Raw genomic sequence first — 112,794 nt, forward strand, 5'->3', positions numbered from 1 at the left:
GACTGCATGAAATCGGCGTGATGGTGGCGCACAGCCAATATCAAAAACATGGTGCTTATTTGCTGCGTAACGCTGATTTGGCTGGATTTTCACGGCAGGAACAGATGGTGCTGGCGGCGCTGGTGCTCGGACATCGCCGCAAATTTCCGATGCAGGAATTTCTGAATTTGCCAAAAGCGGAACAAAACAGCGCCCGTCATCTGTGCGTGATTTTGCGTTTGGCCGTGCTGTTGCATCGCGGGCGCTCGGCAGTGAATAAACACTTTCTCAACGTCACCGCTGACAGTGAACGGCTGGCGCTGTGTTTTCCCAATGAATGGCTGGCGCGTCATCCTTTAACGCAATTGGAACTGGAACAGGAAGCCGAGCGACTGGCGACAGCAAAAATAATTCTCACTTTTTGCTAAAATTTGTCTTGTATTCAGCCGTTAACCCTGTATGCAGCACAACATCGTGATTAAGTGACATGCTGCGATTAAACCGGTTAAAGTCTGTCGTGAACGTTGATCTCGAAAGCACTAAATCCATTGTTTTGACAACAGAATTCAGCGGCAATGTCACCAACAGTTCAATTCTCCATGAGGGAATTTTTGCGGATAAACAATGAAAAATGATACGGATCGACCCCTGTTTGAAGACATCAGTGTGACTGGTTGGGTATTAATCGACAAGGTTAAAGCACTGATTGCGAGAGGGAATGTGCGGCGTTTAATCGTGCGCCAACCGAATGGCAAGGTGCTCATTGATGTGCCATTAACGGCAGGTGTTAGTGTGGCAGCGGTCTTAACGTTGCTCATGCCAATGCTGACGGCAATTGCGGCAATGGGTGCATTGTTTACGCAATTTCGGATTGAAATCGAACGTGATCCGACGTTGTTTGATGATGATCGTTCGCGTGATCGTTAATTGAGCGCGAACATTTTTAACCACAGCAATAACGAGTATTGATGATGCAAAAAGTGAAGAAGACCGCCGAATACACCCTGTTTCAAAAGAAATCTGGGCGCTATGCGGTAAAAGGTAAGAATAAGAAGTGGATCAATGGCGACGCAAAACAGGCGATTCTGGCGAACGAGCAGTTGATTAAAGTGATGACGCCAAAGGCAGTGCCTGAAGTGAGTGAGGAAGCTGCGGCTTAATTGCGCATGGTCTGATTGATGCGCATCACAATGGCAATTTTCATGTGATGCGCATTCGCAGGTTTTTTTGAATTGATTTGAGTTCTAAATGGCTATTACTGAAAAACAAAAACGCTGGCTAAAACAACAGGTGCATCATCTCAATCCTGTGGTATTGGTTGGACAGCATGGCATTACTGATGCGGTGCTCGCCGAAGTGGAAGTAGCATTGAATCATCACGAGTTAATCAAAATTCGTGTCAATGCTGGCGACCGCGATGAACGTGATGCAGCAATTGCAGATATTCAAGCGCACACACAAGCGATGTTGATTGCGCGTATTGGTAACGTTGCTGCATTTTATCGGGCAAATATCAAAAAACGTGATCCGCTGGTGTTACCAAAACTGTAGTTTTTAGCGGTTATATTGAGTGTTAATGAACGTTGTTGTAACGCAAGCGAAGACGGTAAAATTACGCATTTTAAGCTAGACTTAAAGTGCGTGTTTTAGGTGGTGGGATGTGCAATGCGAACCGCCAAAATTATCACACATTAGTAAAATACTAGGACGCAAACATGGCAATTTCATTTGATAGCGGTAATAACAAAGAAAGCGGCACCGCTGCTGCTGAAACCCTCAGTGGGTTGGGCGGCAATGACACGATTACCGGTTTAGCTGGCGACGATACGTTGATCGGTGGAACTGGTGATGACTCTTTGAACGGTGGCACCGAAAAGGACACTCTGCGTGGTGACGCAGGCAAAGACACGCTGATTGGCGGTTCGGGTGACGATATTTTGAGTGGTGGCGCGGATGACGACACACTGCAAGGCGATAACGGCAATGACAAGCTAGACGGCGGTGCAGGCGTTGACAAAATGACCGGCGGCGAAGGTAATGATTCCTATGTCGTTGATAATATCGGCGATAAAGTGATTGAGGTCATGACTGGCACCAGGGGCGGTACCGATTTAGTCACTAGTTCGATCGATTACATTCTTGGTGCCAAAGTTGAGAACTTGACACTGACTGGCTTGAAAGGTCTTACTGGCACCGGTAATGATGAGAAGAATGTTATTAATGGCAACGCTGGTGATAACACATTAACAGGCGGTAAAGGAAACGATACGATCAACGGCAATGCTGGTGATGACACCATTGATGGTGGAATCGGAGTTGACAGCTTGGTTGGTGGCGATGGTTCTGACGTTTATGTGGTCAGCAATGAAGAAGACATCATTGTAGAAACCGCTGTGAATGGCGATGACGATGAAGTGCAGAGTTCGGCACTGCAATATGAATTGAATGACAACGTGGAACGCTTGACGCTGCTTGCTAAGGCTGAAAACGGAATTGGCAACGAACTCGATAATACCCTTGATGGCAATGCGCTTGATAATGAGTTGAGCGGCGATGCTGGCAATGACACCATCAATGGCAATGACGGCGACGATATTCTCAATGGCGCTGAAGGCGATGATGAGATTAACGGTGGCGAGGGACAAGACGTTGCGATCTATCAGGGAAGTGTTGACGACTACAAATGGTATTCTGATGAGGAAGGTTGGATTGTTGAAGATCGCAGTGAGGATGGCGTTGATGAAGGAACTGATACGCTGACTGGTATTGAAATACTGCGCTTCACCGATGGAGATGTTGTGATTGGTGAAGTCGAGCCGCCAGTCATACCAGAATTACCACTCGTTCAAGTCGCTGTTGCAGAATTGATGCTCAATGAAGCGGATAGAACTGCGCGCATTACTGTCAATCTGTCACAAGCCTCAGATCAGACTGTCACGGTGCAATACGCGACAATTGCGGGCACGGCGACTGCTGGCGTGGATTTCAGAATCTTTGGCACGGGTACGCTGAAGTTTTTGCCGGGCAAAACCAGTCAAACGATTACGCTTTTAGTTGTGAACGATACGCTTGATGAGGCAAATGAAACCTTCAGTGTGCAATTGAAAAACCCTGTCAATGCAACGCTGGGCACGAGTACAACTACTGTCACCATCATGGATAATGATGATCCACAACCCATTCCGCCGCCAGTTCTTCCAACTGTGCAGTTGGATACTTCTGCCATTTCAATCGTTGAAGGCGACACGGGACAACTTGCAGTCAGTCTGTCGGTCGCAGCGACGCAAGCGGTGACGGTGGAGTACGCCGCTGTTAATGGCACTGCGGATGCTGGTGATTACGCCGTGACTAACGGCAGCGTGACGTTTGCGCCCGGCGAGATGACTAAAAACATCGCGGTGGCGACGCTGGATGACGCGCTGGTCGAAACCACTGAAGCCTTTAGTGTGCAACTGAGCAATCCGGTCAATGCCACTTTGGTGCCAGCAGTTGCGCTGGTGACTATCGTTGATAACGATGTTCCACCGCCAGTTCTTCCAACTATTCAGTTGGATGCCTCTGCCATCTCAATCGTTGAAGGCGACACGGGACAACTTGCAGTCAGTCTGTCGGCCGCAGCGACGCAAGCGGTGACGGTAGATTACGCCACGGTGAATGGCACTGCGGATGCCGCTGATTACACAACAACTAGCGGCAGCGTGACGTTTGCGCCCGGCGAAATCACGAAAAACATCGCCGTAGCAACGTTAGATGACACGGCAGTTGATCCCGGTGAAACCTTCAGTGTGCAACTGAGCAATCCGGTCAATGCCACCTTGACGCCAGCAGCAGCTGCGCTGGTGACGATTGTTGACGACACACCGCAGTGCGTGGGCACCGAGGCGGACGACAATTTGACGTGCTCGGATGAGAACAACGACATCGATGCGCTTGGTGGCAATGATGTTGTCAACGGCATGGGCGGTAATGACACCCTCACCGGCAACATGGGGAATGACACGCTGTCTGGCGGCAACGGTAATGACCAATTGCTTGGCGGCGAAGGCGACGATGTTCTGAAAGATTCCAATGGCGATGACAACATGAGCGGTGGTCTTGGTAATGACCGTTTCGTGGTGGACGGCAAGGGCACAGGACAGGTGTTGATTGAAGATACCGGCGGCGACGATACGCTGGACACTTCGGGCGCAGCAGCTGGTGTGACGCTCAAATTGACTCCCGGTCAAAACAGCACCGTCGGCGGTCAACAAATCACTCTCAGCGCGGGTGGCACGGTTAGCGATCCGCTAGATATGTATTTCTTGGAGGATTTGACTGGCTCATTTAGTGATGACGTTAAAACGGTGAAGACGCTGGTGCCGAATGTCGTCACGGCAATTCATGATTTCCAACCGGACAGCATGTTTGGTTTGGGTTCATTTATGGATAAACCGATTGAACCCTTTGGTCAGAACTATGGCGACTACAGTTATTATCCTGTTTACCAGTCTGATTATGTGTATGCCAATAATCTGAACCTGACGACTGATCAAGCTGCGTTCAGTACTGCATTAAATACGTTGGTACTGGGCAGCGGTAATGATTGGCAAGAGTCGCAGTTGGAAGCCTTGATGCAAGTGGCACTGCATGGCGATGACATTGGCTTCCGTAGCGGCGCAGTGAAAACTGTCGTGTTAATGACTGATGCGGATTATCACCGCGCTGGTGATGGAGCTTACGCAGGGATCACCACTGCAAATAATGGCGATGGTGTATTAAATGGAGCGCCTGCTGGCACTGGTGAAGATTATCCCACCGTACCAATGGTTGCGGAGGCATTACAAACTGCGGGTATTCTGCCCATTTTTGCAGTGACCGGGGATGCTAAATCATACTATGTTGATTTAGTCAGTGAGTTAGGCTTTGGTTCGGTGGTTGATTTAACCAGTAACAGTTCTAACTTGGTTTCGGTGATTACATCGGGTATTAAAAACTTGACCATCGCTACCGTAGAGAATGCGATTGGTTCTGCGTTTAATGACGTGATCATTGGTGATGCCAACGCGAATGTGTTGACTGGTGGCGCTGGAGTTGACCAATTAACTGGTGGCGCAGGAAGCGATACCTTTGCGTTCCATCTGGGTGATTCAGCAGTCGGTGTTGGCGAACGCGACATCATTAAAGATTTCAGCGTGGCGACGGCGAATGAAGTGATTGATTTGAGTGACCTCTCAACTGGCGCATTGAGTTTCATCGGCACTGCTGCGTTTAGTGCTGATGGTCAGGTGCGTTATGTGCAGGATGGCGCAATGACGGTAGTGCAAATCAATTTGGAAGATGTGGTGAGTGTGCCGGAAATGGAAATTCAGTTGACGGGCAAGCTGACGTTGACTGCTGGTGATTTCATGTTGTAGCGTTAGATGAAGCGTTGGGTTGCTGAAATTTAATGGCAATCCAATGCTTTAATGAAAGTAACGAAGTGAGTGGTGATAAGTTGTTTTTCATCTTTGCGGCGTAGTTCACGTTTTTCTCAAAGTGGAGCTACCACAATCATCACGTCACTAGAGTAGCAGAGCTACTTTGGCTTTTTTATTCATTTTTCGATAACTTTATAGAGGTTTAACAATGGCTACTAAACTCACATCTGGCCATGATAAGAAAACTGGCACAGCAGGTGTTGACAACTTTGATGGTTCGGGTGGCAACGACACGATCACTGGTTTAGCTGGCAACGATACGTTAATCGGTGGAACTGGTAATGACTCTTTGGATGGCGGCACTGACAATGACAACCTGAGAGGTGACGCGGGTAAAGATAAACTCGTTGGTGGCAGTGGCAACGATGTATTAGATGGTGGCGCGGATGATGATGTATTAGATGGTGGTAATGGCATCGACAAGTTGAATGGCGGCGCTGGCGCGGATGACATGAAAGGTGGTGAAGGTAACGACACCTACACCGTTGATAATATTGGTGATAAAGTCACTGAAGTGATCGCAGGCACCAGAGGTGGTGTTGATTTAGTCAACAGTTCGATCAATTACATTCTTGGCGCTAATATTGAAAACTTGACGCTGACTGGATTGAAAGGTCTTACCGGCACTGGCAACAACGAGAAGAATGTTATCAATGGCAATGCTGGTGATAACGTATTAAAAGGTCTTAAAAGAAACGACACGATCAACGGCAACAACGGCGATGACACCATTGATGGTGGAAGCGGAGTTGACAGCTTAGTTGGTGGCGATGGTTCTGACGTTTATGTGGTTAGCAATGACGAAGACATCATTGTAGAAACCGCGGTGAATGGCGATGACGATGAAGTGCAGAGTTCGGCGCTTCAATATGAATTGAATGACAACGTGGAACGCTTGACGCTGCTTGATGGAGCTGAAAACGGAATTGGCAACGAACTTGATAATACGCTTGACGGCAATGCGCTTGATAACGAATTGAGTGGCGGTGCTGGCAATGACACCATCAATGGTAATGAGGGCAATGACACTCTCAATGGCGCTGAAGGCGATGATGAGATCAACGGTGGTGCGGGTGATGACGTTGTCATTTATCAGGGATCGATTGAAGACTACAAAATCACCAATGATGATGGCGATTGGGTCGTAACGGATACGACTGGTGTTGATGGTGATGATACTGTTGATGAAGGAATTGATACCATTACTGGCGTAGAACAACTGCGATTCACGGATGGCGTTTATCCGGAACCCGAACCGGTACCCGAGAATCTCACTGTGCAGATTGAGCCATTATTAGAAGGCAATGAAGGTGACGCCATCAGATTAATGGTGACGCTATCTGCTCCTTCAGATGAAGAAGTGATGGTGACTTATACCACCCAGGATTTGACAGCGAATGTTGACGTTGATTATTGGGTTGGTACCGGTGACAGCTTCTGGTATGACGATGCGGGTAATGAATGGATTGAGGAGACGATTACTTTTGCCGCGGGTGAAACTGAGCAATTCATTCTAGTTGATCTTTACTTAGATGAAGAATTTGAGGATTACGAAGAGTTCAGCGTGACACTCACTGACGCTGTGAATGCAACACTGAGCGAGAATAATGTTGCAACTGTCGGTATTATGGATGATACCTATTATTATTAAGCCGATCGTTTGAATAAACCGCTCCCGAATCAATAATCGGGAGCGGTTTTTTAATGCCTCAAACTTGATAAAACGCCCGATACCATTCAACGAATCGTGCGACACCTTCGGCAACTGGTGTGCTGGGAAAATAACCCGTATCACGCACTAAATCAGACACGTCTGCAAAAGTATCTGGCACATCACCGGGTTGTAATGGCAGCAATTCCATATCCGCCTGTTTTTCTAAACACTGTTCCAAATAGCCAATATATTCCATTAACTCAACCGGTTGATTGTTGCCAATGTTATACAACCGATAAGGTGCTTGACTGGTTGCAGCATCTGGCGCAGCCCCAGACCAATCGGGATTTCCCATTGGCATTCGATCCAAGACGCGAATCACACCTTCTACAATGTCATCAATAAAAGTGAAATCGCGTCGGTGTTTTCCATAATTGAAGACTTGAATTGGTTCACCAGCAAGAATAGCGCGAGTGAATTTGAATAACGCCATATCTGGGCGTCCCCAAGGACCGTATACCGTGAAAAAGCGCAATCCAGTTGTCGGAATAAGATACAAATGGCTATACGTGTGCGCCATTAATTCATTGGCTTTTTTACTTGCTGCATACAGACTTAATGGGTGATCGACGTTGTGATGCACTGAAAAGGGCATTTCAGTATTTGCGCCGTATACTGAACTGCTCGACGCATATACCAAATGCTCCACGCCATGATGGCGGCAGGCTTCTAATACATTGGCAAAACCCAATAGATTGGTGCGTACATACGCCAGCGGATTTTCAATTGAATAGCGTACACCAGCTTGTGCTGCCAGATTCACCACGCGTTCTGGACGAAAACTCGCAAAAACCTCATTAAGTCGTTCTCCGTCTTCAATATCAAAGCGCAAATCTCGATAGCCAGCATAATTCAATGTGCGCTTCAGTCGTGCTTCTTTCAGATTGACATCGTAATAATCATTGAGATTATCAATCCCAATCACTTCATCGCCGCGTTCTAATAGACGCAGTGATAATGCCGAGCCAATAAATCCGGCGCTGCCGGTGACGAGAATTCTCATAATCTCAATTGACCTGCGTAAAGGTTATGAATGAAAAAAGCAGTGGTTGTTTATTCAAAGCCAGCGGGAGCTGCTTGATGCCAATGGGTGACATGTTGAAAACGATGTGCCACATTTAATAACCGCGCTTCATCAAAATAATTGCCGATGATTTGTAAACCTACTGGCAAACTATCCACTGGTGCGACGGGAATTGACATGCCGGGCAATCCGGCAAGATTGGTGGCAATGGTATAGATGTCATTGAGATACATTGCGACGGGATCATCGTAGTTCACGCCGAGCGGAAATGCGGTCGTTGGACTGGTCGGCCCCATAATGACATCAACTTGTTCAAAGGCGCGATTGAAATCATCAGCAATTAAATGACGAATGCGCTGCGCTTTCAAATAATAGGCATCGTAATAGCCAGCAGATAAAACATAAGTGCCAATTAAAATGCGGCGTTGTACTTCTGCGCCAAAGCCTTCAGCGCGACTGCGGCAATACAAATCTTTTAAGTCTTGTGGATTATCGCAGCGATGACCGTAACGCACTCCATCAAACCGAGCGAGATTGGATGAACATTCTGCTGGTGCAACGACGTAATACACTGGAACAGATAATGGACTATTCGGTAAACTAATCTCATGCAGTGTTGCGCCGAGCCGTTGAAATTCTTTTAATGCTTCATCAATTGATGCGGCAATACGCGCATCTAATCCTGCGCCAAAATACTCTTTTGGAAGACCAATACGCAGTCCATGAAGATCATTATCTAACGCATCGACATAATCAGGTACAAGTTCATTGACGCTGGTGGAATCGCGTTCATCAAAACCGGCCATTTCATCGAGAATAAATGCTGCATCGGCGGCCGAACGCGCCATAACGCCAGCCTGATCGAGTGACGATGCAAAGGCGATCATGCCCCAGCGCGAACAACGCCCATAAGTGGGTTTGATGCCAGTGATTCCGCACAGCGCGGCGGGTTGCCGAATGGAGCCGCCGGTGTCGGTTCCGGTGGCGACTGGGCACAGCCGCGCTGCAACTGCCGCTGCCGATCCGCCCGATGAGCCGCCGGGAACGCGCTGCGTATCCCAAGGATTGTGAACTGCGCCATAAAAACTGGTTTCGTTACTTGATCCCATTGCAAATTCGTCCATGTTGGTTTTTCCCAACATGACCGCGCCAGCCGCAGCTAATTTCTCGACAACAGTGGCATCATAAGGCGCAATGAAATTGTCCAACATCTTTGATCCGCAAGTGGTTTTTACTCCCGCAGTGCAGAAAATGTCTTTATGTGCGATGGGAATTCCGGTGAGCGGACCGGCGTCACCAGCTTTCAAGGCGTGATCGGCACGCGCCGCTGCTGCCAGCGCCGACTCTGCGGCGACAGTGATAAAACTATTCAGTTGCGGATCAAGGCGTTGAATGCGATCTAAATAATGTTGCGTTAATTCAACGCTGGAATACTTGCGCAACCGCAGCTCGGCGGCAAGTTGGGCTATCGTCTTGTTTTGCATCAGTCAATCACCTTGGGAACCAAATACAGACCGCTGTCGGTGAGCGGCGCAAGTTCTTGAAATCGTTCGCGTTGATCCGATTCTGTGGGTTGATCGGGGCGCAGGCGCTGGGTCATGTGCAGCGGGTGCGCCATTGGCAACACGCCGCTGGTGTCCACAGCGTCCATTTGTGCGACCAACGCGAGAATGTTAGATAAATCAACAGCAAGGCGGTCAGTGTTTTCGGGAGCAAGCGCCAGCCGTGCGAGCTGGGCGATTTTGTCGATGTCGGAGCGATCCAATGACATGGCGATCCTGTTGGTGGTTGAAAACGTTGCAAAATAGCACAGGGGCGGTTGCGAGAAAATGCGGAAGCAAAGCACTGCGCCATGCTTAAACTGCGGCTTAATCTTGCCAACGTATTCAAAAAATAGCGATTTAATTGCTGGCATAACAAAATAGAACAGGCAGCGCCAGCGGTATTAAATGCTCGCGCCATATTGCCAAATATGTCACTTGCTGCGCTTTATGATCCATTAACAATTCCAAATGAATTAGTTAAAGCGCATCATCAATTGGACGCTACCTATTCTAACCAAAATTTCACTGGTGATGCAGATCGCGTGACACAAATAAAATCATTGTGGTTAAATAAGCGCTTTAATTGACTGTATAGAGATTCACCATGCCATTATCTTGGAATGAAATCAAAGATCGCGCTTTCCAATTTTCGCGGGAATGGGCGGATGAATGCTCAGAAGATGCAGAAGCCAAATCCTTTTGGGATGGGTTTTTTAATATCTTTGGTATCACTCGTCGCCGCATGGCAAGTTTTGAAGTGTATGTTAAACAGATTGACGGTCGGTCTGGTTATATTGATTTGCTGTGGAAAGGCAAGTTATTGGTTGAACACAAATCACGCGGCAAAAGTTTAGACCGTGCTCACGCACAAGCGACCGATTATTTTCATGGTTTGAAAGAACGCGAATTGCCGCGTTATGTATTGGTGTGCGATTTTGCACGGTTTCGATTATATGATTTAGATGCCAATGCGCAATACGAGTTCCAATTATCCGAATTGGTGAATCACGTTCATTTATTTGGCTTTATGGCCGGTTATCAAACGGTTGCCATTAAGGAACAAGACCCAATCAATCTGAAAGCTGCCGAGCGCATGGGTTTACTACATGACAAACTAAAAAGCAGCGGTTATGACGGTCATGCGTTGGAAGTGTATTTAGTGCGGCTGGTGTTTTGTTTATTTGCCGAACATACCGGCATTTTTGAAGTCAATCAATTTCAAGATTTAATTGAACAACGCACCGCAGAAGATGGACAAGATTTGGCGCAATGGCTGGCGAATTGCTTTGAGGTATTGAGTACGCCACATGAAAAACGTTTAACGCATCTTGATTCGCAGCTTGCCGCATTTCGTTATATTAACGGTCAACTATTTGCCGAACAGTTACCGACTGCGGCTTTTGATCGAAAAATGCGCGATCTATTATTAGAAAGTTGTGCGTTGGATTGGGGGCGAATTTCACCTGCGATCTTTGGCGCTTTATTTCAATCGGTGATGGACGCTAAAAATCGCCGTCATCTGGGCGCACATTACACGTCAGAAACGAATATCTTAAAACTGATTAAACCGTTATTTTTAGATGAACTGCGGGCTGAATTTGAGCGCGTGAAACGGCAGAGCAAAAGCAATTTATTTGCGTTTCAAGAAAAGCTCGCCAGCTTAAAATTCCTTGATCCAGCTTGCGGTTGCGGCAATTTTCTGGTCATCGTCTATCGGGAATTGCGCTTGCTTGAATTGGAAGTGTTGCGGGTGCTGTTTGGCGCATCTAAAGATTTATCCATTGGCGTTGAGCTTAACATTCGCTGCAATGTCAATCAGTTTTATGGGATTGAAATTGAGGAATTTCCAGCGCAAATTGCCCAAACTGCACTGTGGTTGACCGATCATCAAATGAATCAACTGGCATCTCAAGAATTCGGCATAAATTATTTACGAATTCCGCTCACCCATTCCGCGACAATTCGTCATGGCAATGCGCTACAAGTTGATTGGTGTGATGTAGTGACACCAGCAGAATTGAATTATATTTTAGGGAATCCGCCGTTTGTTGGAAAAAAAGAGCAGAGCGACTCTCAAAAAACTGATATGGCGCAAGTATTTCAGAATGTTCAAGGCATGGGCAATTTAGATTTTGTCGCTGCTTGGTATCGCAAAGCAGTTGATTATATGGTAGCGCATCTGGCAATTAAAACAGCTTTTGTCTCAACTAATTCAATTACACAAGGCGAACAAGTTGGCGTGTTATGGTCAGATTTATTAAAACGCGGCGTTAAAATTCATTTTGCGCATCGCACGTTTCAATGGTCGAGTGAGGCAAAAGGCAAGGCTGCGGTGCATTGCGTGATCGTCGGATTTGCATTGCACGATGCAGTAAAAAAACAGCTTTTTGTTTATGAAACACCACAGTCTGAACCCAGCGAAATTAAACCTAACAACATCAATCCTTATTTGGTTGATGCGAACACTGTTTTTATTGAACGCCGCTCACAACCATTATCAAAAAATGCGCCAGAAATAGCATACGGCAGTATGCCGATAGACAAGGGTCATTTGATATTGAATGAAGAAGAAAAAGAGGAAATGATTGCCGCTGATTCCACAACAGAGCGATTTATTCGTCGATATTCTGGGGGCGATGAGTTTATTAACAATATCTCAAGATATTGCCTGTGGTTAGTTGACTGCGATCTTGTTGAAGCCTGCCGCTCTAAATTGATTAAAAAACGGATTGAGCTTAACAAGCAATATCGACTTTCCAGTAATCGGGAACAAACAAAATTGCTTGCAAAAACACCCGCTCTATTCGGCGAAATAAGACAACCTGCAACGCAGTATCTTTTAGTGCCAAAGGTATCTTCAGAAAACAGAGATTATATTCCCATTGGATTTTGTCATTCAAACATCATTGCCAGCGGTTCTGCTTTAATCATTCCAGACGCATCAATTTATCACTTTGGCGTTTTAACTTCAGCAATGCACATGGCTTGGGTGCGCACGGTTTGCGGACGACTTGAAAGCCGTTATCAATACTCAAATACCATCGTTTACAATAACTTTCCTTGGCCGGAATTAATCACTGATAAACAGCGCAATAAAATAGAACAGGCAGCGCAGGCGGTATTAGATGCTAGAGATCAATCGCCAAATGCGTCACTTGCCACGCTTTATGATCCATTAACGATGCCTGCCGAATTGGTTAAAGCGCATCGTCAATTAGATCGTGCGGTTGATGCAGCGTATTCCAAACAGAAGTTCAGTGGTGATACGGATCGCGTGGCTTTTCTATTCGAGCGGTATCAACAACTCACTGCGCCGCTTGATCCGCAACAACCGAAACGCAGAAAACGGGGTTAATCAGATTTTTATTGATTGTGGTTGACATCTTTTGATAAGCGTGTTTTTCTATAGCGCAGGTGCTTCAAAAACCTCAAACAGCGATGCCACACTCGAAAGTTAGTGGTTTATTATTTCCCCAGTTTCATTTTTTTCGCTGGGGGGTGCGGAGAAATAAGGAGAGTTATCTCACGAATAATCCCGCCGTCTGTTTGCGGTTTGAAGCCCCACAACGACCCTATTAGGGTCTTCCTTCAAAGAAGCAAACGGGTAATTGTTATGTTTAATTCAATTTCCAACGCCGTAAATCCCTCCGTTTTTACGTTCTCACCTTCTGAAAACGCCAGCTTTGACATCCGCATGATTCTGATTGACAGCGATCCTTGGTTTATTGCTACAGATGTCTGTTCGGCGCTTAACGTTGACCCGACAGCGATTCGTAAACTCGATGATGACGAAAAGGGTCTGTACTCAATGCAGACCCTAGGCGGAATGCAAGAAGTCAGTATTATCAACGAGTCGGGTCTGTACACGATGATTCTGCGCTGCCGCGATGCGACCAAGTCCGGCACTGTTCCACACAAGTTCCGCAAGTGGGTCACTGCCGAAGTTTTGCCTTCTATTCGCAAGACCGGCGGATATCATATTGAACAGGATATTCAGAGCAATTCACCGCAAGTTTCCCGTGAACTTGCTGCCAAGATATTTATTGCAGAAGCAGCAGCACGAATGTTGCGCATGTCAGATACCAGTAAGATTCGGATGCTGACGAAGATCGCTGAGAGTGAAAACATTTCACCTGATTTTCTACCGGATTATGTCGATGAACCACTGGTCAGAGCAATTACTCCGCTATTGAAAGAGATCGGACATCCGCTCGGCAGTCAAGTTGCCAAGAAGGTCAATCCCGCATTAGAAGCAATGGGTATTCTTCAACACCTGTCGCGCAAGGGTCGCAATAATGAGATTAAGTGGTTCTGGAATCTCACTGACGAGGGTTTGCAATACGGGCGCAATGAAACCAGCCCGAACAATCCCCGCGAGACCCAGCCGCTGTTTTTCGTGGAGCGTTTTCCTGAGTTATTAAAACGTTTGGAGGCATATATTGACTCCAACGCATTGCCGGGAACCAACTCTCAATAATCGCCAACGCTACATAAAACCCGCTCGCTATTTATGTAGTGAGCGGGTTTTTTGTTATAATCATCGCATCAATATTATGCTGAATTCGAGTTGAAGATCAGTTAAACTCTGTATTCAATCTTCTGCGTGTTAAGAGTTCTCTATGCCATTATCTTGGAATGAAATCAAAGATCGCGCTCTCCAATTTTCGCGGGAATGGGCGGATGAATGCGCAGAAGATGCAGAAGCCAAATCGTTTTGGGATGGTTTTTTTAATATCTTTGGCGTGAGTCGGCGGCGGCTAGCGAATTTTGAACGGCGCGTAAAAACAGTGGATGGACGCACTGGTTATATTGATTTGCTGTGGAAAGGCAAGTTGTTGGTTGAACATAAATCACGCGGCAAAAGTTTAGACCGTGCGCATACGCAAGCGACGGATTATTTTCACGGCTTGAAAGAACGTGAATTGCCGCATTATGTATTGGTGTGCGATTTTGCGCGGTTTCGGTTGTATGATTTAGAAGAAAATGAACAGCATGATTTTTTATTGTCAGAATTGGTCAATCACGTTCATTTATTCGGTTTTATGGCAGGTTATCAAACGGTTGCCTATAAAGAACAAGACCCGATCAATATCAAAGCTGCCGAGCGCATGGGTTTACTGCATGACCAATTAAAAGCCAGCGGTTATGACGGTCATGCGTTGAAAGTGTATTTAGTGCGGCTGGTGTTTTGTTTATTTGCCGAACATACCGGCATTTTTGAAGTTAATCAATTTCAAGATTTGATTGAACAACGCACCGCTGAAGATGGACAAGATTTAGCGCAATGGCTGGCAAATTGTTTTGAAGTATTGAATACGCTAAAAAATAAGCGCCTCACTCGCTTGGATGAACAGCTTGCTGCATTTCCTTATATCAATGGTCATCTATTCACTGAACGCTTGCCAATAGCAGCTTTTGATCGAGAAATGCGTGATTTATTATTAGAAAGCTGCGCACTGGATTGGGGAAAAATTTCTCCAGCCATTTTTGGTGCATTATTTCAATCGGTGATGAATGCAACTGAACGCCGTCAACTCGGCGCACATTACACGTCAGAAACTAATATCCTGAAATTAATTCAACCACTATTTTTAGATGATCTGCGGGCAGAATTTGAAAGGGTAAAATATAATAAGAAAAAACTATTTGCCTTTCAAGAAAAGCTCGCCAAACTTAAATTTCTTGACCCTGCTTGCGGCTGTGGTAATTTTTTAGTGATTGCTTATCGAGAATTGCGTTTATTGGAATTAGATGTACTACGAGAATTATTTAATGATTCCCGCGATCTTTCTATTGGTGTGGGCGAATTTAATATCCTGTGCAATGTTAACCAATTTTACGGAATTGAAATTGAGGAATTCCCCGCGCAAATTGCTCAAACTGCGATGTGGTTAATCGATCATCAGATGAATCTGTTAATTTCTCAACAGTTTGGACAGTACTATCTACGTATTCCACTGACACATTCAGCGATTATTTGTCATGGCAACGCTTTACAAATTGATTGGCGTGATGTCATTAAACCTACAGAACTAAATTTTATTCTAGGCAATCCGCCATTTATTGGAAAATCCTATCAATCAACTGCGCAAAAAAAAGATTTAGCACGTATCTTTCATGACGTGAAAGGTGCTGGAAATTTGGATTTTGTTGCAGCATGGTTCCGTAAAGCAACAGATTACATGACAGATCATCCGGCAATTAAAACTGCATTTGTTTCAACCAGTTCAATCATACAAGGCGAGCAAATTGGCTTATTGTGGTCAGATTTATTAAAACGCGGAATTAAAGTTCATTTTGCCCATCGCACTTTTCAATGGTCAAATGAAGCAAAAGGAAATGCTACTGTGCATTGCGTGATTGTAGGTTTTGCATTACATGACACGACTGAAAAGCGATTATTTTATTATAAATCAGTTCACTCTGAGCCACATGAAACTATTGTAGGTCGCATCAATCCTTATTTAGTTGATGCGCCTGATGTGATTGTTGTGCGGCGTAGCTCCCCAATTTGCTCTGCTCCGAATTTAGTTTATGGGAGTAAACCTGTTGATGGTGGTAATTTCTTGTTTTCTAAAACCGAACGGGATAGTTTTTTAAGTAAAGAGCCAGCGGCAGCAAATTTTATAAAACAATTTATTGGTAGCGAAGAATTTATTTATAACATTGAGCGTTATTGCCTCTGGTTGATTGATTGTCCTCCTGAGCAGCTTAAAAAAATGCCGCTCGCGCTGAAACGCATTAATAAAGTTAGACTAATGCGTTTGGATAGCCAAAAAGAATCAACTCGTGAATCTGCTGATAATCCAGCAATTTTTACGGAATTAAGGCAACCATCATCGGATTATCTCGTTATTCCTGAAGTGTCAGGAGATCGACGTAAATATATTCCTATGGGAATAGTATCATCCAATGTTATTGCCAGTAATCTTTTGTATGTGATTCCAAATTCAAATGCTTATCACTTTGGCATTTTGTCTTCAGCAATGCACATGGCTTGGATGCGTACTGTGTGCGGACGTCTTGGAAGTAGTTACCGTTATTCAGCAGGTATTGTTTATAACAATTTCCCGTGGCCGGAATCAATCACTGATAAACAGCGCAATAAAATAGAATTGATGGCGCAGGCGATATTAGATGCACGGGCGCAATCGCCAAATTCATCACTTGCTGCGCTTTATGATCCATTAACGATGCCTGCCGAATTGGTTAAAGCACATCGCCAATTGGATGCAGCAGTGGATACAGCGTATTCCAAACAGAAATTCATTGGTGATACGGATCGCGTGGCTTTTCTATTCGAGCGGTATCAACAACTCACTGCGCCGCTTGATCCGCAACAACCGAAACGCAGAAAACGGGGTTAATCGGATTTTTGTTGATTGTGGTTGACATCTTTTGATAAGCGTGTTTTTCTATGTCGCAAGAGGAGTCTAAACCTCGTACAGGCGGAAACGCCCCCGACAGTCAGGCGGTATTTTTTTGCCTGCACAGTTTATAATAGTGACTTGTCGGGAGTGGTGGTGAATAACTGAGTAATCAGGAATAGCTGCGCGGTGCCTGTAGCCGTTTAGATCCTCCCGACTGCTTCAAATCTAATTTGAGGCTTTGCATCTAAGCAAATACAGAGGTCTCCGTAATGGAAACTTACAATAGCACTTCCGTATTAACCATCACCATGACTTCCCGCGAGATCGCTGATCTTGTTGAGAAGCGCCACTCAGACGTTAAACGCACCATTGATATGCTTGTTGCACGCGGCACAATCCTAAAACCGCAAATTGCGTTTTTAGAGGAAATCAGCAACTTAGGTCTTCCTATTAAGCGCGAGATATACGTCTTCGATCACGCCCATAAGCGCGACTCTTTTATTGTGGTTGCGCAGCTTTCACCTGAGTTTACCGCTAAATTAGTAGATCGCTGGCAGGAACTCGAAGCCGCCGCTGCATCAACTCTGCAACAACCATCTATTCAATCTGATGCTTATACGTTGCCCTATCAGCCAGCAATTGAGATTCAGATTGCTGAATTGGCGATGCGGACATTAAAAATGTCAGATACCAGCAAGATTCGGATGCTCGCGTTACTATGTGAAACGAAGGGTTCTAAATCGAATTTTCTACCGGATTATGTCGATGAATCACTGGTCAGAGCGATTACTCCGCTATTGAAAGAGATCGGACATCCACTCGGTAGTCAAGTCGCCAAGAAGGTCAATCCCGCATTGGAAGCAATGGGTATTCTTCAACACCTATCGCGCAAGGGTCGCAATAATGAGATTAAGTGGTTCTGGAATCTCACTGACGAGGGTTTACAATACGGGCGCAATGAAACCAGCCCGAATAATCCCCGCGAGACCCAGCCGCTCTTTTTCGTGGAGCGTTTCCCTGAGTTATTAAAACGATTGGAGGCATATATTGACTCCAACGCATTGCCAGGAACCAACTCTCAATAATCGCCAACGCTGCATAAAACCCGCTCGCTATTGATGTAGTGAGCGGGTTTTTAATTTCAGCGGCATCAGTAAATCATTGCGCTGATCATTATTCAGTGTAAAGTATTGAGTTCGATCATCCATTTATCAACCGATAACGGAGTCAATCATGCCTATTAAACAAGTGATGACTGAATGCGAAAAGCCCGTCAAAGTTTGGACTGATGATCTTGATTCGACCGCCCGTCAGCAATTGCTGAATATCTCCAAATTGCCATTTATTCATCATCACGTTGCGGCAATGCCCGATGTTCATGCTGGAATTGGCGCGACGATTGGCAGTGTCATTGCGACGCATCAAGCGATTATTCCCGCTGCGGTTGGCGTTGATATTGGTTGTGGCATGGCAGCAGTGCGCACGTCATTAACTGCCGAACACATTGATGAGCGCGTCTTAAAAAAGGTCTTCGATCAAATTAGCCGCGATGTTCCCGTTGGTCGTGGACAACATCGTGATGAACGCGCTTTGAATGAAGCGGCAATGCCATTTGCTGCGCCGTTACAAACCATGACCGAAAAACATCCGCAATTGCTCAAAGCATTCGGGCGCTTTTCCAATTGGATAAATCAAATGGGTACGCTGGGCGGCGGCAATCATTTTATTGAAATTTGTTTAGATGAAGCCGGTCAAGTGTGGATCATGCTGCATTCTGGAAGTCGTGGCATTGGCAATGCGATTGGGAACTATTTTATTGAATTGGCGCGGCGCGATATGGAACGTTGGTTTATTCAACTTCCCGACCGCGATTTAGCGTATTTTCCAGAAGGCAGTGAACATTTTGATGATTACGTTGCGGCAGTATCTTGGGCGCAATCCTATGCGCGTGAAAACCGCGATCAAATGATGACTTTAGTATTAGCGGCACTGGCGCGTCATTTGCCAGTATTTAATGTGACGACCGAGGTTGTGAATTGCCATCACAATTACGTTGCGCGTGAACATCATTATCAAGCCGATGTTTGGGTGACGCGCAAAGGCGCAATTCGAGCGCGAGCAGGCGATTTGGGCATCATTCCCGGCAGCATGGGGGCACGCAGTTACATTGTGCGCGGATTGGGAAATCCTGAGAGTTTTCAATCCTGTGCGCATGGAGCGGGACGGCGCATGAGTCGCACTGCCGCCGAGCGCCAATTCACGACGGCGGATTTAGCCACGCAAACGGAAGGCGTGATTTGCCGCAAAGACAAGGGCGTTCTCGATGAAATTCCCAGTGCTTACAAGGACATCGATCAAGTGATGGCGAATCAGTCCGATTTGGTCGAAATCGTGCACCGGCTCAAACAGTTGTCTGCGTAAAAGGATGAAAGATCAATCACTTATCGCCGATTTACGCGCCCAACTTGCTGCGCAGAAAACGGCGCATTTGTATCGCCGTCGCCGCATTCAAGACGCGCCAGCGCAGCCGCATGGCAGCAGCGATGGGCGGTCGTGCTGAGTTTTTGCAGCAATGATTATCTCGGTTTGGCCAATCATCCCGACGTGATTGCGGCGTTGCAGCACGGCGCAGCGCGTTGGGGCGTGGGCAGCGGCGCGGCGCATTTGGTCAACGGTCACACGGCAGCGCATCACGCGCTGGAAGAAGCGTTGGCAGAATTTACTGGCAACCGCGAGTGCTTTTATTTTCAACGGGTTACATGGCAAATCTCGGCGTGATTACAGCACTGACCGGACGCGGCGACACGCTGTTTCAAGACGGCTCAATCACGCTTCGCTGCTCGATGGAGCGCAACTAGCTCGCGCCACGCTGCGCCGTTATCCGCACTGCAACATCAATGAACTCAATCAGTTAATTGCAAAAGACCCGCCGCGTTAATTGCCACTGACGGCGTATTCAGCATGGACGGCGATCTCGCGCCGCTGCCTGCGCTGATGCAGATTGCCGTGACGCTGGCGCGTGGTTGCTGATTGATGATGCGCACGGATTTGGTGTGCTGGGGCGCGGCGGCGCGGCTCGCTGCATCATTTTGGGTTGAACGCGACGAAACGACGGTCGTGATGGGAACGTGGGCAAAGCATTTGGCACGTTCGGCGCATTTGTCGCTGGCGCGGAGGAAGTGATTGAAACGCTGATTCAACGCGCCCGCAGTTACATTTTCACCACTGCCATGCCGCCCGCGCTCGCCGAAGCGACTCGCGTGAGTTTGCGGCTGGCCGAGCGTGAAGATTGGCGACGCGAACAGTTGCAGACATTGATTGCGCGATTTCGGCACGGCGCAGCGCAATTGGATTTGCCGCTGGCGAATTCATTCACGCCGATTCAACCGTTGCTGGTCGGGACTGCCGAGCTGGCGCTGGCGTGGAGTCAACAACTTGAAACAGTGGGGATTTTGGTCAGTGCGATTCGTCCGCCGACGGTTCCGGCAGGCACTGCGCGGCTGCGCATCACGCTCTCTGCGGCACATTCGGAAACTGATGTCGATCGGCTGTTGACTGCGTTGGCAGCGATTCAACTGCCGCCGGATTGACGAATCAATAAACGCGACACACACAAAAACAGCGATCAAATGATCGCTGTTTTTGTTGGATATTTGGAGCGGGAAACGAGGCTCGAACTCGCGACCCCAACCTTGGCAAGGTTGTGCTCTACCACTGAGCTATTCCCGCGTTAAGAGCCCGCAATTCTAGTGGCTTTTCAGAATCTGTCAACTGTTGAAAAACAATTTTTACAGCGCCAGCAAATTGTCATTGCGGTATTTTGACACGGTTGCAACTGCGCCTGATAATTTTTTAGCCTGAAAATTGTTAGCATTACGTTGTTTTGCGTCACGGGCCAATCGCCGGGAAAGACCGGCTCTCATTCAAAACTGCCGCCCTGCACGGCAGAGTTTCAACCGGAGAAATGTTAATGAAGCTGCTTGTTCTCGGACTCAACCATAAGACTGCCCCGATTGACATCCGCGAGCGGGTGGCTTTTGGCCCAGACATCATCGCGGGTGCACTGCGCGATTTGACCAAATGCGCCGGTGTGCGTGAGGGCGTCATTCTTTCCACCTGCAACCGTACTGAGCTGTATTGCGCGACGCAGGACGGCGCAGAAGACACCATTCGCCACTGGTTGAGCGGATTTCACGGTGTGGAACACGAGCGGATGAATCCGTTTCTCTACGCCCACGCCGAACGCGATGCCGTGATTCATCTGCTGCGCGTGTCGAGCGGCTTGGATTCGCTGGTGCTCGGCGAGCCGCAAATTCTCGGTCAAGTCAAAGCCGCATATCAAACCGCGACCGATTGCGCTGCGACCGGCAAACTGCTGGGGCGCTTGTTTCAGCACACTTTCTCTGTGGCAAAAACGGTGCGAACCGAAACCGCCATCGGCAGCAGTCCGGTGTCGGTCGCGTTCGCTGCGGTCAATTTAGCGCGACAGATTTTCAGCGATCTGTCGCAGCAAACCGCGCTGCTGATTGGCGCCGGTGAAACGATTGAACTGGCAGCACGGCATCTGCATCACAACGGCGTCGGGCGCATCATCGTTGCCAATCGCACCGTCGAACGTGCTCACGATCTCGCTGCCCAGTTCGACGGTTTTGCCATTTCGCTGTCGGAAATTGCCAACCATCTGCCGGAAGCCGACATCGTGATTGCGTCCACCGCCAGCCCGCTGCCGGTGCTCGGCAAGGGCACGGTGGAGCGGGCGCTGAAGAAGCGCAAACATCGCCCGATTTTCATGGTGGACATCGCGGTTCCGCGTGACATCGAGCCGGAAGTCGGTGAATTGGATGACGTTTATCTGTACACCATCGACGATTTGCAGGGCGTGATTGACGAAGGTCTGCGCTCGCGGCAGGCGGCAGCGGAACAGGCGGAAGAAATCATCGCGTTTCATTCCGGCGAATTTATGGCGTGGCTGCGTTCGCTCGATGCCGCTGGGCTGATTCAGGATTACCGGCAACGCGCCGAGGAATTGCGCGATGAAGTGCTCAACCGCGCCCAGCGCCAGCTCGACGCCGGTAAATCGCCGAGCGAAGTGTTGAGTTTTCTCGCGCACACGCTCACCAACAAATTGCTCCATGCGCCCAGCTCACGCTTGCGGCAAGCGGCACGGGATGGTGACGCAGAAATCCTCGACGCAGCCAACGAGCTGTTTCAACTCGATCAAACTCGCGCTTCAGCGACGGCATCATGAATCCATCCATTCGCAGCAAGCTGGAGCGGATTGCCGAGCGTTTCAGTGAGGTGATGGCGCTGTTGTCGGAGGCGGACACGCAAACCGATCAAAATCGGTTTCGGGATTTGGGGCGGGAATACGCGCAGCTCGAACCGCTGATGACCTGTTATCGCCGCTATTTAGATGCCGAGCGTGATCTAGCGGCTGCCGAGGAGATGTTGGCGGATGCAGAATTGGCGGCGCTGGCGCGGGATGAAATCGCGGAAATAGACACGCAGCGAGCGACGTTAGAAGCAGAATTGCAGCAGTTATTGATTCCGCCCGATCCGAACGACCAGTGCAACAGCTTTCTGGAAATTCGCGCTGGCACGGGCGGCGCAGAGGCAGCGTTATTTGCGGCGGATTTGTTGCGAATGTATTTGCGTTATGCCGAAACGCTCGGCTGGCGCACCGAACAGGTTTCAGAAAGTGCCGGAGAATTAGGCGGTTATAAAGAAGTGGTGATTCGCATCAGCGGCAACGGCGTCTTTTCGCGGTTGAAATTCGAGCCGGGCGCACATCGCGTCCAGCGTGTGCCAGAAACCGAATCGCAGGGGCGCGTCCACACTTCCGCGTGCACGGTCGCAGTGCTGCCCGAAGCAGAAGCGATTGATGCGATTGATATAAATCCGAACGATTTGCGCACCGATACTTATCGCGCTTCTGGCGCTGGCGGTCAGCACATCAATAAAACCGACTCCGCAATCCGCATCACGCACATTCCCAGCGGGATCGTGGTCGAATGTCAGGAAGAGCGTTCGCAGCACAAAAACCGCGCTCGTGCGATGTCGCTGCTACATGCCAAATTGCTGGCGGGAGCGCGAGAAACACAGGCATCGGAACAGTCGGAATCGCGCAAATTACAAGTCGGCAGCGGCGACCGTTCTGAACGTATTCGTACCTATAATTTTCCGCAAAATCGCCTGACCGATCATCGCATTAACCTGACGTTGTATAAGCTCGATGAAATTATGGCGGGGCAATTGGATCAAGTGATTGATCCGTTATTGACGGAATATCGCACTGAGCAACTGGCAGCAATGATGGGCAATTAAAATAATCCATTCGCTGCACAATAAAAAACCCCGACTGATGCAGTCGGGGTTTTTGTTATTCAGCGTGGTAACGCTGGGACGAAGTTTAATCGTCGCTCATAATGCCAAGAATCTGCAACAAACTGATAAAGATGTTGAAGATGCTCAGATAAATGCCATAGGTTGCCATGATGTAGTTGGTTTCTTCACCGCGAGCGATGCGTCCAGTGTCAATCAAAATAAAGCCGCTCATCAGCAAAATAATCGCCGATGAAATGGCTAATGACAGCGCAGGCATGTGCAGGAAGATATTAGCAATCGCCGCAATCATTACCACCATCATTCCGGCGAATACGAAACCCGCCATAAAACTGAAATCACGTTTGGTCGTGAGCGCGTAACCGGACAAGCCGAGGAAAATCGCTGCCGTGCCGCTAAACGCCAATCCGACGATTTGGCCGCCATTCGGCAGCGCCAGATATTGCGTCAGGATTGCGCCGAGTCCAAAGCCCAACAAACCAGTAATCGCAAAAATCACGCCGACACCAGACGCTGAATTGGCGGCTTTGGGCAGCACGAAAATTCCTAGCAGCATCGACACGATCACTGCGGCGAGATACGTCCAAGCTGGCATGGCCAACATGATGGATAGAAATGCGGTGAACGCACTGAAACCCAGCGTTGCTGCCAGCAACATGTAGGTGTTTTTCAGTACGCGGTTGGCGCTGGTGGCGAGCACCTGCGGGTTACGCACCGCAAAATTGTCTTGATTTATCATACAAATAGCTCCTGAGTTTTAGATTAAACAGTGAATGAAAAAGTTCTTGACGGCGAGGATTTATGGGCAATTTGCCGCAAAACCAAGAGGCTGGCTGGCGCGTTCAAACCGTCAAAACGTAATGAGCGCCGCAATACGGACATACTGCTTCACCGTTGGGCGCGTCCTCAATCGGCAAAAACACGCGAGGATGTTGGTTCCATACTGGCGCATCTGGTGGCGGACAAGACAACGGCAAATCGCGGTGACTGACCGAAATCGCGCCAGCCGGTGCGGAGATTGTGGAATGAACTTGCGATTGCGGTTGAGACATTGGGCGAGTGCTCCTAAGCGTGAGAATGCGGTCGCAAAAATTACGCCGCAACCAGCGTCAGCCATTCGGGACGAACATCGCGGCGACCGTGTACCTGATCGAAATACAGCGTTTGCAACCGCTCGGTGATTGGGCCGCGAGTGCCGCTGCCGATAGCGCGACCGTCTACTTCACGAATTGGCGTGACCTCGGCAGCAGTGCCAGTGAAAAATGCTTCATCGGCAATGTAAACCTCATCACGGGTGATGCGCTTTTCCACCACCGGCAAACCCAATTCAGCGCATAAATTGATGACAGTGCGGCGCGTGATGCCGTCGAGTGCTGAGGTCAGATCGGGCGTGTACAAAATGCCGTCGCGGACGATAAACACATTCTCGCCGCTGCCTTCCATGACATAACCGGACGCATCCAGCAGCAGTGCTTCGTCATAGCCATCGCGCAGCGCCTCTTGCAGCGCCAGCATGGAATTCATGTAGTTGCCGTTGGCTTTGGCACGGCACATGGTGATATTGACGTGATGCCGGGTGAACGATGACACGCGAATGCGAATGCCGTTGCGCATGTTGTCTTCGCCGAGATACGCGCCCCACGACCACGCGGCAACCATGCAGTGCACTTGCAAATTATCCGCCCGCAGTCCCATGCCTTCTGAGCCGTAAAAACACATCGGGCGAATGTACGCAGAATCCAAACCGTTCTCGCGCACCACGTCACGATGCGCCTGATTGATGGTGGCGCGATCCCACGGCATGTTCATGTTGAGAATGTGCGCGGAATTGAAGAGGCGATTGGTGTGCTCTTCCAAGCGGAAAATTGCTGCGCCCTGTGCGGTTTGATACGCCCGCACGCCCTCAAACACGCCCATTCCGTAATGCAGCGTATGGGTTAACACATGGGTTTTTGCTTCACGCCACGGCACCATTGCGCCATCTAACCAAATCAGACCGTCGCGGTCTTCCATCGTCGCCATCGTTCAACTCCGCAAGAAAATCAATAATCTAATGATTGCTATCCAGCAACACTTGCCACAGCATCCGCACTTGCTCGCGTTCAACCAGCAATTGATCGGCAGCAATCGTTTGCGGCTGTTGCGTTAGCGCGTTGCGATGGTAAATCGCCCGCAAGGTTTTATACGCATCGGTGAGCATTTGCGCCGTGTGCCCCGGCAGCAGTCCCAGCCGCGCCAAGGTGTCTAACAATCGAATGTTATCCGTCCACTCCACCAGCGCCGAATGTTCTGCCGCCCAGCGCAACACCGCGTATTGAACCATGAACTCAATGTCGGCAATACCGCCCACGCCCTGCTTGAGATCAAAGCGGTGCGCGGTGGTTTTATCGAGATTGACGCGCATCTTTTCGCGCATCTCGCGCACTTCGCGCTGCAACTGCGCCGGATCGCGCTGGCGACACAACACCGCTCGCCGCACTGCCTCAAACTGTTGCGCCAGCACCGGATCGCCCGCCACTGGACGTGCTCGCACCAGCGCCTGATGTTCCCATGTCCACGCATCGGTTTCCTGATACGCGGCAAATGCAGTCAGCGAGCGCACCAACATTCCTTTATTGCCGTCCGGGCGCAGCCGCATATCCACGTCATACAACGCGCCAGACAAGGTGCGCGTGGTCAGCATGTGAATCATGCGCTGGCCGAGGCGAGCATAAAACTGCACATTACTGACGGGTTTGGCGCTGTCGGTCATCGCCATTACGTCATCGCTGCCGTGCACAAACACCAAATCCAAATCCGAGCCGTAACCCAGCTCAATCCCGCCGAGCTTGCCGTAACCGAGCACCAGAAAACCGCTGTTCGCGCCATTGATCGCAGTCGGTCGCCCGTGCTGGCGCACCAAATGCTCGAAGGTCAATTGCAGCACTCGCGCCAGCGCCACTTCCGCAATTTCCGTGAGATAGTCACTGACGATCATCAGCGGAATCACCTCGGTCACATCCGCCGCCGCCACGCGCAACACGTTGCCCTGCACGAACTGATGCAGCCGCTCCATCTGCTGCTCCAAATCCGCTGCATCCACCGGCAGCAACAGTGCATCCAACTCGGTTTCCAAATCCTCGCGGCGCAGCGGCGCATACAACCGACGCGGATCAATCAATTCGTCCAGCAACAGCGGCTGCCGCCCAATCTGCTCGGTGAACCACGGACTCATTCCGGCCAAGCGGCACAGTTGCGCCAAAATCCCCGGCGATTCAATCAGCATTGCCAAATACGCGGTGCGCTGCACGATGGTTTCCAACAGCCGCAACACTCGCGTCAACGCCAGCGTCGGTTGTTCACAGGCGGCGCTATGCGCAGCACGGTCGGCATCACCTGCGCCAGCCGCTCGCGCCCTTTACTGCTCAAACCTTTGCGATCGGTCGCGTCGCGGAATTGCGCAATGCAGGTTTGCACCGCCGCCGGATCAGCAAAACCTGCCTGCGCCAGCGCCGTCACATCCGAAGCCGTTTCCTGCGTTCCAGACCACAGCAGTTGCAAATTCGCTTCACCGTCAATCGCTTCTGCTGCATCGGGCGCAGCGAACACTTCATCAAACTGCTGTTGCACCACGCGGCGATGCGCATCCAGCACCGGCGCAAATGTCGCCCAATCCGCAAATCCCATCGAACGCGCCAGCCGCTCGCGCCCGATTTCATCGTCGGGAAGAATGTGCGTTTGTTTGTCGCGGTGGGCTTGCAGCCGGTTTTCCACCAGTCGCAAAAATTCATACGCCGCGTCGAGTTGCGCCACTGCTTCCGCTGGCATCAATTGTTTCGCCGCCAGCAGCGCGAGCACCTGCCGAATCGGGCGTACCTGCAACTCAGGATCGCGTCCGCCGCGCACCAGTTGAAAGGCTTGCCCGATGAATTCAATTTCGCGGATGCCACCGGGGCCGAGTTTGATATTGGCATCCATGCCACGCCGATAGAGTTCTTTAGCAATCATGCGTTTGAGATCGCGTAACGATTCAAATGCGCCAAAATCCAAATAACGCCGATAGACAAAAGGCCGCAGCAGCGCCATCAACTGCGCACTGTCCGCCGGATCGCCAGCGACCGGACGCGCTTTAATCATGGCGTAGCGTTCCCACTCCCGCGCTTGCGATTGGTAATAATCTTCAAGTGCTTGAAAATTCATCGCCAACGGCCCGACTTCGCCAAACGGACGCAGCCGCGTATCGACGCGAAACACAAAACCATCCGCCGTTTGATTGGCCAGCGTTTGCACCAGTCGCCGCGCCAGCCGCACAAAAAACTGCTCGTGCGTCAACGGACGCGGTACGTCACGAATTTCGCCGCTCTGCGCAAACGCGAAAATCAAATCAATGTCCGAGCTGAGATTGAGTTCTCGCGCTCCTAATTTGCCCATCGCCAGCACAATCAAATGCAATTCGCGCCCATCTGCTGCTCGCGGAGTGCCGAGTTCGGCGCATGTCCAAATATGCAGCAAATCAAGCGTTTGCTGAATGCAGACATCCGCCAGCTCTGATAAATCCTCCAGCGTTTCTGGCAACTCCGCCCAGCCCGCAAGATCGCGCCAAATAATCCGCACCATTTCGCGCCGACGAAATTGGCGCAGCGCCCGCTGTAGCGCGGTGTCATCGGTGATTCCAGTGAGGGCGACGGCGAGGCGTTGTGCTAAATCCCCCCCTGCCCCCCTTTTTCTAAGGGGGGAGGAAGAAAAGCCCCCCTTTGGAAAAGGGGGGTTGGGGGGATTTGTCAAATAATTGGGATTTAACAACTCCGCAAATTCAGCAGGATGCCGCGCAGCACTGATGGCGACGAATTCGCTGGCGTCCCAGACGCGCTCCGCGCTGCGACAAACGCAGCATCATTCGGCACTGCCACGCCGTGCGCCGCTGCCCACGTCAGCCAATCTTGCCAATGTGCGGCGGTGACGGCGTTGCAATCGCTCATGCGCCGAGCGCCTCGATGCGATATTCCGCGCCGATTCGCGCCTCGCCCTGCGCTGGAATATCAATCACTTCCGAGGCGGTGTTGACTGTTTCCACACAAATAAACCGCAAATAATCAAGATCATCCAGATCATCCAGATCATCCATTGCCTCCGCAGTTTCCACCCAAGGATTCCAGACCACGCAGGTTTGGCTGTGCACTGCGTCAATCACAATGCGGCGATGGAGCACTGGGTCTTCAATCTGCAACCGCGACGGTACGCGCTCATAAATCCGATTAACTTCGCTGCCGACGGTGACTGCGCCACTTTGCTTGATCAGCGCATCGCCTGCGCCAGCCGCTTTGTCAAGGTATTGAATGCCGTCTAAACCGAGCACTTGCGTTTGGGTCGCATCGCCGACCTTGAAATAAGTGTGCAAGCCTTGGGTGATTTGCATTGGCGTGTCACTGGTGTTGCGCGTGATCAGCGTCACCGAAAGCGTTGCGCCGATCACGACTTCTAGCAGGAGATTGAACGAGTGCGGCCAAATAGCACGAGTTGCAGCGTCATCAGCCAAACCGAGGTTGACCACCGTTGCTCCATCCGCTCGCTGCTCGCAAGCCAGCACTGTCCACGACCAAGCGCGGACAAAACCGTGACCGCTGCGTCCTTTGTTTTCGGGATCAGCGCCAAACCACGGCCAGCAAATCGGAATGCCGCCTTTGATCGCCTTGCCGGGCGCGTAATACGCCCGTTCGCTAATAAACAGCAGTTCGTCTGGTGCAATGCGCGGTCGATACGCCAGCACTTGCCCGGCATAAGGCGAATCGTCGCGGTGGCGTGATGATTTTCGATTTCAATCATCATCAAACCGCCGTCCTTCGCTGAAATGCAGGATTCCGGGAATACCAAAGCGGGTGTTCAATCGCGCAACTTCCATCCTAAGCTCCTAATTTTATAGTTAATTACGCTCCTTTTCGGTTGATGAAAAGGAGCGTAAAAGATGTTAACGCAGTGGCACTACTTCAACGCCATACGCGCCAGCCGGAATATACAACGCCTCGCCGGGGACAATGGCAGTGCGTTCCAATTGCAGCCACAAATTGGTGGGAATCGCGTAAGTACCGGTCGCTGCGATTGTTCCAGCAGCATCGACGCTGGCGACATCGAGGCGTCCCGTGTTACCCGCCAGCAACATTCCATTCACACTGGCGAGACTGTTGGGCATGGCATCCAGTGTCCAAGTTCCGGTTTGCACCAGTCGCCCAGTGCTGGCGTTGTAACCGAGCGCGATCACGCTGGGTTCAGATGAGGCAGTCGCCAAAAAGATGCGCGTTCCGTCGCTGGCGCTGGGCGCACCTGCTGAATTGCTGATGGTTCGATTATCCAGTTGATAAGCCAGAACGCCATCGTAGGCGACTGCTTGCACACTGCGTTTTGTCTCCTCATTTGCGGCATCCCAGCTTTCGCTGTCGGTGATGAGAATTGCGCCCTGCTCGTCCACTTGATCCACACTCAACAACGCGCCCGGAATTGAAACGGGACTGCGGACGATCGGCGTACTCGTCCGCAAATCAATGACTTGTAACCAAGACTGCACGATTTCAGTCGGCATGATCCACGGAATAGTGCCATCGTCGTTAATGATGGGCTGCGGTTGATCGGGATCGGCGCTGGCGGTATCAAAACTGAGGAATAACAACCCGTTTTGCGCCCGCGCTGGCGCAGCACTGCGGAATGATTCGGTTGTGGTAATGCGAATCGCTGGAGTAACAATCACCGAAGTGCCATTGAGATTGCGCAGCGGACATACCAGCGCCGCTAAATTGGCACTGGCGACATCGCGTTTGGCGCTGGCGTCATAGGCAATTCCCCACCAGCCCCAGTGCTGCCATGCAGGCACATACCACGCCAACACGCTGCTGTTAACCCACAGTAGTTGCGCGGCAGCAAAGTTCAAATCCCATTCCGAAACGTCCGTCAACTTGTGCTCAAAGGTGTTAAGCGTCGGCAATTGCGGTGGTGTTGCCATGTCCAAAATGGAAGTGCGCAGTTTCGCTGGCTGCGTGTCGTCGGCGCTCACCCATTGCGCTAAATACAGACGGTTGTTGCGGACGGCGCTGCCGACGATGCGACCTGCGCCAAGATCAATGGTTGAGATCAGTTGATCGGGATCGGCCGCGAGCGTGATTCGCGCCTTCGCTGCGTGTTGTCGCATGTCCACATCATGCGGAAATACAGACCGCCGGAATTGCACGCGCCGTCTTCAATCTGCACCAGATAATCACCCAGCGGAATCACGCGATCCGTCGTCCATGCCAGCGTTAATTGCACCGCTGGCACTCCGGTCGTGTCTTTGGTGCGATCCAACACCAGCAATTCTTGGCCGGAAATGGACACGAAATAATCACCGAGCACTGCGCCCCGGCGCGGATCAAAATCGTGCACGATCAAGGCATCAGCCGTCAGCTTGTCTCTGCCAACGGCGATGGCTTGAATCGCTTTGACGTAGCCGTCTTCAGTGTAATTCTGGAACGGAACCAACATGATTCCAGCGTCGGGAAAATAGCCAACCGCTTTTTCATCATAATTAGCCTCGCTCCAACTCCAACTGCCTTCCTCGCCCAGCGGCAGCCGTGATAATAGCGTTGGCGCAGTCGGATCGGCGACGTTGAACAGCGACACCGCCACGCGCCCACTTTCCACGCCAACGGTTAACAAGCGGTCGCCGAGCGGTTCGATGTAGGTTGACCAACCGGGAATTTCCAATGCGCCAGAAATGCTCGGCGCAGCGGGATCGCTGAGATCGACGACAAACAGCGGATCAGTATTTAAAAAAGTCACGACATACAAGCGGTTGCCGTCATAGCGCGTGCGTGGAGCTGCTCGCCGCGTGCTGCCGTTAATTCGAGCTGGGCGAGCGGCGCGGTGTTCGTGCCTGCCAGCGGGAACGTTTCAATCCACGTTTCCTGTTGCGCGTGATTCCAATACAAACTGGTGGCGACGGCTGCCGTGCCGACCACGCTCAGTTTAAATTTATCCTGAACTTGTCCTTTTAGATCAAAGGATTTGCGCTCAATCGGCGTTCCGTCAGTCGCAGAAAGATCAACAGATGCAGGCGCGAAGTGCTGTACCAACTCACGCCGTCGTAATGATCGGTCGTCAGTAATAAATAACCGCCCGCTGCTTGCAGTGCGGTTGCCGATCCAGTCAGGCGCACGACGGGGCGATTCACGGCGCGTTGGGATTGGTGAGATCAATCGTTTGCAACTGGGTTTCTGGCTGCCAAGTGCCATCAGTTTCGCTGTAAGTGGTGGACATGACGTACAGCAGATTGCCGATCAAACGGCTGTCACTGACTGCGCCGAGCAGTGGGATTTCGGCAAGCTGGCGCGGCACTCCAGCGTTGATTTCAAGCACAAATAACGTGGCTTCGCCGGGGCGTTCGGCAGAATTGGATTGTCCCAGCAACGCCAAATGCTGCCCAGCGGCATCGAGGACATAAAACTGTCGCCGCTGGCTGCCATGCGCAGCGTGCCGGTGCGCTGGGGCGTGGTGGGATTGGTCAGATCAAACACCTGCAACCCACGATATTGATTGAAGAAAAACAGTTGATTGCCGGAGATTTTCCAGATGTCGGATTCGACAACTGGAGTCTCAACGCCAACGCCAGTGTGTCATCCGGCGCTGGCGCGACTGGCGCGTTGATGTCAAGAATCCTGGTGTCATCCTGACCCGGTCCCGGACGTTGAAACGTGTGGCTGGCAGTGGTTAAACGAGCGGGGAATTTGCTGGTGCGATAACCGTTGGCGCGGAGTTGGCTGGCTGTCGTCACCGTCGCCGGTAACGCAAATTTCAGGCTGCGCACCGTGGCACTGGCGGCCAGATGACGCACCGCCAGCGGTTTCCAACTGCTTCCCTGATGTTGTTCCAAAGTGACTTGAAGGATGCCGACGGGAACCTGCACTGAGGCAATGTTGCCGCGCACGTCAAGCGTGAGGCGCTGCGGAGTGGTCGCGCCAGCGGGCAAGGCTAATAGCAGTAAAAACGTGAGTAGGATCAAGCGCAGTTGCGAAATCATTGGAAACGCCTCTGGTAACAATAAAGAAAGATGCTTCGGTCTTCCTATTTTAGACGTAACGCCGCAGAAATTTTTGCTTATTCCGATGGCGATGGATGTTAAGGAATATCTAATAATTTATGCGTTTGAATACTTAAACGCCACTGCGGATGAGATTTGCAATAATCAATCGCTTGTGCAGTGTGCGCAGCGCAATTGGCATCCGCAAGCGGTTGTAAAAAAAAATACCGAAATGCCAGCCCAGTAAATTGTTCCGGCAGTGCGGCATATTGCGGATAAACTAATTTGAGTTCATCACCGCTAGTTTGTCGCAATGGAGCACCAGCTTTGGGACTGACACAAATCCAATTTAAACCCGCTGGCGCAGGTAAAGTGCCATTGGTTTCTACTGCAATTTCACATTCACGCTGGCGCAATGCGGCAATTAATGCTGCGTCTAATTGCAATAAAGGTTCGCCGCCAGTACAAATGATATAAGGTCGCACTGCTGTATTCGGCCATAATGCACAAATCTTTTGAACTAATGCGTCAACATCGGCATAACGTCCGCCGTTAATGCCATTGGTTCCGCGAAAATCAGTATCACAAAAACGGCATTTTGCCTGCGCTCGATCTACCTCGCGCCCAGACCAGAGATTGCAGCCAGTAAAGCGACAAAAAATTGCTGGTCGCCCAACCTGTGCGCCTTCGCCTTGCAAGCTATAAAACATTTCTTTGAGGTGATAGGTCATGTAGTTTCAATCTGTAGGACTGATGCAATCATCGTAGGTTGGGTTGCCGCTGTTAGCAACCCAACAACTTACGCCAACATCATTGTGATTAAATTGCACTGTCATCGCACCAGCGAGGTCATTTTTTCATACTTTGCAATTGGGTTAACTGCGTCAAACCAATCTACGATTGCTGCCGTGACGAATTGCGAGGATTGGAGAGAAAAATGGCTCGTGCACCATTGATTTAGATTTGCTGTTATTTAGCGATGCAGTACTGAATACGGCGACGCTGCAAATTCCGCATTCGGGATTGACGCAGCGGGATTTCATGTTGCTGCCAGATTATTCGGCGCTACAACGCCGATCAATAATTGCTTGACGTGACTGTTTTATTCGTGTTTTTCTATGTCGCAAGAGGCGTAGCAGCTTCGTTCTAAGCAGATTTCACACTCGTCAGTCAAGTGGTTTTTTATACCCGCACGGTTTTAGGCGAAAGCTGTCGGGAGTTTGCAGCTATAAAACAAAGGGCAACCTGAAAAGCTGCAAGCGGTGACTTAGAGCCGCTGCTACCCTCCCGACTGCCGTAGTCATTACGGTTTGTGTAGCGCAAATCTAAGAGGTTTTCTGTAATGGAAATTTGCAACATCACTCCCGCCGTCTGCATCAACTCCATCGAAGTCACTCCTATTATCGTGCGCGGTCAGCGCGTCTTGACACTCGCACAGATCGATAAAATTCACGAGCGTCCCGCTGGAACAGCTCGCAAGCGATTCAACGACAACAAAAACCGCATGACCGAAGGCGAAGATTATTTTGTGCTGGAGCAAGCGTCCGAAATTCGGACGCATGGCTTAGGACGCAGCGATGGGAGCACTCCAGAAAAAATAACGGTCGTCACCGAATCCGGCTACCTGCTCTTGGTTAAGTCGTTCACTGATGATCTGGCTTGGCAGATTCAGCGGACTTTGGTTAAGGCGTATTTCCGCGTTGAGGCTGCCGCTGCCAAGCCCACCATCACCGATCCAATACTCGCCGCGCTGGTGCACGGTCTGATTGAGATTGACGGAATCAAACAGCAGCAGGTGTTGATTACCCGCAAAACGGAGCAGCTTGAATCCCGCGTCGAACACGTTGAATTGCAACATCGTAACGGCGTTCCGCAAGGTTATTTATCGCGTTCTCAGGCGCATGTTTTATACGGCATGGGATTATCGGCAGAAGTTTTTCATCTCGCGTTACATCGGCTTGAAGTGCCAACCACGCCTTACATTCATCATGGCGAAGACGGCAATGATGTTGCGACTTTCGGTTATATCGAGAGTGACATTGCCGATGCAGTGCAGATATTTATTAAAGATGCAGTTCAGGTCACGCGCTGCATGTGTGAATCACCATTATTGAATAGCAAACGCTTTCGCTATTCTAAATAGCACGTAATGCCACAATAGCATTAACAGGAATAGTTTGTTTCGTGCAGCAGCGCCATTTTTGTTTTGGCGCTGCAATCTTAAAAAATTAACCATGCTTGTTGATCGGTATGACGACGCATCTTTCTGTACCCACGTTATTCGCAGAGATGCAACGGATTGAATATATTCGTATAGATTCTGCACAATTACAGTTTTCTATAAAAATCTATCGTTTTCAACTCCGTAACTCCTAACAACTATAAATAAGTGTGTTTTAGCCTTCCATGTCTGGTAAGCCCTTGGGTTTTTTGTATGACCAAGATTTAGTATCAAAGGGTAAGACCCATGTTTTCGGTGCAAATTTTTTACCCTTAATTTTGCCTTCAAGTGTCAGATGTAGTGGAAAGACTGCTTCATCAATTTGAGTGCTGTCGATTTCAAGTTTACCTTCAATTATTGTTGAAGGACATTTATCTTCTTCACTACAATTGCCAGAATCATCAAAATTTAATGGCGCTGTCAATTCACGAATACTTTTACCATAGGGGGCTAAAAACGAATACCAAGACCAAGATGTTCCTTGCCCGGTATAACCTCCTTCGCTTTTCCATCCCCAATAATCATTAGGACCGAGTTTAACTAACGACCAATCTTCTGGTGGTGTGCCCCATGATCCCATTGGCATTCGCGGATGACCTGCAATGATGCTGACATTATTTTTTTCCAAACCAAGCACAAAAGCGCCAACCATGCCGCTACTGGCATGGCTATTATCAAGTTCACCATTATTGTTATAACATTGTCCTGTTAATAAAAGATAAAGACGCGTACTTTTAGCGGTATTCAAGCGATCCTGACGTTTGACTTTCAAACAACAGAATCCATCCTCAGAATCAGAATGTGCACGCCAACAAGCACCCTGTTGATCGTAACCATCATAAACACGAGATAGCACTGAATCCACGACAGGATCAGCACTAACGATATTGAAGACCAAAGATGCACTAAACGAGAAAACCACAATTGTTAATTGTAACAATCTATGATGACTAGCCATCTAAAACCTCTGTTTTTTAAGTGATTTTTAAGTCTCTTAGTTCCTTGTAACTAAAGGATAAGAATCTATGTAACCCTATTGATGATGTCACTACCCCGGGATTTTATGTTGCTGCCATTATTGGAAATTGCGCCAGAAGTGCGGTAATCCAGTATTGCAAATTCTGCTCGCAACGCTGGCGCAAGGGATTATTTATTACCAGATTATTCATAACGGTACATAATAAATCCAAACATCCTGATCGACAGTCAGATCAATAAGACTCCCATTTCGAACATCTAAATGCACGTAGACCGGAACATTCGCATTAATAACAATTCCATATCCAGATGGAAAAGTGATGTTCGTGTTCGTGATATTCGATCCGAGATAGGTGCTTCCCGAATCAGCACCATAAGTATAGAGACCAGGCCCAACGTATTTCATGCGAAAGATGCAGCCGATTCCGTCTTTTTCATTACACATGTACATTTCTGGTTTCGAGCTAATCTCTAGGTCTACATAAAGATTAACATCTGCTTGCTCCGCAGCAGAAACGCTCATAATGGCCACTTTCGTCTTGGGAATCCATACCCCAGCCTGATCCACATGACATGTTTTTCCCTTGTAGCAGATACCAGTAGTAGACTTAATTACAGCAGTTTTTAACGGTGTTATTAGTGGTGCTGTATAGCCTGGTATTGGTAATAATAACGTAAGCATAAAAACGAAAAGATTTGTTTTTTTCATAACAACCTCTTTTGTAGTGTTTCACTGCGCCCTTGTCTTCTTTCGCGCTCCAGCCTAGCCCCGAATAAAAAGTAGAAAAAAGGTGTTGAAAATTAAACAAAAATAGCAGTGTCATTGCAATAGCAAAAACGGATTTTTAGCACTTTTTTCTATGAAAATATTTTATAGCAAATAACTGATTTTTTATTCGTAAATTATGGTAAATTTATTGGTTTATTTTGATTCTCAAAAAGTAACGTGATTAAAACCACTGCTATGTTGAGGAATAGCCTTGATTTTGGTAGTTTGTTTGCGCTTTAGACCCTTCCCGAAGCTCTCACTTATGACCAAGTTTATTTTCATCACCGGCGGCGTCGTTTCCTCGCTCGGTAAAGGCATCGCCTCCGCCTCACTCGCTGCCCTGCTCGAAGCGCGTGGTTTGCGCGTCACCATGATCAAGCTCGATCCCTACATCAACGTCGATCCGGGCACCATGAGTCCGTTCCAACACGGCGAGGTGTACGTCACGGATGACGGCGCGGAAACCGATCTTGATCTCGGTCATTACGAGCGGTTTCTGCGCACCCGCATGGGACGCAATAACAATTTCACCACCGGGCAGATTTACGAGAGCGTCATTCGCAAAGAACGGCGCGGCGATTATCTCGGTCGCACCGTCCAAGTGATTCCGCATATCACCGACGAAATCAAACAAAGCATTCGGCTCGGCGCAGATGGCGCAGATGTCGCGATGGTCGAAATCGGCGGCACGGTCGGCGACATCGAATCGCTGCCGTTTCTGGAAGCGATTCGCCAAATGCGCGTGGAAGAAGGACGCGAAAACGCGCTGTTTATGCACCTCACGTTGGTTCCCTACATTCACACCGCCGGCGAAATCAAAACCAAACCCACCCAGCACTCGGTCAAGGAACTGCGCTCCATCGGCATTCAGCCTGACATTTTGCTGTGTCGCTCCGAACGCGCTTTGCCGGATGAAGAGCGGCGCAAAATCGCGCTGTTTACCAACGTGCCGGAAAACGCGGTGATTTCCGCCATTGACGCCGACAATATCTATCGGATTCCGCGCCTGTTACACGCCCAAAAGCTCGACGAGCTGGCGGTGCAACAATTCCGGCTTGATGTCCCAGCGGCGGATTTGAGCGAATGGGATCGCGTACTCGACGGCTTCGACCATCCGCGTCATCAGGTGCGGATTGGCATGGTCGGGAAATATATGAACCTCACCGAAGCCTACAAATCGCTGTCAGAAGCACTGGCTCACGCTGGCGTTCACACCGGAACCAAAGTTGAAATTTGCTATATCGACGCCGAAAACATTGAGCAACAAGGCACGGCAGCATTGATCGGATTGGATGCAATTCTCGTCCCCGGTGGTTTTGGTGAACGCGGGATTGAAGGCAAAATCGCTGCCGCGCAATTCGCCCGCGAGCAGCGCATTCCTTATCTTGGCATTTGTCTGGGAATGCAAATTGCGGTGATTGAATATGCACGTCATCTTGCTGGATTAAACGGCGCACATAGCACCGAATTTAATCGTGATACGCCGCATCCCGTCATTGCGTTGATTACCGAATGGCGCGATGAACAGGGCAAATTGGAAACCCGCAGCGCCAATGATGATCTCGGCGGTTCAATGCGCCTCGGCGGACAAAATAGTCGTTTAGAACCGGGCAGTCTCGCTCGCAAGGTTTATGGCACGGCGCAAATCCGCGAGCGTCATCGTCATCGTTACGAATTCAATAACGGTTATCTCAATGCGATGAAAGATGCAGGAATGCGTTTTTCCGGCTGGTCACTGGATAATAAACTGGTAGAAATCATTGAAATACCCGATCACCCTTGGTTTATTGCCTGTCAATTCCACCCGGAATTCAATTCAACACCGCGTGACGGTCATCCGCTATTTCGTGGTTTTGTGCGAGCGGCGCTGGCGCAACGCGAATTAACTGGAAAAGCAAGCAAATGATGCAGCTATTGAATTTTGAAATCGGCATTGATCGCCCGCTATTTCTGATTGCTGGACCGTGCGTGATTGAAAGCGCAGCGCTGGCGCAGGACACAGCGGGCGCATTGAAAGAAATAACCGCTGCGCTCGGCATTCCGTTTATTTACAAATCCTCGTTTGATAAAGCCAATCGTTCCTCTGGCGCGAGTTTTCGCGGGTTCGGCATGGATGCCGGATTGCAGATTTTGGAAGCAGTGCGCCAACAATTCGGCGTTCCAGTGTTGACCGATGTGCACGAGGACACGCCGCTGGCCGAGGTCGCAGCAGTGGTCGATGTGTTGCAAACGCCTGCGTTTTTGTGTCGCCAGACCAATTTCATTCGCGCCGTTGCCCGTCAAGGCAAGCCGGTCAACATCAAAAAAGGGCAATTTCTCGCGCCCGGGGACATGCGCCATGTGGTGAATAAAGCGCAATCGACCGGCAACACCCAAATCATGGTGTGCGAGCGCGGCGTTTCTTTTGGTTACAACAACTTGGTTTCGGATATGCGGGCGCTGGCGATCATGCGCGACACCGGCTGCCCAGTCGTGTTTGATGCGACGCATTCGGTGCAATTGCCGGGCGGCGCGGGCGATCATTCTGGCGGACAGCGCGAGTTTGTACCGGTGCTGGCGCGGGCTGCAGTGGCAGCGGGCATTGCCGGAATTTTCATGGAAACGCACCCGAATCCCGCAGTGGCGCTGAGTGATGGCGCGAATGCGTGGCCGCTGGCGCAGATGCGTGAATTATTGGAAACGCTGATGGAATTGGATCGCGTGGTGAAAACGGCGGGGCGTTTGGAGTAAGTTGGGTTGACGCAGTCAACCCAACACAGAGCGACAATGATGCAGATGTTTATTCTGTTTGTGCACGTTAATCGTTATAGAGGAAACCGTATGAATCGCCCGCAAATCAATACCGGTTTTACACTCATTGAATTGATGATCGTGGTTGCAATCGTTGGCATTTTGGCCGCAATTGCGTATCCGTCTTATCAAAACTCAACGCAGAAATCGTGGCGAGCTAATGCTGCTTCTTGTTTGGTTGAACTTGCGCAAAGTATGGAGCGCCGCTATACCGCCAATTCGAGTTATGTCGGAACCACATTGCCAACTTCCGGCTGTAATACCGCACAAATGGCGACGCGCTACGTCATTAGTTTTGCTGCCACTGCAACTGCCACCACGTTTAGCCTGCAAGCGGTTCCGACAACTATTCAAGCGGGCGACACCTGCGGCACTTTAACTATCAATCAAATGGGACAAAAAGCTGCTTCTGGCGGCACAGCCAGCGCGTGCTGGAGTCGTTAACCCGTTGTTTAACCGGCACATCGCATTTGGCGGTGTGACCATGCAGCAGCAACTGATTTGAGATTAAACACGCGGTTAAAGATTAACAACTATTCACAATTGGAGATGCAACGATGAATACAATAGTCTTGGATACGTTGGATTATGCCACGAAGTTAAAAGCTGGTGGTTTCACTGAACAGCAAGCGGAAACCTCGGCGCGGCTATTAGCCGAGGTTTTAGAACAGCAGGTCGTTACCAAAGCGCAAGCGACTGAACATGACAATAACTTGCGCCGTGATATTGAAGTATTGCGGGTTGAGTTAAAGCACGATATTGAAAATGTGCGCATTGAACTAAAACGCGATGTCAGGGAAGCAGAGTTGAAGCTGGAAGCACGGATTTCTGAAAGCAAAGCCGAATTAACGCGCTGGGTGATTGGCGCTGGTTTGCTGCAAACCACTGTCATCATTGGCGTGTTAATGAAAGTCGCCAAACTCATTTGAAATGAGCGCAATTCAAGCGCCATTTAATTCCGTCATTTCCAGCGTTAACACTGCGCCATTTTCTCCCAGCCGCACCGGCTCGCCGCTCTCCACGGCGCTGATTTCCACCACCGCCAGCACTGCATAACGTCCTGTTTCAATTGGCGCAGCGTCAACCACGCGCCCGCTCGCCTGTTGCGAGGTACTCGCCGCACAAAACACTTCATCGGCCGGCTGCGGCGGCGTATCCGTCACCACTTCGGCGCGATACATCTGCCGTTTCAACGTGCCGATATGTTGCATCCTCGCCACAACCTCCTGCCCAGTGTAACAACCTTTACGAAAGCTAATCCCATCAAGCAGTTGCAGATTGATCATTTGCGGCACAAATGCCTCGGCGGTCTGGTCGTAAATGTGCGGAATGCCCGCTTGAATGTCGAGCAAACGCCATTCGTCGGCAGTTACGAAACGCACTTGCGCGGCGTCCAGTCGTTCCCACAACGCGCTAATTGCTGGAAAATCACCGAGAATTTCCACTCGCGGCAGCGCACCCGCCAAGCGAATGACGTGCACCTCGCCGTTGCTGGTCAACGCATTGACTGCGTCCGGCAACTGCAACCCGCAGTCTGCCAATAAAGTCGCAGTGTCTGCACCAGCGAGTCCAATTCGCAACAGCTCGGCGCTGGCATCTTCCAGCGTCACTTTGCTGCGTAAAACGTAATTTTTCAAATGCTTGCACAGCGCCAGCAACCGTTCAGCAGGCAGTTGCAGATAAAACGTGTCGCTAATTTGCAACACGCGCACTCGCGCCAGCAACCGCCCTTTTTGAGTGCAGCAGCCGCTGAGTTGCGACTGCGTCGCTGTGACGGCGCGAATATCGTTGGTCAATTGCCCCTGTAAAAACGTTGCCGCATCTGCGCCACGCACTGCGAGCAATCCAAAATGGGTCAAATCAAACAAGCGGTTAGCTGCGGAATCGCTGCTGCTGGGCGCTGCCTGAGTCGTTAAAAAATCTTGCCATTGCGTGATCATGTCGAAAATCCTAACTGATTTATTTGGTTACGGTTTTAACGCTCCAACCGCCGTTGGGCAACTTTTCCGGCGTCACCGCCAGTGCCGCAGCCAAACGCGGTAACAGCAGCTGTAATTGCGCCGCAAATTGCCACGGCGGATTAATGAACGCGAGACCAGAACCGTGCATTCCGAATTCATCCGCTGGTAAGCGCGTCCACAATTCGGCAATTAAAAACTCAGGAAAATAACGCGCCAATTCTTTTAATAATTGCGCTGATTGATCGCGTTGCACCGCGAGACGCGGATACCAAATCACATAGCAACCGCCAGCCCAGCGTTGGTGCGCCGCAATTACGGCTGTAACCACTTGACGCACATCGTTTTTCACCTCGTATGGCGGATCAATCAACACCAATCCACGCGGCGGCGTTGGCGGCAATAATGCGGGCAAACCCTCAAAACCGTCGCGCTGGTGAATGTGAATTCGCGCATCGCCACCGAGCGTGTGCCGCAGCTTTTGCGCTTCCGTCGGATGTAATTCCATTAAAATCAAGTGGTCAGCGTCGCGCAAACCGTATCGCGCCAATTGGGGCGAACCGGGATAACGCGCAAATCCGCCTGCCGGATTAAGCGCAGCAATGGCGCTGAAATACGCAGAAAGCTCAGGAAATTCTGCACGTTGCGCCCACAGCCGCCCAATGCCAGCACCGAATTCGCCGGTTTTGTGCGCCTGCGCACTGTGCAAATCATAAACACCAGCGCCAGCGTGAGTTTCTAAATAAGTCAAGGGCTTAGGTTTGACGGTGAGTGCTTGCAGCAGCAGCGTCAAAACGCTGTGTTTGAACACATCCGCATGATTACCGGCGTGGAAACCGTGTAAATAACTGAGCATCGTTGTTAGCTTATTCCGTTGTTAAATCAACGGCTTGATGCGCAGCAAGCGTCGTTCGCAACCAATTGAGCCAAGGTTCCAAATCGCCACCACTGCGGGTAGAAATAACGGCGAACGGCGCAGCGCTGGCGAGATTGCGCAGATACTGCTCGGCGCGAAGTGGTTGAAATTCCGGCAATAACGGCAGCAAATCCGCCTTGGTGCAGAGCACCAAATCAGAAATGCGGAACATCACCGGATATTTCGCTGGTTTATCATCACCTTCTGGCACGGACAGCAGCGTAATGTTGTGATGTTGACCAAGATCAAAACTTGCCGGACAAACCAAATTGCCAACGTTTTCAATAAATAACAGGTCAATTGCGTCCAAATTCAAATGATGCAGCGCCGTATGAATTTGCTGCGCATCGAGATGACAGGCGCCACCAGTGGTAATTTGAATTGCCGGAACACCTTTAGCACGAATACGTTCGGCATCATTTTCGGTCTCTAAATCGCCTTCAATCACTGCGATCCGCACCGTATCGCCGAGCGCGTCAATTGTCGCTTCTAATAAACTGGTTTTGCCAGCACCGGGCGATGACATTAAATTGAGCGCCAATACACCATGATGATTAAAATGTTCGCGGTTATGCGCCGCTTGCTGATCGTTTTCCGACAACAATCCAGTGAGTACATCCACTGCAACGTGCTTATGATTAGTAGAAATTAAATCGTCGTGAGTGTGATTGCAACCGCAGGTATGACACATTTTGAATTATCCAGTGAATTGATCGGAAAGACGTAAGAATAACCGAGATTAGACATTGATGCTTGAACTAAATTGTGATTGAATCTGACTTTAATAAAGGAGATTAACCATGTCAAACACTGCCGAACGTTTGGAGATAAGCGCCGAAACATATTTACAAACAGAAGCGCGTTCATCCATTAAACACGAATACATTGCAGGCGAAGTTTTCGCAATGGCTGGAGCACAGGAATCACATGTTACCATTGCGCTTAATATAGCAACATTGCTGCGTTCACATGTGCGTGGCAGTCCATGTCGCGTTTATATTTCAGATATGAAAGTGCGCGTCGATGCCGCAGACAGCTTTTTTTATCCCGATGTCTTTGTGACTTGCGACCATCGAGATATTGGGGAAACGTTAATGAAACGCCACCCTAACTTAATTATTGAAGTGCTGTCTAAATCAACCGCAGTTTATGATTATAGTGCCAAGTTTGGTTATTATCAGCAACTGGAATCGTTGCAGGAATATGTGTTAATTAAGCCGGAACGCATGGCAATTGATGTTTTTCGCCGTGACACCGAAAACCAATGGGTATTATATTCATTTGCTGCTGGTGATGAACTGACATTAACCAGCATTGATTTTCATTGCGCCATCGCAGCGTTATACGAAGATGTAAGTTTAGAATCAGCAGACCAAATAATTGTCTGAAAATAAACGCACTTACTGACAACTTAATTCGGAGTCTTACTCTTTGAAATTCGCATCAATTTTTGAATAGAGTACATTAACCATGTCAAACACTGCCGAACGTCTGGAGATAAGCGCCGAAGCATATTTACAAGCAGAAGCGCGTTCATCCGTTAAACATGAATACATTGCAGGCGAAGTTTTTGCAATGGCTGGAGCACAGGAATCGCATGTTACCATTGCTGGCAACATTTTTTCACTGCTGCGTTTACATGTGCGTGGCAGTCCATGTCGCGTTTATATTTCGGATATGAAAGTGCGCGTCGATGCCGCAGACAGCTTTTTTTATCCTGATGTATTTGTGACTTGCGACAACCGTGATGTAGGGGAAAGTTTAATGAAACGCCACCCTAATTTAATTATTGAAGTGCTGTCTAAATCAACCGCAGTTTATGATTATAGTGCAAAATTCGGTTATTATCAGCAACTGGAATCATTGCAGGAATATGTGTTAGTTAAACCAGAGCGTATGGCAATTGATGTTTTTCGCCGCGACTCAGAAAACCAATGGGTGTTGTATTCATTTACTGCTGGTGATGAACTGACATTAACCAGCATTGATTTTCACTGCGCCATCGCAGCGTTATATGAAGATGTGAGTTTAGAATCAGCAGACAAAATAATTGTCTGAAAATAAACGCACTTACTGACAACTTAATTCGGAGTCTTAATCCTTGAAATTCACAGTTGAAGAATTCCGCGCTTGGAAAAACAAATGTGTGACCTTATTGGGAATGTCTGGTGTAGGCAAAACCCATTTGTCCGCGATGCTGCGGCGCAGTGATTGGTTTCATTATTCAGGCGATTATCGCATTGGAACCCGTTATTTAGATGAGCCAATTCTGGATTTAATTAAAGCGCAGGCGATGCACGATCCATTTTTGCGTGATTTATTGCGCCGCGATTGGATTACCATTCGCAATATCATCAAGATTCACGATCTTGGTCCAGTATTGAGTTTTATCGGTAAACTGGGCAATCCTAAATTCGATGGTTTGCCACTAAATGAATTCAGTCGGCGGCAAGCATTATATCGACAAGCAGAAATTGCAGCGATGCACGATGTACCGGATTTCGTGCGCAAATCCCGTGAGATTTATGGCTATCCGCATTTGGTCAATGATGTCGGTGGCAGTCTGTGCGAATTAGATGATCCAAACGTGATTGAATTGCTCGCTAAACACAGTTTAATTCTGTATATCCGTGTGCCAGCCGCCGATGAAATTAAATTGATTCAGCGGGCACAAGCTGACCCTAAACCATTGTATTATCGACCTGAATTTCTCCGTGCTGCGATTGCTGATTACTTCTCTGAACAGGGTTTGCATTATGTCGCAGAAATTGAACCAAATGCGTTTACGCGCTGGGTTTTTCCGCGTTTATTTCATTCACGAGTGCCGCGTTATGAAGCAATTGCGAGACCGCATGGTTATACGGTGTCGTCAATTGATGTTGCTAGTGTGCGCGACGAACAGGATTTTCTATTGTTAATTGAATCAGCAATTGTTCGCGCTGATACAGCGCCAATCGCTGATTTACCCCGCGCCGAAATCTAACTTTTTAATTGAGCTTGGAATTAAATTCATGCCTATCGTTGCCCATAATGATTTACCGACTTTTGCGCGGTTGCGCCAAGAAGGTCAACGCATTCTTGAACCGAATTGCGCGTTACAACAAGACATCCGCGAATTGCACATTGGCTTGCTCAATATGATGCCGGATGCGGCGCTGGCTGCTACTGAACGGCAATTTTTTCGGCTCGTTGGTCAGAGCAATCCAATTGCGCAGTTTTATGTGCATCCATTCACACTTGATGGTTTAGCGCGAGGTGCGGAGGCGCAGGACTATATTCAGCGGTATTACGAGCCATTTGAAAAAATCCGCGAGGAAGGATTGGATGCGTTAATTATTACGGGAGCAAATGTCAGCGGGCCGGATTTAACGCAGGAGCCATTTTGGAAGCCATTAATTGCAGTCGTAGATTGGGCTTATTCGCAAGTGTGTTCGACGTTGTGTTCTTGTTTAGCAACTCACGCGGTATTGCAATTTCGCTATCACCAACGCCGCCAGCCATTACCTGCAAAATGCTGGGGCGTCTATCCGCATCATGTCGTGGAAAGAACGCATCCTCTGGTGAGTGATGTCAATACGCGCTTTGATGTACCGCATTCGCGTTTTAATGATATTAGTCGGACGCAATTCGACGCAGCGGGATTGCATGTTTTAACGGAAAGCGATGACGCTGGCGTACATTTGGCAGTGAGTCCTGATGGTTTTCGGCAGGTGTTTTTTCAAGGTCATCCTGAATATGATATGATTTCGTTATTAAAAGAATATCAGCGAGAAATTAAGCGATTTATTGCTGGCATACGAATAGATTATCCGCCATTTCCAGATCATTATTTTGGATTACAAGCACGAGCAATTTTAGATGAACATCGAGGACAAGTACACGAAGCACTGGATCAAGGGCGTGATGTTCCGGCGTTTCCTGAACAATGGATGACTGCGCGGTTACATAATACTTGGCACGATACGGCGCAGGGGGTTATTGGCAATTGGATGGGTTTGGTTTATCGCGTCACTAACCATGATCGGCGATTGCCATTTATGGCTGAAGTAAATCCTGATGATCCATTAGGTTTAGGATGGAATAAACGTTAATGCAAGTTTACGATTATTCCGATGGATTTATTTGAGCGTATGGCTGCGGTGATGGAGTACTAATTCGCGCTGCATTGTTTGATATTGCGCGTATTCGCAAGCAGTTGGTTAATTCAACGGATGACTGATTGGTGCTTTTTCAATCTTTGGCAATGGGCGTTGCCGCGCTTGCCAGAGGTCGTAATCCATTTGCATTCCCAACCAAATGTCCGCTCGTCCACCTCTTTCTATACCCAGCCACACTTCAATTCGCCGCGCCATATCGGGAGAAATTGCGGCACGACCATTCAAAACCCGTGATAATGCAGTGCGCGTGACGCCAAGCTGGCGAGCAGCATCAGTAATGGTTAAACCCAGTGCAGGTAATACATCTTTTCGCAAAGTTGCGCCCGGATGCGGTGGATTGTGCATCGTGTTCATCAATAAAACCTTTAATGGTATTTTAAGTTAAATTGACCTAATGTTAGCGACAAGCAAGTATTTTTATGTACCAACTTGAATACTCCCGTGAAGCCAGCAAGGCGTTGAAATCACTACCGCGCAATATCGCGGTGACAATCGTTGGAAAACTCAACGTATTGGCTATTGATCCCTTTGCACAAAATCAAAACGTAAAAAAATTAGTTGGGCGGGCAGCGTATCGCTTGCGCGTTGGAGATTGGCGCATTATTTATGAAATTTACGGTGATCGTCTTGTGATTCATGTTGTTACTATTGCACCGCGTGGAGGTGTTTATCAATGAACGACATTCAATTTATTGAACACAACGGAAAACGCGCATTTGCGGTTATTCCGATAAATTTATTTGAACGTATGGCTGCTGCTTTTGAAGACCTTAACGATATTGCATTATATGACGCTACAAAAGCTGCCGATGATGGATTTTGTTTTCCCGGCGCAGTATTACACGCCATTATTGATGGTGTGCATCCAGTGACCGCGTGGCGCAATTATCGTGGTCTCAGTTTAGAAGAACTCACTACCATTGCAGGCATTCACCCAACACTGTTATTGCAGATTGAAAACGGCACTGAAAATGGTTCAACCGCGACCTTGCAGACAATTGCGCAGGCGCTCAACATTGCTGTAGAAAACTTGCAAGAATGAAACGCTGGCGCATGATTGGAGAAACAAACATGACTGAACGCTTTACACCTTGGGATAGCGTTGATTATTTGCAATCAGATGAAGATATTCGTTTTTATCTCGAAGCGTGTATTGCCGAAGATCGCGGCGATGGTGAGTTGATTCGTGCTGCATTATTTGATATTGCGCGTATTCGCAACGCTAACGTCGCAGCAGCGTTTTTTGATGCGTATAACTGTAGCCATCAGCGCGTTGAATGACTGTGCAACAGCGGTGCGAAATACTCTGAATTAAACGCTCGGCAGTTTGTAAATTGAAACGTCCCGTGGCGCGAATCGCTACCCGTCCGATATGAACCCCGGCATTTTTGCCTTTCAATACCCGCGCAATCACGCGGTCGCCAGTTTGAAATCCGTAAATGCGTTTGCGGCGCGTGCGATGACTGCGCGGAAAACCAAAGCAATCAAGCTGGGCGCGTTGATAAAGACCGCGTCCAGTTGCTTTGATTGCCAAAATCGGGCATTGCCAGCCGGTTAAAGTGTCGATTTTTCCGACACAAGCTGCATCGAGCGCATGAGTTTTTGGAATGTTAAGGCGGCTGCGATTAAATTGAGTTAATCCACCTGATCCAGTTTCAACCGGAATACCAATTGCGTTTAGTGCATTAAATAATGCCCAGCGCGTGGAATTGACCGCTGCTGCATCGCGTAACGGTTTTTTTGCCTGCGCTTGAATACGCCGCAATACTTCTGGCTTTTTGTTGAGAAATTCTGCAATTGGTTGGCTGCCTTTTTTCTGGTTGCAGGACGCGCAAGCCAAAGCCAAATTGCTAATCCGATTCGAGCCGCCGCTGGCTCGCGGTTGAATATGCTCAATTTGCAACGGGACATTTTTAGCGCCGCAATAAACGCATTGGCGCTGCCATTTTTCCAACAGATATTCCCGAACTTCGTAGCCAGCCAGCGTTCCGCGCTGATATTCCACACCAGAAATTTCTGGGTTTTGCATCTGCTGCATATCAAAGCGCACCAATTCCAAACTGATTGCCGTGACCGGAGCGAGATCACGCAAACGCTTGACCCAGTTCTGGGTGGTCTCGACACGATGGCGCAAACTTGGAGCCAGCCAGCCGACGGGTTTGGTGCGATTGTGAAAACGCGGCTCACGATGACGAAGATTGGCGCTGCGCCGCCGGCGACGCATCTGGCGGCGAGCTGTCAGTGCCTCACTGATTTGCTGTCCGCGATGCGTCAGTTCACCCAGCCACAACACGGCAGCGCGGCGCGTCGTGTTGCCAGTTTCAGGATCAATCGCTTCCGTTTCGCGCACCAGCGCCAAGCCAGTGGTCTTGCTGCCGGGGTCGAGTTTAATCCGCACCGGCTGCACTGCTCCGCCGACGCGATCTTTCAAGCGGATGGTGAACGGGACGAGCCGAGCGACCACGGCGCGACCCCGCGACAACAGCAGCCGCGCCTTTTTCTCGGAACAGGGCATCAGTGGTTGCTGGCGTTTATCTAATACGAATACTGCCATTTTTCTTACCAAATCAATGCGCTTACGCGCCTAGTGACGGACGCCTCACGACGTCGCTCCCTTCGGAAATGTGTGCAAACGGCTCCTGCTGTTGCCAGCAGCGATCAAAACCTTCGGCGCTTTGCCTTTCGCCAGCATGATCCTGATCTTTCAGAGCAGCGAACTAAGGAAGCATTCGCTGGTGAGTCTTGACGACCTTTTGCACACGGAGCGGATTGGCTACCGCTTTCCCTGCTCAACCCAGCTCTTTAATGAGCTATCGGTTTTTACAAACCGAGGTAGTTGATCGCCCAAAAATGTCTCGCTGCATGTGTGACATTTCCGAAAATGTCACACCGGCCCCTGTGACATCAAAAAAAATGTCTCGCTTCTGGTGTGACACCCACCGCGCCAGCTCCGCACCGTTTTATCAAATCACCTTAAAAATAAACGGCTTAACGGAAAAAAGCGGCGCAGCGCAAATCTTGGCACAGCAACTGCAAAATGGCAATCAGGAAACGATCCGCACCGCTCACTGAATACCGCGCTTTGTTTTCTGCTTTCAATTCGGTTGATTCATTCACATTTGGAGCACGGCAATGAAAAAGTATCAACAAGGCTTTACCCTGATTGAACTCATGATCGTGGTTGCGATCATTGGTATTTTGGCCGCGATTGCAGTTCCAGCTTATCAGGATTATATCGCCAAGAGTCAGGTGACTGTCGCACTGGCTGACATCACTCCCGGTAAGACGCAAGCAGAAACTCAAATTAACGAGGGTCTGGCTGCTCCACTTGCTCTTTCTACCGATGTGGGTCTTGCGGTTAAGACGACACGGTGCTCGGCGGTTTCAGCAGCAGTTGCACTCACTGGCGTAACAACAATTGAATGCACGATAGACGGCAACCCAGTGGTTAAAGGTAAGAAAATTCAATTGTTACGGGATGCTGCCGGCGCGTGGACGTGCAAAACTGATGCCGACGCAAAATTCTACCCGAAAGGTTGTATTGCACTGTAATAATCGGAATATAGGGGAGGAATGGCAGGTTTTAGCGTCAACTTTCCTCGCCTGATCCGATTAAAAACCCCGTTTCCAATTAGGATTCGGGGTTTTTTGTTATAACAGTGATTATGGAAAAAATGGCTTAAATATCCATTTCCACCACTTTTTAACAACAGTGGAGCGCCCACTATGTCCCAGTTATCTAAGGGCTTCACGCTAATCGAACTAATAATTGTGGTCGCAATTATTGGGATTCTGGCATCAATTGCCGTTCCAGCTTATATGGACTACATCGGTAAAACTCAGGTTAGTGCAGCACTTGCTGATATTCGCGCCGGAATTACTAAGTACGAGTTATTTGTGGTTTCTGGCGAACCAGCGGCTGTCTACACTCTGGAAGGAATTGGGTTGTCAGCATCAACGAATAGTTGCAGTTCAGTTACCGTGACAGCGGTTAATAGCGACGGAAGTGCAGAACCTGCAATCAGTTGCATTATTCAAGGAACGCCAAAAATAAAGGGAAAGATCATTCGTTATGATCGCGCTGTCAACGGAACTTGGCAATGTAAATCAAATGTTATCTCGACTTTTTATAGCCCATTTGGTTGCACAGCAATTTAAACTATTTGGGTCTAAAAAATTAAAGCCTCCAATAAAACGGGGGCTTTTTTATTGGGTGGGAATTGAGATATTCAAGCAGGATTGAATCGTTTTGCGCTGCTCGCTCAATGTTCATAAACCTAGCATACTGTGAGAACCGAGGCGCACAAGTTGCAATGTGTTGTCATCCGGTTTGACATGGCAATCCCGATACTCTTCCCAATGACCATTGAGCGCATGATCGCGGTACTTCGGAGCCAGCGACTCATCTTCAGCCAGTATTTTAATGAGAGCAATAAAATCTTCTTGCAGCGCCAGGCGATGTAAACCCTTAGCCTCGCGTTTCAAATCACGCTTGAACTGAGTCGTTTGTTTAATGATTCGCATCCAGCACCGCTTGTAATTGGTCGAGAGTGACGGATTCTAGATTGTCTTTCTGCGCTTCCTTCATCGCTAAAATAGTAGCGGAGTTTGGTATTAGCGGCTCAAACGGCAGTACTTTTTCATGGGCGATGTGAATCAATAAGATGCGCAAAGCGTCTGACACTGTCAACCCCATCGTTGCAAGCACAGCGCTGGCTTCTTCTTTAATGTCCGTATCAATGCAAGCGCGAACAACAGTATTTGTTGGCATGAGTTTGTTCTCTGGTAGCGTAGCAATATAGGTTGGATCGCCAATAGTAACCCAAAAAACAACTGTTTTGCACTGCAAGCAAAACTACCGGTAATGAAGGTTTTATTGCGCCAACAATCGTGATGCAGTCAATTTGACTAGCGATCAGTTAAATTTGAACTGCGGATTTAATGCGGTTAAAGCCTCCGTTGAAATGGGGGCTTTTTTATTTGCGTCTTTCTATTTCGTAGAAATTAGTGTACTATGTAAGCCACGCTTTAGAGCAAAATCAGTTGGGGGGTTTGCGTTGATCCAGACCATCGAGTTTATTGAAACCAGCATTTTTACGCATCAAATTCAAGCAATCGCTACTGATGATGAAATTCAACAACTTCAGCGTGAACTCATCGAACAGCCTGAAAAAGGCGATTTAATTAAAGGCACTGGTGGATTAAGAAAGATTCGCATGGCAACTGGTATTTGCGGCAAAAGCAGTGGCGCTAGAGTGATCTATTTTTTGGCAACATCTCAGACCATTTACCTCATAGCAGCTTACGCCAAACGCCAAAAAGAAAATCTGACACCCGCAGAAAAAGCGGCGCTGAAAAAACTTACGAAACAATTACACAGCGAGGCACACCATGAGTCTATTCAATGACCTTCAAAACTCTCTGGAAGAAGCCATTGCAATCCAGCAAGGTCGTCAATCTGCCAGTCACATCACCCGCCATGAAGTGATTGATGTCAAAGCCATTCGCACCCAATTGAATGTCTCACAAAGTGAATTCGCCAGCGCACTTGGCACCAGCATTGATACCATCAAGAGTTGGGAAAGCCAGCGGCGAAATCCATCTGGACTGGCCGCTAAAGTGTTAATGACTATTCAAAAGAAACCGGATTATTTCCAAGAACTCGCAGCACACTAACTATTTTCAGGTAATGGTTTAGTCGCGTAGCAACCCAACAATAAAAACTCCCAGCAACGGGGGTTTTTATTGCGCCAATAATCGTAATGCAGTTAATCTGACCAGCGAGCAGTTAAATTTGAACTGCGGATTTAATGCGGTTAAAGCCTCCGATGAAATGGGAGCTTTTTTTATTGGGTGGGAATTAGAATTCGCGTTAAACTACTGTGTAGGACAATTGAGAGGAATAATGCTGTATGACAATGCACACTTATGACAACGACATTATTGCGTGGGCAAATGAACAAGCGCATTTGCTGCGCAGCGGACGTTTTGACTGTTTAGACATCGCGCATCTCGCCGAGGAAATTGAAGACGTGGGCAAAAGTGAACAACGCGAATTAGCAAATCGGCTCGTTGTATTATTAACGCATCTATTGAAATGGCATTATCAACCTGAACGGCGAGGAGCGAGTTGGGAATGCACTATTCGAGAACAACGGCGGGCATTCACTTTGCGTCTCAAGCGCACACCGAGCCTTAAAGCAATGCTGCGTGATCCTGATTGGTGGGAAGAGATTTGGGCCGATACAATCGCTGCTGCCAGTGTAGAAACTGGTTTAGGGCAATTTTCCAAACATTGCCCTTGGTCAGTAAATGATATTTTTAATGATGAGTGGTGGCCGGAATAGCGGCGTAGGTTGGGTTGCCAATAGCAACCCAACAAACAAAAAACCTCCGGTAATGGAGTTTTTATTGGGTGATCATTACGGATGAACCATCAGCAAGAATTTGATATATTGTCAAAATATAGCCACTTGAATTTTCGAGAGCGATATTATGAATAACACAACGAGAATTACAAATAAAGGTCAAGTTACCATTCCTAAACATATTCGAGAACTCGCCGGATTGTTACCCGAAATGGAGGTTGAATTTCGCTTTGAAGATGGGCGAGTGATTCTCGAAAAAACATTCAGTCCGCCCAATCGTGTAGAACGCGCTATTGAGCGATTGCGCCGTGCCCAGCCCTGTATTTCACTCACGACCGACGACATTCTTGATTTAACACGCGGTGAGTAATGTCCATGCGCAAACGCATTTTGGTTGATTCAAACGTACTGCTCGACATCATCACGCATGATCCACACTGGAGTGAATGGTCAACGCAACAACTCAGTGACGGTTTACGCCATCACGGACGCCTTGTTATCAATCCGATCGTATTTGCTGAAATTTCATTTGCTTTTGAAACAATCGAAGCGGTCAACGACATTCTTTCACCTATGGATTATGACTATACATCCATTCCACGCGAAGCGGCTTTTCTGGCGGCACGTTGCCATGCGCAATATCGAATAGCGGGCGGATTGCGTACAATGATTTTGCCTGACTTTTTAATTGGTGCTCATGCTGTTGTCGATAACATGACGTTGCTGACACGCGATGTGCGCCGCTACCGCACTTATTTCCCCAGCTTGCAGTTAATTTGTCCTGGCGAATAGCAGCGTAGGTTGGATTGCCAATTGCAACCCAACAAATAAACCATTCGACAACGGTGGTTTTTGTTGGGTAACCATTGGATGAACTAACAGCAAGAACTTGATACATTATCAAGATGTAGCCAATTTGAGAGCAACAGTTAGGAGCGAACATGGATAGCATTTGTTTATCTAAACACGAATTGCGTGAATTGCTTGAAGAAGCAGTGACTACAGCCTTAATCAATCACCGCGAGCTTCTCGAAGAAGCTGTCACCGAGGCAATTTTAGACCTTAAATTTGGTCTCGCTATTGAGGAAGGCGATAACAGCGAATATGTTGCTGAAGCTGCTATTTGGGCAAAATTAAACGGCGCAGCATTTTGAGATGCGACTTATTTACACGCAAAGTTTTAACCGTGATCTCGACAAAATTATGCACTTGCCAGTGGTTAAACAACGGTTAGCACATTTGCTGCTTTCGTTACAACAAGCAACTTCATTAACCGAATTAAACGGTGTAAAAAAGTTGCAAGGATATGATAGCTACTATCGTATTCGTGTAGGTAACTATCGTCTTGGGTTGAAACAAACTGAAAATCACATTGAAGTCGTGCGCTTTTTGCATCGTAAAGACATCTATCGTCTGTTTCCGTAATTGCTCTGCTGTAGTGAAATAGTGGCGTAGGTCAGACCCAACAAACAAAACCTTCAGCAACGGGGTTTAATCATAATGCAGTCAATTTGACCAGCGATCAGTTAAATTTAAACTGCGAATTTAATCCGGTTAAATCCTCCATAAAACGAAGGCTTTTTTATTGAGTGAGAATTAGGGAACCGCTGATCTATTTAATGTTCTCCACGTTGCCTTTTTAAAAGCATATTTTTATAGAGGGGATATTAAATAAATAGTTTTTGCTTTAGTGATTCAAAATAGTCAACCTCTTTATTAGGTAAAATTAAGGTACTCTTATGCTGTGAACTCTATATTAGGCTTTTAACAGCGCCTTTTTTGCTATTAAGAGATTAGCCAGAGCAAACAAAGTTTGTAGTTGCGCAGTGTTTTTCGCAAGCCCTTTATAACGTACCTTACGGTGCATAAATAGATTTTTAATAATGTGAAATGGATGTTCAACACGCGCGCGTATTTGCGCCTTAATTTTTTCAATCTGTTGCGTGAGATTTTTCAACAAACCATCATCCATTTTTTCAACTTTAGAACGTTTTTCAGCGATATTCCAACTGACCACTTTTTCATTAAATTTGTTTTTAACTTTTTCGCGTTTATCTGCACCAGTGTAGCCAGCATCACCAAAAACTTTTTGTTCTTGACCATGTAAAATGTTTTCAACTTGAGTGACATCATGCTCATTTGCCGCCGTGCCAACCACGGTATGCACTAACCCAGAATTAACGTCAACACCAATGTGTGCTTTCATTCCGAAATACCATTGATTTCCCTTGCGAGTAGAATGCATTTCTGGATCGCGTTCTTTTGCTTCGTTTTTTGTTGAAGAAGGGGCATTGATAATGGTCGCATCAACGATTGTCCCTTGATTTAACAACAATCCTTTCTCGCGTAAATGCGCATTGATTGTAGAAAAAATCACTGTAGTCAGTGCATGACGTTCGAGTAAATGGCGAAATTTCAACAGTGTTGTTGCATCTGGTACCGCTTCAACACTCAAATCAATACCTATGAATTGCAGTAATGATTGACTATCGTAAATTGCATCTTCCAGTGCCTCATCAGCAAGATGATACCATTGCTGTACAAAGTACATCCTTAACATCCGCTCTAATCCTATTGGCGGACGACCACGCTTACCTTGACTATCAGGGTAGTAATAAGGTGTCAATGCTTTAACCAAAGTTGACCATGGAACAATTTTTTCCATATCATTGAGAAAACGTTCACGGCGCGTCGTTTTCTTTTTTGCTAAAAATTCTGATTGTGCAAAAGAAAATTGTTTCATGCTGGTATCATATTTACATTACGACTGATGCCTATTTTATCATTTAGATCGCAACGATGCTGGCTATTTAATCAGTGTTTCCCTAAAGCTATTCTTGGCTATTTCTCTAGTAGGATGCGCTACACCCTATCAACCTACTGGTCTGCTTGGTGGGTTAAAAGAAACTCGGCTTTCGGAAGATGTTTGGGAAGTCCATTTCAGAGGAAAAAGTTTTACCGATGAAAAGAAAGCAAAAGACTTTACTTTATTGAGAAGCGCAGAATTAACGCTGCGGAACGGCTTTAGCTATTTTATGCTGATCAATTCCGCTACTGATAAGTTTGCAGGAGCGACTGGTGTTAATGTTCTTGCTGGAGGCGTAACCGCAACCATCAACAACGAATACAGTCCAAATGTACAAAGTCAAGCCTGATGCCTTACCCGGAACGATGGTTTATGATGCGAGTTATATCTGTAACTCATTTGGTAGTAAATACGGAATGACATGCGACAAGGATATAAGGAAGGCATAGCCGCGTAGGTTGGGTTGCTGCTTTTGGCAACCCAACCTCGCTATCACTACTAAAAATCAGACAGCATAGTTTTGTTAAAAAAAGACGAATAAGTCAGGAATAAAAATGGGCAAAGAACTTGTTTTTTTAGCATTAGATAACAACCAGCAGAACACTATTTTGTCAGAAATTAATAAAAGAGGTGTGGACGCATCTTTCTTTGACGTTAATAAGATAAAAGTATTGATTATAAACGACAGGATCGTAGTCAAGCATGATGCTTTTACGATAACAATTGCTTCTAAACAGTTGTTGAAAGATATTTCAGGTATCAGCGCAGGGATTGTTAGCAGTGCTGAAAATTATGCCGACAATGTGATTTTAGGTGCTAACCGGGGACATGGATTTGCTGCTGAAAAAGCAAATCATCTCCACGATGTGTTGACAGGTAAGAATGCAACAGTAGTTGGTGGAAATAACGCTAAAAATGGCGCTGATCGCTTAGTAAATGGTGTACACATTCAAACAAAGTATTGCAGTTCTGGCTCTAAATGTATTGCTGAAACATTTGAGAATGGTCGATTTAGATATTGGAATGCTGATGGCTCGCCAATGCTAATTGAAGTGCCGTCCGATATGTATGATTCGGCTGTACAAGCAATGCAGGAACGAATCAAGAAAGGGCAGGTTGCTGGCATTAGTGATCCAAATCAAGCGAAACAACTGGTTAGAAAAGGGCATTATTCTTACGCACAAGTAAAAAATATCGCACGTTTCGGTACCATTGAAAGTATCACTTATGATGCTGTGAATGGCATAAAAGTGGCAGGAACTGCGATGGGTATTTCGTCCGCAATTTCTTTTGCAGTTGCCATCTGGAATGGTGAAGATTGGGAAATTGCTTTAGAAAAAGCCTGTTATGATGGTTTGAAAATTGGTGGAATTGCATGGGTAAGTAGTTTGCTAACAGCCCAATTAGGTAGAACGGGAATTGAACAAAGTTTGCGCGGGAGCACCGATTGGGTTGTAAAACAAATGGGTGCAAAGACAGCGGCATGGCTGGCTAATGGGTTGCGTTCTGGAAACAACATTTATGGCGCAGCGGCAATGAATCATGTCAGCAAATTATTAAGAGGTAACATTGTCACGGGCGTTGTAACCACCTTTGTTTTATCGTCAGTTGATTTTGTGCGCATGTTTAACGGCAAGATTTCAAAAGCACAACTGTTTAAAAATGTGACCACCACCGCAGTGAGTGTTGCTGGTGGTACTGGCGGTTGGATGGGTGGGGCTGCCGCTGGAGCGGCAATTGGTTCTGCAATTCCGGTGCTTGGCACCGCTGCCGGTGGCATTATCGGCGGACTATTAGGTAGTCTGGCGGCTGGAACCGCTGCTTCTGCTGTTGTTTCTACGGTTTTAGATCAATTGATTGCAGATGACGCTAAAGAAATGCTTAAAATCGTTGAGCAATTATTTGGTCAACTCGCTGAAGATTATTTATTAAGCGAAATAGAAGCAAAATCAGTGATTGATGAATTTCAACAGCGCGATCTGGCAGGTACGTTACGCGATATGTTTGCAAGCAGTGATCGTCTGGAATTTGCCCGTGCTGTTTTAGAGCCTTTAATAGAAAAACGCATGAGACAGCGCCAACAAATTCAGTTACCCTTTAATCAAGCAGTGATTAAAACAACCGGAACGATTATTGAACGGTTGGCGGTGATTTGAGGAGTTATACCAAGTTAATATCAGATTTTCGGTTCTTAATCTCCGATAATAGCGAACTTATCACTCCTTAACGACAGTATTTCATCATGGTATTGATTTGCGTTACTAAAAAACGATTGACAGGCAAACTTGAAATCATCGAATGATTCAAAATAGCGGTTGTAGAGAATTTTCTTTTTGAAAAATTTCCACAGTCGTTCAATAAGATTAAGGTTTGGCGCATAAGGTGGAAGAAACATTAGTTTAATTCGTGAAGTTTCAAGATACTTACTAACCGCTTTTGAACGATTATAGCGAGCATTGTCACAAATGACGTAGATTACAGCAGCGGTCGGATGTAACTGCTCCAATTGTTTCAATAGTGCAATAGTAGATTCTGAATTGATTGTGTCGTCATAACGCACGACTGGTTCTAGCTTATCCAGACTCATAGCACCGTTAATGTTGATACGTTTACGACCAGTGTTAGAACGAATTTCTTGTTCATCACCACGCTTAATCCAAGCATTGGAGATCACTGGATTATGTTGAGGATGTACCGCATCCATAAAGTATATTGGGTCTTCTTCGCCTTTGTTTTTTTTGGCTTTTTCGTATTCAACTAAAAATTCTTTTTGCGCTTCTGGATCAGCTTTTCCTGGAATTAACTTCGGTTTTTTATAAACATAACCAAGACGATGTAACAGTGCTGTCATACCGCTTTCGGTATAGGTCACTTCAAAGATATTTTCAACCCAATGAGCTATCTCTTTTGCCGTCAGATAAAGGTTTTCTTGTAAGTGGTTGTTGAGAAGAGCGAGTTCTATATCGTCAAGCAAACACTCTGAGCCACGAAAAGCAATATGCACAAGTAATTCAATGCCGCCTTGCTGATAACGCTTAAAATGATTGCGCACAGTATTAGGGTCTACTTGCAAGACTTCGGCGACTTGTTCGGCAGTCCAGCCTGTGGCTAAAAGAACGACAGCTTTAATTCGGTCAGCCTCTCGTTTATTGCGGGTATGCCGATGCAAATTACGCAACTCGTTTAGTTTATCTGTTGGAAGGTGGTAGTCAATCATAGGTAGAATTCCACAACATCAGTTAGTTGATTGCACCGAGCATATTAACGAAAAAGCCAAATGAAAATGGTATACCACTGATCAGCCAACCGGAGAATTATCTTATTTCCCATGAAATATGGCGGCAGCGTTACCGAATTGAAACAAATGAAATTCGAAATTATCTGGATACGCCAGATAGCTTGTGGGGAACAGGCAACAGGGTGAGTTATGCTCAAATCGAGAGTAATATGATTGATATAGCCCAGTCTCTTTACTTGGTGCAAGTTACTGATCTAAATCTGAGCATGGTTGATGGTAGAAGGCGAGCAGCATTCAGCTATGCTGGAATAAATTACGATCTCCCTGTAACAGATCCGAACTTTGAAAAGCAACTTGCTGAGCCAGACAACCAGGGGGTTCTATGCGTTAGCCTAGGAGAAAAGTATGACCCGGCTGGCGGCAATAATTATTCATGTTACAAGATCGTAGCCACAATATTATAGCCGGAACATTTTATGAAAACTTTTACTATTGGCTTTACTCAGGAAGGGGCAAACAAGTTTTTCTCCCTTATTAAAAAGAATCATGTATCGCGGATAATCGATGTTAGGTTAAACAATGTATCTCAGCTCGCTGGTTTTGCTAAGCGAGACGATTTGAAATACTTTCTAACAGAGCTATGTGATGCGGATTATGTTCATCTAGAAGAATTGACGCCTACGAAAGATATTCTGGTAGTGGTAATGTCGATAGGATAAAATTAAAATATCATTACGCACTTGAATCGGAATTATTTTATGCACTGCCCTAAATGCCACTCTCAATCTTTCGTCAAAAACGGTTTTAACGCTACCAATAAGCAAATGTACCGATGTAAAGACTGCGGACGACAATTTGTGTTAAGCCCGGCTAAAAGCACGATCTCTGATGAAAATAAATCTTTGATTGATCGCTTGCTTTTAGAGCGGGTTTCTTTAGCCGTTATTACTCGAATTGTTGGCATCTCAAAATCTTGGTTGCAACGTTATGTCAATGAAAAATACGAATCAATTCAACGCCACTTTGAAGTGAGTAAAAAGCGCAGGGGACGACTCACGATTGAGTGTGATGAAATGTGGTCATTTGTACATAAACTCAAGAATAACCAATGGCTTTGGTTGGCGATCGATACTCGTACACGTGAAATTGTTGGCGCGTACGTTGGAGATAGAAGTGAAAAATCTGCACGTGGATGATGGAACTCTTTGCCTCCTGTTTATCGCCAATGCGCAGTAAGTTATACCGATTTTTGGGCAGCTTATGGAACGATATTTCCATCAAAACGCCATCGTGCTGTTGGCAAAGAAAGTGGACGAACAAATCATATTGAGCGATTGAACTGTACGTTTCGGCAGCGCATCTCTCGATTGGTGAGACAAACTTTATCATTTTCTAAAAAACTTACCAACCATATCGGAGCAATTTGGTATTTCATACATCACTATAATGCAACGCTATCAACCAAAAAATAGGCAGCATTCGCAGCGCTACCCTATAAATAGGATCACTACCCAAAAACGAAATCATTGACTGGCTGGTCAATAAAGGCTTCGTCTGTAAGGGGTGTGGCGGTCAGAAATGGGCGGCACTCTCCCCTGAGATGGAACAGGAAATAAATGCAAAGGATGCCAAAATTGATGATCTAATTCGTATTGTAGAGTCCATCCGCACGTCGCGTGACATTTCAGATAGGCAGGCGCAGGTACTTGAAAACGCGCTTACTAACTCAACTACATCTTTAGAAGTCATCGATGGCTCTGAGCACTTCAATGTGTTAATGCGCGCATTCGCTGAAGCAAAAAACACCGTTTGCATACTCTCTGGATGGATCGGAAGCCCTCTACTCAACGCAGAAATACAACAGCTACTTCGAGCCGCTGTAAAGAGAGTGGTTCGCATATTCCTTGGCTTCGGTTGGGAATCTAGCTCCGGTCACGAGATATCGCCAACCGCAAAATCCGCGCTGAGTTTCGTTAGGGAACCGCTGATCTATTTAATGTTCTCCACGTTGCCTTTTTAAAAGCATATTTTTATAGAGGGGGTATTAAATAAATAGTGTTCGCCTTAGTGATTCAAAATAGTCAACCTCTTTATTAGGTAAAATTAAGGTACTCTTATGCTGTGAACTCTATATTAGGCTTTTAACAGCGCCTTTTTTGCTATTAAGAGATTAGCCAGGGCAAACAAAGTTTGTAGTTGCGCAGTGTTTTTCGCAAGCCCTTTATAACGTACCTTACGGTGCATAAATAGATTTTTAATAATGTGAAATGGATGTTCAACACGCGCGCGTATTTGCGCCTTAACTTTTTCAATCTGTTGCGTGAGATTCTTCAACAAACCATCATCCATTTTTTCAACTTTAGAACGTTTTTCAGCGATATTCCAACTGACCACTTTTTCATTAAATTTGTTTTTAACTTTTTCGCGTTTATCTGCACCAGTGTAGCCAGCATCACCAAAAACTTTTTGTTCTTGACCATGTAAAATGTTTTCAACTTGAGTGACATCATGCTCATTTGCCGCCGTGCCAACCACGGTATGCACTAACCCAGAACTAACGTCAACACCAATGTGTGCTTTCATTCCGAAATACCATTGATTTCCCTTGCGAGTAGAATGCATTTCTGGATCGCGTTCTTTTGCTTCGTTTTTTGTTGAAGAAGGGGCATTGATAATGGTCGCATCAACGATTGTCCCTTGAGTTAACAACAATCCTTTCTCGCGTAACTGCGCATTGATTGTAGAAAAAATCACTGTAGTCAGTGCATGACGTTCGAGTAAATGGCGAAATTTCAACAGTGTTGTTGCATCTGGTACCGCTTCAACACTCAAATCAATACCTATGAATTGCAGTAATGATTGACTATCATAAATTGCATCTTCCAGTGCCTCATCAGCAAGGTGATACCATTGCTGTACAAAGTACGTCCTTAACATCCGCTCTAATCCTATTGGCGGACGACCACGCTTACCTTGACTATCAGGGTAGTAATAAGGTGTCAATGCTTTAACCAAAGTTGACCATGGAACAATTTTTTCCATATCATTGAGAAAACGTTCACGGCGCGTCGTTTTCTTTTTTGCTAAAAATTCTGATTGTGCAAAAGAAAATTGTTTCATGCTGGTATCATATTTACATTACGACTGATGCCTATTTTATCATTTAGATCGCAACGATGCTGGCTATTTAATCAGTGTTTCCTTAACTACTGATCAACGCGGCGTGGGTTTTCCGCGCATCGTCGGCGCGGCAGTGGATATCGGCGCATTTGAAGCTGGAGACGGCGCAGCGCCAACTGCGTATCCATTGACAATTACGCTTGTTGGCAAGGGCAGCGTCAGCAGTGATCCGACGGGCGTCACCTGCTCCAGTACCACTTGCAGCGGTTCCTTTCCTATTGACGCAGAGGTCACGCTGACGGCTAAACCATTGACTGGATTTACTTTTAGTGGTTGGAGCGGAGCCTGTACCAACAAAACCGGCACCTGCGCTGTCACGATGAGCAAAGCGCAAACCGTCACTGCAACGTTTACCGCCGCTCCGGTGAATTACAGTTTGACGCTCACCAAAGTTGGTGATGGCACCGTCACTAGCACTCCGGGCGGAATCAATTGCGGAACGGGCACTGGCTGCGCAGCAAAATTTGCCAGCGGTAAAACCATCACACTGACTGCGGCTCCAGCAACTGGTGCAACATTTGTGAAATGGAACGGCTGCACGGCAAGCGCCACCGATTCTAAAAAATGCACGCTGACTCTCACCGCTAATAAAACTGTGACAGCAACTTTCACTACTATTCCCGCTGCAACTGCCGATTTTATTATTACTGGTATTATTTTGACGCCAGCCAATCCGCAGACAAATGGATTATTTGCAGCCAACATTACAGTGAAAAACCAAGGCACCAGCGCGGCAGATGGCGGTACGCTTTCGGTATGGACAAACCGCGCTACAAAGCCGGTATGCAGTACTGGCGGTGATAAAGCCGTTCCCATTGGCAGCGTAGCAGCGGGCAATACCAAAGTTCTGACCATTGGCGAACTTGCAGCAGGCGCAGTAGGCACAAAAAAACTATACGCATTTGCTGATAGCAAGTGTGTAAGGCAGGAAATTGATGAAACCAATAATCAATTGACCAAAAATTACACTGTGAAACAGTAATCGTAGGTTGAGTTGACTGCGCCAACCCAACTGACGATCTATAAAATAATCCGTATGGCAGTAAACGAAAAAAGCCCCGCTGTCGACAGCGGGGCTTTTTAATGTCAAGCGACTACACTTTTAATTGTAACCGCAGTTTTTCATGGCGTTCTTTTCAATCTGGCGAATACGCTCCGCAGACACGCCAAATTGATCAGCCAATTCGTGCGGCGGCAGGTTATTCAACAAATGCCAGCAACTGGCGATATTCAATGCAAACTACCAAAACACCGCAAATTCAAATTGCCAAAAGGCGAAACTTATACAAACTGAATCAGCGCGTGGCGCATTTAGCTATTATATGGCTGGTGATGGCAGTGAATATCTGCGCCGATTACAAGTGCGTTGTCCATCATTGGTTCATGCCTTTACGCTATTAGAACCGCTATTGGTTGGAGCGCAACTGTTTGATGTTGCCTTGATTATGGTATCGCTGGGAATTTGTCCGCCAGAAATTGAGCGTTAAATCACGCTGCACTTGCATTAACCACAATTCAAATCTTTATTCACGGCAATTGTTCAATTGCCGTCATTGTTTCGACGCTCACCTGACACACCAAATTTAGTCACTCAATCACCTTTGTTCGACCTTGGTAAGGTCATTCGTTAGGCGCGGTTGGCAAAAAAGTTGAACACTGCATTTCAATTGTTGTATTTTTCAACTCCCGCTCGTTCACGCTTGTTTCATCATTTGGAGAGTTGCCAATGCGTTACCGTAAACATGCCTTTCATCCGCTGACCTGCTGGGCGGGAATTGCCGCCTTGCTTGCCAGCATCACCCTCAGTTTTCCTGCGAGTGCTGCAACCTACACTGTCACTAATCTCAACGACAGTGGTGCCGGTTCATTACGGCAAGCCATTCTCGATGCCAATGCTACGCTTGGCGTTGCTGACACCATCGAATTCGATCCGAGTGTGACCGGCACGATTACGCTCACCACTGGTGAAATCCAAATCACCGATAAATTGACGCTGAACGGCCCCGGTGAAGCGGTATTGACGATTAGTGGTAATCAGAAGTCACGGATTTTTAACGTGAAAACGATGAACACCACGATGAGCAGCTTGACGCTGAAAGATGGCAAAGTTTCCAGCGATGGTGGCGCAATTCTCAATCAAGGATCGCTGACATTAAAACAGCTCACTTTCACGAATAATAAAGCAGATGGCTATTCTTCAGGCGGTGCGATTAAAAATGATGGGGTATTGACGATGTCGGACATCATTGTAACCGGTTCGTCTGCCACTCACGATGGTGGTGCGTTTTACAATAACGGACTCGCTACACTGAACAATGGTACTTTTTCGGGTAATCTCACCACGAACGGCGGTGGTGCGATATTAAATACCTCTAGTGGCAAATTGACCATCAATCGTGCGGTTTTTGATGGTAATCAATCTGATTACGGTGGTGCTATCAACAATAGCGGCATTTTATCCCTAAACGAAAGCGCCTTTTCTGCGAATCAAGCAAAAAACGCTGGGGGAGCTATCTGTAGCAATGGGAGATTATCGGTTACGAATAGCCTCTTTGCGCAAAACCGTTCCGGTACTAATGGCGGCGGCATTGCTACTCAAGAAGATACTACTATCTACAACAGCACTTTTTCACAAAACTATGCTGAAAGTAGTGGGGGCGCTATCTGTGCGTATAGATATGGGTATAGTCCTTCTTTAACCTTGCTGAATGACACCCTAACTGGGAATTATGCCGGCGCCGGTGGCAGTGTCTGGTTCGGTGGAACGTTAACAATCGGTAATACCATCAGTGTTGGGAACTTCGCGCCCACCAATCTGGAAATATACAAAAGCAGCGGCACCTTTACTTCACAGGGCAATAATCTTTTTGGCAGCAACACCATTTTTGGCGGTAGCGATGCGGCATCAAGTGGCTATAGCGACCTGACTATCCAGAGCACCGATAGCATTCTCACCGAAGAGCCAGAAACGGTTATTGGTTCTTTAATGGACAATGGCGGTTTTACCCAAACCCACGCTTTAATTCCCGGCAGCCCAGCCATTGACGCGGGTGGAAATAGCATTGTTCCAACCGAATTAACCACCGATCAACGCGGCGTGGGTTTTCCGCGCATCGTCGGCGACCGCGTGGACATCGGCGCATTTGAAGCTGGCGGTGTAGCAACCGCCTATCCGCTAACAATTACGCTTGTTGGTAAAGGCAGCGTCAGCAGTGCGCCGACGGGTGTGACCTGTTCTGGAACTACTTGCAGCGGTTCCTTTCCTATTGACGCAGAGGTCACGCTGACGGCTAAACCATTGACCGGTTTCACTTTTGGCGGCTGGAGCGGAGCCTGCACCAACAAAACCGGCACCTGCGCCGTCACGATGAGCAAAGCGCAAACCGTCACTGCAACGTTTACCGCCGCTCCGGTGAGTTACAGTTTGACCCTCACCAAAGTGGGCGACGGCATCGTCACCAGCAACCCGATGGGAATTAAATGCGGCACGGGCACTGGCTGCGCGGCGAAATTTGCCAGCGGTAAAACCATCACTCTCACTGCGGTTCCGGCAACTGGCGCAACGTTTGTGAAATGGACGGGCTGCACGGCAAGTGCAACTGATTCTAAAAAGTGCACTCTCACGCTGACTGCTAATAAAACGGTGACAGCGACTTTCAGCACTGCCACCGCTGCAACTGCTGATTTCATCATCACTGCGATTACTTTGACGCCTACTTCTCCGGTAGCAAATGGGCTCTTTAACGTCAACATCACCGTCAAAAATAAAGGCACTAAAAGCGCAGATGGTGGCACTTTGTCGGTGTGGACGAATCGCACATCCAAACCGGAGTGCAGCACTGGCGGTGACAAAGCCGTTCCAATTGGCAGCGTAGCAGCGGGCAATACTAAAGTTCTGACCATTAGCGAACTTGCAGCAGGCGCAGTAGGCACAAAAAAACTATACGCATTTGCTGATAGCAAGTGTGTAAGGCAGGAAATTGATGAAACCAATAATCAATTGACCAAAAATTACACTGTGAAACAGTAATCTTAAGTTGGGTCGACTGCGCCAACCTAACTGACGATCTATAAAATAATCCGTATGGCAGTAAACGAAAAAAGCCCCGCTGTCACAATACCAACAGCGGGGCTTTTTAATGTCAAGCGACTAAACTTCTAATTGTAACCGCAGTTTTTTCATCGCATTTTTTTCAATCTGGCGAATACGCTCCGCCGACACGCCAAACTGATCGGCTAATTCGTGCAATGTCTGCTTTTTCTCCGCCAGCCAGCGTTCCTGCAAAATCGTTTTACTGCGTTCATCCAAACCTTCTAATGCGTAATGCAAGCGATCATGTTGATCGCGTTCACTATCTTCATATTCAAGCATTCGCGCTGGCTCCATGCGCAAATCAGGAAGATACGTGGAAGGCGCTGAAGGCGCATCATCGTCGTCATCTTCTAATCCATCAAAAGATAAATCCTGATTTGATAACCGCGATTCCATTTGCAATACAGTTTCTGGTTTTACACCCAAATCTGCTGCAACCTCATCAACTTCCTGTTTGGTAAACCAACCGAGGCGTTTTTTTGAACTGCGCAAATTAAAAAACAATTTGCGTTGCGCTTTGGTGGTGGCAATTTTTACAATGCGCCAATTGCGCAAAATGTATTCGTGAATCTCGGCACGAATCCAATGCACAGCAAATGACACCAAACGCACACCCATATCCGGCTCGAAACGGCGTACTGCTTTAATTAAACCAACTGTTCCTTCTTGAATTAAATCCGGCAGCGGCAATCCATAGCCGAGATAACCCGCGCAATCCGAATCACAAAACGCAAATGCGAAGTGACCAACCGCCGCGCCGCCAGCATGTCGTTATGATCGCGCACCTGAACGGCCAGCGATTTTTCTTCTTCCGGCGTCAGCATCGGAATCTGATATGCGCTGTTGATATACGCTTCAATCGTGCCAGTCGGCATGAGGGAAAAGTCTTTAGCCATGTTCCAGTTCCTGTCTCAGAGGTTGTGTCTGACTAAAATCCTACCAATATAGTAGGACATTTGCCAGATATTTTTTTCTCAGTTAATCAAACCGATAGTGTTTTTCAACGGCTTCGAGCACGTCCCAAGTGCATGACAGCCCAGCCGGAAAAGTAATCAAATCGCCGCGCCCAAAGGTTTCCGGTTCGCCACCATTCGGCGTGACCGTGAAGCGCCCACGCAGCACATAACAGGTTTCAGTGCGGTCGTAATGCCACGCAAACTGCGCCGGTTCTTTTTTCCACATCGGCCAGCCATCAATGCCCATCACTTCCAGTTTTGCGGGCGAGGGTTTGTGTTCACAGCGAATCGTTAAATCATTCATATTGCATTAGTTCTCATCTTGATGATTGACAGTGGTGATAGCGTAAATGCTGCAAACATTCAGGTCGTTACAATCCAATCGCGTAACGCCTAAAATTGCCGCTGCATTTTCAATGACGATTGTTAACTTTGGAGTGATTTATGGCGGTTTGTGCTTGTGGTTCTGGTCGTGAGTTTGATGAATGCTGCGCCCCTTTTCTCGCTGGTGCACCTGCGCCAACGGCAGAGGCGTTAATGCGTTCGCGCTACACCGCCTACGCCGTTGGACAGTTAGACCATTTGGAACGCACAGATGCGCCCGAAGCGCGTGATGAATTTAATCGTGCTGATGCCGAGCGCACTGCGGCGGAAACCACGTGGTTGGGCTTGAAAGTGGTGCGCGTTATTGACGGCGGTGTCGATGATCAAACAGGACAAGTGGAATTTATCTTTCGTTATCAACAACACGGCAAAATTCATGCCCAGCATGAATTGTCGCAATTCCGCCGCGAAGACGGCATCTGGCTGTATGAAAGCAGCGAGATGAATCCGAAATCGCCGCCAGTGCGTGTTGCCAAAATCAACCGCAATGATCCTTGCACCTGCGGTTCTGGCAAGAAATATAAAAAATGTTGCGGTGCGGCTTAATTCGGTGAAAGTGCAACGTTCGACTGCGCCAGCGTCAGAACAGCATTTTGCCTGCACCGGCTGCGGCAAATGTTGTCACGGTTGGCTGCCGTTGACAGTGGCGGATGCGTTTGCGAATGCCGGACGTTTTCCGCTGGCGCTGGTGTGGACGCCAGTGCCGGAAGTGAGTCGCGCCTTTGATTTGACTGCGCAATTGGGCACGGTGGTGCAGATTGCGAAACGTAAACGGGTTGCCGTTTTGATTGCGCCGACCGCATATCTGCCGCCGTCATTTCCCTGTCCGGCGCTCTCGCCGGATAACCGCTGCGCCATTCAGGCAGAAAAACCGCTGCGGTGTCGCACCATGCCGTTTTATCCGTATCGCCGCGCCTCGGACCAAGCCGATTTGCTGCTGCCGCGCAAAGGTTGGCAATGCGACATTTCGGCGACTGCGCCGCTGGTGTATCAGCAGCGCAAAATCGTTGATCGCAGCGATTTTGATGCCGAACGTGCCGCGTTAGTTGCTCAAGCGCCGATGTTGCGCACCTACGCAGACACCACGTTGAAACACTATCCAACGGTGCTGGCGCAGTTGCTGAAAGCGGCGCAGAACCCAGCAGCAGGACGGTTTATCGTGGGTTTTGCGTCGTTGCTGCGCTGGCACAAAGCGTTTGATCCCGTCACGTTTGCCCAAGCCCAGCATCCAGTGCTCTGCGCCTTTGCCGAGCGCACCGCCGCCGATCCCACGCTGGCGATCTATCACCGTTATTACCAAGAGGCGGCGGCAGAATTGGCGTGGTTTACCAACGCCGATCCGCCTTGACCGAGCGAATGCTCAATTTTTTACCCGTCCGGCGGAGTAGCGCCGGTATCACTTTTCTAATGAATACAGCGAGTAAGTTAGCAATGCGCACGCATTATTGTGGAGAATTAACCGCCAGCCACGACGCACAAACGGTCGTGTTATGCGGCTGGGTGCAGCGCCGCCGCGATCACGGTGGCGTGATTTTTATTGATTTGCGCGACCGCGAAGGTTTGGTGCAGATCGTGTTTGATCCCGACCGCGCCGAGGTCTTTCACCGCGCCGAGCAAGTGCGCAGCGAATATGTGTTGAAAATCACCGGCACGGTGCGCCCGCGTCCGGCTGGCACCGTCAACGCCGAGTTGCCGACCGGCGCGATTGAAATTCTGGGGCTGGAGTTGGAAGTGCTCAACAGCTCGGAAACGCCGCCAATTCAATTAGATACACACGCTGCCGATGCGTCGGAAGAGCTGCGGCTGCGTTATCGGTATCTCGATTTGCGGCGTCCCGAAATGCAAAACCGGCTGCGGACGCGGGCGCAAGTGACGCAGCAGATGCGCAACTATTTGGATCGCAACGGTTTTCTGGATATTGAGACGCCGATTCTCACCAAATCGACGCCCGAAGGTGCGCGGGATTATCTCGTGCCCAGCCGCACCCATCCCGGCGAATTCTTCGCGCTGCCGCAATCGCCCCAATTATTCAAGCAGTTACTGATGATGGCGGGCATGGATCGCTATTATCAGGTCGCTCGCTGTTTCCGCGATGAAGACCTCCGCGCTGATCGCCAGCCCGAATTTACCCAGCTCGACATCGAAGTTTCGTTTATGGACGAAGACGCGCTGATGACGCTGATGGAGACGATGATCCGCGAGCTGTTTTGCGACGTGCTCGGCGTGACGTTGCCCGATCCGCTGCCGCGTTTAACCTATCAGGAGGCGATGCGCCGCTTTGGTTCGGATCGTCCCGATTTGCGTGTGCCGCTGGAATTGATTGATCTAGCGGATTTAATGCAAGACGTTGATTTTCAAGTTTTTGCCGCGCCAGCCAAAGACCCGAATGGGCGCGTGGTCGCGCTGCGTTTACCGAAGGGCGGCGAATTAACCCGCAAAGAAATCGACGCTTACACCCAATTTGTCGGCATTTACGGCGCAAAAGGGCTGGCATATATCAAGGTCAACGCTTGGGCGGAGAAAGGGCGCGACGGGTTGCAATCGCCGATTGTCAAGAATCTGCCCGACGCGGCGCTCGCCGGCATCATGGAACGCACGGGCGCAGTGGACGGCGATTTGATTTTCTTTGGCGCAGATAAAACCAACGTCGTCAACGAATCCATCGGCGCGTTGCGGGTCAAGCTGGGGCAAGAGCGCGGCTTGATGAGCGAGGGCTGGCAGCCGCTGTGGGTGACTGATTTCCCGATGTTTGAACACGATCCCGCCAATCAACGCTGGGTCGCGCTGCATCATCCGTTCACTGCGCCGAAGGTCGATCAAATTGATCAATTGGAGCGCGATCCGGGCGCGTGTCTGTCGCGGGCTTACGACATGGTTTTGAATGGCACGGAAATCGGCGGCGGTTCCATTCGTATTCACAGCGCCGCGATGCAGCAACAGGTTTTCAAACTGCTGGCGATCAGCGAGGAACAGGCGGAAGACCGTTTTGGTTTCTTATTGAAAGCATTGAAGTTTGGCTGCCCTCCGCACGGCGGCATGGCGTTTGGGCTGGATCGGCTGGTGATGTTGATGACCGGCGCGACTTCAATCCGCGACGTGATGGCGTTCCCGAAAACCCAAACGGCTGCCTGTTTGTTGACGGATGCGCCGTCGGCAGTGGACGAAGCGCAGTTGAAAGAGCTGGCGCTGCGGCTGCGGACTCGCGCTTGAACGACGCGCCGCTTACCGTGCCAAAGTTCAAACGCGCTCAATCAGTGCTCGTGGTGATTTGCACCCGCAGCGGCGAATTTTTGCTGCTGCGGCGAGTGCGCCCGGCGGGATTTTGGCAATCGGTAACGGGCAGTTTAGAGCGCGGTGAATTGCCGCGTTTAGCCGCAGCGCGAGAAGTGTATGAAGAAACTGGTTTACGCGTTGGCGGCGGGTTAATTGATTTGCGGCATTCAGTGTTATTTCCGATTATTCCGGTGTGGCGCAGTCGTTATGCGCCAAACGTCCGGTTTAATCGTGAATACTGGTTTGCGCTGATATTAAATGAACGGCGAACCATTCAACTCAGTGCGCGGGAACATTTAGAATATCGCTGGCTGCCGGCAGCGGCCGCTGCGCAATTAACTGGCTCATGGAGTAATCGGCATGCGATTGAAATGGTGGCAACGCAATGAATCAGGATATTCGTTGGAAACAACGGTTTGATAACTATAGCAAGGCTTTGAACGAACTGAAAGAAAGCCGAGAACTGGCAGAAAATAGACCACTCAGCAAATTAGAAAAGCAGGGCGTGATTCAAGGATTTGAATACACGCACGAGCTGGCTTGGAATCTGATAAAGGATTATCTTGAATTTCAGGGGCATGTTGGTTTAATTGGTTCGCGTGATACCACACGAGAAGCATTTAAGCGTAAGATCATTACAAATGGCGAGCTGTGGATGGAGATGATTCAATCCAGAAATCTCACTTCTCATGCCTATGATCGCGCCATTGCCGAGCGGATTTATGCGGCGATTTTTCCGCGCTTTTACCCTGAATTTGCAGAGCTTTATCAGTATTTTTTAGCGCGGATGACTGAGGAACAGTAATGGAATTTGGTTTATCAGCAAACGTCTGTGCAGTGGTGCGCACAATTCTGAACCAATATCCCGCAGTGCAAAAGGCGGTGATTTATGGTTCTCGCGCTAAAGGCAATTATCACAACGGTTCAGATATTGATTTAACGCTGTTGGGAGATGCATTGGATTATGACACGCTGTCAGCAATTGCTTGGGCATTGGATGATTCAGATATTCCTCATACTGTTGATTTATCGTTATTTGAGACTATCGAAAACCCGGCGCTGCGTGAGCATATTCACCGGGTTGGGATGGTCTTTTATGAACGCGAATAACCGTCTTGCATGTTCAAACCGCTATTTTTCAAACTGAAGTCAAGTTGATTTAATGCTGTTGTGTCGATTCTGGGAAATGCAAAACGCCGGCTGCGTATAGCCGTTTTGCTGCATGATATTCTGCATCATTCATCTGACAACCGACCACTTCGCGCAAACGCACTGCGTCACGATCACCTTGGTCAATTGCCAGCGAGAGCCAATAATGTGCTTGTGCTAAATCAATGCTAACGCCGCGCCCTTCAGCGCAAATTAAACCCATTGCATATTGCGCATTGATTTCGCCACGTTCAGCAGCAGCACGAATCGGTGCAACTTTGCTGGGATCATTACGAAATAACACTAAATCTTTAAGATAATTGCTATTGCTCATGGCATGTTCCGTATTTAATGTGAATGCTCTGGTTTATCGCGCCAGCCGATTGTTTAAACTGCGATCAAATTTCTTTATTACCACCGATTCGAGAGGCTTTTTATGTCCCTGATTGAACCCTTTGCTGGTTTACGTCCTGCGCCCGGTCGCGCCGCTGACATCGCCGCGCCGCCCTATGACGTGATGAATGCTGCCGAAGCGCGGCGCATGGTGGAAGGTCGCCCGTGGAGTTTTCTGCACATTTCGCGCCCGGAAGTGGATTTACCGGAAGGCATTGATCCGTATAGCCCAACGGTGTACGCGAAGGCGCAGGAAAATCTGCAAACGATGCTGGCGGAAGGTGTACTGATCCGCGATTCCGCGCCGTGTTATTACGTCTATCGCTTGACGATGGGCACACATCAGCAAACGGGTTTGGTCGCCAGCGCCTCGGTCGCGGCCTATGACGCCGACCGCATTAAAAAGCATGAGTTCACGCGCCCAGTAAAAGAAGATGATCGCGTCCGCCAAATCGAAGCATTAAATGCGCAAACCGGGCCGGTTTTTTTAGTCTATCGCGCCACTGCTGCAATTGATGACGTGCTCGCCGCGATTAGCGCCACCGCCGCTGAAGTGGACGTGACTGCTGCTGACGGAGTGCGCCATGAATTGTGGACGATCAGCGATGCCGCGCAGATCGCGCAATTAACCGCTGCATTCGACGCACTTGAAGCACTTTACGTTGCTGACGGTCATCATCGTTCCGCTGCTGCATCACGAGTTGCAGCAGCGCGACGCGCCGCGAATCCGGTTGAAGCGACTGCGCATCAGGGTTTTCTGGCAGTGATTTTCCCGCACGACCAGATGCAGATTCTCGATTACAACCGCGTCATCAAAGACTTACACGGGATGACAGTTGACGGTTTGATGAATCATTTGTCAGTCGCGTTTGCCATCGAAGGCAGCGCCACGCCAGTTAAACCGGCGCGTCCGACCGAGTTCGGAATGTATCTGGCTGGGCATTGGTATCGGTTGACGCTCGACCCAGCGCGAATTCCCCACGACGATCCGGTAGCGCGGCTCGATGTCAGTCTGCTGCAAGACAACGTGATTGCGCCATTGTTTGGCATTCACGACCCGCGCCGCGATGATCGCATTGATTTTATTGGCGGAATTCGTGGTTTGGAGGCGCTGGTGAAGCGGGTTGATTCCGGTGAAATGGCAGTGGCGTTTGCGCTGCATCCAACCGGAATGTCGGATTTGATGGCGGTGGCAGATGCAGGTGAAGTGATGCCGCCAAAATCGACGTGGTTTGAGCCGAAATTGGCGGATGGTTTGGTGTCGCTGGTGTTGGATTAAATCCAACTTTATTCATAAAGTGGTAATGACCTCATCAATAGGGTTGTAAAGACTTTTATCCTTTATTTATAAAGGATTAAGAAATTATCACCCTACTGACAGGATCACTACCCACTGTTTAATTAAATTCATGCGCCAGCATCGCTATTTAGGAATCACGCCATGACCCCCAAAACGTTTCAAGCACTTTCTGCACAAGGCTACAACCGCATTCCCGTTGCTTGCGAAATACTCGCTGATCTCGATACGCCATTGAGCGTTTATCTCAAACTCGCTGCTGCGCCGTATTCGTATTTATTTGAATCGGTGCAAGGTGGTGAGAAATGGGGGCGCTATTCAATCATTGGTTTACCGTGCCGGACGTTAATTCGGATTCATGGCACCACCATTCAGATTGAACGCGATGGGCAAGTAATTAACACCATTATTGCGTCCGATCCGCTGGCGTGGATTGATGCTTATCAGCAGCAGTTTCAAGTTGCCGAAGTCGCGGGTTTGCCGCGCTTCACCGGCGGGCTGGTGGGCTATTTCGGCTACGACACCATTCGCTACATCGAACCGAAATTGGCGCAGTGTCCGAATCCCGATCTGCTTGAAAATCCAGATATTTTGCTGATGGTGTCCGATGAAGTGGTAGTGTTCGACAACCTGAGCGGACGGCTGCACATCATCGTGCATCTTGATCCGACGGCTGGCGATACGCTGGAGGCTGGCGAGGCGCGATTGGCAGAATTAACCGCTCGAATGCGCGAAGCAGTGCCGCACCAACCCAGCGCCAACGCCCGCGATGTCCATGAAGCGGATTTTATCTCCGGTTTTACGGAGGATGGATTCAAACAAGCAGTTGATAAAATTAAGGAATACATCAGCGCCGGTGATTGTATGCAGGTCGTACTGTCGCAGCGGCTGTCCATTCCGTTTACTGCTGCACCGTTGGATTTATATCGGGCGCTGCGCGGACTTAACCCCTCGCCATATATGTATTTTCTCGATCTCGGCGGCTTTCAAATCGTCGGTTCATCGCCGGAAATTTTGACGCGCTTGGAAGATGGCATCGTCACGGTGCGTCCGATTGCTGGGACGCGGCGGCGCGGTCATACCGAGGCGGAAGATCAGGTGCTCGAAGCGGAATTGCTTGCCGATCCAAAAGAACGCGCCGAGCATTTAATGCTGATTGATTTGGGGCGCAATGACACTGGGCGCGTCGCAGAAATTGGTAGTGTGCGGTTGACTGATAAAATGATCGTTGAACGCTATTCACACGTCATGCACATTGTGTCTAATGTGATTGGCACATTAAAAGATGGAATGACTGCAATTGACGTATTGCGAGCAACTTTTCCGGCAGGAACAGTGTCTGGTGCACCGAAAATTCGCGCAATGGAAATCATCGACGAATTGGAGCCGGTTAAACGCGGTATTTATTCCGGCGCAGTCGGTTATTTAGCATGGAATGGTAATATGGATACGGCAATTGCCATTCGTACTGCGGTTATTCAAAACGGAATGCTGCATATTCAAGCGGGCGCTGGAATTGTTGCGGATTCAGTGCCGGAATCAGAATGGCAGGAAACGTTGAATAAAGGACGGGCAATTTTCCGCGCTGTGACTGCGGCTGAAGTCGGAATTGATCGTTACGGCTGTGGATTAAAAAAGGTCTAAATTGATAGCACTTTTAATGCTTTAAGGCTTATCTGGATACACACTATGCCGATTTATGAATACCGTTGTGAAAACTGTGGCGAGGCGCTGGAAAAGATTCAAAAAATCAGCGATCCGCTATTGATTGATTGTCCGATCTGTGGCCAGCCCACATTGAAAAAACAACTGTCTGCTGCCGGTTTTCGGCTCAAAGGCGGCGGTTGGTATGAAACGGATTTCAAAAAGAACAACCAGAAAAATCTTCACGACAGCGGCGATAAAACTGCTACTGCTCCGGCGAAAACTGAGAGCGCCAGCACTGCGCCAGCTGCTGCGCCAACACCGCCGAAGCCAGCCGCTTAATTCTGTTCTGCTGCGATCCACTCATAAATCTCAATTGATGCTGGATCGCAGCTACAGCAACCGCCCGCGCAGGGCGTATTTGCTGGCAATTTGCGTACTCTTCCGCGTCGTTCTAACAGTTCCAACATTCCGCGCAATGCTTCTGGTTCGATGTCGAAATGACTGGCTAGATCGCGCAGCGCAGCGCGTTGGTTGTCGTGTAAATAGCGCAAAAGTTCAGAAATCAGCATTGTTCTTCACCTCCAGCGCCAGCAGATCGCCAACGTCATAAGTTGAAAGCTGAAACCGCCACGGATGTTCGCCATCACGCAGCACGTAATCTGCGCTGTCTTTCAATTGCGATAACCGATAAACCCGTTTGCGACCATCCGCCAGCGTCAGCGTGAACTGGCGCGATGACTGCGTTTCATCAGCGAAATCGTCTGCCGTCAGCACCTTGCGATAAGTGAGATTCGCCAAGTGCGTCACCAGTGATTTGGCTTGTTCCTGATTCACCGTCGCTGCGTTGCCATCAAAACGCCAGCCCGCTCCGTCTTTCACCAGCGTCCAATCCGTACTTTCGATCCGTACCAATTGCGCCAGCGGCACTTGCAGCAGCGTCGAATCAAACCAATCCTCGCGCCGATTCGACACGTCAGACAGCGCCAGCGTCAACTCGTACACTGCGGCATCCGTTGCTGGTCGCGCCAACAGCCGCCGAAATCCCGGCGCATCTCCAATTAATAACGTTGCCACTGCGCCAGCATCATCTTCCAACGTCACGCGCCGTTCATAACCCTGCGCCGTCAATTTGAATCGCGCCAACGCTGCCGCAGTGCTCGCCACTGGCAACGGACGTTTCAGCTCTGCCAATGTCGCCAGCAACTGCTTCACCTTCGCTGGCGCAGCCGGAAAATCACCCCATTCGACGATCACCCAACTGCCTGCTGCGCCACGTTGAAGCGTGACTGCCGCTGCGCCACCTGCGTTGTCGATACGAATGCGCGTTACTGCGGCAGGGTTAAATGACAACAGCGGCGTCGTTGGCGCAAACGCCGTTACTTCCGGCGCAGTCAGGCGCAAACCCAACGCCAGCGTCAATTGCACTGCTAGCAACAGCATGAGCGCCAGCACCAACGGCGAGCGTAAATCAGCACTCCAGTTCAATTCATCAGCCGTGGTGTTTAGCGGTTTCATTAAATCGTGACTCCATAACGTGACCAGTAGCGACTAATCCTCGGCAATCCGGCGCAGATTCGGCAGATCAACCACAAAGCGATTGGGCGTTATTTCCACCAATAAATTCTGGCGTTTGAATTCGGCAATGGTGCGGCTCGTGGTTTCGGTGGTCACGCCCAGCATCGCGCCCATATCCTCGCGGCTGAATAAATGACATTCGCAAGTAGTTGAATTAAAAACCAATCGTAACACCAACCGCGCAATCCGCGCCCGCGCTGCGCCAGTGGAGAGTTCGGTCAACCACGCATCTGCTTCTGCCAATGCCCGCTGCCAGCGCGTCATCAGCTCATGGTGCAACTCAGGAGTTTCTCGCCCCAGATCACGCACTAGCCGCGCCGAATAGCGACAGATTTCCGTGAGATGCAGCGCCACTGCATCGTGCTGATACGTCTGTTCCAGAATCGCCTCCAACCCAGCACATCGCTGGTGCGGACAATGCGGACAATGCGCTGATTGCCATCAGGCAGGTATTGCACCAATTTCAGCGTCCCAGCCCGCACCGTAAATAGATAATCACCGGCATCACCAGTGCGGTACAGGCTCGCGCCCGGCTTGAGCGTAAACTGGTCAATTGGATCATGGATGCGTTCAAGATCAGGCTGTTTCAATCCCGCAAACAGCGCCGAAGTGCGCAGTACACAATTCTGGCAATTCGTTTCACCAGAACAAGCATCCCGAAGAGTGAGACTTTTAGCCATCAGAATTCAGACAATCCCATTCAGTTGAGAAAAGTAATGTACGGGACGACCAACGCCGCCGTCATCATGCTTAAAAAATATGTTAATTCATTATGTTATGCGCAGTTAATCGTCATTTCAGATGCACCATGCCCGCTAAAACGAGTCTTTAACCGATTATTATCCGGCAATTGATAAATCGCAAATCTGCCCATTGACGACTGTTTTCATCTTTCTAGGAGTGACGTAGTTGAAAAAAGTTGTCAGTTGTCAGTAAAAACAACGTGGTCACTGACAACCGATAACTGACAACTTTTTTCAACTACGTCACTCCTACTTTCATTTAGGAACCACACGATGACCCTGTTGAGTCTCGATGCCATAACGCTGTCTTATGGTTTACCACCGCTATTGGATGCAGTCAGTTTCACCATCACCCGTGGCGAACGGGTGTGCTTGATCGGGCGCAACGGCACGGGCAAATCAACCTTGCTCAAAATTATCGCCGGCGAAGTGCAAGCCGACGGCGGTCAACTGCGCATCGTGCAGGGCGTCACCATCGCCAAACTCGCGCAAGATATTCCGTCTGCGCAACAGGATTTGAGCGTGTTCAATCTCGTCGCTGCCGGTTTGGGCGAACTCAGTGCGCTGGTGCAAGAGTATTTTCAGCTCTCGCACCACCTCACCGCCGACGCGAGTCCTGCGACGCTCGCCCGTCTCGCGCACATTCAGCAGCAGCTTGAAGATGGCAATGGCTGGGAAATTGAACGCCGAATTGAACAGGTGATTGCGCGGCTGGGTTTGGATGCCGATGCGTTGTTTTCATCGCTCTCTGGCGGACGCAAACGACGCGCATTGCTGGCGCAGGCACTGGTGACTGCGCCCGATGTGCTGCTGCTCGACGAACCGACCAATCATCTCGACATCGAATCCATTGATTGGCTTGAAAATTTTCTATTGGATTTTTCCGGCGCACTGCTGTTTGTCACCCACGACCGGCGCTTTTTGCAGCGCGTCGCCACGCGGATTCTCGAACTGGATCGCGGACAACTGACTGATTGGCCTGGCGATTACGCCAATTATTTGCGTCGCCGCGAGGAGCGATTACACGCCGAAGCAATGGCTGCCGAGCAGTTCGATCGCAAATTGGCAGAAGAAGAAGTGTGGATTCGCAGGGCATCAAAGCGCGGCGCACCCGCAATGAAGGTCGCGTGCGGGCGCTAAAAGCGTTGCGCGAACAACGCAGGGAACGCCGCGAGCAGCTGGGCAATGCGCGATTGCGCGTCACCGATAACGAGCGTTCTGGCAAGTTGGTCGTCGAAGCCGAAACCATCAGTTACGGCTGGGGCGACACGCCGGTCATCCGCAATTTCAGCACGTTGATTTTGCGCGGCGACAAGATCGGCATCATCGGCCGAATGGCGTCGGCAAAAGTACGCTGCTGCGGCTGCTGCTCGGCGATTTGGAACCGCAAACCGGCACGATGCGGCGCGGAACCAAGGTGCAAATTGCGTATTTCGATCAACTGCGGGCGCAGCTCGATTTGGAAAAAAGCGTCCAAGACAACGTTGCGGGCGGCAGCGATCACATCGACATCGACGGCGCGAGTCGGCATGTGCTGTCGTATTTGAAAGATTTTCTGTTTACGCCGGAACGGGCGCGGCAGCCGGTCAAAGCCTTGTCGGGTGGCGAGCGCAACCGTTTGTTATTGGCGAAATTATTCACGCGCCCAGCGAATCTACTGGTGCTCGATGAGCCGACCAACGATCTGGATACCGAAACGCTCGAATTGCTGGAGGAGCTGCTGGTGCAATTTGCGGGACGCTGCTGTTGGTTAGCCATGATCGCGCCATGCTGGATAACGTCGTCACCAGCACACTGGTGTTTGAAGGCGACGGGCAAGTCAATGATTATGTTGGCGGTTATGAGGATTGGCTGCGCCAGCGGGTTGACAAATCCCCCCAACCCCCCTTTTCCAAAGGGGGGCTTTCCTCATCTCCCACCTTAGAAAAAGGGGGGCAGGGGGGATTTCAGCAAAACTCAGTTACAAAGAAACCCGCGAACTCGCTGCACTTCCCGCGCAGATTGAAACGTTGGAGCAGGAACAAACCGCGCTTCATGCCCAGCTCGCTGATCCGGCGTTTTATCGCGCCGAGGGCAATGTTGCCGCTGCCGTGAATACCCGTTTAGCCGAGGTCGAAACGCTGCTCGCGGTGGCTTACGACCGCTGGGAACAATTGGAAGCGCGGCGTTGAACATGACATTGCAACTTCCCGAAAGCTGGCGACAAGCCGGGCGCGAATTCAAAAATCCTCGCGTGATCAGCATGTTATTTCTCGGTTTTGCCGCAGGGATTCCGCTGCTGCTGATTTTTTCCTCATTATCGCTGTGGCTGCGCGAAGCGGGCGTTGAGCGCGACGCCGTGACTTTTTTCAGTTGGGCGGCGCTTGGCTATTCCTTCAAATTCGTGTGGGCGCCGCTGATTGATCGCCTGCCCGTGCCGATGTTGACGCGCCAGCTGGGACGTCGCCGCGCTTGGCTGTTGATCGCGCAATTGGCGATTGTCACCGCGATTATTTTGATGGCGCTGATTGATCCCGCTGGTGGCGCAGACAACCTCACGAAAATGGCAACTGCTGCCGTATTGCTGGGTTTTTCCGCAGCGACGCAGGACATCGTGATCGACGCTTATCGGATTGAATCTGCGCCGCCGCGATTGCAGGCGCTGCTGTCATCGGTGTACATCGCTGGGTATCGCACCGGAATGGTGGTTGCTGGCGCTGGCGCGTTGACGCTGGCCAGCATTTTCGGTTCTGAATTAGGTGCTTACAATTACGCCGCATGGCGCACGACCTATTTGTTAATGGCAACGACGGTGCTGGTCGGACTCATTACCACGCTGCTGATTCGTGAGCCAACAGTGGAACGCGCCGCCACGCATCCCGCCGCCGACCGATTATCTGCGACTGCTGGCAGTGTTTCTCCTGACTGCGGCAGCATTTGCGACCGTTTTTTTCTGACTGCTGCGCCATTTACCGCCGCCAAACTCGCTGCTGGCAGCGGCGCATTGACCAGTTTGTTATTGGAATTGCTGCATTTTGGGCTGGCGCTGGCTGGCGCAGTGTTGACCGGCTGGCTGTTGGTGCGCGTTGGCGCGGTCAATCGGCTGATGCTGGAAGACACTTGGATTGCGCCGGTGCGCGATTTTTTTCAGCGATACGGCTTAAAAACGGCGGCGCTGCTGCTGGCGCTGATTGGTTTGTATCGCATTTCCGACATCGTGCTGGGCGTGATGACCAACGTGTTTTATCAAGACCTTGGCTTCACCAAACCGCAAATTGCGACGGCAGTGCAAACGTTCGGCGTGGTCGTGAGCATCATCGGCGGCGTTCTCGGAGGTTTGCTGGCGACCCGTTACGGCGTGATGCGAATGCTGTTACTCGGCGCAGTGGTTTCGGCAGCCACCAATCTGATTTTTGTCGTATTCACGCAAACCGGAGCGCAATTGGTTGCTGTATTTTGCCGTGAGTGCGGACAATCTTGCGGCGGGATTTGCCAGCGCCGTATTCATTGCTTTTTTATCCAGTTTAACCAATGTTTCATTCACTGCCGTACAATACGCAATCTTCAGTTCATTGATGACGCTATTGCCCAAACTACTCGGCGGTTATTCGGTTCCATTGTCGAAAATGTCGGTTATCCCAGCTTTTTTCTATTAACCACGTTGATCGGAATTCCGGTGATTGGTTTGGTGTGGCTGGCGGGACAATGGCTGGCAATTCGGGATGGGATTGATTGACTATGCAACAAAATAGAGAGTAGAGCGATTTTGCTTTGGTTGAAACAATTGAATAACGGAGTTGACTGATGCCGACGATTAGCATGTTTTATGGGATATTGATTCAAATGTTCTGGGACGAACATGCGCCACCACATTTTCATGCCACCTACGGTGAATATAAAGCAACGATTGACATTTACGCGCTAACTGTTTGTGAAGGCACTTTACCACGACGGGCAACGCAATTAGTTCTCGATTGGACTGAATTGCATCAGGCTGAATTAGTGAAAATTGGGAACTCTGTCGCGCCAATCATCAGCCACAACTAATTGCTCCACTAAAATAAACTGGAGGCATCAATGTATTGGGATGTCGTTGCAGTTCACTCGGTAGCAGTCAATGAATTAGCAATCAAATTTCAAGATGGGTTAATGGGTACGCTCGTCATTGATCCAACCTATTGCACTGGTGTTTTTACTGCGTTACACGATGAACAACTGGTTGGCGAGAGCACAGGTTATTGATGGTGTATTAGTTTGGCCAAATGGACTTGATATAGCGCCTGACACATTATATCGAGAAATCAAGTCTCATCCCGCAAAACGCTACATATTATTTAGTCGCCTCAATTGCCGCCCAGCATGAAAATGGCTGCGCGGCAAGATTAACATTGTAATAGCGCGAATCATCTGAAACCTCCGCGTCCAGCCATTCTGGTTGAGTAAACGCTGCATCTTCTGTCGGCAATTCAATTTCTGCCAAAATCAATCCGGCATTCGCGCCAGCGAATACGTCCACTTCCCAGATTGATTCTGCGCAGCGCACCTGATACCGCGTTTTATCAATTAACGGGTGCTGGCTAATTCGTGCAATAGCGCCTCCGCATCGGCAATTGGAATTGGGATATTCAAATTCTGAGCGACTAATTCCGCTGGTTGCGCCTTTAATCGTCAATTGCGCTGCATCGCCTTGAATACGCACCCGCACCGTTAAGCGCGGATCGTGAATTAAATAACCCTGAACTAATCGCTGTTCGCTAATGACTGCCGAGCGCCAATTGTCATTGCAAACCAAAAACTTGCGTTCAATTTCAATACCCATTATTTCCCACACCGCGCAAATAACGCCATTGATTCAACGTGCGCGGTGTGCGGAAACATATCCATCACGCCCGCTGCCTGCAATTCATAACCCAATTGATTAACCAAATGATCGGCATCCCGCGCCAGCGTCGCCGGATTGCACGACACATACAGCAGCCGCTCCACGCCGAGACGCGGCAGCGCATCGAGCACCGCCAACGCGCCACTGCGCGGCGGATCGAGCAGCGCGACGCTGAAATGTTCGCGCAGCCACGGCTGTTGATCGAGATCGCCGTCGAGATTGGCGGAATAAAATTGGGCATTGGTGATGCCGTTGCGCTGCGCGTTGGTCTGCGCTCGCGCCACCAGTCCCGCGTCGCCTTCAACGCCAATCACGCGCTGCGCTTGCTGCGCCAGCGGCAGCGTGAAATTGCCCAGCCCGCAAAACAAATCCAGTACCGATTCATCGGGTTGCACGTCGAGCAGCGCCAGCGCTCGTTCCACCATCAGCCGGTTCAGTTCCAAATTGACTTGCGTGAAATCGTGCGGCTCAAAATCCAGACGCAGCGCGTGTTGCGGCAATTTGTAATGCAAATCAACCGCTTGATCGGGCAGCGGGCGAATCGTTTCGACACCGCCATCCTGAACGTAAAAATGCACATTCTCGCGCTCGGCAAATGCCAGCAGCGTTTCAATATCCGCCGCGTTCAGTGGCTGCATGATGCGCAGCACCAGCACTGTCGGGCCGTCGCCGATGGCTACTTCAATTTGCGGCAGGTGCTCGCGGATGCTCAGACCGTCAATCAGTGCGCCGAGCGCCAGCAGCCGTTCGCCGACGCTGGGATGCAGCACTTCGCAGCGGGTCAAATCCGCGAGATAGCCGGCGTTGCGCTCTCGAAACCCGACCAGCGTCCGCCCTTTTTTGAGGACATGCCGCACACCGAGCCGTGCTTTGCGGCGATAACCCCAGTGATTGGCGACCAGCGGCTCCAGCCAGCGTGCTGGCGCGACCTTACCGATGCGACTGAACACGTCGGCGAGACTGGCTTGTTTCACCTGAATCTGCGCGGTCGCGTCCAGATGTTGCAGGCTGCAGCCGCCACAAATGCCGAAATGCGGACATTTGGGCGCAACGCGATCCGGCGCAGCACGGAGCACGTCAATCACCGTGGCTTCATCGAAACGGCGTTGAATGCGGGTGTAACGAAACCGCACCCGTTCGCCAGCGAGTGCGCCGTCAACAAAGACGGTTTTGCCGTCGATGTGCGTGAGTCCGCGCCCTTCGTGGGTGAGCGTTTCAATCTCGGCTTCGACGAGTTCAATTGGGGTTGCTTGCGTTTTCTGGTCATAACAACGTCGGTCAGTGGCGGCGAACGGTAACGGATAACCTGCATCTTTCCTGACTGGGCGGCGGCTTGACAAGCGGCGTTTTTGCCTTACATTGTTAGCACTCTATAAGGCTGAGTGCTAACACACCCGGCAACTGATTTTTTCACATCCTAAACCGCTGTAAAGGAGCTTCTGAACTATGAACCTTCGTCCACTCCATGACCGTGTTGTTGTTCGCCGCAGTGAAGAAGAACGTACTTCCGCTGGTGGCATCGTGATTCCTGATTCCGCTGCTGAGAAGCCGATTCAGGGTGAAGTCGTCGCGGTCGGCAACGGCAAATTGCTGGATGACGGCAGTGTCCGTTCGCTGGATGTCAAGGTCGGTGACCGCGTCCTGTTCGGCAAGTATTCCGGCACTGAAATCAAATTGGCGGATGAAAAACTGCTGGTGATGCGCGAAGACGACATCATGGGCATCGTCGAATAGCGCCAGCGCCAGCCGATCATCCATTTTAATTACCTTTTTATCGAGAATTTCACCGATGACAGCAAAACAGATTTTCTTTGGCGATCAATCCCGTGAACGCATGATGCGCGGCGTGGACATTCTCGCCAACGCAGTGAAAGTCACGCTCGGCCCTAAAGGTCGCAATGTCGTGATTGAGAAATCTTGGGGCGCACCAACCGTCACCAAAGACGGCGTTTCAGTCGCCAAAGCGATTGAATTGAAAGACAAGTTTGAAAATATGGGTGCGCAGATGGTGAAGGAAGTCGCCTCCAAGACTTCCGATGTTGCTGGCGACGGCACCACGACTGCAACCGTGCTGGCGCAGGCAATCGTCCGCGAGGGTTTGAAAGCCGTCGCCGCTGGCATGAACCCGATGGACATCAAACGCGGTATCGATCAAGCGGTTGAAGCGTCGGTGAAGGAATTGCAGGCGTTGTCGCGTCCGTGCTCGACCAACAAGGAAATCGCGCAGGTTGGCACGATTTCTGCCAACACTGACGAGTCAATTGGCAACATCATTGCCGAGGCGATGGAGAAGGTTGGCAAGGAAGGCGTGATTACCGTTGAAGAAGGTAAGTCGCTGAATAATGAACTCGATTTGGTTGAAGGAATGCAGTTTGATCGCGGCTATTTGTCGCCGTATTTCATCAACAATCAGCAGAGCCAGAAGGCCGAGCTGGAAGACCCGTTGATCCTGCTCCACGATAAGAAAATCTCGAATATCCGCGAGTTGCTGCCGGTGTTGGAAGCAGTGGCTAAATCCGGTCGTCCGCTGCTGATTATCGCCGAGGACATCGAAGGCGAGGCGCTGGCGACGCTGGTCGTTAACAATCTGCGCGGCATTTTGAAAGTGTGCGCGGTGAAAGCGCCCGGTTTTGGCGATCGCCGCAAAGCGATGTTGCAGGACATCGCCACGCTGACCGGCGGCACGGTGATTGCCGAAGAAGTTGGGTTGTCACTAGATAAGGCGACGTTGAACGAACTGGGTTCGGCCAAGCGCATACAGGTCAGCAAGGATGACGCGACCATCATTGACGGCGCTGGTTCACACGATGACATCAAGGCGCGGTGCGAGCAGATTCGTGGTCAAGTCGCTGATACGACTTCAGATTATGACCGTGAAAAGTTGCAGGAACGGCTGGCCAAACTGGCTGGCGGCGTGGCAGTCATCAAGGTTGGCGCAGCCACCGAGATGGAAATGAAAGAAAAGAAGATGCGCGTCGAAGATGCGTTGCACGCCACCCGTGCGGCAGTCGAAGAAGGCATCGTGCCTGGCGGCGGCGTTGCGCTGGTGCGGGCGATTGCTGCGGTGAAGAATCTAAAAGGCGCGAACGCCGATCAAGATGTTGGTATTGCGATTGCACGGCGGGCGATGGAAGAACCGTTGCGGCAGATCGTCGCCAACGCGGGTGAAGAAGCGTCGGTGGTGATGAGTAAAGTCGCTGAGGGTTCCGGCAGCTTTGGTTATAACGCTGCGAATGGCGAATACGGCGATATGATGGCGATGGGGATTATTGATCCAACCAAGGTGTCGCGCACCGCATTACAAAATGCTGCATCAGTGGCTGGTTTAATGATTACCACTGAAGCGATGATTGCTGACGAGCCAAAGAAAGAAAAGGCTCCAGCGGCTGGCGGCGGCATGGATGATATGGATTATTAATCGCTGATTGATTTTTTGAATTAAAAACCCCGGCTGCATTTGATGCAGTCGGGGTTTTTTAATGGCTTGCAAAACACGGTCAAACATTTGGGCTGTAATTGACAAGCTATCAATTTAGAGCTATTTTTAATTCAAATTAAGGAGCCAAATGATGCAAATGATCTTAGCAGATGTCGCAGTCAGCATGTCTGAGTTCAAAAAGAACCCGGCAGCAATTCTGCGAGAAGCGAATAATAGACCCGTAGCAGTTTTAAATCACAATAAAACTGCTTTTTATATGATCGAACCCGAACTTTTCGAGGCGATTATGGAAGAAATTGCCGATCAAGATTTATACAAAAAAGTGCTGGCGCGACTCGTCGATAAATTAAGTGCAATAGAGGTTGATCTTGACGACCTCTAAAAAATATAAGTACAGATTATTCTTCTTACCTCAAGCGTTAGATGAATGGAAAACGCTTGATGGTTCAGTTAAAGATAATCTAAAAAAGTTACTCGCAAAAAGACTTGATAATCCTCATGTTCCAGGTGGTTTGTTGCATGGTGAACTAATTGGTTGCTACAAAATAAAACTAAACAAACAGGGAATTAGGCTTGTTTATGCAGTTGAAGATGATAAGTTAATCGTTATGGTGATGTCCGTAGATAAACGAGAAGATAGTGTCGTTTATAAATCAGCCGTAACACGAATGACGGAAAAAGCAGCAATGCTTGCGAAAATAATGAAAGAACAATCATCATAAATTGGGTATTTTTTTATGTTTCGTTTGAAACACAAGAACTACTGACGCGATGATTGCCGATGAGCCGAATAAAGAAAAAGCTCCAGCAGCAGCATGGATTATGGATTGATTTTTTATGGCTTGCAAAACGCTGTCAAACATTTGAGCTGTAATCTGTAGAAAATAAACCATTTGACACAAACTTACGGATCGACTAAAAAGCATTTTCGTCAGTTTTGATAGATTTTTAGGTTGACTTTTATCTCAAATTTGAGGTTGAAGTCTTATTAGGCGCTCTCAGAAAAAGCAATAGAGAAATATGATGGATAATTTGTTTTCGATAATTATTATAGCTACAAGTATTTGGGTTCTAATTGACGCAAAGAAAATTGGCGTTAAAAGAGGACAGATTTCAGGAATGGGAAATATGGGACCATGGGGATGGTTTTTCGTTTGCTTTTTTCTTTGGATTATTGGTCTTTTTTTCTACCTTGCGAAGAGACCAGAATTCAAACGTATAAATACAGAAGCAAGGATAGTGCTTAAAAGAAAAAGTAAACTCAGTGCAATTTACTGGATTGGAACTGTTTTCTTTGCTTTATTCTTTATGTATTTTTCGTATCTGATGTATCAAGAAAACACAGATGATTTTTCTAATTTAGTCAGAATTAATCCTGTCCCTCAAGCACAACAACTTGTTCAGCAAGAAAAAATTGTAGAGGCTGATGACTACCTATCCTATTTTATGGATTACCAATATGTGAACCAAGACCTGCAAGTCTGTTCAATTGTACAGTGAGATTCAAGATACTCGCAGTGGTTGGTTGTATAAACTAAAAAAAGCTAATTCAGGATTTTGGTCTGGTGAAAGTGACGAAACAGAGGGGCAAGTTGCGGCAGTGGTTTCTGACTTTTTGGTAATTGGTGATATACGTGACCTTCATCAAGAAGGAAAAAATTTTATTGAAGGAAAAGATGTTGATGAAGTAGCCGTCGCTTTGTCTGGAATGGGTGTAGTTGCTACCGGTGCAGTGTTGATGACTGTCGGCACCGCAGCAGCTGCAAAACCGGCGATTTCTTTTCTTAAAATAGCTAATAAGGCAGGCAAGATGCCAAAATGGTTAGGACAATCATTGATCGAAAGTGCTGAATTTGCCAAGAAAACAAAAAATTTAGATCATATAACAGGGTTATTTTCTGATATTCAAGAGCTATACAAAACAGCAGGTGTCCGTTCAACACTTGAATTGTTAGGAAAATCTAAGAATTTGGATGATTTTCGTCGGCTTGCCAAATTTGGCAACACGTTTGGAAAGAAAACCGCTACCTTATTGGAGGTTGCTGGAGATGATGCGATTACAGTCTATCAACGGTTTGGCAATGCTTCAAAAAATACTTTTCTAGAATCAACGACTTTTGGAAAAGATGGTGTAAAAGCTTTTGAAAAGCATGGCGCAGAAAAATTCCAAAAGTTCTTGGAAACAGAAAAAGCTACTTCAACCGTAAGAAGACGAATGACAAATTTAGAAAAACAAATTGTTGAAAGCGGAAGAAAAACGAAGTTTTCTGGACAAGATTTCATAAAAAGGGACGAACTATTTGAGTCAACTTTTACTGATGCCGCAGGGAGAACGAACGTAGACAGAATGAAAAAAGGTTTAGCCCCACTTGGGAAAGATGGAAGCCCGATAAATCTTCATCACATGAAACAACAGAATAATGGCATTATAGTAGAAGTTAGCTATACTGAGCACAAAGAGTATTCTGATGTTTTACACCGTTACGCAGGAAAAAACGAATCAGAAATAGATCGTGCAGCTTTTGATAAACTAAGGTCTTCATACTGGAAAGATCGGGCAAAGGAGTTTTAAAGTGAAGGCATCGTCTTTTATACAGTTACAGTTAAGCGTAAATTTACCAGAAGATTATAAAGAATTTTTAGATACAACTGGGTATTTATGCTTTGACAACATAAGCCAAGAAATTTATGGATACGAGCAAGGATTCGATATAGAAAAACTGCCTTGTGTTATTGCTGCAACAAAAAATAACAAGGAAGATTATAGCCTTGATCCAACAGAAATTGTGATTTCACATGCTAATTATGAAGATCACATCATCATTCTTAACACACAAACATCATATATTTTTGAGATAAGTTTGGATGGTTATAAGAAAAAATTAGCAAATTCTTTTTCTGATTGGCTTTCTGTCATGTTAGCCAGAAACGAAGCTAACAATTAGCGATTGGCATAATCGGTTCAAAAGCGAACCACGCAGACATCCCTAATTCTACAATACCCACAATCTCATTCTAATCAGGGTAAGTAATGAAAGCGTTCGACAAGTATCACAAATGGGTGGATTGGAGCGAGGAAGATCAGGTCTATATCGGTAGATGCCCAGACCTCATTACCGGAATCCATGGAGATGATCCCATCGCTCTTTACGGTGAGCTTTGCAGCGTCGTTGAGGACGTGATCCGCCACTTCAATGCTGAAGGTCGCCCCCTTCCTGAGCCACTGGTTCGCCCTATGCGCGAGGTGGCATAGCGCCTAATAAGCGATTAAAAAGCGGACTCCGCAAATGGAGCAGTACTTTTTCTGAAAGATCGTATCAGCGAAGCAGCATTCTAACCAATTTATCTCCAATTAAAAGCCAGCATTTAGGTATAAAAACAAGATGAAAACATTGACGTTAAAAATTGATGATAGTGTCAGTGAAAAATTTGTTTGGCTGCTTGAACATTTTTCACCAAATGAAATAAAAATTTTAGAACAAAATGAATATATTGATGATGATACTTATCTCCGAAGAATTGAAGATATGACGCAAAGTATTCTCGAAGCCAAGAATGAACCAATGAAAAATGGCGTCGCGCTCGATAAATTGGAGTGGTGATGTATACAAATTGGAGTGGTGATGTATACAGTCATCTTTATGACGCAAGCTCAGAAAGATGCTAAAAATCTTGCTGCAAGTAACTTGAAGGAAAAAGCATTAAATTTAATAAATATTATTCAGCAAGACCCATACAAATATCCGCCAGACTATGAATATCTCAAAGGTGACATGAAAGGATTGATTAGCAGAAGAATCAACAAACAGCATAGACTTGTATATGAGGTTATCGAGGAAGACAAGATCATCAAAATATATCGCATGTGGACGCATTACGAATAAAGCAAAATACGGTCTGACAAGCAGCGTAGCAACCCAACAATAAGCGGTTAAAGAGCGGACTTCGCAACTGGCGCGGTGCTTTTCCCAAAGTCGTACCAGCGAAACAGATTAACTAACTTATCTTCAATTCAAAGTCGGCATAGCATTAGAATAAATCCGATTCAACTGCGTAGCGGGAATTTCCTTTCATCCTATTGAATTAGGCGTTACCATTGAATGATTAAGTTCGCTACTGTTTTCCTTGGTACAGCGATTTTGCTTCAAATCAAAAAAGGAGTCTGGTATGAACCGTAAGCAACTATTTTTATACGGATGTTTTATTTTTACCGCAGCCATCATATCCAGCACTGCGATTGCAGGTGGTGCTACTCGTATTCAGTTTGCTAAAGGCAGTTATTGCGGTGCATACACTGGTAATTTTGCTGGAGGAAAACGTTTTGTATTGCAGTTGGGGCGCGATCAAACATTCATTTCGCGTAACACGGGAAATAGCAATCAATTGGATGTCTACGTCACTGGTCCAACCGGGCAAATTTCTGGGGAAAAAACTGGTGATAACGAAATTCATTATCGCACGACGGCTAAAGGCGATTACGAAATCATGGTCATTTCAGATTCCAACTTTTCCTCAGTTGAATTCTGCGTTTATTAAATGTGTGGTCTAAAAAACGCTGATTCATTCCACAAATGTAATCAGCGTTTTAATAATGAAGATTTGACTAATGTACGAACCAATCCCGGTCCGCGATAAATTAATCCGCTATAGATTTGAATGAGATTCGCACCCGCCACCAATTTTGCCGCTGCATCGGCAGGCGACATAATTCCGCCAACGCCAATCAGCACCGGCGCTGCGCCGACCGCTTCCCGCACTTTTCGCAGCAATTCCGTGCTCCGCGCCAGCAACGGACATCCCGATAATCCGCCGCTCATGCCGTCCGTTGTGCTCGCCAATCCGTTAAATTGAATTGTCGTATTGGTCAAAATCAGCCCGCGCAACCGGCTTCTAACGCGGCGCGAGCGCAGGCAATCGCGTCGTCATCCGCCAAATCTGGCGCCAATTTCACCAGCAGCGGACGCGGGCGCGTCAATTGCTGATTTGGCGTTTGAATCGCCGCGACGATCCGTGCCACTTCATCGACGCGCTGCAAATCGCGCAGCCCCGGTGTATTCGGGCTGGAAATGTTCACGACGACATAATCGGCCAACGCGCCAACGTGCTCGAAACTGCGCCGATAATCCGCCGCAGCTTCCTCTGGCGGCGTGATCTTCGATTTGCCGAGATTGACACCGAGCGGCACTTGCAGCAGTTTCCGCGCTCGCAGTTGTTCCAAACGTTGCGCTAGCGCTGCCGCGCCCGCGTTGTTAAAACCCATGCGATTCACAATCGCTTCATCGTTCGGCAACCGCCACAGCCGAGGACGCGGATTGCCGGGCTGCGGATGCGCCGTCACTGTGCCGACTTCGATAAACCCAAAACCCAGCGCCTGCCATGCCGGAATGGCCACTGCATCCTTGTCCAGCCCGGCGGCTAAACCGACGGGATTCGGAAAATGCAGTCCCATTAGATTCACCGCTAAATCGGGCGCTCGCGCTGCATCGCTCGCCGTCAATTCGCCGCGAAACAGCGCCGACCACTGCGCCAGCAGTTGCAGCGTCAAATTGTGCGTCCGCTCTGGATCGAGTTGAAATGCCAACGGGCGCAGCATTTTCCACATTTTGTCTGCGTTTAACATTTTGATTCCATTCTCATTAACCGGCGCTGGTGCGGTGCGTTTAGGATTCAATCATCTGCGCCAGCGTATGACCGGGACGCACCATCGGAATCACGTTCTCGGCTTTATCAATCCACACATCGACCAGCATCGGTCCGGGATCGGCGAGCGCGGCAGCCAATTGTTCACGCAAATTGGCGCTGTCTTTGATGCGCATCGTGTTGAGACGCGGATAGACGTATTTGAGCCCAGTGAGATTGGGAATTTGTCGCCGGCAGCTTTGATCCAGCGCGGTGCAGTCGGCGTCACAATCGCTGGTGCGGGCAAGACAGGTTTCGTAATGATGCCCGCCGTCCATCATGTCTTCCCATTGCCGCACCATGCCCAAGAAGCTGTTATTTAACACAAACATCTTCAGCGGAATGCGATTGGCGACGACCGTACCCAGCTCCTGAATGTTCATTTGAAAACTGCCGTCGCCGTCAATCAGCACCACTGGGCGCGTCGGATCGGCGTACCACGCGCCAATCGCTGCCGGCAAACCAAAACCCATCGTGCCCAGTCCGCCGGAACTCACCCATTGGCGCGGACGTTGAAAGCGGTAATACTGCGTCGCCCACATCTGATGCTGACCGACGCCAGTGACGACCGTCGCATCACCGCTGGTCAATTCCGACAGAATTTCAATCACCGCTTGCGGCTTAATATAATCTGATAATTCATAGGGTTTAGGCATTTGCTCGCGCCATTGCCCGATCTGCGCCAGCCAATCCGTATGAGCGGCGCTGCGCCCAGAATTGAGCGCGTAGTGGAAAAAATCTTCCAGCCCAGCCACCAGCGACAAATCGGTCGCAATCATTTTGTCGATTTCCGACGGATCAATATCGACGTGGGCGATGCGTTTGCCGCTGGCGAAACCGCGCACAGCGACGCGATCATCAAAACGTCCGCCCAGCGTCAAAATCAAATCAGCATCGCGCAGCGCGTAATTGGCGGGAATTGTGCCGTGCATTCCCGGCATTCCGAGATTGTTCGGCAAATCAAAGGGTAATGTGCCAAGCGCGTTAAAGGTTGTCGTCACCGGCACATCAAACCGCTGCGCAAAGGCGACGAGCGCAGCAGCAGCGTTGGCGTGAATGATGCCGCCGCCAGCTTTCACGACTGGACGCTGCGCCTGCGTCAGGGCGTCGAGAATCGCCTCTGCTCGCGCCGGGTTAAACGGTGTGAGTTCACGATGACGCTGGCGCGGCGGGTTGTGCGCAGTCACCGGCGCGAGTTGCACATCTTTACAAATGTCTACGACGACCGGACCCGGTCGCCCTTCCTGCGCCAGCGCATAAGCCTCGCGCAGCACCCAGTCGAGATCGCGCACGTCCTTAACTAGATAATTGTGTTTAGAAATCGGGCGCGTGATGCCAACGGTGTCCACTTCCTGAAACGCATCCGTCCAATCGCGCCGCTGGGCACTTGACCAGTGATAAACAGCGTCGGCAGCGAATCTTTGTAGGCATCGGCAATCGGCGTGGCGAGATTAGTTGCGCCGGGACCAGAAGTAGCGAGCGTGACGCCAACCCGTCCACTGACTCGCGCATAACCTTCAGCGGCATGACCCGCGCCGCCTTCTTGCCGACACAAAATAAAGCTGGGCACAGCGTCACCGCGCCGCAACCGCTTATTAAGTTCGACATGAATGGGAATAACCGCGCCGCCGGTGTGTCCAAATAGATAATCCACACCCAGATCGGTGAGCACATCGAGCAGCAGCGCGGCTCCGGTACGCATCGAGTTGGTCATTGACTCGCTTCCTTCGTGGTCGTTAGGTTGAACAAATTTCCAGAACGATCAGCGCGTTGCCGCACCGAGTAATGGCAGTGAAAACAGTTATCAATCAATTGCGGCTGCGCTGGCGCGATTTCATCCCAACGCCGGCTTTTAATACTTAATCACGACGCGCCGATTACTCCGCATCGCAGCATCATTCGTTTGCGCACTTGTGAGTTGCTCTTCGCCATAACTCAGCGTGGTCATTTGCGTTGGCTGTACACCTTCAGCCAATAGCCAACGGCGCACTGCATCAGCGCGTTGCTCACCAAGTGACAGGCTGTATTCGCGGCTGCTACGGCGTCGTGATGTCCTTCCAGCCTGACCTGCTGCTCGGCATGTTCACCGAGATAGCTGGCGTGAGCACGGAGCATTGGCAAAAATTCGGGTTTAATTTCAACTGCTTCTTCGTCGAAATACACCGTGCGCTGATACAGCGGATTGGTCGGGTCTTCCCATGGATTGAGTGGCGGGCGCGACACTTCCGATGCTGGAGTTACCGCGGGAGTGGATGGTCGATTTGCGACTGCCTGCGCCACGCCAACCGCTGCTTGAACTGCCACTGTTGCGGGTACGACTGCGCAGCCATTCAATAATAGACTGATCGACAATAACGCCGCTGTAGTAGCGCATAATTGATAATTGATAAATCTGCGTTTTTCTAAATTCATATCAATGTTTAGTGATAATAGGTGTAGCGCGAACGACATTGAGCAAATGAACGCGGCGGCTGTCGGCACGCATAATGGTGAAATGAAACATGCCTAATTCAACTGTTTCGCCGCGTTTGGGTAAATGACCGAGTGCATTAACCACTAATCCGCCAATGGTATCAAATTCGTCATCTGCAAAATCAACGCTAAAATAATCATTGAAATCTTCAATTGTGGTGCGGGCTTTCACGCTGAATTCGTGTTCATCACGACGGAAAATACCCGAACCTTCATCGTAATCATGCTCGTCATCAATTTCGCCCACGATTTGTTCTAATACGTCTTCAATCGTCACCAAACCGGCAGCACTGCCGTATTCATCCACCACAATTGCCATGTGATTGCGGCTGGCGCGAAACTCTTTTAATAACACATTTAAGCGTTTGCTATCGGGAACGAATACCGCAGAGCGCAATAAATCGCGGATATTGAATGCCGCGACCGTTTTCACGCAAAAGGTTAATAAATCTTTAGCCAGTAAAATACCCACACTTCGCCTTTATCGTCACCCACGACTGGAAAACGCGAATGTGCTGATTTCACTGCAACTTGGAGGATTTTTTCGAGAGGATCATCGCGGCGTAACGCGACCATTTCAGCGCGAGGAATCATAATATCGCGCACCCGCAAATCAGAAACCTGCAATACGCCTTCAATCATACTGAGAGCGTCGGTATCCAATAATTCATGCTGGCGGGCATTCTTCAGAAATTCAATGAGTTGTTCCCGATTTTGTGGTTCGTTGTTCAGCCTCTGGCGCAGGGAAGTTAACCAATGACGGAACCACGAACCTTGCCTAGATCGTTCGCTGCTCATGGTTTAGTGTCGCTCCATATCATTTTGATTATATTGAGAATCGTAGGGTGGCGGAAATCCCAAAGCGCCCAAAATATCGGTTTCAAGTGTTTCCATCTGCTCGGCTTCATCGTCATTTAGATGGTCATAACCGCGCAAATGCAATACGCCGTGCACCACCAAATGCGCCCAGTGTGCAATTAACGTTTTCTGTTGTTCCTGCGCTTCACGTTCCACCACTGCCGCACAAATCACAATATCACCTAATAAATCAGCAATAGGATCATCGGGCGCAATTCCCGGCGGCAATTCAAATGGAAATGACAGCACATTGTTGGATGATCAATACCGCGATATTCACGATTAAGCGTTGCGCTTTCAATCTGATTGACGATGCGAATCGTTAATTCTGCACATTCTCGCGTTCCGGCGAGCGCAGCAATTACCCACTGTTCAAATTGCGCCAGCGTTGGCAATTCCGCGCATTCCGTCGCCAGTTGTAAATCAAGTTCTAAAGTCGTCATCTTATTCAAAGCAATTAACCGTATTCACTGCTGATTCCTCTCAAATGCTTCATACGCATTCACAATGTGCTGCACCAGCGCATGTCGCACGACATCGCGGGCATTAAAGGTAGTAAAGCTGATTCCTTTGACATCCTGAAGAATATCAACTGCTTGTCGCAAGCCAGAAAGCTGGCCACGCGGCAAATCAATTTGCGTTAAATCACCAGTAATCACTGCGGTGGAACCAAAACCCAAGCGGGTTAAAAACATCTTCATTTGTTCTGGCGTGGTGTTTTGTGCTTCATCCAAAATGACAAAAGAATGATTCAATGTCCGCCCGCGCATAAATGCCAGCGGCGCTACTTCAATCACGTTGCGTTCTAATAACTTCGTGACTTTTTCAAAGCCCAGCATTTCAAACAGTGCGTCATATAATGGGCGCAAATAGGGATCAATTTTCTGCGCCAAATCGCCGGGCAAAAAGCCTAAACGTTCGCCAGCTTCCACTGCTGGACGCACCAATAATAAACGCCGCACCCGCTCGGTTTCCAATGCTTCAATAGCACACGCCACCGCTAAATAAGTTTTGCCAGTTCCCGCTGGGCCAACGCCAAAGTTAATGTCATGTTTTAGAATGGCGTGTAAATACGCCTGCTGATTATCTCCACGAGCACGAATTAAACCGCGTTTGGTTTTAATCACTATTTCTGGTAATTGCGGCGCAATTTTTTCGCGTAACGTATTTGCGCCCGCAGTTTGCAATGCGAGATGAATCTGCTCTGGCGTTAATACAGTATTGGCGGTTTCGGCGTAAAGCTGCTGCAAAATTTGTTCGCCAAGTGAATTGCTGCTGCATCGCCAATTAAACGGAAACAATCGCCGCGTTGATGGATTTCAATCCAAGACTGCATTCCAGTTGGCGCAAATGTTGATCGAATTGACCACATAAATTTGCCAAGCGGCTGTTGTCTTCAGATTGGAGTTTGAGATCGCAACAGGCAATTGGGAATGTGTTGATACGGGAAGATTAAACAAGCAATTGACCACGAAGTGAATTGGGCTGGCTTTCAGTAATGGTGAGATTAACAAAGCTGCCGATTAAATCCGCGCTGCCGGTGAAATTAACCACGCGATTATTTTCAGTGCGCCCAGCCAATTGCGCGTCATCTTTGCGCGAATAACGTTCAACTAAAATGCGTTGCACCGTGCCAATCATATTGCGGCTGATGTGTTGCGCATGATGCGTGAGGCGCTGTTGCAGCCGTTCCAATCGCGCTTTTTTCTCCGCCAGCGATACGTCATCGGGCGCACTCGCGCGGGCGTTCCGGGGCGACGGCTGTAAATGAAGCTGTAGCTTTGGTCAAAACCGAGGTGATCGACCAGCGCCAGCGTTTCGGCAAATTCGGCGTCGGTTTCGCCGGGAAAGCCGACGATGAAATCGGATGACAGGCTGATATTTGGGCGCACTTCACGTAACTGCTCGATTTTTCGGCAGTATTCCGCTGCGGTGTGTCCGCGCCGCATCGCGGTCAAAATGCGATCCGAACCCGATTGCACTGGCAAATGCACGGCGTTCACCAGCTGCGGCACGTCCGCAAACGCAGCGATTAAACGTTCGGAAAAGGCGACAGGGTGACTGGTGGTAAACCGAATGCGTTCGATGCCGTCAATCTGGGCAACTGCGCGAATTAACTCAGCCAAATCAAAGCGTTCGCCCGTTGCAGTGCGTCCGCGATAGGCGTTGACGTTTTGCCCCAACAGATTGACTTCGCGCACGCCCTGCGCTGCCAACGCGGTGACTTCTGCCAGCACATCTGCGACTGGGCGGCTGATTTCACGGCCTCGGTGTAGGCACGACGCAGTAAGTGCAAAATCGCGAGCAACCTTCCATCACCGTGACCAGCGCCGACACGCCGCTGGCTTGTGCCGTCGGCAAATTGTCGAACTTTTCAATCAGCGGAAAAGACACGTCGATTTGTGGACGGCGTTCGGCAGTCAATGCCGTCAACATTTGCGGCAAGCGATGCAGCGTTTGCGGTCCGAACACCAGATCAACAAAGGCGCACGTTCACGAATTGCTGCGCCTTCTTGACTGGCGACGCAGCCGCCGACGCCAATCACCAGTTCTGGGCGTTCCTGTTTCCACGGTCGCCAGCGTCCCAGTTGCGAAAACACCTTTTCGTGCGCCTTTTCTCGAATGAACAGGTGTTGAGCAGCAGCACATCGGCTTCTTCCGGCACGGCGGTCAATTCCAATCCCGCCGACTCGCGCAGCAGATCTGCGATCCGCGCCGAGTCGTAATCGTTCATTTGACAGCCGTAAGTTTGGATATAGAGCTTGCGAGACATCAGTTTGATTTTATTGAAGAGAGTGGTGATTCGCCATTGCTCCACAGCAGCGTGTGCAACTCATGCAGACCGTCCCTGTGCGAAATCAGCGACCGTTTTTCGCGGGTGCTCAGTCCGTTTAATCCGCCATCTTGGAGCTTGAAAATCAGCCCTTCCAGCGCATGACGCCGCCGCCGACTGGGTGCTTCATCCGGCAATTGCGCGGCGTGGAGCGCGTAGGTGCAAGGATTGACGACGGCGCGTAACCAGAAATCGCCTTCGTTGGTCGTTGCTGGCGTTTGGGTTTGCACCAAATTTTCCTCCAGCAATTGCAACACTCGTGGCTCGCTGGTTTCCTCTGGCGTTAAAAACAATCCAGCACGTCGCGCCAAACGTCCCAGCGCAGTGCGACTGGTGATCATCGACACTGGAATCGACAACGCCAATCCCGCCAGCACTGGCGTAAACCACCAAAAGAAATTGGGCACATAGAAATAAGTTGCTGCACCTGCGACCAACGCAATCAACGTGTGGATGCTGTGTGCGCCGAACGCTTCGGCAAAACCGGTTTGATGATCGCCGCGTTCCTGCGTCGGCCAGCCGACCGTGGTGCGCAGCAGAATGGCTGCGACAAATTTGCTTTGAAACAGCATCAGCACTGGCGCGAGCAGCACCGAAAAGAAACTTTCAATCAAGACGCTGAGTGCCGCTTTCGGCAGACCGCCAAAACGTCGCGCCAAGTTTGGATCAAAGGCCAACAGCACCAGTGACAACAGCTTGGGTAAAAACAGCAGCGCCAGCGTCACCCACAGGACGGTCGCCATTTCCACCGCGTAGGATTGCGGCCACACCGGCAACACGTTGTCACCAAAGAAATAAACCGGCACGGTCAAGTTGCGGAAATACGCTTCAATGCCAGTGGCAATCAGAAATAACAACCACAGCGGCGAGGCCAAATAAGACATCACGCCCATCACAAAATGGATGCGACTCATGGACTTAAAGCCATGCGCCAGCACCAGCCGTGAATGCTGCAAATTACCCTGACACCAGCGGCGGTCGCGCTTGGCATAATCAATCAGCGTCGGCGGGATTTCCTCATAACTGCCACCGAGATCGTCGGCCAAATGCACCTTCCAACCTGCTCGCGCCAGCAACGCCGCTTCTACAAAATCGTGGCTCAAAATCTCGCCACCAAACGGCTCGTTGCCCGGTAACTGCGGCAATCCGCAATGCTCGGCAAAGGGTCGCACCCGAAGAATGGCGTTATGTCCCCAAAAATTGGCGGTGTTTTGCTGCCAATACGACAGCCCAGCGGCAAACATGCTGCCGTACAAACTGCCGGCAAATTGCAGCATTCGCGCAAACAGTGACGAGCGATTGACCGGAACTGGCGGCACCTGAATCAGCGCCACGCGAGGATCAGCTTCCATTCGCCGCACCATTTCTACCAGCGTTTCGCCAGCCATGACGCTGTCGGCATCCAGCACAATCATGTAGCGATAACGTCCGCCCCAATTGCGGCAAAACTCCGCCAAATTGCCGCTTTTTCGCGCCGTGTTTTCGACCCGATTACGGTAAAAAATCCGTGCCGGTTCGCCCAACTCTCGCGCCCAGCGCCGCCACTGCATCTCTTCTTGCACCCAAGTATCGGGATCGCGGGTGTCGCTCAACACGAACACTTCAAATCCATCGGCCTGTCCGGTTTCTACCAGCGACTGATAAGTTGCCCGCAGTCCGGCAAACACCCGCTCTGGGTCTTCGTTGTAAACCGGCATCACCAGCGCAGTTTTATAAGGTTCGGTCGTGTCCGCGATGATCGGCTGCTGGCGCGATTTAACTGGCGATGCAGGCTGGCGCAGACGCCGCATGATCCGCACAAAGCCCAGCGCTGCCGTCCAAAATGAGGCGGTAATCCACAGCATCAAAATCGCGTACAAAATCAATAGCGCCAGCTCCAACGGCGTGATGCCGCCGTCCTGAATCGCCGCCGATAACAGCGACATCGCCCCCAGCGTCGTGAGTGCCGTCAAGGAAAAGAAAATTGGGCGATGAAAATACCGCCCCAAGCGTGACAACAGGCTGGTTTTCATTAGGTTTTACGGGTCTCAGGCTGACAAAAGAAACGGCAAATTGCGCCGGAAATGCGTCGCCGCGAACGTTGGCAACACAAATCAATCGTACTGGTGTGCATTGCCAACGGCGCGAACGGCGGCACGGCGACGCGATGACAACCGCGCAGCACTGCCGCAAAGCCCGGATCAGCGCGTTCGGCAGTAGAGGTCGTGACCCAACGCGCTGTCCACCCGGGCACTTCGCCACCGAGCACTGCCGCTCGCGCTGCCGCCAAGGTGTTGGCATCACTATCGCTGCCCAATTCCGCCAGCAGCCAATCATCCAGCAGCACCAGCGTTTCCTCAATCGCCGCTTCAATCGCATCTTCCAACATGGTGACTGCGGCGCGAGCAGTCACGCGCCGCTGCACCTGCTCGCTCAGTTGCGCGATTTCGGTCGTGTCGGTAACGCCCAGCGCGTTGAGATACGCCGCGAGGCGCTGGGTAATCAACGACCAATCAGCGGGCGTGTTGTCACGCTCAAAAGGAGTGGACATCGCTTTTACTCGCGCACCCATCGGAAGCTCCATGTCTCACTTAATACATCGTCACCATTACGCAAAAAGGCGCGTAAATCCGCTGCGGTATTGCCGTTGGGCGTCAGCTCAAAAAACAGCCGCCAGCCTTTGCCTTCAGGATTGGCTTGCACAATCGGTTTGGATAATTGCCCGGAAGTGGTGAAGACCAGTGCTTCCACTGGCGTTGCAGGATCGAGTTTTGCCAGCGTTTCGCCAGTAAAATCAACGACAAATTTGCGTTTATTTGGATCGAGAATATCGGTACCACCAGCACCAATGCGGGTCGAACTCACGCGCCCGCCGAGCATCGCTGCTTCAGGGTCTTTGGTGAATCGCAGCCGATACGCAAAATTCAATTCCTGCCCCGCAGCAGTTGGGCGCTCTGGAATCCAATACGCGCCGATGTTGTCGTAACGCTCCGCATTGCTTGGAATTTCTACCAATTCAACCACACCTTTTCCCCAATTGCCCTGCGGCTCCACTACTGCGCTGGGTCGATTGTGATAGTGCGCTTCTAAATCTTCGTAATTATGAAAATTACGATCACGTTGCAGCAGCGCAAAAGAACGCGGATTTTCTACCTGAAAATTGCTCACCCGCAAACCAATTGGATTCACCAATGGACGCCAAATGCGTTCGCCATAACTGGTTTCAATTAACAAGCCATCAGAATCGTGCACTTCCGGGCGAAAATCATCAATGAAACGATCGGTATCTTCACCATGAAAAAACATGCTCGTTAATGGCGCAATCCCCAGCTTTTGTACCGATTTGCGGAAAAACAACTTCGCTTTAACATCAATTACTGTTTCAACGCCGGGGTGAATGATGAATTGATATGCACCCGTCACACTATCGCTATCGAGCAAGCCATAAAGCGTGATTGATTTCGCATCTGGGGTTGGGCGATGAATCCAGAATTCACGAAATACAGGGAATTCTTCGCGGCTCGGTAATCCAGTATCAATTGCCAAACCACGCGCTGATAAACCGTAATTCAGGTCTTTACCAAGGGCGCGGAAATAACTTGCACCTTGAAACACGGCAAGATCATCAAAAATATCTGGACGATTAAGCGGATACATTAAACGCAATCCGGCATAACCGAGGTCTCCGGGCATGTCATCAGGCACCAGATTTTTGCCGTAATTAAATAAATCGTGTTCAAAAATGGCGGGCGCTGCCTGTCCATTATCATCAATGAAATTGATTGTCACCCGATCTTGAGAGAGAAAGCCGCGATGAAAAAAGTTGACCTGAAACGGTAAACCTTCATTGCGCCAAAAGTTGCGGGCGGGATTAAAACGAATGTCGCGGTAATGGTCGTAATCCAAATTGGCCAAATAATGCGGCAATTCTGGACGATCTGGTTCATAAGGCGTTTGTGCTAATTCCGCAGCACGCTGCGCCACATTCGCAAGACTAAATTCAGTGGTCGCAGTATTTTGTGCTGCATCTTCGGTATCTGCCCACACGTTACTCATGAGTGCGACAGCCAAGCTCAGAGGAATGAATCCAACAATTCGGGGAATCATGGTGATAAAAATCTCAAAGTAATGACGAATAGAGTTGACACGCTGTTAATCCAGCGAATGGCGATCACGGTGAACACCCATTGAAACTAGGCAGAGGAACCGTCGTTTGAATCTTTTACAATCATAATCAGGTTTAAGCCGGAGCGCATCATGGCGATAACGGCATTCCGCATTTAACACAACTGCGCGTCATTTCCGCGACATGCCACCAGCTCGCGCTTGTCGTGAACCTTGCACAAATAATCCGGTCTTACCGATTAAGTCTTTCATAATCCACATTTTATTTGCTGGCATTGAATGTGCTTGAAATCAAAGCATTGCACGATGCCGTGCACTCTCATGTTCTGGAACGCGCCATGACAACACCGATCACGATTAACGACACCACGCTGCGCGACGGCGAACAATCCGCTGGCGTGGCATTTTCACTGGAGGAAAAACTGGCAATTGCACAGGGACTTGCTGCGCTCGGTGTGCCGGAATTGGAAATCGGCATTCCAGCGATGGGCGAAGAAGAACGCGAATCCATTCGCGCTGTGGTTGCGCTCCAGTTACCAGCGCGGCTGATGGTGTGGACGCGCATGTTGCCGAATGACATCGCGCAGTGCGGCGGACTTGGTGTTGATTTTGTTGATTTATCTATTCCGATGTCCGATCAGCAAATTGCCCGCAAACTCGGCAAAGATCGGGATTGGGTGCTGGCGCAGATTCGTCGCCAAGTGCGCGTGGCGCAGGATTTAGGTCTGGAAGTGTGCGTTGGCGCAGAAGATGCGTCTCGCGCTGATCCCGAATTTCTGTGGCGAGCGGCAGAAGCAGCGCAGGATGCAGGAGCGCGGCGGTTTCGGTTTGCGGACACAGTCGGCGTTCTCGATCCATTCGGCGTGTTTGAGCGCATTCGTGATTTACGCGCCATCGTAGATTTGGAAATCGAAATGCACGCCCACGACGATCTCGGTTTGGCGACGGCGAACAGTTTGGCCGCAGTGCGTGGCGGCGCGACGCATGTCAACACGACAGTGCACGGTCTCGGCGAACGCGCTGGCAATGCTGCGCTGGAAGAAGTCGTGATGGCATTGCGGCATATTCATCAGTGCGATTGCGGCATTGATTTGAAACATTTTGACGGATTATCGCGGCTGGTTGCTCGCGCCTCCGGCAAACCGGTCGCGTGGCATAAAAGTTTAGTCGGCGCTGGCGCGTTCACCCACGAGGCCGGCATTCACATCGACGGTTTATTGAAAGACCCGCTGAATTATCAAGGCGTTGATCCCGCTGATGTCGGGCGACGGCATCGGCTGGTGCTGGGCAAACATTCCGGCACTCACGCAGTGCGGCAGGTATACGCCGAGCAATTGCGGTTTGCGCTCGATCAAACGCAGGCCGAACAGGTGTTGCCGCTGGTGCGCGGTTTGTGACTGCCACCAAACGCTCGCCGGAACCGCTTGATTTGCGCCGTTTTCTGTCGGAAATCGGTTCCGCAAGCGGCACTGCTGCAATAGGACAAAGCGATGGATTTTTTCGATTTCAGCGCCGAACCACTGTATTTCGATGAGCCAGTCAGTTCGGCAGTGGACGCGCTGTTGCACGAAGCAGCGGCGCAATACGGCGAAGCTGGCGCGGAGCTGCTGCTATTACGCGCTTATTTTTACGAGCCAGAGCATTTGACGGTGCTCGTCGCGCTGTATCGCTATTTTTATTATCAGCAGCGGTATCAAGACGCGCTGCGCGTCGCCGAGCGAGCAATTGCGCTCAGTTTGGCGCAGCTCAATTTGCCCCCGGACTGGCAGGAATTGACCGAGCGGGAAATCACGCAAGCAGCAGCACAATCAATGACCTTGACGCGCTTTGTGTTGCTGGCGCTGAAAGGTGCGAGTTATTTGCTGCTGCGGCTGGGCGATGCAGAAAATGCGCTGGCGCGATTGGAAAAACTGGCTGAATTGGATACGAAGCAACGGCTGGGAATTACCGAATTGTTGACGCTGGCGCGGCGCAGTGACGGAAGCTGCGGTCGCACAGGTCGGCGGCAATGTGCATTTTTTGAAACCAAAAACTTAACCATGGCAGTAAATGATTGCTGCTGGAGGATCAACCGATGATTAACGATGATTTGCAAGTGATTTAGCCGAACTCGCCAGCGCCGAGGAGTTTCTGGACTATTTTGGAATTGCGTTTGATCCGGCAGTAGTGCAAGTCAATCGGCTGCATATTTTGCAGCGTTTTCACGACTATTTGGCGCAAATCAGCGCAGCGCCAGCGGCGACGCAATATGCTGATTGTCTCCAGCGGGCGTATCAGGATTTTTTAACTTCCGACGCTGTGACCGAAAAAGTGTTTCGCGTGTTTCATCTGCATCAACCGCGCTCGGTCGCCGTGCCGTTGAGCGCATTAACGCAACAGGTGTGTCATGCGCCCACGTTATGAATTTGGCGCGGCAGTGCGCGTGATTCGCAATGTGCGCAACGATGGAACCTATCCGGGCGAAGCGACTGGAACGCTCCTGATTCGGCGCGGCAGCGTCGGTTACGTGCGTGATGTCGGCACTTTTTTACAAGATCAGATCATTTATACCGTGCATTTTCTCGAAGCCGACCGCGTAGTCGGATGTCGAGAAGAAGAGCTGCAACCCGCTGAAGCGCCGTGGACTCCCAGCCGTTTTGAATCCCGTGACCGCGTGGCAACGCGATTACCGCTGGGCATTCAAGGGCGCGAGCTGGTCGCAGCGGGCGAAATCGGTGAGGTGCTGCGCGTGATTCGGGATGCGGAAGATGGCGTGACCTATCATGTTCATTTTTCCGACCGCAACACGCTGATTGTGCCGGAAACTGCGCTGATGGAAGCGACTGCGCCAGACGCAGTCAATGCTGACATCAGTTAATTACTTGTTTTGAGAAGAGTTATGTCCTGTCCTGAATGGCGTTATCACCTGCTGCGGGCAGCCAGCGAGCGATTTCAAACTGCACCCGCGCTCTCGATGCCGAACGTTTGGCAGGTCGAACGCTTGGCTCGAAAAACATTAGCGTTGGAAAATCAAGTACTTGCCACGCAGAAGCGCGAGACACGCAGATTCCAGAATCGCAACTCGCTGCGGCAGTGGCAGCGATTCGGCAACGTTATGACGACGATGAGGCGTTTCTCGAGCGACTTAGAAAACAATGGTTTAGATGAAAATACGCTGCAACTGGCGTTGCGGCGGGAATTAATTTTCGATGCCGTGATGCAGCAAGTGGGTGCTCGCGCCGAGGCAATCACAGCAGTGGATGAACAACTATTTTATGAATTGCAGCGCGACCGTTTTGCGCGTCCAGAGCGGCGCACGGCGCGGCATATTTTGCTGACGATTAATGCAGAGTTTGCAGAAAATCAACGGGATGTGGCGCTGGAACGAATTGAACGCATCGCCGCGCAGTTGCAAGGACAAGTTGAACAGTTTGGAACCCTTGCCAGCCAACATTCGGAATGTCCAACGGCAATGCAGCAAGGGCAATTAGGAACGCTGCCACGCGGTCAACTGTATCCGGCATTGGATGCAGCGTTATTTGCGCTGGCGGAAGGCGAAATCAGTGGCGTCGTAGAATCTGAATTGGGCTTTCATCTATTGCTATGTGAACAGATTGAGCCTGCGGAGTTAATGACGTTTGCGCAGGTGCAACCCCAAATTCATGTGCTATTACAAACGCGACGGCAGCGTGAATATCAAAAAAGTTGGCTGGCGCAATTATCTGAAACTAAAGCATAAAACGCAAAAATAGACTGTGGCAAAACCACAGTCTGACTGCGGTCTTTCATTAAGCGACCTGTTTTTCACTACCTTCCAATTTGCGAATCAACGGGTAAAGATATTCGGTCTCACGTTGAATGCGATCCATCACCAGTGAAAACATCTGTTCCGTATCCTGTACAAACGCAGAATGATCATTGATCGTCAATGAATGACGTTTATGTGAACACCATTGCTTGACATAGGAATTAAAAATCCGTTTGATCTCGCTCGATCCCGATAAAAAACGGTTCGCAGTGTTTTTAACCGTTTGATCTTGATGAGAAATCAATCGACTGCACAGTTCCCGATCCACCAGCTCCATATGTTCTTTAATCCGATTGGTTAAATCAAAAAACACGTCGCAGGCGACATCGGTATCGCACATCGAACGCTCGCGGACAAGGTAAAGAAAAACGTTCGATAATTCGGTGATCTTGTGGTTCTGGGCGTGCAGTTGAGCAAAAGCGACCATGATGATTCCTCCAAGGAACGCACTGCAAATTCAGTTGGTTTTGATGGTATTCCGCCGGAACACGGCAAACTTTCAGAGGTTCACCGCAGATACAGGCCGTGTTTGGAATCGCGGCTCAAGTTAACCGAGCGGTGCGCATAGTTTACGCGAAACGATGCGTTGATTGAAGTTTGTACGGTGTCAATGATTGATATCAAACATCGCTAATGCAATGGCTTTCGGCAAATTTAGTGCGGTTGTTGGCGCGGTTGATCGAGTATTAGCAAACGATAAAGAAACACGTCACCATTATGATTGCGCAGCACCAGCCGACCCTGATCGAGTGCAAATTCAAACGTTTGTGTAAAATTCTCACGACGATTGGTCAGCGCAACATGATTAGCATTTACTAAAATATCGCCGTCGATAAACCCATTGCAAGATGAATAAATACGATAATGGCTGCGCTGCACAATTAACAATCCGCCTTGATTGTCTTCCCAAATTCCTTCTAATAAGCTCATTTCTGTTGCTGTGCTGCTGCGCCCATTATTTGACCACGATTGATTAAAATGTTGCAGAATTTGATTCAGCGGCGTATTGCCAGAAATTGCCATTGCTGGCGCAACGGGATTGGTCATGTTTGGTAATGCCCCAAACGCTGAAGGCAAGCCAGTCATGGTCATCGGATTAACTGGAAGCGGTGACGCATTCACTGTGCTATTCGGAAATCCCATCGCCTCCATCATGCGGGCAATAGCATAAGCCATCGCTTGCGCCATGTTTTCTTGTGACCATGCTGGCGCAATTGGATTGAATAGCAACCCACAAATTAACAGTAAACGCAGAGTGAAATGCGCGAATGAATAAGACGGCAGAGACATCAAAAATTAACCAAAAACTGTTGCAGCGCGGTCACAAAAGACCTTAGTGAATGACATAACAGTCTAACAGACCTAGCGACTGCAACATTTAATCTGCCAAGCGTTGCTCGCAACACAAAAAACGGTAAACCTGATGATTTTCAATGAACAACGTTTACTCATCACGCTTAACACGCAGACGCTGACGCTGCTTGACGGCGGGCGCGTGTTGGCGCATTACGCAGTGTCAACGGGGCGCAACGGCGCTGGCGAACAAGTCGGTAGCGGCTGTACGCCGCGTGGTATTCATCGTGTGCGGTTACGCATCGGTGCTGATTGTCCAATGGGTACAGTGTTTCAGGGACGGCGACCAACTGGGGAGATTTTTAGCCCGGCGCTGGCGGCAGCGTATCCCACACGAGATTGGATTTTAACGCGGATTTTGTGGCTAACTGGTTGTGAATTAGGTAAAAATCGCGGTGGCGCAGTGGATACATTGCGCCGTTACATCTACATTCACGGTTGTCCTGATAGCGAACCGATGGGCGAACCGCGTTCACATGGTTGTATTCGAATGCGCAATCAGGATTTAATGGAACTATTTAAGCACACGTCATTAGGAACAATTGTTATTATTCAATGAATTCACGCCGAACAAGTTGTCAATTGCCAGAAATAACGCAGTTGCTTACTCGCTACCGCCAACAGTTAAAATACTCAACGCTTTATTTTTTAACTCCATCAGTCTTCATAGAAGCTAATAATGGTGTAGTATCGCTACTTGATGACACTCATTTCGTTGGGAATGCTCGTTCCGGCTGCAACCCAACGGACAACTTCGTCAATGCCATGCGGCAGCGCGAAGTCTTTTAGCCGGGCATTGCGCAATTCACACAACAAGGAGATTTTCCCATGTCCAAGGGCCAATGTTTGCAAGACCCATTTCTCAATGCACTGCGCAAAGAGCGCGTTCCAGTGTCGATCTTTTTAGTCAACGGCATCAAATTACAAGGGCAAATTGAATCGTTTGATCAATTCGTTGTGCTGCTGAAAAACAACGTCAGTCAGATGATTTATAAACACGCGATTTCAACTGTGGTTCCGGCGCGTAATGTCAAATTGCTGCCGCTTGATGACAGCAGTGCAGAACCTAATTCGTTTGAGCTGGGCAACCATTGAACAGCACTCGCGGATCTTCCGTTTCCACTTCGCCCGTTTCGTCCAATCACTCACTGGTTTTTGAGCGGCCGCAATCGGGCGAACGGGCGATTTTGGCGCAATTAGACATCGGCTCCACGATTGCCGCCGATGCGCGTGAAGAATTCGCGCTATTGGCGAGCGCCGCTGGTGCAGAAATTGTCGGCAGCATCGGTGGTTCGCGCTCCGTACCTGATTCACGCCTATTTATCGGCACGGGTAAAGCTGAGGAATTACAAGCACTAGTTGCCGCCACTGAAGCTGAATTGGTGCTTTTTAATCACGCGCTGTCACCGGCGCAGGAGCGCAATTTAGAACGGCTGCTGCAATGCCGAGTGCTTGATCGCGCTGGGTTAATTCTGGACATCTTCGCGCAGCGGGCGCATTCGTTTGAAGGCAAATTGCAGGTCGAATTGGCGCAGCTCAAACATTTATCGACGCGGCTGGTGCGCGGCTGGACACATTTGGAACGACAAAAAGGCGGCATTGGACTGCGTGGTCCCGGCGAAACGCAGCTTGAAACTGACCGCCGACTGCTCGCCAAGCGCGTCGATATGCTGGAACAACGCCTGCAACGCATTGAAAGTCAACGCGCTCAGGGGCGGCGAGCGCGAGCGAAAGCGGAATTGCCAGTGATTTCATTGGTCGGTTACACCAATGCTGGCAAATCTACATTATTCAATCAGTTAACCGCAGCGGGCGTGTTTGAAGCTGATCAATTGTTTGCGACGCTTGACCCGACGCTGCGCCGTCTCGCGCTGCCCAGCGGCGGACGCGTGGTGATTGCGGATACCGTTGGTTTTGTCAGTCGGCTGCCGCATGAATTGGTCGCGGCGTTTCGTTCGACGCTCGAAGAAACGCGCAGCGCCAATGTGTTACTGCATGTGGTGGATGCGGCTGCGACTTCCCGCGACCGCCAAATTGATGACGTGGAGCGGGTGTTGGCGGAAATCGGCAGCGATCAACTGCCGCGTTTGGAAGTGTTTAACAAAATTGATGTGCTCGTTGATATTGCACCGCGCATCGAACGTGACGCTGACGGTCGCCCAACTCGCGTGTGGTTATCGGCGCACAGCGGCGCAGGAATTGATTTGCTGCTGACGGCGCTCGGCGAATTAACCGGTGGGGCACAGGTGCGGCAGCAGCTACAACTCGCGCCCAGCGACGGCAAACTGCGGGCTTGGCTGTTTGAACACGCGCAGGTACTCGTCGATCAACCTGCGGACACTGGCGGTTGGCACATTGAATTCAATATCAGTGCTGCGCAGTGGGAACGGCGTTTAACCAATGATCCGCTGCTGCGCCAGCGGTTGCAGACTGGTGGTTGATACATAGTACTCAATAACCTACTAATTTTTACCATTTGCTACTAATCACTGGTTTGACATCATCGCCACATCATGGTTAGTATTTTTACAACAACGTGTACCTTATGGCGATAACCAAGCCCGCGTTGTTAATTGAGCTCTTTAACAAGTTCGAGTATGTGGTTGCTAACACGAGTTGTTAGCGTAAAACTTGAAACACATCTTAAGAGTTAGAGCACGAAGTGTTTATTTCGTGCCTTGGTAGATACACCCGACAATGCCGGTTACGGATCAAGTTGTCGCAGTTAACGAAAGTTAAGAAAAATGTATCGGTTTGCCGTGATCCAGTCAGTCCCCTACAATCCAATTCCCAATAATTTCCTCAAACCAATCAATCAATGGAGCAGCTATGGCTTGGAATGAGCCAGGTGGCGGTAATCAAGACCCTTGGGGCGGCAAGAATGGCGGCGATAACCAAGGTCCACCCGACCTCGATGAAGTCGTGCGCAAACTCCAAGAACAAATCGCCGGTTTCTTTGGCGGCGGTGAAAACAAACCCTCACGGCGCAGCTCCTCGGGCGGTGATGATGGCGATCAGTTCGGCACGCGCATCATTGGTGTGGTGCTCGGTCTCGCTGTTGTCGTGTGGCTGGCTTCAGGCATTTACATCGTGGAACCTGCCGAACGGGGCGTGGTCACGCGGTTTGGTGCTTACGTTGACACCACTGGACCCGGACCGCATTGGCATTTACCGCTGCCGATTGAGTCGGTGGCAAAGGTGAATGTGGATGAAATTTCCACCTTCAGCCACCGTGCGGCGATGCTGACGCAGGACGAAAACATCGTTGAAGTTGAATTGACGGTGCAGTCGCGTATTCAGGATGCAGCGGATTATCTCTTTCAAGATCAATCGCCTGAGCGCACTTTGAACGATGCGACCGTGACCGTTGTGCGCGTGACGATTGGGCAGAGCAAACTCGATTATGTGATGACCGAAGGACGCGGCGCAGTGGCAATCACCATTAAAGAGCGCATTCAGGCGCTGATGGATCAGTACAAAACTGGTCTGGTGGTGACTTCGATCAACATGCAGCCTGCCAAGCCACCAGATCAAGTGAAAGCTGCCTTTGATGACGCAATCAAAGCGCGTGAAGATAAAGAACGCTAGAAAATCAAGCAGAAGCCTATTCTAACGAAGTGCTTCCACAAGCTCGCGGCGGTGCGGCGCGAATTTTAGCCGATGCCAAAGCCTATCGGGATCGGGTCGTTGCAGAATCGGAAGGTGAGGCGTCGCGCTTTACCGCAGTATTGAATCAGTACGCCAAAGCACCCGAAGTCACGCGCCAGCGGCTGTATTTAGAGACGATGGAGCAGGTATTGAGCGGTAATAACAAGATTTTGCTTGATGTACATGAGGGCGCGAACAGCCTGCTGTATTTGCCAGTGGAACAATTGATGAAGCAACAGAAACTCCAACCAGTGATTGAGCCGTCGCGCCCAGAGCCCGCTGCGACGACAACGCTTATGTTGCCGGAGCACAACGATCCATCATCACGCACGGTTGATCGTGATCGGAGAGCGCGTTAAATGAATCAATCCAATCGCTTAAAAACATTTATCCCCGTCATTCTCGTGACGCTGGCGCTGTTTTCTTACAGCTTTACCTTTGTTGTGCAGGAATACGAAGTCGCCATCAAGCTGCGTTTGGGTGAAATCGTGTCGGTTGATTTCCGTCCCGGTCTTCATTTCAAAATTCCATTGCTCAATCAAATCAAAACGTTCGACCGGCGTATTCAAACGCTTGATGCCCAGCCTGAACGGTTTTTGACGATTGAAAAGAAAGATGTGATCGTCGATTCCTACGCGAAATGGCGCATTTCTAATGCGGAGCAGTTTTTCCGTTCTACTGGCGGTAACAGCGCCCGCACCAGTCGCCTGCTGTCCGAGCGGATCAATACCAGTTTGCGTGATGAGTTCGGGAAACGAACGATTCAAGAAGTGGTGTCGGATGATCGGCTGGCGCTGATGGAAATTCTGACCCGAGAAGTGAATGACAACGCTGGTGATCTTGGCGTTAAAGTGATTGATATTCGGGTAAAAAAGATTGATTTACCGCCAGAAGTGAGTGAATCGGTGTATCAGCGGATGCGTGCCGAACGCGAGCGAGTCGCACGGGATTTGCGGGCGAAGGGTTCAGAAGCAGCAGAGCGGATTCGTGCCGATGCAGATCGGCAGCGCACCGTGACCATTGCTGACGGTTATAAGAATCTGAGCAAATTCGCGGTGAAGGTGATGCGAAAGCAACGGAAATTTACGCGGCTGCGTTCAATCAAGACCCGAGTTTTTATGCGTTTTATCGCAGTCTAAATGCGTATCGCACCACTTTCGGCAAAGGCAGCGACATCTTGGTGTTGCAGCCGGATTCGGAATTTTTCCGCTTTTTCCGCAAAGTATCTGGTGAATAACCGGCACATCGTTTGAACTGAACCACGCCCCGCTCGCAACGCGGGGCGTTTTTGTATCTGCTTAATATCCCTTGCTTTTCATCAGCGGCAACTCGTGATAATGCGCCAGCCGGATCACGCGACTTGTCAACGTTCCATCAGCATTCAGCAGCAACTCACGATAGCCCGGCAAATGTTGGTCATCGACCGCAAAATGCTGACTGCCGGGCAAAAATTGCACACAGGTTGCAGGTGCGCCGAGCAGTTGATAGCCACCGCGCATCGCCGCAAATTCCTGATGAACATGCCCAAAAATCACGGCTTTCACTTGCGGATGCTGGTCGCAGAGCTGCAACAACTCCTCGCCATTGTCTACGGCGAGCGTGTCCAGCCAGCGGCTGTGAATGGGCAGTGGTTGGTGATGCAGAAAAATCAGCGTTGGCGTGGTGTCTTCGGTTAATAATTGTGTCAATTCAGTGAGTTGTTTGCGCTGAATTCTGCCGTGATTGTGGTCGGCAACCTGCGAATTGAGCAGCAGCAGCTTCCACAATGGCAACCGCACTTGCTGAACGGGCGCAATCGCAGCAACACCAAAATGCGTCGCCAACAACTCAGGATGATCGTGATTGCCAGCGAGGCAATGTGTTGGACAATCGACCGCTGCAAGCCGATTACTCAGTGCGGCATAACTAACCGCTGAATTATCGTGCACCAAATCACCGGTCAAAATCAGCGCAGCTGCTGGTGTCGCTGTAGCCAGCGCCAGCACCGCTTCAAAGCTGGTGCGCGTGGTAATTCCCAGCAAACGACCGTCGGGAGTTGCGAAGAGATGTGGATCGCTTAATTGTAAAACGCGCAAAGGCGTTGAATTGAATGCGAACATGTTGATTCTAGGCGCTACACAATTAGAAAAGATTGGCAGTTAGCATCGTGTTTCCTGCTGATAACTGCCAACTAAATTCCTACGCATCGACAGAACATCAGCAGAAAAGCAAAATTGCCGCTTGTGAACTATGGAGAGCGACTGATGCGTGTGTTTGTGATTCCAGTGCTATTTGCAGTCATTCTAACGGGTTGCAATGCTGGTAATTCTTTGCAGAACAGCAATAACGGGCTGCCAGTGGACTGTTTAATCAAACCTAATCCCGGATCATGCCGAGCGAAGGAAACGCGCTTTTATTACGACTACCGAGATAATCGCTGCA

The 112,794-nt window shown here is 49.3% G+C and carries 124 protein-coding genes, 1 tRNA gene and 16 pseudogenes (2 of these 141 only partly in view); 87 read left to right on the top strand and 54 right to left on the bottom strand.

Annotation, left to right across the window (positions count from 1 at the left end; translation table 11 throughout):
• From CXB77_RS17290 to CXB77_RS17320, 6 genes are all read left to right on the top strand, one after another.
• Positions 1–407 carry the final stretch of a Ppx/GppA phosphatase family protein gene (locus tag CXB77_RS17290; RefSeq protein WP_105074964.1) on the top strand. It extends 1,114 nt beyond the left edge of the window, so the window shows 407 of its 1,521 coding nt (coding positions 1,115–1,521); the start codon falls outside the window, past its left edge; its stop codon occupies positions 405–407.
• 196 nt (positions 408–603) lie between these two features.
• A complete protein-coding gene (locus CXB77_RS17295; RefSeq protein WP_105074862.1) occupies positions 604–906 on the top strand; it encodes a DUF4342 domain-containing protein in 303 nt (100 codons plus the stop codon).
• A 44-nt stretch (positions 907–950) separates the two neighbouring features.
• Positions 951–1,139, top strand: coding sequence for a hypothetical protein (locus CXB77_RS17300; protein WP_105074965.1), 189 nt, complete (start codon positions 951–953; stop codon positions 1,137–1,139).
• Positions 1,140–1,227: 88 nt separating this feature from the next.
• The gene (locus CXB77_RS17305) at positions 1,228–1,530 is read left to right on the top strand and encodes a YhbY family RNA-binding protein (RefSeq protein WP_105074863.1); all 303 of its coding nucleotides are present in this window, start codon (positions 1,228–1,230) and stop codon (positions 1,528–1,530) included.
• A gap of 164 nt (positions 1,531–1,694) precedes the next feature.
• Positions 1,695–5,372, top strand: a complete 3,678-nt coding sequence (locus tag CXB77_RS22610) for a Calx-beta domain-containing protein (protein WP_146108862.1) — start codon at positions 1,695–1,697, stop codon at positions 5,370–5,372.
• 211 nt (positions 5,373–5,583) lie between these two features.
• Positions 5,584–7,086, top strand: coding sequence for a Calx-beta domain-containing protein (locus CXB77_RS17320; RefSeq protein WP_105074865.1), 1,503 nt, complete (start codon positions 5,584–5,586; stop codon positions 7,084–7,086).
• A gap of 58 nt (positions 7,087–7,144) precedes the next feature.
• On the opposite strand, the gene CXB77_RS17325 is transcribed toward CXB77_RS17320, so the two are convergent.
• Genes CXB77_RS17325 through gatC form a run of 3 tightly spaced genes read right to left on the bottom strand, consistent with a single transcriptional unit; the run spans position 7,145 to position 9,944 of the window.
• Entirely contained in the window at positions 7,145–8,152 is a 1,008-nt protein-coding gene (locus CXB77_RS17325; protein ID WP_105074866.1) for an NAD-dependent epimerase, read from the bottom strand.
• Between the two features lie 50 nt (positions 8,153–8,202).
• A complete protein-coding gene (gene gatA / locus CXB77_RS17330; RefSeq protein WP_105074867.1) occupies positions 8,203–9,657 on the bottom strand; it encodes an Asp-tRNA(Asn)/Glu-tRNA(Gln) amidotransferase subunit GatA in 1,455 nt (484 codons plus the stop codon).
• Complete coding sequence (gene gatC, locus CXB77_RS17335; RefSeq protein ID WP_105074966.1) at positions 9,657–9,944, bottom strand: Asp-tRNA(Asn)/Glu-tRNA(Gln) amidotransferase subunit GatC; 288 nt, start codon at positions 9,942–9,944, stop codon at positions 9,657–9,659. Before gatC ends, gatA begins: the two co-directional genes overlap by 1 nt.
• A 201-nt stretch (positions 9,945–10,145) precedes the next feature.
• Here gatC and CXB77_RS24820 point away from each other — a divergent pair, with 201 nt between their 5' ends.
• From CXB77_RS24820 to CXB77_RS24830, 8 genes are all read left to right on the top strand, one after another.
• On the top strand, positions 10,146–10,304 hold the full coding sequence (locus CXB77_RS24820; protein ID WP_369681228.1) for a type IIL restriction-modification enzyme MmeI: 159 nt from the start codon (positions 10,146–10,148) through the stop codon (positions 10,302–10,304).
• A 17-nt stretch (positions 10,305–10,321) separates the two neighbouring features.
• On the top strand, positions 10,322–13,072 hold the full coding sequence (locus tag CXB77_RS17340; protein ID WP_105074868.1) for a DNA methyltransferase: 2,751 nt from the start codon (positions 10,322–10,324) through the stop codon (positions 13,070–13,072).
• Positions 13,073–13,411: 339 nt separating this feature from the next.
• Entirely contained in the window at positions 13,412–14,194 is a 783-nt protein-coding gene (locus CXB77_RS17345) for a BRO-N domain-containing protein (RefSeq protein WP_197711102.1), read from the top strand.
• A 142-nt stretch (positions 14,195–14,336) separates the two neighbouring features.
• Complete coding sequence (locus CXB77_RS17350; RefSeq protein ID WP_105074870.1) at positions 14,337–17,084, top strand: DNA methyltransferase; 2,748 nt, start codon at positions 14,337–14,339, stop codon at positions 17,082–17,084.
• 272 nt (positions 17,085–17,356) lie between these two features.
• Entirely contained in the window at positions 17,357–18,172 is an 816-nt protein-coding gene (locus CXB77_RS17355; protein ID WP_105074871.1) for a Rha family transcriptional regulator, read from the top strand.
• A 148-nt stretch (positions 18,173–18,320) separates the two neighbouring features.
• Complete coding sequence (locus CXB77_RS17360; RefSeq protein ID WP_105074872.1) at positions 18,321–19,508, top strand: RtcB family protein; 1,188 nt, start codon at positions 18,321–18,323, stop codon at positions 19,506–19,508.
• Between the two features lie 4 nt (positions 19,509–19,512).
• Positions 19,513–19,647, top strand: a complete 135-nt coding sequence (locus CXB77_RS24825) for a hypothetical protein (RefSeq protein WP_431520758.1) — start codon at positions 19,513–19,515, stop codon at positions 19,645–19,647.
• Positions 19,641–19,865: an aminotransferase class I/II-fold pyridoxal phosphate-dependent enzyme gene (locus tag CXB77_RS24830; protein WP_431520759.1), complete on the top strand. Its 225-nt coding sequence runs from the start codon at positions 19,641–19,643 to the stop codon at positions 19,863–19,865. Before CXB77_RS24825 ends, CXB77_RS24830 begins: the two co-directional genes overlap by 7 nt.
• Before the next feature lie 125 nt (positions 19,866–19,990).
• Here CXB77_RS24830 and CXB77_RS24835 read toward each other — a convergent pair whose 3' ends face one another.
• On the bottom strand, positions 19,991–20,131 hold the full coding sequence (locus CXB77_RS24835; protein ID WP_431520760.1) for a hypothetical protein: 141 nt from the start codon (positions 20,129–20,131) through the stop codon (positions 19,991–19,993).
• On the opposite strand from CXB77_RS24835, the gene CXB77_RS24840 reads away from it, so the two are divergent.
• Positions 20,121–20,270 (top strand): hypothetical protein, encoded by a 150-nt coding sequence (locus tag CXB77_RS24840; protein ID WP_431520761.1) that lies wholly within the window; start codon positions 20,121–20,123, stop codon positions 20,268–20,270. The genes CXB77_RS24835 and CXB77_RS24840 overlap by 11 nt on opposite strands.
• Entirely contained in the window at positions 20,216–20,677 is a 462-nt protein-coding gene (locus CXB77_RS24845) for an aminotransferase class I/II-fold pyridoxal phosphate-dependent enzyme (RefSeq protein ID WP_431520762.1), read from the top strand. Before CXB77_RS24840 ends, CXB77_RS24845 begins: the two co-directional genes overlap by 55 nt.
• A gap of 64 nt (positions 20,678–20,741) precedes the next feature.
• On the opposite strand, the gene CXB77_RS17370 is transcribed toward CXB77_RS24845, so the two are convergent.
• A tRNA-Gly gene (locus tag CXB77_RS17370) sits at positions 20,742–20,816 on the bottom strand.
• A 241-nt stretch (positions 20,817–21,057) separates the two neighbouring features.
• On the opposite strand from CXB77_RS17370, the gene hemA reads away from it, so the two are divergent.
• Both hemA and prfA read left to right on the top strand, forming a co-directional pair.
• Positions 21,058–22,335 carry a glutamyl-tRNA reductase gene (hemA, locus tag CXB77_RS17375; protein WP_105074967.1) on the top strand — a complete coding sequence of 426 codons (1,278 nt, stop codon included), beginning with the start codon at positions 21,058–21,060 and terminating at the stop codon, positions 22,333–22,335.
• The gene (prfA, locus tag CXB77_RS17380) at positions 22,332–23,411 is read left to right on the top strand and encodes a peptide chain release factor 1 (protein ID WP_105074873.1); all 1,080 of its coding nucleotides are present in this window, start codon (positions 22,332–22,334) and stop codon (positions 23,409–23,411) included. The genes hemA and prfA overlap by 4 nt, the downstream gene beginning before the upstream one ends.
• A gap of 85 nt (positions 23,412–23,496) precedes the next feature.
• Here the strand turns inward: prfA and CXB77_RS17385 are convergent, their stop codons facing one another.
• From CXB77_RS17385 to queE, 11 genes and pseudogenes are all read right to left on the bottom strand, one after another.
• Positions 23,497–24,168, bottom strand: a complete 672-nt coding sequence (locus tag CXB77_RS17385; protein WP_105074874.1) for a Bax inhibitor-1/YccA family protein — start codon at positions 24,166–24,168, stop codon at positions 23,497–23,499.
• Positions 24,169–24,271: 103 nt separating this feature from the next.
• Positions 24,272–24,481 (bottom strand): zinc-finger domain-containing protein, encoded by a 210-nt coding sequence (locus tag CXB77_RS17390; RefSeq protein WP_105074875.1) that lies wholly within the window; start codon positions 24,479–24,481, stop codon positions 24,272–24,274.
• A 40-nt stretch (positions 24,482–24,521) separates the two neighbouring features.
• On the bottom strand, positions 24,522–25,451 hold the full coding sequence (locus CXB77_RS17395) for a branched-chain amino acid transaminase (protein WP_105074876.1): 930 nt from the start codon (positions 25,449–25,451) through the stop codon (positions 24,522–24,524).
• A 28-nt stretch (positions 25,452–25,479) separates the two neighbouring features.
• Positions 25,480–28,387 (bottom strand): annotated as a pseudogene (gene glnE / locus CXB77_RS24850) (bifunctional [glutamate--ammonia ligase]-adenylyl-L-tyrosine phosphorylase/[glutamate--ammonia-ligase] adenylyltransferase).
• Positions 28,384–29,175 carry a D-hexose-6-phosphate mutarotase gene (locus CXB77_RS17405; protein WP_242445843.1) on the bottom strand — a complete coding sequence of 264 codons (792 nt, stop codon included), beginning with the start codon at positions 29,173–29,175 and terminating at the stop codon, positions 28,384–28,386. The pseudogene glnE and the gene CXB77_RS17405 overlap by 4 nt, the downstream one beginning before the upstream one ends.
• Before the next feature lie 198 nt (positions 29,176–29,373).
• Positions 29,374–30,585: a hypothetical protein gene (locus tag CXB77_RS17410; RefSeq protein ID WP_105074877.1), complete on the bottom strand. Its 1,212-nt coding sequence runs from the start codon at positions 30,583–30,585 to the stop codon at positions 29,374–29,376.
• Positions 30,528–31,211 (bottom strand): beta-propeller domain-containing protein, encoded by a 684-nt coding sequence (locus tag CXB77_RS17415; RefSeq protein ID WP_172452735.1) that lies wholly within the window; start codon positions 31,209–31,211, stop codon positions 30,528–30,530. Before CXB77_RS17415 ends, CXB77_RS17410 begins: the two co-directional genes overlap by 58 nt.
• Positions 31,208–31,627, bottom strand: a complete 420-nt coding sequence (locus CXB77_RS19400) for a hypothetical protein (protein ID WP_146108863.1) — start codon at positions 31,625–31,627, stop codon at positions 31,208–31,210. The genes CXB77_RS17415 and CXB77_RS19400 overlap by 4 nt, the downstream gene beginning before the upstream one ends.
• On the bottom strand, positions 31,599–31,838 hold the full coding sequence (locus CXB77_RS17430) for a hypothetical protein (RefSeq protein WP_105074881.1): 240 nt from the start codon (positions 31,836–31,838) through the stop codon (positions 31,599–31,601). Before CXB77_RS17430 ends, CXB77_RS19400 begins: the two co-directional genes overlap by 29 nt.
• A gap of 94 nt (positions 31,839–31,932) precedes the next feature.
• Entirely contained in the window at positions 31,933–32,448 is a 516-nt protein-coding gene (locus CXB77_RS17435) for a hypothetical protein (protein WP_105074882.1), read from the bottom strand.
• Between the two features lie 98 nt (positions 32,449–32,546).
• Positions 32,547–33,179 carry a 7-carboxy-7-deazaguanine synthase gene (queE, locus tag CXB77_RS17440; RefSeq protein WP_105074883.1) on the bottom strand — a complete coding sequence of 211 codons (633 nt, stop codon included), beginning with the start codon at positions 33,177–33,179 and terminating at the stop codon, positions 32,547–32,549.
• Between the two features lie 193 nt (positions 33,180–33,372).
• Between queE and CXB77_RS17445 the strand changes: the two genes are divergently transcribed.
• On the top strand, positions 33,373–33,540 hold the full coding sequence (locus CXB77_RS17445; RefSeq protein WP_277949438.1) for a 2-amino-4-hydroxy-6-hydroxymethyldihydropteridine diphosphokinase: 168 nt from the start codon (positions 33,373–33,375) through the stop codon (positions 33,538–33,540).
• A 250-nt stretch (positions 33,541–33,790) separates the two neighbouring features.
• Positions 33,791–34,591, top strand: coding sequence for an ORF6N domain-containing protein (locus CXB77_RS17450; RefSeq protein WP_105074885.1), 801 nt, complete (start codon positions 33,791–33,793; stop codon positions 34,589–34,591).
• A 253-nt stretch (positions 34,592–34,844) separates the two neighbouring features.
• On the opposite strand, the gene CXB77_RS17455 is transcribed toward CXB77_RS17450, so the two are convergent.
• Positions 34,845–35,627 carry a hypothetical protein gene (locus tag CXB77_RS17455; protein ID WP_146108864.1) on the bottom strand — a complete coding sequence of 261 codons (783 nt, stop codon included), beginning with the start codon at positions 35,625–35,627 and terminating at the stop codon, positions 34,845–34,847.
• A gap of 207 nt (positions 35,628–35,834) precedes the next feature.
• Positions 35,835–36,356 carry a hypothetical protein gene (locus CXB77_RS17460; protein WP_197711103.1) on the bottom strand — a complete coding sequence of 174 codons (522 nt, stop codon included), beginning with the start codon at positions 36,354–36,356 and terminating at the stop codon, positions 35,835–35,837.
• A gap of 322 nt (positions 36,357–36,678) precedes the next feature.
• On the opposite strand from CXB77_RS17460, the gene CXB77_RS17465 reads away from it, so the two are divergent.
• The 4 genes from CXB77_RS17465 (at position 36,679) to CXB77_RS17480 (ending at position 40,135) form a co-directional block, all read left to right on the top strand.
• Complete coding sequence (locus tag CXB77_RS17465; protein WP_172452736.1) at positions 36,679–38,322, top strand: CTP synthase; 1,644 nt, start codon at positions 36,679–36,681, stop codon at positions 38,320–38,322.
• Positions 38,322–39,146 (top strand): 3-deoxy-8-phosphooctulonate synthase, encoded by an 825-nt coding sequence (gene kdsA / locus CXB77_RS17470; RefSeq protein ID WP_105074969.1) that lies wholly within the window; start codon positions 38,322–38,324, stop codon positions 39,144–39,146. The genes CXB77_RS17465 and kdsA overlap by 1 nt, the downstream gene beginning before the upstream one ends.
• 90 nt (positions 39,147–39,236) lie before the next feature.
• The gene (locus CXB77_RS17475; RefSeq protein ID WP_105074887.1) at positions 39,237–39,650 is read left to right on the top strand and encodes a type IV pilin protein; all 414 of its coding nucleotides are present in this window, start codon (positions 39,237–39,239) and stop codon (positions 39,648–39,650) included.
• A 113-nt stretch (positions 39,651–39,763) separates the two neighbouring features.
• Positions 39,764–40,135 (top strand): hypothetical protein, encoded by a 372-nt coding sequence (locus CXB77_RS17480; protein ID WP_105074888.1) that lies wholly within the window; start codon positions 39,764–39,766, stop codon positions 40,133–40,135.
• Between the two features lie 12 nt (positions 40,136–40,147).
• On the opposite strand, the gene CXB77_RS17485 is transcribed toward CXB77_RS17480, so the two are convergent.
• The 3 genes from CXB77_RS17485 to hypB are packed head-to-tail and all read right to left on the bottom strand — an operon-like array spanning position 40,148 to position 42,771.
• On the bottom strand, positions 40,148–41,146 hold the full coding sequence (locus tag CXB77_RS17485) for a YgfZ/GcvT domain-containing protein (protein WP_105074889.1): 999 nt from the start codon (positions 41,144–41,146) through the stop codon (positions 40,148–40,150).
• Between the two features lie 19 nt (positions 41,147–41,165).
• Positions 41,166–42,020 carry a 23S rRNA (adenine(2030)-N(6))-methyltransferase RlmJ gene (locus tag CXB77_RS17490; protein ID WP_105074890.1) on the bottom strand — a complete coding sequence of 285 codons (855 nt, stop codon included), beginning with the start codon at positions 42,018–42,020 and terminating at the stop codon, positions 41,166–41,168.
• 10 nt (positions 42,021–42,030) lie between these two features.
• Positions 42,031–42,771: a hydrogenase nickel incorporation protein HypB gene (gene hypB, locus CXB77_RS17495; RefSeq protein ID WP_105074891.1), complete on the bottom strand. Its 741-nt coding sequence runs from the start codon at positions 42,769–42,771 to the stop codon at positions 42,031–42,033.
• Positions 42,772–42,880: 109 nt separating this feature from the next.
• On the opposite strand from hypB, the gene CXB77_RS17500 reads away from it, so the two are divergent.
• The 4 genes from CXB77_RS17500 to metA all read left to right on the top strand — a co-directional run bounded on the left by CXB77_RS17500 (position 42,881) and on the right by metA (position 46,171).
• On the top strand, positions 42,881–43,468 hold the full coding sequence (locus CXB77_RS17500; RefSeq protein ID WP_105074892.1) for a Uma2 family endonuclease: 588 nt from the start codon (positions 42,881–42,883) through the stop codon (positions 43,466–43,468).
• 82 nt (positions 43,469–43,550) lie between these two features.
• A complete protein-coding gene (locus tag CXB77_RS17505) occupies positions 43,551–44,138 on the top strand; it encodes a Uma2 family endonuclease (RefSeq protein ID WP_105074893.1) in 588 nt (195 codons plus the stop codon).
• 43 nt (positions 44,139–44,181) lie between these two features.
• The gene (locus CXB77_RS17510; protein WP_105074894.1) at positions 44,182–45,063 is read left to right on the top strand and encodes an ATPase; all 882 of its coding nucleotides are present in this window, start codon (positions 44,182–44,184) and stop codon (positions 45,061–45,063) included.
• 28 nt (positions 45,064–45,091) lie between these two features.
• On the top strand, positions 45,092–46,171 hold the full coding sequence (gene metA, locus CXB77_RS17515; protein WP_105074970.1) for a homoserine O-succinyltransferase MetA: 1,080 nt from the start codon (positions 45,092–45,094) through the stop codon (positions 46,169–46,171).
• 108 nt (positions 46,172–46,279) lie between these two features.
• Here metA and CXB77_RS17520 read toward each other — a convergent pair whose 3' ends face one another.
• Complete coding sequence (locus CXB77_RS17520; RefSeq protein ID WP_105074895.1) at positions 46,280–46,591, bottom strand: HigA family addiction module antitoxin; 312 nt, start codon at positions 46,589–46,591, stop codon at positions 46,280–46,282.
• Between the two features lie 65 nt (positions 46,592–46,656).
• Here CXB77_RS17520 and CXB77_RS17525 point away from each other — a divergent pair, with 65 nt between their 5' ends.
• Genes CXB77_RS17525 through CXB77_RS17535 form a run of 3 tightly spaced genes read left to right on the top strand, consistent with a single transcriptional unit; the run spans position 46,657 to position 47,518 of the window.
• Positions 46,657–46,914 carry a type II toxin-antitoxin system RelE family toxin gene (locus CXB77_RS17525; RefSeq protein ID WP_105074896.1) on the top strand — a complete coding sequence of 86 codons (258 nt, stop codon included), beginning with the start codon at positions 46,657–46,659 and terminating at the stop codon, positions 46,912–46,914.
• Positions 46,911–47,279, top strand: coding sequence for a helix-turn-helix domain-containing protein (locus tag CXB77_RS17530; protein ID WP_105074897.1), 369 nt, complete (start codon positions 46,911–46,913; stop codon positions 47,277–47,279). The genes CXB77_RS17525 and CXB77_RS17530 overlap by 4 nt, the downstream gene beginning before the upstream one ends.
• Before the next feature lie 29 nt (positions 47,280–47,308).
• Positions 47,309–47,518 carry a DNA-binding protein gene (locus CXB77_RS17535; RefSeq protein ID WP_197711104.1) on the top strand — a complete coding sequence of 70 codons (210 nt, stop codon included), beginning with the start codon at positions 47,309–47,311 and terminating at the stop codon, positions 47,516–47,518.
• Here the strand turns inward: CXB77_RS17535 and iscB are convergent.
• Positions 47,460–48,791: an RNA-guided endonuclease IscB gene (iscB, locus tag CXB77_RS17540; RefSeq protein WP_105074898.1), complete on the bottom strand. Its 1,332-nt coding sequence runs from the start codon at positions 48,789–48,791 to the stop codon at positions 47,460–47,462. The two genes, CXB77_RS17535 and iscB, sit on opposite strands and share 59 nt — an antisense overlap.
• A 215-nt stretch (positions 48,792–49,006) precedes the next feature.
• Here iscB and CXB77_RS19405 point away from each other — a divergent pair, with 215 nt between their 5' ends.
• The 3 genes from CXB77_RS19405 (at position 49,007) to CXB77_RS17550 (ending at position 50,395) form a co-directional block, all read left to right on the top strand.
• Positions 49,007–49,309 carry a hypothetical protein gene (locus CXB77_RS19405; protein ID WP_172452737.1) on the top strand — a complete coding sequence of 101 codons (303 nt, stop codon included), beginning with the start codon at positions 49,007–49,009 and terminating at the stop codon, positions 49,307–49,309.
• Between the two features lie 60 nt (positions 49,310–49,369).
• Complete coding sequence (locus CXB77_RS17545) at positions 49,370–49,789, top strand: pilin (RefSeq protein WP_105074899.1); 420 nt, start codon at positions 49,370–49,372, stop codon at positions 49,787–49,789.
• Positions 49,790–49,963: 174 nt separating this feature from the next.
• Positions 49,964–50,395 (top strand): pilin, encoded by a 432-nt coding sequence (locus CXB77_RS17550; RefSeq protein ID WP_105074900.1) that lies wholly within the window; start codon positions 49,964–49,966, stop codon positions 50,393–50,395.
• Positions 50,396–50,506: 111 nt separating this feature from the next.
• On the opposite strand, the gene CXB77_RS17555 is transcribed toward CXB77_RS17550, so the two are convergent.
• Together CXB77_RS17555 and CXB77_RS17560 are read right to left on the bottom strand one after the other, a co-directional pair.
• Positions 50,507–50,761, bottom strand: coding sequence for a type II toxin-antitoxin system RelE/ParE family toxin (locus CXB77_RS17555; protein WP_105074901.1), 255 nt, complete (start codon positions 50,759–50,761; stop codon positions 50,507–50,509).
• Entirely contained in the window at positions 50,748–51,008 is a 261-nt protein-coding gene (locus tag CXB77_RS17560; protein ID WP_105074971.1) for a type II toxin-antitoxin system RelB/DinJ family antitoxin, read from the bottom strand. The genes CXB77_RS17555 and CXB77_RS17560 overlap by 14 nt, the downstream gene beginning before the upstream one ends.
• A 286-nt stretch (positions 51,009–51,294) precedes the next feature.
• Between CXB77_RS17560 and CXB77_RS17565 the strand changes: the two genes are divergently transcribed.
• From CXB77_RS17565 to CXB77_RS17595, 7 genes are all read left to right on the top strand, one after another.
• Positions 51,295–51,645 (top strand): type II toxin-antitoxin system RelE/ParE family toxin, encoded by a 351-nt coding sequence (locus CXB77_RS17565; protein ID WP_105074972.1) that lies wholly within the window; start codon positions 51,295–51,297, stop codon positions 51,643–51,645.
• The gene (gene nadS / locus CXB77_RS17570) at positions 51,629–51,913 is read left to right on the top strand and encodes a NadS family protein (protein ID WP_105074902.1); all 285 of its coding nucleotides are present in this window, start codon (positions 51,629–51,631) and stop codon (positions 51,911–51,913) included. Before CXB77_RS17565 ends, nadS begins: the two co-directional genes overlap by 17 nt.
• A 236-nt stretch (positions 51,914–52,149) precedes the next feature.
• Positions 52,150–52,584 (top strand): DUF29 domain-containing protein, encoded by a 435-nt coding sequence (locus CXB77_RS17575; RefSeq protein ID WP_431520763.1) that lies wholly within the window; start codon positions 52,150–52,152, stop codon positions 52,582–52,584.
• A gap of 148 nt (positions 52,585–52,732) precedes the next feature.
• Positions 52,733–52,975: an AbrB/MazE/SpoVT family DNA-binding domain-containing protein gene (locus tag CXB77_RS17580; RefSeq protein WP_105074903.1), complete on the top strand. Its 243-nt coding sequence runs from the start codon at positions 52,733–52,735 to the stop codon at positions 52,973–52,975.
• 5 nt (positions 52,976–52,980) lie between these two features.
• Positions 52,981–53,397, top strand: a complete 417-nt coding sequence (locus tag CXB77_RS17585; protein WP_105074974.1) for a type II toxin-antitoxin system VapC family toxin — start codon at positions 52,981–52,983, stop codon at positions 53,395–53,397.
• A 149-nt stretch (positions 53,398–53,546) separates the two neighbouring features.
• Positions 53,547–53,759 carry a hypothetical protein gene (locus CXB77_RS17590; RefSeq protein WP_105074904.1) on the top strand — a complete coding sequence of 71 codons (213 nt, stop codon included), beginning with the start codon at positions 53,547–53,549 and terminating at the stop codon, positions 53,757–53,759.
• 1 nt (position 53,760) lies between these two features.
• Positions 53,761–54,030 (top strand): type II toxin-antitoxin system RelE family toxin, encoded by a 270-nt coding sequence (locus CXB77_RS17595; RefSeq protein WP_105074905.1) that lies wholly within the window; start codon positions 53,761–53,763, stop codon positions 54,028–54,030.
• A gap of 331 nt (positions 54,031–54,361) precedes the next feature.
• On the opposite strand, the gene CXB77_RS17600 is transcribed toward CXB77_RS17595, so the two are convergent.
• Positions 54,362–55,348 carry an IS5 family transposase gene (locus CXB77_RS17600; RefSeq protein WP_105072451.1) on the bottom strand — a complete coding sequence of 329 codons (987 nt, stop codon included), beginning with the start codon at positions 55,346–55,348 and terminating at the stop codon, positions 54,362–54,364.
• A gap of 94 nt (positions 55,349–55,442) precedes the next feature.
• Between CXB77_RS17600 and CXB77_RS17605 the strand changes: the two genes are divergently transcribed.
• Together CXB77_RS17605 and CXB77_RS17610 are read left to right on the top strand one after the other, a co-directional pair.
• Positions 55,443–55,760: a CC0125/CC1285 family lipoprotein gene (locus CXB77_RS17605; RefSeq protein ID WP_105074906.1), complete on the top strand. Its 318-nt coding sequence runs from the start codon at positions 55,443–55,445 to the stop codon at positions 55,758–55,760.
• A 205-nt stretch (positions 55,761–55,965) separates the two neighbouring features.
• Positions 55,966–57,567 carry a hypothetical protein gene (locus tag CXB77_RS17610; protein ID WP_197711105.1) on the top strand — a complete coding sequence of 534 codons (1,602 nt, stop codon included), beginning with the start codon at positions 55,966–55,968 and terminating at the stop codon, positions 57,565–57,567.
• A 35-nt stretch (positions 57,568–57,602) separates the two neighbouring features.
• Here the strand turns inward: CXB77_RS17610 and CXB77_RS17615 are convergent, their stop codons facing one another.
• Complete coding sequence (locus CXB77_RS17615; RefSeq protein WP_105074907.1) at positions 57,603–58,628, bottom strand: IS630 family transposase; 1,026 nt, start codon at positions 58,626–58,628, stop codon at positions 57,603–57,605.
• Positions 58,629–58,654: 26 nt separating this feature from the next.
• On the opposite strand from CXB77_RS17615, the gene CXB77_RS17620 reads away from it, so the two are divergent.
• The 4 genes and pseudogenes from CXB77_RS17620 (at position 58,655) to CXB77_RS17635 (ending at position 60,669) form a co-directional block, all read left to right on the top strand.
• Positions 58,655–59,113: a dual OB domain-containing protein gene (locus CXB77_RS17620; protein ID WP_105074908.1), complete on the top strand. Its 459-nt coding sequence runs from the start codon at positions 58,655–58,657 to the stop codon at positions 59,111–59,113.
• A 12-nt stretch (positions 59,114–59,125) separates the two neighbouring features.
• Complete coding sequence (locus CXB77_RS17625) at positions 59,126–59,368, top strand: DUF488 domain-containing protein (RefSeq protein WP_105074909.1); 243 nt, start codon at positions 59,126–59,128, stop codon at positions 59,366–59,368.
• Positions 59,369–59,407: 39 nt separating this feature from the next.
• Positions 59,408–60,121 (top strand): annotated as a pseudogene (locus tag CXB77_RS17630) (IS1 family transposase).
• Between the two features lie 128 nt (positions 60,122–60,249).
• On the top strand, positions 60,250–60,669 hold the full coding sequence (locus CXB77_RS17635) for a hypothetical protein (protein WP_105074910.1): 420 nt from the start codon (positions 60,250–60,252) through the stop codon (positions 60,667–60,669).
• A gap of 113 nt (positions 60,670–60,782) precedes the next feature.
• Here CXB77_RS17635 and CXB77_RS17640 read toward each other — a convergent pair whose 3' ends face one another.
• Positions 60,783–61,769 (bottom strand): IS5 family transposase, encoded by a 987-nt coding sequence (locus CXB77_RS17640; RefSeq protein WP_105074911.1) that lies wholly within the window; start codon positions 61,767–61,769, stop codon positions 60,783–60,785.
• Between the two features lie 67 nt (positions 61,770–61,836).
• On the opposite strand from CXB77_RS17640, the pseudogene CXB77_RS24150 reads away from it, so the two are divergent.
• Positions 61,837–61,914, top strand: a pseudogene (locus CXB77_RS24150) (hypothetical protein); the annotation flags it as partial.
• Positions 61,903–62,811: an InlB B-repeat-containing protein gene (locus CXB77_RS24155; protein WP_347338195.1), complete on the top strand. Its 909-nt coding sequence runs from the start codon at positions 61,903–61,905 to the stop codon at positions 62,809–62,811. The pseudogene CXB77_RS24150 and the gene CXB77_RS24155, both read left to right, overlap by 12 nt.
• A gap of 120 nt (positions 62,812–62,931) precedes the next feature.
• Here CXB77_RS24155 and CXB77_RS17650 read toward each other — a convergent pair whose 3' ends face one another.
• On the bottom strand, positions 62,932–63,063 hold the full coding sequence (locus tag CXB77_RS17650; RefSeq protein WP_242445845.1) for a sigma factor-like helix-turn-helix DNA-binding protein: 132 nt from the start codon (positions 63,061–63,063) through the stop codon (positions 62,932–62,934).
• A gap of 88 nt (positions 63,064–63,151) precedes the next feature.
• Here CXB77_RS17650 and CXB77_RS22630 point away from each other — a divergent pair, with 88 nt between their 5' ends.
• Positions 63,152–63,316, top strand: coding sequence for a hypothetical protein (locus CXB77_RS22630; RefSeq protein ID WP_242445846.1), 165 nt, complete (start codon positions 63,152–63,154; stop codon positions 63,314–63,316).
• Positions 63,317–63,555: 239 nt separating this feature from the next.
• Complete coding sequence (locus CXB77_RS17660) at positions 63,556–65,859, top strand: choice-of-anchor Q domain-containing protein (protein WP_105074913.1); 2,304 nt, start codon at positions 63,556–63,558, stop codon at positions 65,857–65,859.
• 120 nt (positions 65,860–65,979) lie between these two features.
• On the opposite strand, the pseudogene rpoH reads toward CXB77_RS17660, so the two are convergent.
• Both rpoH and CXB77_RS17670 read right to left on the bottom strand, forming a co-directional pair.
• Positions 65,980–66,818 (bottom strand): annotated as a pseudogene (gene rpoH, locus CXB77_RS17665) (RNA polymerase sigma factor RpoH).
• An 82-nt stretch (positions 66,819–66,900) separates the two neighbouring features.
• The gene (locus CXB77_RS17670) at positions 66,901–67,182 is read right to left on the bottom strand and encodes a cupin domain-containing protein (protein WP_105073025.1); all 282 of its coding nucleotides are present in this window, start codon (positions 67,180–67,182) and stop codon (positions 66,901–66,903) included.
• A 140-nt stretch (positions 67,183–67,322) separates the two neighbouring features.
• On the opposite strand from CXB77_RS17670, the gene CXB77_RS17675 reads away from it, so the two are divergent.
• The 6 genes from CXB77_RS17675 to CXB77_RS17700 all read left to right on the top strand — a co-directional run bounded on the left by CXB77_RS17675 (position 67,323) and on the right by CXB77_RS17700 (position 71,645).
• Positions 67,323–67,808, top strand: a complete 486-nt coding sequence (locus CXB77_RS17675) for a YchJ family protein (RefSeq protein WP_105074914.1) — start codon at positions 67,323–67,325, stop codon at positions 67,806–67,808.
• Positions 67,809–67,812: 4 nt separating this feature from the next.
• Positions 67,813–68,610, top strand: coding sequence for a YkgJ family cysteine cluster protein (locus CXB77_RS17680; protein ID WP_197711107.1), 798 nt, complete (start codon positions 67,813–67,815; stop codon positions 68,608–68,610).
• An 83-nt stretch (positions 68,611–68,693) separates the two neighbouring features.
• Positions 68,694–70,472 (top strand): aspartate--tRNA ligase, encoded by a 1,779-nt coding sequence (aspS, locus tag CXB77_RS17685; protein WP_105074915.1) that lies wholly within the window; start codon positions 68,694–68,696, stop codon positions 70,470–70,472.
• Positions 70,469–70,924, top strand: coding sequence for a dihydroneopterin triphosphate diphosphatase (gene nudB, locus CXB77_RS17690; protein WP_105074916.1), 456 nt, complete (start codon positions 70,469–70,471; stop codon positions 70,922–70,924). Before aspS ends, nudB begins: the two co-directional genes overlap by 4 nt.
• Positions 70,921–71,340 carry a nucleotidyltransferase substrate binding protein gene (locus CXB77_RS17695; protein WP_105074917.1) on the top strand — a complete coding sequence of 140 codons (420 nt, stop codon included), beginning with the start codon at positions 70,921–70,923 and terminating at the stop codon, positions 71,338–71,340. The genes nudB and CXB77_RS17695 overlap by 4 nt, the downstream gene beginning before the upstream one ends.
• Positions 71,340–71,645: a nucleotidyltransferase domain-containing protein gene (locus tag CXB77_RS17700; RefSeq protein ID WP_105074918.1), complete on the top strand. Its 306-nt coding sequence runs from the start codon at positions 71,340–71,342 to the stop codon at positions 71,643–71,645. Before CXB77_RS17695 ends, CXB77_RS17700 begins: the two co-directional genes overlap by 1 nt.
• Before the next feature lie 49 nt (positions 71,646–71,694).
• Here CXB77_RS17700 and CXB77_RS17705 read toward each other — a convergent pair whose 3' ends face one another.
• A complete protein-coding gene (locus CXB77_RS17705) occupies positions 71,695–72,018 on the bottom strand; it encodes a sel1 repeat family protein (protein WP_105074919.1) in 324 nt (107 codons plus the stop codon).
• Positions 72,019–72,120: 102 nt separating this feature from the next.
• Here CXB77_RS17705 and CXB77_RS17710 point away from each other — a divergent pair, with 102 nt between their 5' ends.
• The 3 genes from CXB77_RS17710 to CXB77_RS17720 all read left to right on the top strand — a co-directional run bounded on the left by CXB77_RS17710 (position 72,121) and on the right by CXB77_RS17720 (position 75,360).
• On the top strand, positions 72,121–73,356 hold the full coding sequence (locus CXB77_RS17710; RefSeq protein ID WP_105074920.1) for a DUF1015 domain-containing protein: 1,236 nt from the start codon (positions 72,121–72,123) through the stop codon (positions 73,354–73,356).
• A gap of 162 nt (positions 73,357–73,518) precedes the next feature.
• Positions 73,519–75,018: an anthranilate synthase component I gene (trpE, locus tag CXB77_RS17715; protein ID WP_105074921.1), complete on the top strand. Its 1,500-nt coding sequence runs from the start codon at positions 73,519–73,521 to the stop codon at positions 75,016–75,018.
• 45 nt (positions 75,019–75,063) lie between these two features.
• Positions 75,064–75,360, top strand: a complete 297-nt coding sequence (locus CXB77_RS17720; RefSeq protein WP_105074922.1) for an FmdB family zinc ribbon protein — start codon at positions 75,064–75,066, stop codon at positions 75,358–75,360.
• Here CXB77_RS17720 and CXB77_RS17725 read toward each other — a convergent pair.
• The 3 genes and pseudogenes from CXB77_RS17725 to CXB77_RS17735 form a co-directional block, all read right to left on the bottom strand.
• Entirely contained in the window at positions 75,357–75,590 is a 234-nt protein-coding gene (locus CXB77_RS17725; RefSeq protein WP_105073029.1) for a FeoC-like transcriptional regulator, read from the bottom strand. The two genes, CXB77_RS17720 and CXB77_RS17725, sit on opposite strands and share 4 nt — an antisense overlap.
• A complete protein-coding gene (locus CXB77_RS17730) occupies positions 75,577–76,536 on the bottom strand; it encodes a DUF4340 domain-containing protein (RefSeq protein ID WP_105074923.1) in 960 nt (319 codons plus the stop codon). Before CXB77_RS17730 ends, CXB77_RS17725 begins: the two co-directional genes overlap by 14 nt.
• A 33-nt stretch (positions 76,537–76,569) precedes the next feature.
• Positions 76,570–77,276, bottom strand: a pseudogene (locus CXB77_RS17735) (Crp/Fnr family transcriptional regulator).
• A gap of 336 nt (positions 77,277–77,612) precedes the next feature.
• On the opposite strand from CXB77_RS17735, the pseudogene CXB77_RS17740 reads away from it, so the two are divergent.
• The 5 genes and pseudogenes from CXB77_RS17740 to CXB77_RS24855 all read left to right on the top strand — a co-directional run bounded on the left by CXB77_RS17740 (position 77,613) and on the right by CXB77_RS24855 (position 81,681).
• Positions 77,613–79,510, top strand: a pseudogene (locus CXB77_RS17740) (ATP-binding cassette domain-containing protein).
• A 2-nt stretch (positions 79,511–79,512) separates the two neighbouring features.
• Complete coding sequence (locus tag CXB77_RS17745) at positions 79,513–81,054, top strand: AmpG family muropeptide MFS transporter (protein ID WP_242445847.1); 1,542 nt, start codon at positions 79,513–79,515, stop codon at positions 81,052–81,054.
• Positions 81,055–81,122: 68 nt separating this feature from the next.
• A complete protein-coding gene (locus tag CXB77_RS17750) occupies positions 81,123–81,365 on the top strand; it encodes a DUF4160 domain-containing protein (RefSeq protein WP_105074924.1) in 243 nt (80 codons plus the stop codon).
• A gap of 30 nt (positions 81,366–81,395) precedes the next feature.
• Positions 81,396–81,560, top strand: coding sequence for a hypothetical protein (locus CXB77_RS19985; protein ID WP_172452738.1), 165 nt, complete (start codon positions 81,396–81,398; stop codon positions 81,558–81,560).
• On the top strand, positions 81,526–81,681 hold the full coding sequence (locus CXB77_RS24855; RefSeq protein WP_431520764.1) for a DUF2442 domain-containing protein: 156 nt from the start codon (positions 81,526–81,528) through the stop codon (positions 81,679–81,681). The genes CXB77_RS19985 and CXB77_RS24855 overlap by 35 nt, the downstream gene beginning before the upstream one ends.
• Here CXB77_RS24855 and CXB77_RS17755 read toward each other — a convergent pair.
• Positions 81,649–82,137: a CYTH domain-containing protein gene (locus tag CXB77_RS17755; protein WP_105074925.1), complete on the bottom strand. Its 489-nt coding sequence runs from the start codon at positions 82,135–82,137 to the stop codon at positions 81,649–81,651. The genes CXB77_RS24855 and CXB77_RS17755 overlap by 33 nt on opposite strands.
• Entirely contained in the window at positions 82,137–83,540 is a 1,404-nt protein-coding gene (gene rlmD / locus CXB77_RS17760; RefSeq protein WP_105074926.1) for a 23S rRNA (uracil(1939)-C(5))-methyltransferase RlmD, read from the bottom strand. Before rlmD ends, CXB77_RS17755 begins: the two co-directional genes overlap by 1 nt.
• A 106-nt stretch (positions 83,541–83,646) precedes the next feature.
• Between rlmD and CXB77_RS17765 the strand changes: the two genes are divergently transcribed.
• The 11 genes from CXB77_RS17765 to CXB77_RS17815 all read left to right on the top strand — a co-directional run bounded on the left by CXB77_RS17765 (position 83,647) and on the right by CXB77_RS17815 (position 90,175).
• A complete protein-coding gene (locus CXB77_RS17765) occupies positions 83,647–83,934 on the top strand; it encodes a co-chaperone GroES (RefSeq protein ID WP_105074927.1) in 288 nt (95 codons plus the stop codon).
• A 55-nt stretch (positions 83,935–83,989) separates the two neighbouring features.
• Positions 83,990–85,618: a chaperonin GroEL gene (gene groL / locus CXB77_RS17770; RefSeq protein ID WP_105074928.1), complete on the top strand. Its 1,629-nt coding sequence runs from the start codon at positions 83,990–83,992 to the stop codon at positions 85,616–85,618.
• A gap of 151 nt (positions 85,619–85,769) precedes the next feature.
• Positions 85,770–86,021, top strand: coding sequence for a type II toxin-antitoxin system Phd/YefM family antitoxin (locus CXB77_RS17775; RefSeq protein ID WP_105074977.1), 252 nt, complete (start codon positions 85,770–85,772; stop codon positions 86,019–86,021).
• Positions 86,008–86,361, top strand: coding sequence for a type II toxin-antitoxin system RelE family toxin (locus CXB77_RS17780; protein ID WP_105074929.1), 354 nt, complete (start codon positions 86,008–86,010; stop codon positions 86,359–86,361). The genes CXB77_RS17775 and CXB77_RS17780 overlap by 14 nt, the downstream gene beginning before the upstream one ends.
• 301 nt (positions 86,362–86,662) lie before the next feature.
• Positions 86,663–87,139, top strand: coding sequence for a hypothetical protein (locus tag CXB77_RS17785; RefSeq protein WP_146108867.1), 477 nt, complete (start codon positions 86,663–86,665; stop codon positions 87,137–87,139).
• A gap of 25 nt (positions 87,140–87,164) precedes the next feature.
• A complete protein-coding gene (locus CXB77_RS17790; RefSeq protein WP_146108868.1) occupies positions 87,165–88,211 on the top strand; it encodes an HNH/ENDO VII family nuclease in 1,047 nt (348 codons plus the stop codon).
• Position 88,212: 1 nt separating this feature from the next.
• A complete protein-coding gene (locus tag CXB77_RS17795; protein ID WP_172452739.1) occupies positions 88,213–88,584 on the top strand; it encodes an SMI1/KNR4 family protein in 372 nt (123 codons plus the stop codon).
• 86 nt (positions 88,585–88,670) lie between these two features.
• The gene (locus tag CXB77_RS17800; RefSeq protein WP_105074933.1) at positions 88,671–88,892 is read left to right on the top strand and encodes a pilus assembly protein HicB; all 222 of its coding nucleotides are present in this window, start codon (positions 88,671–88,673) and stop codon (positions 88,890–88,892) included.
• A 130-nt stretch (positions 88,893–89,022) separates the two neighbouring features.
• Positions 89,023–89,241, top strand: coding sequence for a hypothetical protein (locus CXB77_RS17805; protein WP_105074934.1), 219 nt, complete (start codon positions 89,023–89,025; stop codon positions 89,239–89,241).
• A gap of 18 nt (positions 89,242–89,259) precedes the next feature.
• A complete protein-coding gene (locus tag CXB77_RS17810; protein WP_105074978.1) occupies positions 89,260–89,523 on the top strand; it encodes a Txe/YoeB family addiction module toxin in 264 nt (87 codons plus the stop codon).
• Positions 89,524–89,764: 241 nt separating this feature from the next.
• A complete protein-coding gene (locus CXB77_RS17815; RefSeq protein WP_146108869.1) occupies positions 89,765–90,175 on the top strand; it encodes a hypothetical protein in 411 nt (136 codons plus the stop codon).
• A 41-nt stretch (positions 90,176–90,216) separates the two neighbouring features.
• On the opposite strand, the pseudogene CXB77_RS17820 reads toward CXB77_RS17815, so the two are convergent.
• From CXB77_RS17820 to CXB77_RS17870, 14 genes and pseudogenes are all read right to left on the bottom strand, one after another.
• Positions 90,217–91,259, bottom strand: a pseudogene (locus tag CXB77_RS17820) (quinone-dependent dihydroorotate dehydrogenase).
• A 40-nt stretch (positions 91,260–91,299) separates the two neighbouring features.
• Positions 91,300–93,032, bottom strand: a pseudogene (gene ilvB, locus CXB77_RS17825) (biosynthetic-type acetolactate synthase large subunit).
• Positions 93,033–93,170: 138 nt separating this feature from the next.
• On the bottom strand, positions 93,171–93,338 hold the full coding sequence (locus CXB77_RS24860) for an OmpA family protein (protein ID WP_105074936.1): 168 nt from the start codon (positions 93,336–93,338) through the stop codon (positions 93,171–93,173).
• Positions 93,263–93,730, bottom strand: a complete 468-nt coding sequence (locus CXB77_RS17835) for a hypothetical protein (RefSeq protein ID WP_105074937.1) — start codon at positions 93,728–93,730, stop codon at positions 93,263–93,265. Before CXB77_RS17835 ends, CXB77_RS24860 begins: the two co-directional genes overlap by 76 nt.
• 1 nt (position 93,731) lies before the next feature.
• Positions 93,732–94,588: pseudogene (locus CXB77_RS17840) on the bottom strand (HlyC/CorC family transporter).
• Positions 94,589–94,591: 3 nt separating this feature from the next.
• Positions 94,592–95,091 (bottom strand): annotated as a pseudogene (gene ybeY, locus CXB77_RS24865) (rRNA maturation RNase YbeY).
• 24 nt (positions 95,092–95,115) lie between these two features.
• Positions 95,116–96,091, bottom strand: a pseudogene (locus CXB77_RS17850) (PhoH family protein).
• A 9-nt stretch (positions 96,092–96,100) separates the two neighbouring features.
• Entirely contained in the window at positions 96,101–96,277 is a 177-nt protein-coding gene (locus CXB77_RS24870) for a TRAM domain-containing protein (protein ID WP_431520765.1), read from the bottom strand.
• Positions 96,278–96,285: 8 nt separating this feature from the next.
• Complete coding sequence (locus tag CXB77_RS24875) at positions 96,286–96,885, bottom strand: radical SAM protein (RefSeq protein WP_431520766.1); 600 nt, start codon at positions 96,883–96,885, stop codon at positions 96,286–96,288.
• Between the two features lie 22 nt (positions 96,886–96,907).
• The gene (locus CXB77_RS24880; protein ID WP_431520768.1) at positions 96,908–97,120 is read right to left on the bottom strand and encodes a hypothetical protein; all 213 of its coding nucleotides are present in this window, start codon (positions 97,118–97,120) and stop codon (positions 96,908–96,910) included.
• Positions 97,078–97,421: pseudogene (locus CXB77_RS24885) on the bottom strand (hypothetical protein). Before CXB77_RS24885 ends, CXB77_RS24880 begins: the two are co-directional and overlap by 43 nt.
• Positions 97,421–99,493, bottom strand: coding sequence for a glucans biosynthesis glucosyltransferase MdoH (gene mdoH, locus CXB77_RS17860; RefSeq protein ID WP_105074938.1), 2,073 nt, complete (start codon positions 99,491–99,493; stop codon positions 97,421–97,423). The pseudogene CXB77_RS24885 and the gene mdoH overlap by 1 nt, the downstream one beginning before the upstream one ends.
• On the bottom strand, positions 99,493–100,011 hold the full coding sequence (locus CXB77_RS17865; protein WP_172452741.1) for a hypothetical protein: 519 nt from the start codon (positions 100,009–100,011) through the stop codon (positions 99,493–99,495). Before CXB77_RS17865 ends, mdoH begins: the two co-directional genes overlap by 1 nt.
• A gap of 5 nt (positions 100,012–100,016) precedes the next feature.
• A complete protein-coding gene (locus tag CXB77_RS17870) occupies positions 100,017–101,516 on the bottom strand; it encodes a glucan biosynthesis protein (RefSeq protein ID WP_242445848.1) in 1,500 nt (499 codons plus the stop codon).
• Between the two features lie 407 nt (positions 101,517–101,923).
• On the opposite strand from CXB77_RS17870, the pseudogene nifV reads away from it, so the two are divergent.
• The 5 genes and pseudogenes from nifV (at position 101,924) to nifM (ending at position 105,303) form a co-directional block, all read left to right on the top strand.
• Positions 101,924–103,119: pseudogene (nifV, locus tag CXB77_RS17875) on the top strand (homocitrate synthase).
• Complete coding sequence (locus CXB77_RS17880) at positions 103,076–103,663, top strand: hypothetical protein (RefSeq protein ID WP_242445849.1); 588 nt, start codon at positions 103,076–103,078, stop codon at positions 103,661–103,663. Before nifV ends, CXB77_RS17880 begins: the two are co-directional and overlap by 44 nt.
• 28 nt (positions 103,664–103,691) lie before the next feature.
• Positions 103,692–103,988: pseudogene (nifW, locus tag CXB77_RS17885) on the top strand (nitrogenase-stabilizing/protective protein NifW); the annotation flags it as partial.
• Entirely contained in the window at positions 103,972–104,442 is a 471-nt protein-coding gene (locus tag CXB77_RS17890) for a nitrogen fixation protein NifZ (RefSeq protein ID WP_105074942.1), read from the top strand. The pseudogene nifW and the gene CXB77_RS17890, both read left to right, overlap by 17 nt.
• A gap of 21 nt (positions 104,443–104,463) precedes the next feature.
• Positions 104,464–105,303 (top strand): nitrogen fixation protein NifM, encoded by an 840-nt coding sequence (nifM, locus tag CXB77_RS17895; protein WP_242445850.1) that lies wholly within the window; start codon positions 104,464–104,466, stop codon positions 105,301–105,303.
• A gap of 49 nt (positions 105,304–105,352) precedes the next feature.
• Here the strand turns inward: nifM and CXB77_RS17900 are convergent, their stop codons facing one another.
• Both CXB77_RS17900 and CXB77_RS17905 read right to left on the bottom strand, forming a co-directional pair.
• On the bottom strand, positions 105,353–105,799 hold the full coding sequence (locus tag CXB77_RS17900; RefSeq protein WP_105074943.1) for a hypothetical protein: 447 nt from the start codon (positions 105,797–105,799) through the stop codon (positions 105,353–105,355).
• Between the two features lie 227 nt (positions 105,800–106,026).
• Entirely contained in the window at positions 106,027–106,662 is a 636-nt protein-coding gene (locus CXB77_RS17905) for a hypothetical protein (RefSeq protein ID WP_105074944.1), read from the bottom strand.
• 133 nt (positions 106,663–106,795) lie between these two features.
• Here CXB77_RS17905 and CXB77_RS17910 point away from each other — a divergent pair, with 133 nt between their 5' ends.
• The 5 genes and pseudogenes from CXB77_RS17910 (at position 106,796) to hflC (ending at position 111,610) form a co-directional block, all read left to right on the top strand.
• Positions 106,796–107,284: a L,D-transpeptidase gene (locus CXB77_RS17910; RefSeq protein WP_105074980.1), complete on the top strand. Its 489-nt coding sequence runs from the start codon at positions 106,796–106,798 to the stop codon at positions 107,282–107,284.
• Between the two features lie 269 nt (positions 107,285–107,553).
• Positions 107,554–107,820, top strand: a complete 267-nt coding sequence (gene hfq, locus CXB77_RS17915; RefSeq protein WP_105074945.1) for an RNA chaperone Hfq — start codon at positions 107,554–107,556, stop codon at positions 107,818–107,820.
• Positions 107,817–109,166: a ribosome rescue GTPase HflX gene (gene hflX / locus CXB77_RS17920; protein WP_172452742.1), complete on the top strand. Its 1,350-nt coding sequence runs from the start codon at positions 107,817–107,819 to the stop codon at positions 109,164–109,166. Before hfq ends, hflX begins: the two co-directional genes overlap by 4 nt.
• A 388-nt stretch (positions 109,167–109,554) precedes the next feature.
• Positions 109,555–110,732 (top strand): annotated as a pseudogene (gene hflK, locus CXB77_RS17925) (FtsH protease activity modulator HflK).
• Positions 110,733–111,610, top strand: a pseudogene (hflC, locus tag CXB77_RS17930) (protease modulator HflC).
• Positions 111,611–111,671: 61 nt separating this feature from the next.
• On the opposite strand, the gene CXB77_RS17935 reads toward hflC, so the two are convergent.
• Complete coding sequence (locus CXB77_RS17935) at positions 111,672–112,472, bottom strand: metallophosphoesterase (protein ID WP_105074946.1); 801 nt, start codon at positions 112,470–112,472, stop codon at positions 111,672–111,674.
• Between the two features lie 144 nt (positions 112,473–112,616).
• Here CXB77_RS17935 and CXB77_RS17940 point away from each other — a divergent pair, with 144 nt between their 5' ends.
• Positions 112,617–112,794, top strand: partial view of a BPTI/Kunitz domain-containing protein gene (locus tag CXB77_RS17940; protein WP_105074947.1) — the 5' portion only. It continues 86 nt past the right edge of the window; only the first 178 of its 264 coding nucleotides appear in the window; its start codon is at positions 112,617–112,619; its stop codon lies beyond the right edge, outside the window.

This window comes from Chromatium okenii (assembly GCF_002958735.1).
Lineage (GTDB): Bacteria > Pseudomonadota > Gammaproteobacteria > Chromatiales > Chromatiaceae > Chromatium > Chromatium okenii_A.

Bases quoted from the DNA above. Each gene is read 5' to 3' on its own strand.
- queE (WP_105074883.1), bottom strand. From the start codon at position 33,179: ATGACCTATCACCTCAAAGAAATGTTTTATAGCTTGCAAGGCGAAGGC.
- CXB77_RS17450 (WP_105074885.1), top strand. From the start codon at position 33,791: ATGGAAATTTGCAACATCACTCCCGCCGTCTGCATCAACTCCATCGAA.
- CXB77_RS17505 (WP_105074893.1), top strand. From the start codon at position 43,551: ATGTCAAACACTGCCGAACGTCTGGAGATAAGCGCCGAAGCATATTTA.
- CXB77_RS17765 (WP_105074927.1), top strand. From the start codon at position 83,647: ATGAACCTTCGTCCACTCCATGACCGTGTTGTTGTTCGCCGCAGTGAA.
- CXB77_RS17910 (WP_105074980.1), top strand. From the start codon at position 106,796: ATGATTTTCAATGAACAACGTTTACTCATCACGCTTAACACGCAGACG.
- CXB77_RS17745 (WP_242445847.1), top strand. From the start codon at position 79,513: ATGACATTGCAACTTCCCGAAAGCTGGCGACAAGCCGGGCGCGAATTC.
- nadS (WP_105074902.1), top strand. From the start codon at position 51,629: ATGAGTCTATTCAATGACCTTCAAAACTCTCTGGAAGAAGCCATTGCA.
- CXB77_RS17465 (WP_172452736.1), top strand. From the start codon at position 36,679: ATGACCAAGTTTATTTTCATCACCGGCGGCGTCGTTTCCTCGCTCGGT.
- prfA (WP_105074873.1), top strand. From the start codon at position 22,332: ATGAATCCATCCATTCGCAGCAAGCTGGAGCGGATTGCCGAGCGTTTC.
- CXB77_RS17625 (WP_105074909.1), top strand. From the start codon at position 59,126: ATGAAAACTTTTACTATTGGCTTTACTCAGGAAGGGGCAAACAAGTTT.
- CXB77_RS17635 (WP_105074910.1), top strand. From the start codon at position 60,250: ATGGAACAGGAAATAAATGCAAAGGATGCCAAAATTGATGATCTAATT.
- CXB77_RS17520 (WP_105074895.1), bottom strand. From the start codon at position 46,591: ATGAACACGATGCACAATCCACCGCATCCGGGCGCAACTTTGCGAAAA.
- trpE (WP_105074921.1), top strand. From the start codon at position 73,519: ATGACCCCCAAAACGTTTCAAGCACTTTCTGCACAAGGCTACAACCGC.
- hfq (WP_105074945.1), top strand. From the start codon at position 107,554: ATGTCCAAGGGCCAATGTTTGCAAGACCCATTTCTCAATGCACTGCGC.
- CXB77_RS17670 (WP_105073025.1), bottom strand. From the start codon at position 67,182: ATGAATGATTTAACGATTCGCTGTGAACACAAACCCTCGCCCGCAAAA.
- CXB77_RS17600 (WP_105072451.1), bottom strand. From the start codon at position 55,348: ATGAAACAATTTTCTTTTGCACAATCAGAATTTTTAGCAAAAAAGAAA.
- CXB77_RS17890 (WP_105074942.1), top strand. From the start codon at position 103,972: ATGCGCCCACGTTATGAATTTGGCGCGGCAGTGCGCGTGATTCGCAAT.
- CXB77_RS17300 (WP_105074965.1), top strand. From the start codon at position 951: ATGCAAAAAGTGAAGAAGACCGCCGAATACACCCTGTTTCAAAAGAAA.
- CXB77_RS22630 (WP_242445846.1), top strand. From the start codon at position 63,152: ATGGCTGGTGATGGCAGTGAATATCTGCGCCGATTACAAGTGCGTTGT.
- kdsA (WP_105074969.1), top strand. From the start codon at position 38,322: ATGCAGCTATTGAATTTTGAAATCGGCATTGATCGCCCGCTATTTCTG.
- CXB77_RS17550 (WP_105074900.1), top strand. From the start codon at position 49,964: ATGTCCCAGTTATCTAAGGGCTTCACGCTAATCGAACTAATAATTGTG.
- CXB77_RS17750 (WP_105074924.1), top strand. From the start codon at position 81,123: ATGCCGACGATTAGCATGTTTTATGGGATATTGATTCAAATGTTCTGG.
- CXB77_RS17305 (WP_105074863.1), top strand. From the start codon at position 1,228: ATGGCTATTACTGAAAAACAAAAACGCTGGCTAAAACAACAGGTGCAT.
- CXB77_RS17490 (WP_105074890.1), bottom strand. From the start codon at position 42,020: ATGCTCAGTTATTTACACGGTTTCCACGCCGGTAATCATGCGGATGTG.
- CXB77_RS24855 (WP_431520764.1), top strand. From the start codon at position 81,526: ATGAACAACTGGTTGGCGAGAGCACAGGTTATTGATGGTGTATTAGTT.
- CXB77_RS17870 (WP_242445848.1), bottom strand. From the start codon at position 101,516: ATGAGTAACGTGTGGGCAGATACCGAAGATGCAGCACAAAATACTGCG.
- nifM (WP_242445850.1), top strand. From the start codon at position 104,464: ATGTCCTGTCCTGAATGGCGTTATCACCTGCTGCGGGCAGCCAGCGAG.
- CXB77_RS17455 (WP_146108864.1), bottom strand. From the start codon at position 35,627: ATGGCTAGTCATCATAGATTGTTACAATTAACAATTGTGGTTTTCTCG.
- CXB77_RS17585 (WP_105074974.1), top strand. From the start codon at position 52,981: ATGCGCAAACGCATTTTGGTTGATTCAAACGTACTGCTCGACATCATC.
- CXB77_RS17555 (WP_105074901.1), bottom strand. From the start codon at position 50,761: ATGCGAATCATTAAACAAACGACTCAGTTCAAGCGTGATTTGAAACGC.
- CXB77_RS17640 (WP_105074911.1), bottom strand. From the start codon at position 61,769: ATGAAACAATTTTCTTTTGCACAATCAGAATTTTTAGCAAAAAAGAAA.
- CXB77_RS24825 (WP_431520758.1), top strand. From the start codon at position 19,513: ATGAAAGATCAATCACTTATCGCCGATTTACGCGCCCAACTTGCTGCG.
- mdoH (WP_105074938.1), bottom strand. From the start codon at position 99,493: ATGAAAACCAGCCTGTTGTCACGCTTGGGGCGGTATTTTCATCGCCCA.
- CXB77_RS17800 (WP_105074933.1), top strand. From the start codon at position 88,671: ATGAAAGCGTTCGACAAGTATCACAAATGGGTGGATTGGAGCGAGGAA.
- hemA (WP_105074967.1), top strand. From the start codon at position 21,058: ATGAAGCTGCTTGTTCTCGGACTCAACCATAAGACTGCCCCGATTGAC.
- CXB77_RS24840 (WP_431520761.1), top strand. From the start codon at position 20,121: ATGATGCGCACGGATTTGGTGTGCTGGGGCGCGGCGGCGCGGCTCGCT.
- CXB77_RS17410 (WP_105074877.1), bottom strand. From the start codon at position 30,585: ATGCGACAACACGCAGCGAAGGCGCGAATCACGCTCGCGGCCGATCCC.
- CXB77_RS17865 (WP_172452741.1), bottom strand. From the start codon at position 100,011: ATGTCCACTCCTTTTGAGCGTGACAACACGCCCGCTGATTGGTCGTTG.
- CXB77_RS17580 (WP_105074903.1), top strand. From the start codon at position 52,733: ATGAATAACACAACGAGAATTACAAATAAAGGTCAAGTTACCATTCCT.
- hypB (WP_105074891.1), bottom strand. From the start codon at position 42,771: ATGTGTCATACCTGCGGTTGCAATCACACTCACGACGATTTAATTTCT.
- iscB (WP_105074898.1), bottom strand. From the start codon at position 48,791: ATGGCAGTATTCGTATTAGATAAACGCCAGCAACCACTGATGCCCTGT.
- CXB77_RS17345 (WP_197711102.1), top strand. From the start codon at position 13,412: ATGATTCTGATTGACAGCGATCCTTGGTTTATTGCTACAGATGTCTGT.
- CXB77_RS17500 (WP_105074892.1), top strand. From the start codon at position 42,881: ATGTCAAACACTGCCGAACGTTTGGAGATAAGCGCCGAAACATATTTA.
- CXB77_RS17385 (WP_105074874.1), bottom strand. From the start codon at position 24,168: ATGATAAATCAAGACAATTTTGCGGTGCGTAACCCGCAGGTGCTCGCC.
- CXB77_RS17710 (WP_105074920.1), top strand. From the start codon at position 72,121: ATGTCCCTGATTGAACCCTTTGCTGGTTTACGTCCTGCGCCCGGTCGC.
- CXB77_RS17355 (WP_105074871.1), top strand. From the start codon at position 17,357: ATGGAAACTTACAATAGCACTTCCGTATTAACCATCACCATGACTTCC.
- CXB77_RS19985 (WP_172452738.1), top strand. From the start codon at position 81,396: ATGTATTGGGATGTCGTTGCAGTTCACTCGGTAGCAGTCAATGAATTA.
- CXB77_RS17525 (WP_105074896.1), top strand. From the start codon at position 46,657: ATGTACCAACTTGAATACTCCCGTGAAGCCAGCAAGGCGTTGAAATCA.
- CXB77_RS17575 (WP_431520763.1), top strand. From the start codon at position 52,150: ATGACAATGCACACTTATGACAACGACATTATTGCGTGGGCAAATGAA.
- aspS (WP_105074915.1), top strand. From the start codon at position 68,694: ATGCGCACGCATTATTGTGGAGAATTAACCGCCAGCCACGACGCACAA.
- CXB77_RS17905 (WP_105074944.1), bottom strand. From the start codon at position 106,662: ATGTCTCTGCCGTCTTATTCATTCGCGCATTTCACTCTGCGTTTACTG.
- CXB77_RS17610 (WP_197711105.1), top strand. From the start codon at position 55,966: ATGGGCAAAGAACTTGTTTTTTTAGCATTAGATAACAACCAGCAGAAC.
- CXB77_RS17785 (WP_146108867.1), top strand. From the start codon at position 86,663: ATGGATAATTTGTTTTCGATAATTATTATAGCTACAAGTATTTGGGTT.
- CXB77_RS17755 (WP_105074925.1), bottom strand. From the start codon at position 82,137: ATGGGTATTGAAATTGAACGCAAGTTTTTGGTTTGCAATGACAATTGG.
- CXB77_RS17560 (WP_105074971.1), bottom strand. From the start codon at position 51,008: ATGCCAACAAATACTGTTGTTCGCGCTTGCATTGATACGGACATTAAA.
- CXB77_RS17695 (WP_105074917.1), top strand. From the start codon at position 70,921: ATGAATCAGGATATTCGTTGGAAACAACGGTTTGATAACTATAGCAAG.
- gatA (WP_105074867.1), bottom strand. From the start codon at position 9,657: ATGCAAAACAAGACGATAGCCCAACTTGCCGCCGAGCTGCGGTTGCGC.
- CXB77_RS17325 (WP_105074866.1), bottom strand. From the start codon at position 8,152: ATGAGAATTCTCGTCACCGGCAGCGCCGGATTTATTGGCTCGGCATTA.
- CXB77_RS17395 (WP_105074876.1), bottom strand. From the start codon at position 25,451: ATGGCGACGATGGAAGACCGCGACGGTCTGATTTGGTTAGATGGCGCA.
- CXB77_RS17805 (WP_105074934.1), top strand. From the start codon at position 89,023: ATGAAAACATTGACGTTAAAAATTGATGATAGTGTCAGTGAAAAATTT.
- CXB77_RS17530 (WP_105074897.1), top strand. From the start codon at position 46,911: ATGAACGACATTCAATTTATTGAACACAACGGAAAACGCGCATTTGCG.
- CXB77_RS17705 (WP_105074919.1), bottom strand. From the start codon at position 72,018: ATGAGCAATAGCAATTATCTTAAAGATTTAGTGTTATTTCGTAATGAT.
- CXB77_RS17900 (WP_105074943.1), bottom strand. From the start codon at position 105,799: ATGGTCGCTTTTGCTCAACTGCACGCCCAGAACCACAAGATCACCGAA.
- CXB77_RS17535 (WP_197711104.1), top strand. From the start codon at position 47,309: ATGACTGAACGCTTTACACCTTGGGATAGCGTTGATTATTTGCAATCA.
- gatC (WP_105074966.1), bottom strand. From the start codon at position 9,944: ATGTCATTGGATCGCTCCGACATCGACAAAATCGCCCAGCTCGCACGG.
- CXB77_RS17360 (WP_105074872.1), top strand. From the start codon at position 18,321: ATGCCTATTAAACAAGTGATGACTGAATGCGAAAAGCCCGTCAAAGTT.
- CXB77_RS17485 (WP_105074889.1), bottom strand. From the start codon at position 41,146: ATGATCACGCAATGGCAAGATTTTTTAACGACTCAGGCAGCGCCCAGC.
- CXB77_RS17460 (WP_197711103.1), bottom strand. From the start codon at position 36,356: ATGAAAAAAACAAATCTTTTCGTTTTTATGCTTACGTTATTATTACCA.
- CXB77_RS17835 (WP_105074937.1), bottom strand. From the start codon at position 93,730: ATGAATTTAGAAAAACGCAGATTTATCAATTATCAATTATGCGCTACT.
- CXB77_RS17615 (WP_105074907.1), bottom strand. From the start codon at position 58,628: ATGATTGACTACCACCTTCCAACAGATAAACTAAACGAGTTGCGTAAT.
- groL (WP_105074928.1), top strand. From the start codon at position 83,990: ATGACAGCAAAACAGATTTTCTTTGGCGATCAATCCCGTGAACGCATG.
- CXB77_RS17720 (WP_105074922.1), top strand. From the start codon at position 75,064: ATGCCGATTTATGAATACCGTTGTGAAAACTGTGGCGAGGCGCTGGAA.
- CXB77_RS17295 (WP_105074862.1), top strand. From the start codon at position 604: ATGAAAAATGATACGGATCGACCCCTGTTTGAAGACATCAGTGTGACT.
- CXB77_RS17725 (WP_105073029.1), bottom strand. From the start codon at position 75,590: ATGCTGATTTCTGAACTTTTGCGCTATTTACACGACAACCAACGCGCT.
- CXB77_RS17320 (WP_105074865.1), top strand. From the start codon at position 5,584: ATGGCTACTAAACTCACATCTGGCCATGATAAGAAAACTGGCACAGCA.
- CXB77_RS24820 (WP_369681228.1), top strand. From the start codon at position 10,146: ATGTCACTTGCTGCGCTTTATGATCCATTAACAATTCCAAATGAATTA.
- CXB77_RS17675 (WP_105074914.1), top strand. From the start codon at position 67,323: ATGGCGGTTTGTGCTTGTGGTTCTGGTCGTGAGTTTGATGAATGCTGC.
- CXB77_RS17880 (WP_242445849.1), top strand. From the start codon at position 103,076: ATGGATTTTTTCGATTTCAGCGCCGAACCACTGTATTTCGATGAGCCA.
- metA (WP_105074970.1), top strand. From the start codon at position 45,092: ATGCCTATCGTTGCCCATAATGATTTACCGACTTTTGCGCGGTTGCGC.
- CXB77_RS17590 (WP_105074904.1), top strand. From the start codon at position 53,547: ATGGATAGCATTTGTTTATCTAAACACGAATTGCGTGAATTGCTTGAA.
- CXB77_RS17935 (WP_105074946.1), bottom strand. From the start codon at position 112,472: ATGTTCGCATTCAATTCAACGCCTTTGCGCGTTTTACAATTAAGCGAT.
- CXB77_RS17475 (WP_105074887.1), top strand. From the start codon at position 39,237: ATGAATCGCCCGCAAATCAATACCGGTTTTACACTCATTGAATTGATG.
- CXB77_RS17660 (WP_105074913.1), top strand. From the start codon at position 63,556: ATGCGTTACCGTAAACATGCCTTTCATCCGCTGACCTGCTGGGCGGGA.
- CXB77_RS22610 (WP_146108862.1), top strand. From the start codon at position 1,695: ATGGCAATTTCATTTGATAGCGGTAATAACAAAGAAAGCGGCACCGCT.
- CXB77_RS17480 (WP_105074888.1), top strand. From the start codon at position 39,764: ATGAATACAATAGTCTTGGATACGTTGGATTATGCCACGAAGTTAAAA.
- CXB77_RS17595 (WP_105074905.1), top strand. From the start codon at position 53,761: ATGCGACTTATTTACACGCAAAGTTTTAACCGTGATCTCGACAAAATT.
- CXB77_RS17545 (WP_105074899.1), top strand. From the start codon at position 49,370: ATGAAAAAGTATCAACAAGGCTTTACCCTGATTGAACTCATGATCGTG.
- CXB77_RS17700 (WP_105074918.1), top strand. From the start codon at position 71,340: ATGGAATTTGGTTTATCAGCAAACGTCTGTGCAGTGGTGCGCACAATT.
- CXB77_RS17775 (WP_105074977.1), top strand. From the start codon at position 85,770: ATGCAAATGATCTTAGCAGATGTCGCAGTCAGCATGTCTGAGTTCAAA.
- CXB77_RS17390 (WP_105074875.1), bottom strand. From the start codon at position 24,481: ATGTCTCAACCGCAATCGCAAGTTCATTCCACAATCTCCGCACCGGCT.
- CXB77_RS17730 (WP_105074923.1), bottom strand. From the start codon at position 76,536: ATGAAACCGCTAAACACCACGGCTGATGAATTGAACTGGAGTGCTGAT.
- CXB77_RS17350 (WP_105074870.1), top strand. From the start codon at position 14,337: ATGCCATTATCTTGGAATGAAATCAAAGATCGCGCTCTCCAATTTTCG.
- CXB77_RS17435 (WP_105074882.1), bottom strand. From the start codon at position 32,448: ATGATTTCGCAACTGCGCTTGATCCTACTCACGTTTTTACTGCTATTA.
- CXB77_RS17340 (WP_105074868.1), top strand. From the start codon at position 10,322: ATGCCATTATCTTGGAATGAAATCAAAGATCGCGCTTTCCAATTTTCG.